This is a genomic window from Seinonella peptonophila, assembly GCF_900129355.1.
Taxonomy (GTDB): domain Bacteria; phylum Bacillota; class Bacilli; order Thermoactinomycetales; family Thermoactinomycetaceae; genus Seinonella; species Seinonella peptonophila.
Map to the genome: position 1 here is coordinate 1 of NZ_FQVL01000012.1, position 91,245 is coordinate 91,245.

Genomic DNA, 91,245 nt, shown 5'->3' on the forward strand with positions numbered 1-91,245 from the left:
TTCAATATGTATTAAATGGCAGAACAGTGTACACCAATGTCGTTACAGGAGAAAAATTTGAATATAATCAGGGGGATTTTTATGCGATCTATCCGAAAATTGCTTATGAGCAGATAAGTGATCAAGGTACTAGAATCTTATTTATTAAAATACCATCGATTAATGATAAGGTGAATTGGGAAATAGATAAATAATCATTTTAAAAACTGAGACTTGAGTCAATTTCAAGTCTCAGTGACAATCAGTAAGATTAACAAGTTGCCCATGAAAAGCCACCTCTCTTAGATGATAGAATAGGGAATCTATTTGCATAATTGAATCAATCTAATGTTTTGAATGAATTATTTTCATTTACTAGCGATGCAACATCTGTTGATATTGGGTTGCCGTATGTTAAAATGAAAATCCACGCATAAAGACGGTATCTTCTTAGCAGCAGAAATGATTGAGGTAGATGCGTTCGATACGCCTCTTATAAAGACTTCTTTTTCACAGTTTGGTTTTAGTTTATTCGCTTATCGTTACTTAGATAACGAAGTAGAACAGCTCGATGATGAAGAACTGGAAGAGTGGAATCGTATTGCTGTTGACTGCTTAGTTACTTGGTTTGCTGATCAAATAAGTAAACTCGATGCTCACTATCCAATCCCGCTTTATCTCCATCTGCATGATTATACTCAAGCTTACTGGATTCAAGAGCGAAAATGGATTGATACTGCAAATCTGTAATTGATAAATAGAACTGCTACTCGATCAAAAAACACATTATGCTTGCAATTCTGTTTCCCAGGTCTATATCCAGGATACCAAGACTTCGAACGAGTGGGTGATGGAGATGGATAATTATATCTATCTGCGTCGTTCATGGTTTCCTAAATGGAAAAATCCTTTAAAATCAATAGAGAAGATAGTAAAGTCACATCTATATATGACTTGGAGCCATACTGAGTGGTGCTCACTTGCTAGTCTAAAGAAGTACACGACTCTGAAACACGGATATCTCATTCGCTATGTGGATGACTGGGTAATCATAACCAACTCAAAAAATAATGCCTATCGATGGAAAACGGCTATATCCCGTTTTCTAAAAGAACGCCCGAAATTGGAATTGTCTAAAGAGAAAACACGAATAATAAATGTTAGAAAAGAAGAGAGGGCAAATAGGAGAATTTCTAATAAAATGCAAACATAGAGCATTTTTTTTGATAGAAGTCTGATTCCTCTCCACGAGCCATCTCTGTGTGTTGAATACATCTTATGGCCTGGGTCTGAACGAAGCCACCAACCATGACGATTGATATGAATTTAACTAGCACCAGAAGTTATTCTATTCAGGGAAGTTTCCTGTTTTTCTACCTATTGAAAATGGTGTAGTTACCCCTTTATACATGAGATGAAGAGTCATTCCAGTAGCAGCATGGTCTAAATTATGACAGTGATCCATCCATATACCTGGATTGTCAGCAATGAAGGCAACTTCGTATGATTCACCAGGAAATACATCTAAAGAATCCGTCCACCAAGGACTATTTGTAATCGATTTTCCATTTTTACTTAATACTAAAACATGGTGACCATGTAAATGCATAGGATGTGTGGCAAAACTACGATTGATGAAGGTTGTCTTTACAAAGTCTCCTTTTTGAACCATTAATGTTGGAGTGTTTGGAAATATCTCTCCATTGATGGTCCATAGAGATGTTAGAGTACCATTATAAAAACCCATTTCATTATCCAAAAACATCAAAAACTTACGATCAAATTTACTTGATGTATTTAGGGGTGTTTTTGTTGGAGTCCCGTATGAAGCTGGGTCAAATATAGCGACGTTATCGTTATGATTAGTCGGTTTACCTTTGCCACTATTGGTTAAAAGAATACGAGTCGGCTGTGATTCTTCTTTTATTTCAACAGGTGTATCAGGCATCGTAAAAGTCACATCGTAACGCCCACCAGCAGCAATACTTAGCTTCTGATCCTTTAATAATGTGGGTCTATTCAAATTAACACCATCAATTGCAATAACTTTAAAGGGAACCCTTATGACTCTGAATATATGAGTAGAACTATCTGTATTAATCAAACGTACGCGTACTTTTTTCCCTTTTTCTATTTTCTTCTTTTGAAGAGTATCGTTTAGTCCAAAGGCTGTTATGGGACCAGCTTTTGTATTCCACGTGTGAATCGGTACAACAATCTCTTCATCATATGGGAAAGTTTCTTTTTTTGGTGTAACCACCAATGTACCAAATAGACCTTTCTTAACTTGCTTAGAAGATTGTTGGTGTGAATGGAACCAATAACTTCCCGATTGTTCAGCACGAAACTTATAGGTGAATGTTTCGCCAGGCATCACAGTGTCCTGTGTCATACCAGCAACCCCATCCATTGCATTGGGAACATTATATCCATGCCAATGAATCGTAACACCTATATCTATATTCTTGTTTACGAGATTTACTTCGATGATTTCACCTTGCTTAGCTCGTAAATGTGCTCCTTCGGACCCACCTGTATACGTCCATTTCTCAACTTTTTTTCCCGAACTTAATGAAGTAGTTGTTTTTTCTGCTGTTAATGTATATGATCTATCAGGAATTTTATTTTTAACCTCACCTGTTAAGTCAAGTACACTAACTGATTTTTGATTACTTACTTTGTGATTTGTATGAGAATAGGCATGTTGATTATGAATTCCTCCACCATAATTAACATTTTTGTGATTTATCATGCTAATCTTTTCAGGCCATTTACTTTTTTCCAAGCCATAAATAAAATTTGCAATAGCTATGACAAACACAATCCCTAAAACGACAATTGCTTTACCTAACTCTATCCATAGTTTTGGAGAAGTATTTTTACGTTTCCTGATAGCTTTTAAACTTATATTTAAATACAAATAAATGATAAAATTCAGGACCAACCAAACAAGGAAATATTTCACTGAATCTATGATGTTAGGTAGGATAATTGGATTAAACCATACTGTATAAAATAAAAGTAGAAATGAAACAGTGGCAGCATATACTGGTAAAATAAATTTTAATGATAATAATTGCTCGTATAATTGTTGATCGATCACTAACTTCTTATCCGCCTTTTTATAAGTACTCCACTTTTTGAGTTGTGGAATAACCCGAAAAAAGATAATTATAACAGAAAATAGCATAGGTGGTAAATATATCATTACTCGGTCGGAAATAAACATCCAGCCGAACATGATTCCTAGTAATCCTATGAGCACTATCCATATAATAAAACCAATAATACCCCCAATAAGGGTGATGGAGGTCAACATGTGCCACAGGCGGAAACGAGCTATATTTTTACTATTGAAAACGAGAAGTCTAGTCATGAAAGCAGTAAGAAACCATAACCCAGCCAGAACTAGTAATGAAAAATATTCTAAACTATATATTGTATAGAACATAAGAGTAGCCTCAATTTCAGCAAATTTGTATTATTAAAAAGGTTATTGTCAGCCCTGTCACACGAATTGCTTTACAAAAATATTGGCTTCTGATCCAAGATATACAATTAGATTAGCTACATCTTCAGGAGTACCTATTCTCTTTGCAGGACTTGTAGAAGTGAATTGATCTAATACTTCTTGGTAATACAAGTCACTGTTTCGTTGAAAAGCTGCTTTAGCAGCTGTATGTGCTGTCATACCAAGCATACCATGTTCAGCAAGGGTGGGAGGATACATGTACAATTCTTCCCCATCCACCCTGCTTCATATAAGAGATAACCGATCTAGTGATTACATAACTTCCTTTCACATTCTGATCTATGATAGAAAACCATGCTTCCATTGACATTTGATCGATGAATCCTTCTCCTCCCCAAAAAGCAGCATTATTTACAAGAACATCAATTTGATTGAAATGATTGCCAACCAACTCATCACTGCTTGTTGAATATTCTCAGTATCATTTAATTCCATACGAATTGCTTCACAATAACCACCTTGACTACGAATTTCTTCAACTGTTTGTAGAGCTGCATCCGAGTGGTTTATATATGTGATAAACACTTTCCTACCTAACTTGCCAAACATTTTAGCAGTCGCTTTGCCAATTCCCGAAGAACACCTGTAATCATTACGACTTTGCTTTCTACCCCCCAATTCATTTTTTCTCGCTCCTTTGCTAAATTTTCAAACGGATTGATCCATCATTTGACAACATATCCTGAGCAATTACATAATTTCGCGATTTTATTCAAAAAATCTTGAAAAGGCTTTTTCATATTGATCTTGGTTTCTTCTTTGAACATCGATCTAAACTCTTTTGAAAATGGAAGAAGAATTCGCGATAAACCAGATGCGACATTACAGATACAAAAAGTAATTTGACAACCTTTAGAGTGAGGAGAAAGATGATATTCAGAACCAAACCACCATCCTCCGTAAAATGCCAACATATGTTTTGATATATCAACTTCTATATAGGCTATCCGAGAGTAATTTGGTTCCTCTCCCGCAAATAATGTATATTTTTTGGCTCCACTCTTGGTTATAAATAAACGACGAGGATCATCCATTGAATCGAAAAAAGGAAATAATAAATCCTTAGAATGAACGTAACCTGTGGGAGGTATTTTAAGCAGAATGCTGGATATCTGTTCAAAAGGAGCTTCCACAATTCCTTCTAACCTAATCAAAATTTTTCTGTTAATATTCATTTAACCAGTCTCCTCTATTTAATAAATAATCTCCTCGATAGGCTTAACTATTTATACGAAAATTCGAAAAGGAGAGCTGACAAATGCCCAACAAAATTTTATCAACTCTTTGATTATTGCCGGGTTTCTTTCGATTTGGGTTTGGTGGCGTCCATATCGAATCGGTAAGTTATGAACACCTTTTCTTAAGAGATGAATGCTATTCATACATATGACTATAACAGAAATCCCCCGATTCATATTTTTATATAAGACTTTTAACGAGTTCTTCCTGGCATTTCTTGAATACGGCAGTTGTGAAAAGCTGTAATTTTCCATTCTCCACTTTGTTTGACTACCACATTCGTATTAATCGATTCTCTATCAGTTGAATCTTGCTCAGAATCAGACAATGCAACTACTCCAACGCCATGAATGATCGCGACAGTTGGTGTTATAAATCGAGGCTGAAGCTCTATGGAGGATTCGCCACCTGTCAATCGCGAACCTTTCAGGGGACCATCAAATAGCCATTGATGGACTTCAGCAATGCTTTTTCTTCCCTTTAAGTGTTGTCCCATGAAGGTTATGTAATCTGCATCTTCTGTAAAGCACTCACCGAAAGCGATGCCATCTCCTTTGTTCCAAGCATCGCTTAAGTCAGCAAATAGTTGACGTAACGCCTTAATGTCTTTTTCCCGGTTTCCCAAGTCGATTAATTCCTTTCCTTAATGTAATGTTAAGTTATTTTTTTGACTGTGATATACTGTGAACAAATAGAACCTTAACGGAAATAGTATCTCAATAGAATGTATATCTTAATTAATTAAGATATTTAGATTCTATATCGGAGTGGTTATAATGTCAAGCAAACATGACAATAATTCAGTTTCCAATAGTACTCCTTTACAGCAGGAGCTATTGTTCGAGCTTCGTCAAAACAGTTCGCGTGCTGTGATGTTTCACCAATTGATTGCAGAGAAACTTAGTCTGAACGCTACAGATCATAAATGTCTCGACTTTCTGTATAAAAACGGTTCGGTAACTGCCGGACAATTGGCCCAACTTACCGGTTTGACAACTGGTGCGGTGACGAATGTGATTGATCGTTTGGAACAGGATGGATACGTTATAAGAAGTAAAGATCCGAACGATCGTAGGAGGGTAGTTGTCAAGCCTGTGGAAGGGAAGGGGGATACGATAAATTCTTTTTTTGAATCAGTATCCACCTCATTGCTTCAAATCCTTTCGCAGTATAGTGAACAAGAGACCATCGTGATCTTGGACTTCATTAAGCGATGCAATCAAATGGCTCTGGATGAAATGAACAAGTTAGAACGGCGTAGACATACTTTTGAGGTAAACATGCATGATTGTTGAGTGAATTGGGGTCGCTTCCAATATTTATCAGATTCAAAACGAAGCTATAATATGTTTCAGTCTCATCGGCTTTTAATTCTGTTATATTTTTGTCCTTTACAGAAATCTGCCAGCTGAAAGCCCACGGTTTGAATCGTGGGATGAAAGCGTTGCTCGGTAATCCCTTTCAAGGGATTGCTAAGAGCAACCATTTTTTGTATAATCGAACGCATGAGCGGCGCTCATCCTGCTTGTAGCAGGCTTTGTTCCTGTGTACGTGATGGTATGAGGTTCAAGCGGCGAACCCATCTCTCCCGCTTGGTAAAACCATAAGAGTGAGTGATGGAACCGAAACTAGCGTACTGGTAACAGGTACGCCCATGTAGATACATGCAACAGAAGTTGTAGAACTGCATGGGATGGGCTGATGGGACAGCCCCTAGCTTGGAGTTGCACGAAGCAGAAATGAATGGAGTGCGCGAACTACCCAAGAATCCCACACTTTTAAGCGTGTGGAGTCTCAAAATTAATAGTTCCTCGGTGTTTACAAACACTCAATGCACCATTACAAAAGCTATCGTAAGAAAGGGTGCACACTCGCAGATTCTGCACAAACAACCCCAATCCCGACGGGATTGGACAGTGCAAGACACGCGGGACATCATTCGAAGATTCAGAAGTATAAATCTGGGGATACTCAACTACTATCGATTCTCGGACAACTTTAACGAATTAAGTAGAACCCGATATCACTTGCAATTCTCTCTAGCCAAAACCTTAGCTCACAAATCGTCCATAAGGAAAATATTTAAACGTATGGGAAAGACCTTTCCTATACGTTTAAAGGAGCAAATGAAAAGACATATATGGTCTCTTTCAAACTCAATCACGACTGGGCAAGAAAGCCCGATGGCTTTCCAAATGAAAAAAGACGATCCAGAGATCCTTTAAGAGCATTTAAATCTACGAACGTGCTCAAAGTTAGGAAAACCTTGTGTGATCTGTAGCGGGGAAGAAAACATTGAAATGCATCATATACGCCATATTCGTAAGGGCAAGAAAACAAACAAATATCTAAGATTGATCATGAGCCAGCTAAATCGGAAACAAATCCCGACCTGTATACATCTTTTTCCCATACATTTGTAAATAATTGTTTACTATTTGAAGACATTCATCTCGAGAGGTACTGGCTAATGTGATATCGACTTTCCTCCATTTTTTTGTTCCATCGTACAGTTCGATATGAGTTAGCACACTATGTCTACTACTCACTCGAGCTTCCTGACAGTCAGTCCATCGAATGAATTTACCTGAATTAAATGGTCGACTGTAGTCTTGAATGCCCTCTTCGTTGAAGGTTAAAAGGGGAGTTGACTTCAAGGATTGTCTTAGAAAATCAATCGTTCCGAGTAGAAAAAGAAGGAAAAAGAGTAGTGGAATTATGCCGATGCCCGCACCCAATGTACTAATTCCGAATACAAGTAAAAAAATCGTACAAAAACCAAAGATAAATGTAGCCAATAAGCATTTTACTTTGCTTCTATAGATGCTCATGTTGTCCTATTTTCTCCCCTTCTATAAAGATAATATGACAGGGAAAATTATACAATTCTATCAGAAGGATTGATATTATCTATGTAGAAGCTGTTGCTTAAATCAAATAAATGAATAGAAAAATCCGCCAAAAGTGATTATAAGGAAGTAATAGGTGTGATCGGTACGCAGTATGTTGAATGCGATCTTTTTTCTGACCAATCTACTTCATGATCTTGTGGTGTATATACTTCTTCTAATTCCTCACGGGTTAGATTACTTTTAAATCGGGGATAAGTCGTATCCTGTATCCTTAGGTAGTGACAGGTGAAGTACATCTGTACACATTATCAATCATTTGAAAAAAGTGTCATTTCCAGAACTGTAAAAAATCGTTTCTCTACGTTCTTTCTGATCGCTCATCAAATTCAAGGTTTCGATCACCAAGAGACTTTAAAAATCTTGGTCCAAGCGCCAGGAAAAGAATAGAGCCAATAAAAGTTCCTAACAATCCAATAAAAAAGCTAACAAAACTCATATCATCTAAATAAGTGCTAACAATGAACCCGATGAAACAAACCAAACAGGTTACATAGAGCCCCAATCCAGCTATATGTAGCGTTCTTCTTTGTTGTTTCAGATCATTGGGATACATGGGCACAATAATTCTCTTCACATACCAATATAAGTAAGCTATTCCAACAGTGAAATAAATAAGAACTAACAATCCCCAGGTAAAAACGTAGTCCCATGTGGAAGAGAGTGAATCCCCAATTTTAAATATGTTTAATAGATAGATAAATAAGAATAAAATAAGACCACACAAGAAGAAGAATACAAAAATCGGTAAGTATATACGAATTATCCATTTTATATGTTCTATTTTCAAAATATCACCTCGAATCTAACTTACCCCAACAATAGTATATAGAAACAATATTTTGAGTCACTGTACCGAAAAAATGAAATTAGGAGTAAGTATCATTTACATCATACTTTGCGGTTTACAGCAGCACCTGTCACTACCCCTACTTGAGCTAGACAACGAACTTAAAACCAAGTTCAAGTGATAGCTTTAGTGGTCACGCCTACTAAGGAGAAGGACCTTTTGTCCATCTACATCTAAGTTATTTTGTTGCGCTGAATAGAATGATAGAGAGGAGAGCTTGATTGCTCACCTTATTTGGTTATACCTCAAATGTTTGTTCTACACAAACCCTAGTATTTAGACGTTATTTCAAAAGTACCTAGGGAATCAAAAACAGGAATTAAAAACCGATGTAATATACAAATATTATAAGTAGACATGAGATAACAAATCAGCATTGGAAAATCATACAACCTCTACTTCCAAAGAAAATAACGACGATGGGTCGTCCAATGGCAAACGCACGGAAGGTACTTAACGGAATCCTGTATGTGTTGAAAACGGGATGCGCATGGGTAGACATGCCGCGTAAATACAGTTCTTACACCACGTGTATGGCAAAAATGGGGAGTATGGGAACGAATTTGGAGAAAGCGATTACAAAAACTGGATGAACAACATCAGATCAATTGGAGTCGGGGTTATTTGGATGGTAGTTTTGTCCTCTGCAAGAAAGGTGGGACAGAGATCGGAGAAGCTATTTCAAAAGTCGATTCAGACATAAAAGGATTAGAGAAATCAGACAAAATGCCTTAATGTTGAATGTGGCGCTCGTATCGGACAACCAATCTACGATTGTTGTCCATCCAAGCAAAACAACGTTCAATTTTCCAGCGTTGCTGGTAACCGTTGCCCACCGCGAATGGGCGACCTTTTCCTTTCTTATCACCTTTACGACCAGGAATAGTAGGTTTTGCCCCTTTTTTACGAATAGCATGTCGAAAAGCCTTGCTATGGTATGGACGATCTGCAACTAATTCTCGAAAGCGTCTATAGGGTCGACCGCGTTTCGCAGGAACGCGAATCGTAGCAAGGGTTCGTTCAGCCAGAGTAATTTCATGGGGTTGTACGCTGTCATCTAAAATGCCGATCGGAATGCCATTTTTCTCGGCCACAGCCATTATTTTGGAGCCTTTGCCCATTTTGGTTTCTCCGATTCCTGTGCCGCCGCATTTAGCGGCGACAAACGATCCATCCAAATAAACTTGATCCCAATTGAGCTTCTTTTTTTCTTGCAACATCCCCAATAATGTTCTCCAGATTCGATCCCATATCCCAACGTTCTGCCACTCCTTCAATCTTCGCCAACATGTAAAGTAGGAACCATATTTTTCGGCATATCCATCCAGACTACGCCTGTCTTTAATACATAAATAATCCAATTCAATACTTTCCTTAACGGAGATGGTGGTCGACCCATGTGTGTTTTTCTTTTAGGTAGCAACGGTTCGAGTATTTTCTATTGATGGTCTGTTAGCTCTGTCTACTCATTCGTTTATTTTAGTTCAGTTCAAACTGATTTTACAATTTTTAGTTTTGATATAGCTTCTAGACAACTTATTTAAGGATAACTATTTATATTCAATTGCATTAAGGTTGCCCAATATTTGATGAAACACATCAAGAATAAAATCAAGATTTTCGTTATTTTTCAAATGTTTTTCTCGAAAGCGATGAAGTGAAGATAGGATATAAGGCATATCCGTTGTTCGTAAAATCGAAAGAGCATGGACATAGGCTTCAAATATTTTTTTCTGTTTATATAAAGCCAAAAAATCTTCTTCTTTGTATGTTTGTAATCGAGACAAGAAGAGCAGTTGATGACTTCTTGCTATCACATTAATCGTGTCTAATTGAATACATTTCAGTTTATCTAGTACAAATGGCTAATTCTTTAGATATTCTTTGCATGATCTATCTCCTTCGATGGTCGATTCCACAACCATATAATCGTAACAGCTGTAATCAATGAAATTCCATATAAGGCATAGAGTATAAATGCATAACTATTTCCAATCCACACGAGAAGTCCACTGGTTAAGATGGAGCCAAGAGGAAATCCCAAAGTTGCAATTGAAGAGAGTACAATAAATATGCGACCAAGTTTCTCTTCAGGAACCGATTGTTGAATCAAGGTACGTTGATTGATCATCGCGGGTGAAGAAACGATTCCTGACAGACAAAGGATCACACACCCGATCCATACATTTGTCGCCAAAGACAACAGAGCATATAAGAAACCATGAGTCAATAATGATGCTAATACTATAGTAAATAGATGATTTTGTATTGAAATACTCCCTAAGATAAATGAACCAACAATGATACCTACGGATAGACTGGCGCCTAGTAGGCCATAACCTTGGGCAGCAGTATGTAAAAGATCTTTCGATAAAATAGGCAACAAGGTAGCTGATGTGCCCCATATCAGAAAGTTCCACAGAAAATTAAGAGAAATGAGTTGAAGGGTTTGTTTGTGTACCCATATAAACATAAATCCTTCTTTTAATTCTTGATACCATGATTGAATTCGTTGTTTAACCGAATTTTTAGAGCTATCTCTTTGATATATAGAAGAAGGGAAAGCGAAAATAAAAGAAGGGATGCAAGAAAAAATGAACTGGCATTGCCAGTAAAGGCAAATGAGCTCAAATGAGAATGGGCGAGATATCCTCCGATAATGGGACCGACAACTAAGGCCAAGTCAAATTGAATCAGCATCAGAGAGTTCGCTGTAACCAAATTTACTTTTGGTACAATTCTGGGGATAATCATATTCTCGGCAGATTATAATGAGATGGATTGGTGGTCTTTTTGCTGTTTTTTGTTTTGATAACAGGTTGGATCATAGATACTGATACTACAGGGTCCAAGTCCGGTTTTAATGGTTCCAATGGATTTTTTACTGTTGAGGTCAACTACACTAAGAGAGTTCATCGATTTCTGCATCATGGGGGAGGAAGTTCTTGAGAAGTTAGTAATATACAACGTATCTTCTTGTGGATCGATTTTCATACCACGAGGTGTCGGACCCACCGGAATTTGTTGAATTTCTTTTTCTTGCTGTGTGTCGATGACACTCACTGCTTTTGAATGGTGAGTAGGTTGATGAAAATTATATATGACTTGTTTTTTAGGCTAATTGATAAAAAGCGTACCGGATAACCAGCTATGGTCATTACTTTGTGGTGCCATAGAGCTTGGAAAATCGATTGAAGAAACGGTCACTCCCATTTTCTTAAATTTTCTTAGTGAAATATTATATTTCTAAGTTTAATAATTGTTAACTCCATGTCTAGTTGATCGAGATAAAATGGTCGCGATCTATTACTGTGCTTTAAATTTCTACTTATCAAACAGCTCCAACTTTGCTCAAATGCGAATTGCAGCTGCCCAATCAGCTATAGATCTATATGGGTGCCAACTCACTTGAAGTGCCCACTTTCTAAAAAGCGTATGAATCCGTTGGTGTTTAGTAAGACAACACTGAGCAATAGCCCAAAGGTGCAAAGCCAATGGATCTACTGCTCGGTTGCATAATAAAAAATGACTCGAGCCGACGTACACTCAAGTCATTTTGATAATTGAACAGCGGTTATTTGATGTAGCAAAGCAATTTATTTAATCGTAACATCTGTTTTGGAATTTACTTGTACTGTAAACCATTCTACACCGTCTAAATAGGCCAAATCTGCTTTTGCTTCTTCAAGATTGTTATACGATGTATGCCTTAAATTATCGGCACTATAATCAGAAAATAATTTTTTTGTATCGGAATAACGTTCTAGCTCAACATCGAGTAAATTGGAGGTGCTTGTGCCTTTTATGATACTTCCTTTAGGAACTAAAATACGAACACCCACAGCACTATTTTCCAAATCGCTTTCAAGTTGATCATGAAGATCTTTTGACTTATCTTTTGCTTTTGAAATGCCTACATAAAAAACGCCACTGGGCTTAAATGTAAGTGGATAGGTTAACTGTTTTCCTACTCGAAAACCGAATGAATTACAACTGATTTCATTGTCTTTCAGTCCACATTTTTTCCCTGTATATTCACTTAATCGTATTGGATCTGGATTCTCATTATGCACCTCTAATGCTACATACATTGCATGTTTTACTAGTTGTTGCATCAGTGGCTTTGGATCTTTTATTTCTTTTAGTGTTAGATTGGCTTCGATTGACATGGATTTCCTGTTTTCTTTTAAAAAATTTACTTCTTCTTTCTCCGTTACTTTACGATAAGGATATTCTCTAGAACCCTCTATTTGATAAATGCCTGGCATCACAGGTCCGTATTTAAATACTTCGCCTTGCTTAGTGGTAGTGTGGACATCTTTTCCCTCAATTTTGATGTTTGCATTGCTTGGTTCTGTTTTTATAAAAATATAATGCGGACGCACTCCGATCAGATAGCTATCTGAAAATATACCCTCTTCCTTTTTTAAATATAGGCTTCCTGCATTCAATATTTGATCAGGAGAGGTGGTGCTGAGCAATTCATTTGATTGAAATGAGTTTGATTCTTGATCTAATAATGATTGTTGAGCAAATAAAAGACTAATCAGTTCATCAAATTCCTTTGGTTCTTCTTTGTAATAGCTTATCAGCTGCTTTAAATACTTAGTTTCAATTTCGACATCTTTATCTGGAGAAAGAGAACTCTCTAGTTCACCCAAGTTTTCCATCAATACTGCCTTTTTAAAGTTCTCGATCACCTCAGCACTTTCCGGCATTTCAATCTCTGAATCACTACAAGCGCTCAAAAGGAAGATACATACAAATAAAAATACTATTTTTTTTGCCATGATGTTTGCTCCTTAAGAAGTAAAATGTTTAAGATGTAATTTTACATACCGACTAGTCGGTTATTTTTGATTATAAGTCACTTATATGCTAATATCAATAATAGCAATTACAAAATAAGGAGCTAATGAATGAAACATCAAAAAATGAGGGAACGAACATTGAATAAATTGATAGAATCAGGGATTTTACTCATTTCTGAACAAGGATACGGAAATATGACCATTAATCAGATTGTAACAAAGGCTAATTTATCGAAAGATGCATTCTGTGCTCACTTTCCTGCCAAAGAAATTTTTTTAATGAAAATAATAAGTGAAGGAATCGAATTTTACACTGACACCAGTTCAAAGCGGCTCCAACAATAATGACGAGGAATGCCAATGGCAACACAAGATAGAACAACCAGCGCCACGAGAAGCTATAGACTATCAGTCCTGATACAGTCGGGTCAACCGCCGGGGCGAACACAACAACGAACCCAGACATCCCCATTGCGCCTCCCCGCTTTTCCGGAGGAAAGATGACCATGATCGTGTTGATCGTAAGAGGTAGCAACATGCCGGCGCCAATCGCCTGAATAATTCGTCCGGCCAGTAGAACCCCGAAGTCTGGCGTCACTGCCGAGATGATCGTGCCAACGAAGAAAAAGCTCATCGCCGACATAAACATTTGCCGAGTCGTGAGCCATTACTGCAAAATAGCCGTCACCGGAATCAGAACACCGATAACGAGCATGTAAGCGGTAGACAACCACTGAACCGTCGCTGCGGAAATGTCGAATGCTTTCATCAGTTCGGGTAAGGCATTACCCATCAGTGTCTTATTCAAAACGGCAACAAACATTCCGACGATGAGGGCGAACATGATAGGACCGCGTTTGAGGCTTTTTAAATCAATTGATGCCGATGAAACGTTATCCGAAAAATTCAGCGTTTTTTCCACTCCTCAGTTTTTATTATCTGGGATTGTTATTTCCCGTTATTTGGTAAATCCATCAAAAATATTGATTGAATATCATGTAACTCATGTTTCAAAAATGTTCATCCTTTTCGCCACCAAGATTCTGTATTCAATTCATTGTTAATGGCCCCTGCAACAATTGCGCCATTAGAGGCAGCAACAATGGACTGATGAAATCGCGATATCACATCCCCGGCGCTATAGACGCCCGAAACATTCGTTTTCCCGAAGGTATCGACAACAACATTTCCCGTTTCCGCGATCTCACACCCAATGGTTCGTGGCAAGTCTGATCCTGTAACTAGATCCGGCTTAAAAAAGATGCCTCTACATGGAATCGTCGTTCCGTCTTCAAGAATGACTTCCCGTACGATTCCGTCATTAGAGTCAATGTGCCGTATCGGCGATTCGTATAGGGCTATTTTCCGTTGTAACGCCTTCCGTTCCTCATCCGTCAGCTCATCAGGGCCGTTCGTGCAGATTGTAAAATGATCTGTCCATCCGGAAATCAATGGTGCGAAATGCATGAGCTCAGTCCCCTTGGTAATGACGACAAGCGGCTTGTCTCTTAATTCCCAGCCATCACAATATGGGCAGACAAAAGCACTTTTCCCATAGACCTCTGCCAGTCCTGGAATGTTCAACGGCCGATCCTTCATCCCAACAGCAAATAGCAGCTTTTTGCTTGAGAATGTGTTTCCTTGTGCAGTCACAATTTGAAAATGGCCGTCCGTGCCTGCTATGGACACGGCTGTATCCGCTATGAAAGACACGGAGGGATAGGAGCTGATCTCTTCCCTCGCAATTCGCCGAAATTCACTGGGACTTATACCGTCGCGAGTGAGAAACCCGTGAGCCTCGCGAGTCACTGCATTTCGAGGACGGCCTTCATCGATCACCGCCACGTTTTTCCTTGCCCGCCCCAGCACGAGAGCGGCATTTAAGCCTGCCGGACCTCCGCCAATAATCGCCACATCGAGTACTTGTTTATCCATATAATCAATTACCTCCACGGATCTATATTGTCCATAATTAAAGTACAAGAAGTGTATCACTTCTTGTTAGCCTCATGATCACAACGTTTGAAAGCCTCATCCAGTACAGACTGAATGGTGTGTTCCTGTAAGTATTGATGTAGATGCTGTTCCGCCCCGTCCATCACTGCCTCAATAATACATTGGGGACATTCCTGTTCTGCAGTCTCCGTTTCCACTAACAAACGATGTTGCTGTGATTTCGAATTCGAACATTCGAACAGATGCTGTCTTCCTTCAATCACCTGAATCACATCCAGAAAAGTAATCTGTTCGGCCGATCGTGCCAGCTCATAACCCCCGTTCATCCCCGGTACCGCGCGCACGATTCCATCCTGTCTCAACTTGGACATGATTTTGGATAAATAGCTTTCAGAAACGCCAAGTGTTGCAGATAATTCCTTGATTCCAATATTGTTGCCGTGATCCGAGAGACACAAATGAAGCAAAGCATGTAGAGCGTAATCTGTACTTTTGGAGAACTGCATGGCTCCCTTCTCCTTTCTAATGAACCTATCAATATGGATCTATGATATCCATAATAAACGGATTGTCTCCAAATTGCAATCACGATCATCACCTGCTAAATATCGGTTCGTTCTCAGGACCGAGCAACGCAGCGACCTCGTCGAACAACACGGTTCCCCTTTGTCCCAAGGATTACAGTACAAATAAGAGAGAACCGAAACATTACGAAAGCGGTTAGACTTTTTTTCAATGACTTTTATCGATTAGAAGATGCGACTTTTGAGGACCGTAGCCTGCATGTACAGAGATTGGAAAAGGTAGCTTCACCTGAAGCGGAAAAATTTTGTCAGAAACTTTATTCCATGCTTACTGCGATCATGGCAATGGGAACCAATATGATGCAACTCCAGAAGCCACCTATCGCCAAATGGCCAGTGCTGTTCAATGGCGTATGTATGATGATGTCATGAATTGAGCCCTAACGACGATTATGAGATGGGTACATGAAGGGTACATGAATATGGACCTCAGCTCTATAAACGCCTACGGCGTCATCTGAGGCTCACCAACGATTCATGGAGAGTGGATGAAACCTACATCAAGGTGAAGGGGAAATGGAAATATCTCTATCGAGCTGTGGATTCCGAAGGAAATACCATCATTTTTTACTTTGTGCCAACCTTAGTCGAAAAGCAGCGAAGCGCTTCTTTCGCAAAGCTTTACGCTCCTCTCATACGCAGATTCCACGAGTCTATTATGGTTAACAATAATGCTGCTTATTCTCCTGCAATAGCAAAGTTACAAGCAGAGAAGGCGCTTCCAAACACTATTCGAATTAGGCAAATCAAGTATTTGAACAACATAGTGGAGCAGGATCATCGGTTCATTAAAAAGCTCATACGTCCGATGTTGAAATTCCAATTTTTCCAAACGGCTACCCGTACACTCAAAGGGATTGAAGGCTTGCACATGATCAAAAAAAGACAAATTCAGTCCCTATCTACCTCTGTCCCTGACAAAGTTATACAAAACTCTTTGAATTGGTAGCTTAGTTCTCGTTCCTAACAGAGAGAAACTGGCTTTTTTATTTCTTCGATTTCTTGCACCACAACCTTAAGGTTACCTTTTGACAATTACATCAACCTTATTCAGAAGGGATTGCAGACAAATTGTAATTTATCTATTTTGAAACAGCTTCTAGTCTGGACATGTGTAAATTGTTCCTTCGCAATATTTCCTCGGAATTTTACTCACATACCCCAATCGTATTCTTTCTTTATGAACATATGAATGTGCGGAGATCCCTTATCTCGGACATCCCTCCTATAAGTGGTTTCAACTTTCCTCGAAACTGCAACCTTATCCCAAAATCGAAAAGTGGAAGAATACTATTGGAATAGATTTTCTAGTATCACTTATAGTACTAAAAATAGTACTTAGTACGAAATAAATAAGTGCTTTTCAATCAATTCAGAACCATGGATAATTAACTTGTATATGAAAAGTTTATTTTGAAAGGATGGTTATCGTTATGAAAGTTCTCGTTATAGTGGCACACCCAAACCTTTCGATTTCTAGAGGTAATCGACAACGGGTAATCGAATTAGAAAAAATTCAAGCAGTTACCATTCATCAGCTTTATCAGGAATATCCTCATTGGACCATTAATGTAGAGAAAGAACAGCAATTACTATTAAAACATGACCGTATTGTCTTACAATTTCCATTCTACTGGTATAGTTGTCCTCCACTCCTCAAAAAATGGTTTGATGATGTATTGACATATGGTTGGGCATATGGAAAAGATGGAGATAAATTGAAAGGAAAAGAATTTATAGTAGCTATTACATCTGGAGGAGCCAAAGATGCATATCGTGCAGGTGCGTACGATTGGTTTACAATTGATGAGTATCTAAAACCGATTCAAGCAACAATTACTCGTTGTCAAGGAACATTTCTTCCCTCGTATACCTTGTATGGCATCGATGATCTCACAAATGCAGAGATTCGCAAGGATGCTCAGGAGTATGGAAAATACATCATAGCTACTCACAGACATGTATCAATAATCTGAATTTTTTGGTGCCTTTACGGGAATCCTTATAATAGATTAAGCTTTCATTGAAAGTACAGATGGAAGAAGTGATGGAACTAGTGAAAAAAAAATCTCACTATCCAGTCGAAACAACCTTGAGCATGATCGGTGGCAAGTGGAAATTATTGATTTTATTTATCTTATCAGAGGAAGGGACGAAGCGATTTGGTGAGTTGAGACGAATGATCAACCATATTACGCAGGGAATGCTAACAAAACAACTTCGTGAGTTAGAAAGAGACGGATTAATCAATCGGACAATCTATCAAGAAATCCCACCAAAAGTGGAATACTCTTTATCCGAAAAAGGTAAAACGCTGCATCCGATCTTAAAGGCGATGTGTGATTGGGGTGCAGAACAGGAAAGTTTCTAATTCTGATAGTCAAAAATGAATTTTGGTGTTATGTCGCACATCTTAAAATATTTTTGTTGATAGATTGCTCCAGGAATATGAATATATTAGAAATGCCACTTGACCTAATAACCTCAGCAAACACCTTAATTTTTTCCATATATCTGAAGTTGAAAAGAGGATGTATTATCAGAAGTTGAAATGATCATGGATAATGTGAAGAAGAGGGAGGTTACCTGACACCAGTTCAATATGAAATCTCGAATACGGATGAAATAAGTGCAAGAAATTATGCGATGGTTCGGTACATTAATTTTGACTTTAATCCAACTAGTAATCAGATATTAAAACGATTAGAAACAACCGTTATAAGTGCTACACTTACGGAAACAATACCTGAACTACATCATAAGGTAACTCTATCTTTTGAAACAGTAGATCAAACAGTTTTTATAAAAGAATATACGAGAAAAGTCACGTCAGGAGATACTGAAAGTACAAGTATATATCATGTTTTAACTGATCTATTCACTTTTCATACAACTCCACTTCTCTCTTATTCTTTTGTACAAATTGATAGTGTGGAAGAAGTGTACATTTAATAATTTCTCTATTTATAGGCAAAGACACTCAGGTTTTCTGGGTGTCTTAAAGTATATTTCACCACCAAAAAGCAGCCCATCCCTCGAACTTGCGGAGGGCGATTGCTTTTGGTCGTTCCTTCTTTTCGGTTCCCTTCTGAAGGTCAGTCTGACTTGTCTTACCTCTCTTTCTTCATTCTGTCCAATTTTAATGCCAGGACCATTAGGGCTGTCCCCGCCATGAATCCGATTCTGCTACAGATTATTCCGTAGGGATACAGCAGGTAGAACCCAGTGTATCCCCCCGCGAAGCAGATAGTGCCGATGGAAGCACCAGTAAGGATGTGCCTCGCCCTCATGGTACCCGAGCGGATGATTCCTACGAGGATACTGAACAAGGTACTGAATAACACACAGAAGCCAAGGAATACGATGGGGTGAACACCCAAAAGGAACATCTGAATCTCCTCTATCTGAACCGCATACGGTTCCGTTTGAACGAGAGTACAAACGGTAGCCCCTAATTGAAGAGTTCCTTTCTGATTGGGGAATGGAAAATAGGCTGATTGTAATTAGAATAGCACAAAATAGACCACTTTTAATCTATCTTGACGTAAAAACCTCTTCAACTGGTAGGGGCGCCCACATAATGAACAAAACCAAATACATAGCCTACCAAGCGTTAAGGTAGCTCCTTAGCGTCAAAGGTTCCTCTCCCCCTTGTTGGTAGGCTTTAAAAAGGTACTCAGATTCTGAGTGCCTTTTTTCTATTTCAGGGAGGAGGAGAAACGGAGAGTGAAAAATATGGAAAATAATATTATTCAATTGCACAATGGTAGTAAAGTGAAGGTAGTTAATGAAGTTGATTTTGAGTTTAAAGGTTTGAAATTACCAGCAATGGTAGATGAGAATAATGAATTTTGGTTTGTGTTATCTGATGTTGCCGATATTATGGAAATTAAGAAAAATAGTAGAGGTCAAATGACTAGAAGCTTGGATATTGATGAAAAGGCTGAGATGACAATTTGTCATACCAGCTCTATCCAAATTCGTCCAATAGTACTCCCGCTTCTACAAGCGGTGAGGTGAATGGGACGTGGTTCGGTATCCCTTTTGCGGGGATGCTTAGAACCACTTTTTTTGTTAGAATAGTTGTAGCTCTTTGAAAACTGAAGATATGGGGTTGTTGCTGGAAAGGGTCAGTAACGTAAAATCTTCAACCACCCAGCTCACCGAAATTGCGAAAACCAAGCGAAAGTAGGGAGCATAGCAGAGCATACTTTGTTTTCACCGCTGGGACGGCGGGTAGAGCCTGCTAAGATAACTGGACGTTGGTCTGGTGTTCGCAGGAATCTACCACCTCTGTAGGTGGTAGTAGTTCAAGGCTACGATTCTACCTTCTTGCTTAGCAAATCGCTTTCACTTTTGTACACACATAAAAAGATTATTGGCAAGCGAAGAGATTATTGCATAATCACGCCCTTAATTAATTTCGGTCTTTCAATTTTGACATTTGAGAGTGTGATCAAACGATCCAAATCCAACTCTTTAGCCTCTATTAATCGCTGGGATTCATTATAATGTAATGTAAATAGGACATCTCCTTTTTCTACTCTCTGTCCGATTTTTACATGCATGATGATTCCAACTGCTGGATCAATTTGATCTTCCATTACTTCACGACCAGCTCCTAATTTCATCGTACAGAAGCCGATTTCCTCAGTTTGAATCGATTGTATAAAGCCATCTTGTTTTGCTTGAACAACTTGCTGAAATTTTGCCTGCGGCAACGCTCCATCTACTACTGAAGGATCTCCTCCTTGACTCAACACCCAGTCTTTAAATTTCTGTAAGGCGGCTCCACTACTTAATGCTCGTTCAAGCTCATTTCGTGCTTGCTCTGGTGTTACATCCTTCGCAAGACACATCATTTCTACCCCTAAAACGAGTACAACCTCACGTAGATCATCAGGCCCTTGATTTTGTAGAATTTCAATTGCTTCCTGAACCTCTAAAGCATTCCCAATTGCATATCCAAGCGGTTGATCCATATCTGTTACCACCGCTATGGTTCTTCTTCCCAGATGTGTCCCAATCTTCACCATTTTTTTTGCAAGGGATAAGGCTTCTTGCTCTGTTTTCATAAAAGCCCCAGACCCAACTTTAACATCTAATACAATCGCTTGAGCCCCTGAGGCTAATTTTTTACTCATGACAGAAGCTGCGATCAATGGAATCGATTCAACGGTGCCTGTTACATCTCTCAGAGCATATAATTTTTTATCCCCTGGAGCTAAATCTGCTGTTTGCCCAGCTACCGCAACTTTCTGTTTATTAACAAGTGAAATAAACTCATCCAATGACAAAGCAGTATTAAATTTTGCAGTGGGCTGCACACTTGGAATCGCGTCTAATTTATCTAAAGTTCCCCCAGTATGTCCTAATCCTCGTCCCGACATTTTGGCTACATGAACGCCAACAGCGGCTAATAATGGACCCAAAATCAAGGTTGTTTTATCGCCAACACCACCCGTGCTATGTTTATCTACGACAACGCCATTGATTGCAGAAAGATCTAATTTCTCACCTGTATCCACAAGCGAATTGGTAAAATCTGCCAATTCCTCCTTGTCCATACCATGGAAATAAACAGCCATTAGCCATGCAGCCATTTCATAATCAGGGATATCACTTTCCTTTTTCATGTATGCTTGTATCAATTGTTTAATCTCATTCTTCTCCAAGCGCTCACCAGCTATTTTCTTACAAATCCATTGATTTTTGGGTCTTAATTTATTTAAATCAACACGTTCTAGCTGAGCGACCTCTTTCAATACTTGCTGAAGTAACTGTTGTTCTTCTTCATTTATTCCAGACAATTGGGCTGCCATGAAATATGCACTTATTTGATAATCGGGGACTTTTCCATCAGCATATCCTTTTAGCAAATAATAGAGCTCATCTTTAGATAGCGGTAGTCCATCTCTTCTTTTGCGAATCAAATCAACAGCATAACCCATCATACATCTCCTCCAACATCACTTTTAGATGATGATATAACTTATCTTGATTTCTTTTCTAACAAATCCAAACGGATATACCTTCTCATCATATTTGTCTTCGAAAGCTACAGCAATGTTTTCTTTACTGATTTCATCTTATATTTTTAGAATATTAGGATATATTTCGCTTTAGGTTTACTATAATAATAAAGAATTACTGTTTTGAATGGAGGATAAACTTTATGAAATGGACGAAGAATCAGTTTAAAACGATTCAGAAACCAGATGCATTTCAGCATTTCAAACCTGGGCTTGTTGATCATATTCATAGATTCCATAAAACAATCCCAGAATACTCCCCTACCCCCTTATACCAGCTAAAAGCACTTTCAGCAAAATTAGGTATCGGAAAAATATATGTAAAAGATGAATCAAAACGCTTTGGTTTAAATGCTTTTAAAGCCTTAGGTGCTACATATACAATTGCGAAACATTTTGCCAAACAACTATCAATCGATCTTTCGTCAACCAATTTTTTAAACTTGATTGAACGAGTAAAGTCACTACCTACTACCACATTTGCCACAACTACTGATGGAAATCATGGTAAAGGAGTGGCTTGGGCTGCCAGTCTCTTTCATCAACCTGCTCGGATTTTTATGCCCAAAGGTTCTGCATCTGCACGTTTAGAAGCAATCCGAAATCTAGGTGCCCAAGCAGAAATGACTGATCTTAATTACGATGATACTGTAAAGATGGTTGCAAAACTTGCAAAGGAAAACGGTTGGGTTTTGGTTCAAGATACAGCGTGGGAAGGATATGAAGAGATTCCTATACATATTATGCAAGGGTATCTAACCATAATTGGAGAGATCAAAGAGCAATTATCTAAAGAGTCTTTCAACCAAATTTCACATGTTATTCTGCAAGCTGGAGTTGGTTCATTTCCTGCGGCAATTGCAGCCGCTATTTATCAAATATCAAATGATCCTCCTTCCTTTATTATTGTTGAACCTGAACAAGCAAACTGTTTTTATCAGTCAGCCTTTCATTCATCTGGATTACCCCAAAGAGTATATGGCAATCTTACAACAATGATGGCAGGTCTAGCTTGTGGAAAACCAAATCCATTTGCTTGGGCCATTTTAAAATCAACAAGTGATTTCTTTTTTTCCTGTGCTGATAAAGTGAGTGAAAAAGGTATGCGCGTTTTAGGTAATCCACTAAAGGAAGATCCAAGAATAATCGCTGGAGAATCTGGAGCTGTACCACTAGGACTCCTCTATGAATTATTATCATATAATCGTTGGGAATCGATCAGAAGTCAGTTAAAACTCGATTTATCATCAAACATTTTAGTAATCAATACCGAGGGAGATACAGACCCAGTAAACTATCGAAATATTGTTTGGGGTCATGAAGAATAGGTCAAGTAGGAAATTTTTTATCAGAGATCGGGTTGACTCAAAACGAACAATAGACTATATTCAAAACACTAAGTAAAACTCTTCATCTTTGATGAAGAGTTTTTATAAAAAAGTGGCTATAGATTTCATAACATATTTAATAATTTAACTATTTTTTCCTCATAATATTTAATAGTTGAGCAGTTGATATAATCTTATTATCTTCTACTTTTAAATTCGTTTTTCGTGTTAAGTCTGTAGATGAAGGAAGATTTGAACTGGATTTATCAGGAAGGTTTTGGCTTTGCTTTCTATTTTTACTTTTAAAACTATCGTACACTCGCTTCCAACTCATAAGATACATCCTTTCTAATTGGGATTTATCAATCTTTCTATCATTCTTTACCTTTAATAACATTATAGAACGCACTAATAAATACAGCAAATTTTGAAATCACAAAGAAATTTTTGTCCTGTTTTGGAATTCCAACAGAAAAAGAAATAAATTCCCTAAAACAAATTGGAATTACCAATTCGCATTGTTATTACAAACAATATGTGCTGAAATCGGTAAAATCACGAATTAAAATTTTTTTTGGAGGCTATCATGAATTTTTCCAAAGAAGAGCTAATCGAAATTGGAAAATACATACGGACCATACGCAAAAAGCGAGGTTTCAAGTTAGAAGACCTAGCTGATGAAAATATCTCTTCTTCCACAATCTCTAATATTGAAAAAGGTGTTGAGGGTGTTAGCGATGAGAAGAGAAACTATTTTTATCAAAAAATGGGGTTCGATCATGTTAGCATCCCGCGGCTCATTGAGGAAGAGAAAAAAAATGATTATTGGATTAAAACGCAGCTCTCATACATCGAGCATTTAATAGACCTAGGTGAGCCACAAGTAGGTCTACAGGAATTGAGAAAGCTCGAACTCAACACAGATTATTTAAAAGGCAGTAAATACTTCCTACGCGGACGAGCCTATGTTGTACAAGGGAAAGAGACCGAAAAAGCTGAACCCTATTTTAAAAAGGCACTTGAACTGATTAAACAATCCTCATCTGATCCATTTAATTATCGATCATCTTGTTATAATCAGCTAGGTAAAATCTCCTACTATAATAACAGATTTGCTGATGCATTGCGTTATACAGACAAAGGAATCTATACATATATTAAGAGTTCGGAATATAACCAACATCTCATTTTTTCATTACTTATGAATAAAGTGGTTTATTTAAATAAAATAGGGTATAGAGATAAAGCATCTTCTGTTTTAGACCAACTCTGGCAAAGAGAAAATGAAATTCACAATGTTGATGTGATTGCAAATATGTATGACCTACAAGCCACCATTCATATGGAGAATGAATTATACTCTCAAGCTCTTGAAACAGCAGAAAAAGGGCTGCGAATTGCTCGGATCAATAAGTTGAGCTATCGCACCGTTGAACTACTGCTCACAATAGGAAAAACGCTAATGGCGATGAATAAATTTACTGAGGCAAAAACAGCTTTAAATACTGCTTTAAAACTAAAAGGGCAAGTGAAGCAAAAACACGGATTCTTGCCTGTATACAATCAATTAGGTAAATTATTTTTAATCCAGAAAAAACCTGAAGAAGCGAAGAAGATTATCGAAACTGCCATCAATGAAAAAGCAATTGCGAAAGACATGGTTCGTTATGTAGATGCTCTCTTAACGCTCGGTCAATCGCTTATTGAACAGGGTCACATAAATGAAGCTATTGAATTATATTTGGAAACAAAAGAGCTAACTGAACAACATTCTTTATTATCCCAACAGCACGAAGTATTCTTTCGCTTATGTGAAATTTGGAAGGAAAAAGACTCCGTAGAATACAATTCTTTTCTATCAAAAAAATTCGAGGTAGAGTTAGAATTAAGAAAACGAAATGGAGGTGATGATTATGCATTACGGTGATATGCCATCCGACTAATGAAAGTGTATGTCTACAAACCATTATCTTAACCCAGCAGAACAATTGCTGGGTTTTTTCTTTTATTATTATACCAAACTTCAACCTATTACTGTATGACTGAGTCAAAGGAACAGTAAAATACTTCATTGCGAAGATTTTTCGACGATCATTTATTTAGAGAGATTACACTTTCAGAAAGATTGTTAGAAAAATATCGTTTACATATCTTTTGATCAATATAAACCTACCTTCTTCTAGCCGGTTAATGGCAAATTATCCATAATTTTATACTATTCGTTCAAATATTCCCTTGCCAATTCTAAGACCCTTCGATAAAATAGGAATTCAAGGATTCTTCCAATAAACGTCATTTGAACCATTACATATCTATATACTGAAAGGGGTTTCCAGATGTTCCAATTTTCCAAATGGAATTTTCAATGGGCACCAATAGCCAAATCTCTGATTACATCAGCTCTTATTCTAGTTATTGCATTTATTCTTTATGCCATCTTAAAAGTTGTGATTCATCGGTTACTAATACATAAAGGAAAGCATTTAGGAGGAAATACACAGCACCGCCTCACTACACTTCAAAGTCTTTTAAGCAATATTATCTTTTATACAATCTTCTTTATCGCCATTGTTGCCATTCTGGATCAGTTTCATATCAACGCAGCTGGCTTTGTTGCAAGTGCTGGAATACTTGGTCTCGCAGTTGGTTTTGGGGCAAAGGATTTAGTAAGTGACATGGTAACTGGCTTTTTTATGTTAATTGAAGATCAAGTAAAAGTTGGGGAATTAGTAACTGTAGCTACTTTTACTGGGATCGTGGAAGCAGTGGGACTTCGCTTGCTTAAACTTCGCGATTTGAATGGGGATCTTCATTTTATTCCAAACCGAGATGTCAGAACATTGACCAATCATTCGCGTGGAAATAAACAAGTCTTAGTTGATCTAGAGTTTCCTATTACTACTCATGTAAATGATTCAACTCAATCACTTCAGAGTATCTGTGATCAACTTGCACAGCAAATGAAGGTGATCACAGAAGGACCTCATGTTGTGGGTGTGCAAACCCTCAATGCAAATGAATACAGTTTAAGAATCATCGCCAAGGCGGAAAATGGTTCTCATGAAGAGGTAGAAAGAGAGCTTCGAAAGCAGATCACAGAATATCTACATAAAGAACAAATACAGGAAGAAGAAAATAAGGTTGTCGTTTCAGATTAGATATCGTTGCTTTACGCTCTCTATAGAGTGGTTTCTCACCCAAATTCCTATCAAAACTAGCCAACTTGTGAATGGCTAGTTTTCTCATTTTAGTAAAGACTCCTTTCTTACATAATATTTTGTATCATCAAATGATTACTCGATATAACTTTCGACATAACAAACACCAAAAATCGATCTACTCGATTCTTGGTGTTTATTTGTAAGGAGTTAAACGAATAATTATTGAAAATCATCAACCTCTTTCCGATTTGGCATACCTGACTGCGCTCCTAATTTTGTTACGGCTAGTGCAGACACACGATTTGCAAATCGGATGGCATGATCTATTTCTTGACCCTCAGCAATTGCAACTGCCAAAGCTGCATTAAAAGCATCACCCGCCCCTGTAGTATCTAAAACATTTACTGGATGGCTCGAAATCCTTTTTCCAACTTGGTTTTTTGTCAAATAAGCCACTCCATCTTTCCCAAGCGTTGTAATCACATGCTTCGGTCCCATCGTTAAAAGTTGCTCCATCGCAGAAAATAAATCAGACTCATCTACTTTTTCCCGATTGGTTAAAAGGGCCAACTCTGTTTGATTAGGTGTAATATAGTCTATCTGTTGCAGCAAAGAATCAGGTAATTTTTGTGCAGGTGCGGGATTTAAAATGACTTCTGTATTTTCTTCTTTAGCAATTTCAACCGCTCGAATAACGGTTGATAAAGGGATTTCTAATTGAAATAAACAGAGATCAGCCGAAGCGATAACACTACGGAAAACATCTTCATCATCTATTTTAAATTGATGATTAGCTCCAGGTACCACGATAATTCGATTATCATGTTCAGACAACAAAATGGATGCAATCCCTGTACTATGTGTTGAAGATGTCTGTAAATGATCAATATTTATTCCTTCCTTTTGCAAGGATTGAATCAGTTGATTGCCAAAATCATCTTTCCCCACCGAACCGAGCATAATAGTCTCAGCCTCTAAACGAGCAGCAGCAACGGCTTGATTGGCGCCTTTCCCCCCTGGAATCACATGAGCCCGCTCACCTAAAATCGTCTCACCCTGAACTGGAGCCCGCTCTGCTTCGACAACAATATCCATATTCAAACTTCCAACAACGACAATCTTGGGCACTTTCGCCTCTACCATTTCATAATCGACCTCTCTTTGTCGAACCACGTTCAACCAATTTAACCTCTAATTCGTAAACAATTTCATGATCTGAAATTCCACCTATCTTCTCAATGAGAATTTGCGCTGCCAATCTACCCATCTCATAAATCGGCTGGACAACTGTTGTTAATTCTGGCTCTGTTATCTGAGAAAGCTGTATCCCATCATATCCACAGATTGCTACTTGCTCTGGAACTGAGATTCCCATACATCGTAGCTCTTTTAATGCACCAATTGCCATCATATCATTCCCAGCAAAAATCCCATCAATCTCTGGATGGCGTAATAACAATTTGCGAACCGCCTGACGACCCCCTTCTATCTGAAAATAGCCTGGTTCTAATAAGGATTGATCAAACCATGAGAAAGATTCTACTTCTTGAATATAGCTTTTATATCGCTCTTTTGCGGTGATGAGATGTTGAGGCCCGTATATATGAGCGATCGTTTCGCAACCAACAGAGCGTAAATGCTGAATGGCCTGATGTACACCTTGGCGATTTTGGGTGCGAATTACACTAACTGAGGATTCACGTTGTTCATTGATAAATGCTCGATCCATCAGTACAGCTGGAATTCCTTGTCTTTGTAATTCATATATTTCTTCTTCAGCAAGTGCATTCGATGCAAAGATAATCCCATCTATCGACTTACTTTTCAATACATCTAAATATACTTTTTCCTTTTCACTCTGATCATCAGAGTTACAAAGAAACAAGGTAAATCCCCGCTGTCTTGCCATATCTTCAATCGCTCTTGCTAATTCAGCAAAAAAGGGATTTTGAATGTCTGGCATAATGACTGCAATCCCTTTCAGCTTTTTTCCTGCTAACACCTGAGCAACTGAATTGGGTACATATTGTAGCTCACGAATGGCAGCCATTACTTTCTTTTTTGTATTGACATCTACATAACCCTTCTCATTGATCACCCTTGAAACAGTAGCTATTGATACATTTGCTAAAGCTGCCACATCACGAATTGTTGACAAGCGCCTCTACACCTCCTTGATCCAGATGATTTACTTTTAGCGATAGTTTTGAAGTGTATCCAGCATGAGGCTCCAAAATTTATCTTGATTTAATTCCATTGCGACATGGACATTTGCTGCTCGTTTTGTCACACCATGTAGATCTATAACAGTCATGCCATAAGTAAACTGGCCATTGGTTTCCACATCTACGCGCAGATGCGAAGTTGTGAATACATCAGGGTCAATACAATAAGCTACACAACATGCATCATGAATGGGAGCCCCTTCAAATCCAAATACCTCTTTGTATGTTTCACTAAAGAATTCAAGCAGTTCGACCACAAAGCGAGCAACTTTATGATCGATCTGAGCAATCTGTTGTTGAATCGCTTTGGTTGCAATTGCTTGGTGAGTAAGATCAAGCCCTACCATTGTAATCGGTACACCACTATCGAGGACAATCTGTGCAGCTTCCGCATCAACATAGATATTAAATTCAGCAGCAGGAGTCCAGTTTCCAAATCTACCCCCACCCATAAAGACAATCTCCTCGATTTTATCTAGAATCTTTGGTTCCTTTCGAATAGCTAATGCAATATTGGTTAAGGGTCCCACAGGAACCAATGTAATCTTCTCATCTGATTGTGAGAGCGTTTGGATGATAAAATCGACTGCATCGATTTCTAGAAGTGGTTTTGTAGGTGTGGGGAGTGAAGGCCCATCTAAACCAGATTCTCCATGAATGCTGCTAGCAGTCACCTGTTCTCTCACAAGTGGTCTACTCGCACCTTGGGCAATGGGAACATGAATACCAGCTAATTCACATACTTTTTGCGCATTGAGAGTCGTCTTTTCGATGGTCGAATTACCAGCAACTGTTGTAACTCCTACTAATTCAATTTTTGGATTAGCAGCTGCCATCAATAAAGCAATGGCATCATCATGTCCAGGATCACAATCTAGTATGATTTTTCGAGCTTTAAGCATGGATATCACCCCTGTTGTAATAATGTTTGAATGAATAATTGGCTAAAACGTTCTCTTTCTATATTCATCGCTACTTGAAGCTTTGGACGGGGATCAGCTGGGTCTACTTGGAGAAATGGTCTTACATCGATAATTGTCATCCCTCTAGTCAAACCTTCCTGTGTTTCCACTTCCACTGGTAACACTTCTGTCTGAATAACTGATTCATCGATCACAGCACAGACAGCAGATGGATCACAGAGAAAAGTCTCATCATTGTTATCACGTAAAAATTGAATCAAACGATATGCATATTGAGCAACAGGTGTCTGTGTTTCCTTCAATTGCATATTTTCCTCTGGATGAAGTACTGCCTGCATACAAACATCCCAAGTAACTAAGCGAATGGGTAAACCTGATGAAAAGACAACATGTGCTGCATCTGGGTCTACATAGATGTTAAACTCAGCCACAGGTGTAACATTTCCACCCTTTGCGCCTGCGCCACCCATAATTACTAATTCTCTTATATTATCCTGAATAGAGGGTTCCTTTTTAAGTGCAACTGCCATATTCGTTAAAGGCCCTAATAGGATTAAAGTAACAGGCTCTGGTGACTCTTTCACTTTACGAATCATCAAATCAACACCATGTTCTTCGACACCATTTCGCACAACTTCAGGCAACTGGATATCACCAAATCCGCTCTCCCCATGTATCTCGGCAGCCGTGTGTAAGGGACGAATCAATGGAGCGTCCATTCCCCTTGCAACAGGGATATCTGGAGCTTGCGCAATATCTAATACCGCAAGCGTATTTCGATAAGTGTGATCAACATGCACATTTCCAGATACTGTTGAAATTCCAATCACATCGAGTAAGGGGCTTTGGAGCGCAAACAACAGAGCTAATGCATCATCCACACCGGTATCTACATCTATAAAAACAGGTTTCATTTTCTCCACCTCACGATTGTGTAGTTGATTGTGATGTTAATTCAAGCTGCTTCTTCTTCTTTCGGATCGCTAGAATAATTAATGCAAGAATGGTGACTACGTATGGGATCATTTGCACAAACTGGCTGGGTATTTGGTTGCCAGGAATCGTTTGTACAATAGTTGTAATCGTACTACCTAATCCAAAAATAAGAGAACCGATCAATATGCCAACTGGATTACTACCGCCTAACATCACAACTGCTAGAGCAATAAAACCTGTTCCTGCAGTCATATCTTTAACAAACATACTTGTCATCCCCATTGATAGATAAGCCCCTGCTAAACCAGCAAACAATCCACTCCATGCCAAGGCGATAAATTGCATCCGATCAACAGAAATTCCTAATGATGCAGCTGCTTCGGGGGATTCACCTACTGCACGTAAATGAATACCATGAGGCGTTCTATAAAGTAATACCAAACAAAGAAAAACAGCTATGATTGAAACCCAAACCATTAAATTGTGTCCACTTAACAATTTTCCAATAATCGGAATTTGTTCGATGAATGGAATATGAATAGAGGGAATACGGTTTAGCTGCTCTGGTGAATAATTTCCTGTCAATCCATAGATTTTGTTCATTAAGAAAATGGTTAGACCTGAACCAAGAATGTTGACAGCAAATCCAACAATAATGATATCAACCTTTAGTTTGATGGAAAAAAAACCCATCAACATGCTAACCAATATGGAAATGATAACACCAGCTACTACACCTAAAAGCCAACTACCTGTAGCTGCACCAACTGCAATTGAGCTAAAAGCAGAAAGTAACATAATCCCTTCCAAGCCGATATTAACTACGCCACCGACCATCGAAATCATGCCACCAAGAGCGGATAAAAGGATTGGAACGGTTACTCGTAGCAAGACAACAAAAAGGGTTAAATTTAATACCTGCTCCCAAATTGCTTGAATCATTGATCTCACCGCCCTTGCCTGAGAAGATATTTCTGTCGTAAAAATGTAAAAATAGCTTGAGAAGAAACAAGGAGAACCAAGATGACCTGGATAATGACCGCTAATTCTCGTGGAACATCACTAGCTCCTTGCATCAATTGGGCACCAACTTGCAGGTAAGCGTAAAACAAGGCCGCCACTGCCACACCAAACGGATGATTGCGAGCTAGTAAGGCGATTATAATTCCATCAAAGCCTAGATTGATTGAAAAATAATCTTTAAATGTTCCATGAACACCTAAAATTTCTATGATCCCAGCAAGTGCTGCTAAACCACCACTAATTACAACACTTAAAATGATGATTTTTTTAGTTGAGATTCCGCCATAATGAGCAAAACGACTATTTTGTCCTACCATACGCAGCTCGTAACCAAACTTTGTTTTATATAGGAGTAAATAGATGACAATCACCGTTGCAAGGGCGATGATGATCCCATAATGCGCAGTAAAACCTTCAACAATCCGCCCTAAACGCAGATCTGAAGCGATATATTGCATACGCGCATACCCACCACTTGCAGGGTCTTTAAAAATATTATTTACAAAATAAGAGGTTGAAAGAATCGCTATGAAATTAAGCATTAATGTGGTAACAATTTCATCTGTATTTAGATATGCTTTTAAAAATCCAGGAATTGCTCCAAAAATTGCGCCTGCACAGATTGCTGCAAGAAAAATGATTGGTAAATGAACCCAAACAGGTAATCCAGGAATATAAAGAGCTGCCAAAGCACCAACAAATGCACCCATATACAACTGTCCTTCTGCCCCCATGCTAAACACGCCTGCTTGAAAGACAATCGCTAAAGCAAGTCCAGTAAAGATAAGTGGAACAGCCTTATTTAAAACAGTGCCGATGTTAAAAGCACTGGATATCGGACCTAAAAGTAGTGATTGAATTGCTGTTAATGGCTCCTCGCTTACAATATAGATGATGATAATACCCAGCAGAATGGCTACAAGTGCTGCGCCTATAATTCCTGTCAACTCTAACGTCAACGTTTTTCTTGTATTCATTCAGCCACCGCCTCTTGCTCCTGCCTTTTAATGCCTAACATATAACTACCGATTTCTTCTTCTGATAACGGCGTAGAATTATCTAAAATCGCCACAATCTCCCCGTTGTATAGAACACCAATTCGATCACTCAAGTTGATCACTTCAGATAGCTCTGCTGAAACGAGCAATACCGCCGTACCTTCATCACGTTTTTTAATAATTTCCCGGTGAATAAATTCAATGGCTCCAATATCAACACCACGTGTAGGCTGAGAAGCAATTAATAGTTTTGGGTTTTTCGATAGCTCTCGAGCAATGATCACTTTTTGCAAGTTGCCCCCAGACAATGATCCTGCCAATGCATCTTCATTTTGAACACGAATATCAAAATCCTTAATCATTTGCTGTGAGAACCCCTTGATTTTTTTCTGTTCCAAGAATGGACCACGACGATATTCCTTCGCTCGACAACAGTCAAGAATTAGATTTTCGGAGATTGTTGAAGTTAAGCATGCACCTGTTGTTTGCCGATCTTCTGGAATATGTCCAATCTTCATTGCGCGAATTTGGGCAACCGTTTTTTCTGTTAAGTCTTGACCGAGATATTCAATTTGTCCTGACTTTATTTTCCTTAATCCAGTAATCGCTTCAATCAACTCAGTCTGTCCATTTCCCTCAACCCCAGCAAAGCCAAAAATTTCACCAGCACGAATTTGAAATGAAACATTACGAATTGCCTCTAACCCTTTATCATCTGGTACAGTTAAATGATTAACTTTTAACACAGGTTCTTTCGGTTTTGCTTCCTCTTTTTCTACTCGGAACAAAACATTTCTACCTACCATTAATTTCGATATCTCTTCTTGACTTGAATTTTTGGTTTGTACAGTTTCAATCGTTTTTCCAGCCCGTAAAATTGTTGCCCGATCAGATATTTCCATTACTTCTCTCAACTTATGGGTAATAAAAATCACCGTATAATTTTCTTTAACCAACTCTTTCATCGAATGAAACAATTCATCAGTCTCTTGTGGCGTTAAGACGGCTGTTGGTTCGTCCAGAATAATTAATCGAGCGCCTCGATAAAGGACTTTTAAGATTTCTACTCTTTGCTTTTGTCCAACAGAGATCATCTCCACTTTTGCTTGTGGATCAACTTTTAATGTATAACGCTGAATTAATTGATCTACCTCTGTCAATTCCCTTTTTCGATCTCGAAACAAGGAAAAGAATCCTTTTCTTAACTCATCACCAAGTAATATATTTTCGGAAACTGTAAGTGATGGAACCAACATAAAATGTTGATGAACCATGCCAATCCCTTGTTTGATCGCATCCCGTGGACCTTGAAATGTGACAGGTTGCCCTTTATATCTGATCTCACCACTTGTAGGTGTTTCCAATCCAAACAGAATCTTCATCAAAGTTGATTTACCTGCTCCATTTTCACCGACAAGAGCATGGATTTCTCCTTCGTGAACAGTTAAATCAACACCTTGATTTGCTTTTGTACCATTGGGGTAAACCTTGTGAATATCTTTCATTTCTAAGAGTACAGTCATCAGATTTCACCCTCATGATCGAAAATGGAGAAGGCGAGGTGAACTCACCTTCACAACTATAGACAAGAGCTATACTTTTCATTGAGCACCTTGATTATTAATAATCTAAATGAAGGTTTTTCATCAATCTATCCAAATTCGTCCAAGAGTACTCCCGCTTCTACAAGCGGTGAGGTGAATGGGACGTGGTTCGATATCCCTTTTGCGGGGATGCTTAGAACCACTTTTTTTGTTAGAATAGTTGTAGCTCTTTGAAAACTGAAGATATGGGGTTGTTGCTGGAAAGGGTCAGTAACGTAAAATCTTCAACCACCCAGCTCACCGAAGTTGCGAAAACCAAGCGAAAGTAGGGAGCCTAGCAGAGCATACTTTGTTTTCACCGCTGGGACGGCGGGTAGAGCCTGCTAAGATAACTGGACGTTGGTCTGGTGTTCGCAGGAATCTACCACCTCTGTAGGTGGTAGTAGTTCAAAGCAAGATTAAATTCACCCTCATTTATTATTTTTAAGCAATGACTTCACTTGAATATCTCCATTGACCAATTTTTGTTCAATCTCTTTCATCTTATCTTGAATATCTTTTGGCACATGTTCTTCATAAAGTTTATCCTTTGCTAAACCTACGCCTTTCTCTTTTAATCCAAGGACTTCATGTGTACCAAATTTCAACTTACCTTCTTTATACATAGAAAGGGCACGGAAAATGGATTCATCGATATTCTTCATCATGGATGTGAGAACGCTTCCAGGATAGAGAGCATTTTGGTTTGAGTCGACCCCAATGCTATATTTACCTACATCATGGCTAGCTTCTAATAATCCTAAACCTGCACCTGCTGCTACATTAAAGGAGATATCTACTTTTTGCGTATTATACTGTGAGAGCGCTTGATCTTTTGCTTTTGGTGCGTTTACAAAATCACCAACATAAGATGCTACAACTTGAATTTGGGGATCGATATATTTGGCTCCTTGCTCATAGCCATATTTAAAATCGTTAATAATCGGGATATCTTGTCCACCAATAAAGCCAATCACTTTATCTGGATTTGCAGCTTTCAGTTCTTTACTTGTTGTTACCAAACCTGCAAAGGCTCCAGCTAAGAATGAACCATCACTCTGCGAATAGGTCATTGAATAAACATTTGGAGAATCTTTTACCACATCATCAAAGAAGATAAATTTGACATCAGGATAACGCTGAGATAATTCTTTGACTGAATCAACCATCTGACTGGTACCTACCACTACCAAATCGTATTTGCCACCTGAGATCAATGATTCTAAGCCAGAAGCCCAGTCAGCTTGGTTTGTTCCGCCTTCGACTGTTTTTGTTTTGATGCCTAATTCTTTACGCGCTTTTTCAATGCCTCGCTGTGCTGAATCAACAAAACCTTTATCACCTAGGGAACCGTTTACATAATATAGAACATTAGTTTCTCCCGATTTTTTTGTAGTTGCAGCACCACCACATCCAGTTACAACCAAGATGAGAGATAAGATTGCGATACATGATAACCATAGTGAGCGTTTCTTCATTTACAGAGTCCCCTTTCAGATTTTGTAAACTGGTACAAGATGAAAGTGAAGCTTAACTAGATCGAACTTTCGTCTCACCTCTCTCTACGATCTACGATGTGTAACCGCTTTCACATTTTGTTATATCTTATTTATACAACAAAACCTATCATTTGAAAACGCTTTTTTATCCAATTTTGATAAAAAGCTTTTAGGCGTTTCTTTCATAACCCCGAAAATGTAGATTAGAGATACTGTTGCATGCCCATAGCTAAGAAAAAGATCCTCCCAAACCGAAAAAAAAGCTAGTCCTGCTATTGGATCTCCTGAATCATTTCAATTCTGGAGATGCTTCTTAATGAACATTTTCGGGAGATATATGCTGAAGGCCCGCTTTTACTTACTTTCGATCACTTGACAATAAAATAATAACGTAATAAAATATTTTTACGTAAATAATACTTATTAAGTGGTGTTGCAATGAATCAAAAAATCCAGGAAACCTATCGAATCGAGTCTCCTGAACAGGCCACAGCACTGATTAATCCCCTTCGCGTGGAAATATTAACATTACTCAAACAGCCTCGTTCCGCTGCTGAAGTAGCACGCCAACTTCGCGAACCACCTCAGCGCATCAATTATCATCTAAAAAGCCTAGAAAAAGTTGGATTGGTGATGCAAGTCGGGACGCGTCAAGTTCGAAATTTAGTTGAAATACTATATCAAAGCATTGCCCGATCCTTTCTGCTTTCAGAGTCGCTTACTTGGGGGCAAGAAACGCTTCAAAAAATTAAAGATCAAGGAGCGCTCGCGCATTTAATTCACACTTCTGAGCGTATAAAGCGCGACGCCATTAGTTTAATGGAGCATTCCGATCAAGCAGAACAAATTCCTAGTGCCACACTTCAACTGCAAGTAAAGTTAAGCGGAGAAGAACAACGGCAAGCATTTGTTCATGAATACATCGAAATGATGAAAGAGCTCGTCAAACGATATCAAGTGAGTCACCAAAATAGCGAAGACTACCAGGTGATCCTTGCCGTCTACCCCCAACACACTAAATTCGAGGAGGAGAAAAATGACCAGAAAGTTGATCATGGCGAAGAAGAAAGAGAGTCATGAAAAGGAATCAACGATCATATGGGAAACAAAATCAAAGCAAAAAGAGCAAGGGAAAGTGATTCATTTCCCTACCAAACACGAAAGTACTTATGATGTTTTAGAAATCAATCCTCCATCTCCTGTAAGGATTCATATCTCCTCCTCTGGATTTGGCTTTAAACAAAAACTACAAATGGCTGCTTAGATGGAATCTATTTGAGAGGGTGTTACTGATGACCACTATTCCATATGTTATCGAATCAACCGATCGCGGCGAGCGTTCTTATGATATTTATTCGCGTATGCTGAAAGACCGAATCATATTCCTAGGCACAGGAATTGATGATCAAGTTGCCAACAGTATCATTGCTCAATTGTTATTCTTAGCTGCAGAAGATGATAAAAAAGACATCAATCTCTACATCAATTCGCCTGGGGGCTCAGTAACAAGTGGATTAGCGATTTTTGACACCATGCAGTTGATCAAACCTGATGTTTCGACAATTGCGATTGGTCTATCTGCTTCAGCTGCCGCTACCATCTTAGTGGGCGGTGCCAAAGGTAAACGCTTAGCACTCCCCAATGCTGAAATTCTCATCCACCAACCCTGGGTTCAAAAGATAGAGGGTCAAGCCACAGATATAAAAATCCAGGCGGATAATATCTTGAAGCATCGAAAACGAATTAATCAAATCTATTCTGAACGTACCAAGCAACCCTTATCTAAAATCGAACAGGATATGGAACGAGACCATTATCTAACGGCTGAAGAAGCATTGGAGTATGGGATAATAGATAAAATTGTAGGATAGTCTAAAGCCCCATCGATTGGATGGGGCTTTAGTTTGTGGACAAAGATAATGGTTTAAGGAATATTAGTATAATGTTCTCCAAAGGTAGAAAGTTGCATATGATTCCCAATTTGCCCAGTTGATCGACCACGTTTTAATCTCATCCTTTGTTGGTTTCTGGTCTAAACCAAGCGCAAATTTCATTGCATTTTGCAAACCGACATCATCAATCGGAAATGCGGAAGAAGCTCTTAAACAACGCATCATCACATAGTTAGCTGTCCAAGGTCCAATCCCTCTAATTTTGACTAACTGCTTTTCTGCTTCCTTCTCCCCTTTTTGCACCATCAAATCAAGTAATGCACTTTTAGATAGCTCTGTCGACTCTATTAATGAAGCAACACCAATCAGATATTCTGCTTTCTTCTTTGTCATTTTTAATGCAGTTAAATCATCAATTGACAATGATGCAATCTGACCAGAAGTGGGAAATAACCAATACTTTTGATCTTGCCAAGTGATCGATTTTCCAAACGTTTCTACAAAACGGCGTTTTAGCGTGTAAGCAAAAGACAGATTGATTTGTTGTCCAATAATCGCCCAACATAGTGCTTCAAACAATGATGGCATGCCAATATTACGCAAGCCATAAAACTGCTTTGCGATTTTACTCAATATGGGGTCATGTGCTGCCATTTGGTAAAAAGGAACTAAATCACGATCAAGATCAAACCAATCTTGTATATATTTTGTAACTTTCAGCTCAATCTTTTCATTCATGATCTTCGGTTGATTGATAAAGGATATTTGCAATACGTTTTGTGTTGGATTACTAATTTCTATCAATAAGTCTATATCATCTATTTTTAGAAGTTTATATAATTTTTTATCTTTCATCTGGTACATACACTCTGCGGAGGAAACAGATAAATACGCAAGTGTTTGCGAAAATGAAAATTCATCTGGTACTGTTAACAGCAACACAAATATTCCCCTTTCCTAGATCAACGTCTACCATTTTATCATATCATCGAAAAACTATATTCATCTTACAATATAACCGCAAGATATGATTGTTCTCATTGATTCTGTGTTAGATACCATTATTCTGCCTATTCCGAATCTTATCTGTTCACTTGTTCGCTTCTTTCTCCAATAGTATTCTTATAAGTACCAAGTTTTAAATTATATAAATACAGTCTAATTTTAGAAAAAAAGGGGTTATAACATTGAAACATAACATCGGACAGTTACTCACATACCGTGCAAAAAGTTATTCCGATGTCGAAGGTGCGATTGATGCTAATCGCAATGTTCGCTTTACATACTCCCAATTAAATGCCCAAGTGAATCGCATTGCCAATTGGCTCAAACATAATGGTATAAAACCAAAAGAACGAATCGCATTGCTTTGTCAAAACAGTATTGATATGATGACAATTTTCTATGGAGCGGCAAAGATCGGTGCTGTTTCCCTTCCACTCAATGTAAGGCTGAATATAGAAGAATTCAAACAAATTCTCAACGATGGCGAACCAAAAGTACTTTTTTACGATGAGTCATTCGCTTCACAGGTTGATATTTTACGTCATCATGTTCCATCTTTACTCACTTTTGTAAGTCTAGGAAATTCCATATCATCGACAATTTCTTTTCAACAACTCCTAGAAGAATCAGATGAAGAGGAACCAGAATTAATCGGAGGTGGCGATGATCCATTTTTATTGATCTATACTTCTGGTACAACAGGTGTTCCAAAAGGTGTCATACTTACACACAATAACCTATGGATGTCCGGCTACCACTTTAGCAACCATTTTGATTGGCGCACTTTTGATCGAAACTTAATTATTACCCCCATGTTTCATATTAGTGGACATATGTTTACTGTTACCAACCTAGTTCGAGGATCTACCTCTGTATATGCAGATTTCCACCCTCGACTAACTTGGCAAGTCATTGAAAATGAACGAATCACTCAATTTCTAGCGGTTCCGGCTATGCTTAAACTACTGATGAATGAACCGAATTGGATGGAACGAGACATCGATTCATTACGCTATATCATCTGTGGTGCTGACTCCGTCCCAGCTCAAATCATTGAAAAATGCAACCAATTTGGGTTAGAAATTTGTCACGGATATGGTTGTACAGAGTTCTCTGGAATTGCTTGCTGTTGGACAAATGGAATGGATAAAGAAAAGAAACATACTGTAGGTAAGCCTGCACCTTTTACAGAAATCAAAATTGTTGACCCAGAAACAGGGGAAGAATTGCCCCGTGGTCAAGTGGGAGAAATTGCCTATCGAGGTCCGCAAATGTTTGCTGGATATTGGCGGAAGCCAGAAGAAACTGCTAAGGTGGTTCGAAATGGTTGGTATCATTCAGGAGACATGGGAAAAATGGATGCCGAAGGGTATTTAATGGTTGTAGATCGACTAAAAGATATGATTATCTGTGCGGGAGAAAATATATACCCTGCTGAAGTGGAAGGAATTCTTCTGAATCTAGAAGGCATTCACGAAATCGCTGTCGTAGGAGCCCCTGACGAAATTCAAGGTCAAATCCCGATGGCTTTTGTTGTCAAAAGACCACACTCAAAATTGACAAAAGAAGATATTCTTGCGTTTTGCAAAGGGAGATTAGCCGCTTTTAAATGCGGCGAAAACGTAGAGTTTATTGATGAATTACCACGAAATTCAACAGGAAAAGTAATGAAAACAACATTACGTAAAATGGCTGCATCGATTATTCAACAAAAGAGAAATGCCTTAGAATAAGCCTTCTACACATGATCAAGCCTAAGGAAATCTTCCTTAGGCTTTCCACGATTAATTTCCATTGATTCATAAAATCGCTAAATCAGGTGAAAATTGACCTGCTTTTGTTCCTTTACCAATATTACAATCACTATCTGCTCTCCGGGCCGTTGAATCCATAACAATGCATCTGCACCATTATTTGGATGAGTTGTCGGATGAATTCCTAATTTTCTTCTAGGTGGATTACACCATTCGCCATTTGCTCCATTGTCATTTCGACTTACATCAGGATGTTCCAGAAGAAAAGGATCATTTTTTTGTTTTGGGGGATTATTTATTCTTAACTTGATGGGCATGCACATTGCCTCTTGTTCAATACCATACTGTATAGTATAATTAAAATGACTATGAAAATTATAGAAATACCAAAATAGTTGGCGACCCTTGGGTCGTTTCTATTCGGTAACGAAAAATCGAAGCGGCGGAACTCACCCGGTTGGGTAGTTTCGAGGTCTTTACGGCCACAACCATTTCCTGGAGGAGCCATGAACGCGAAGCTCATCACCATCATCGCCGACAATGTGACTCACGACGAGTACCACTCGAAGTCCCTCATCCTACCGCTGGACTTCACGATGTGCATCCCCGTCATGGAGGAGCGCACCCTGGGCCTCTTCGAGATCAACCAGTCCACCTTCGACCAGATCACCGGCCCCCAGACCATCGACAGGGAGCCGATCCGCATCTATGGAACTGGCCCCTCGGTTCACTGGGTTAGCAACACTCAGTGGTTCATCAACGGGGGACTGATCTACGGGACGGATGGTCAGTTCGGGTATCCCACATCCGAGGACACCTGGACGGAGAAGGGCAAGAGGGACTACCTGTGTTACTTCGTCACACGAACTCCTGAAAGGTTCAACCTTCAGCAGGTCAAGTGGGGAATGTCCAAGAAGTTCTTCCAGGCTCTCCAGCATGGGCAGGTCAAGGAGGAGTACCTCCAGTACCCCGACTGTGACCACTTGAACCTCCTGTGCCGGATCGAGTTCAGGAACAGGGGCATGTGATCGAGACAAGCACCTCTGAACAGGAGCGCGCATCCTGGTTCCCTGTGGGGAATCAGGGTGCGTGTGTCAATATTAGTCGGAATAATCCATTTTAAATGAATATTATACATGCTATTCTATTGAGTGCAGAGATTCAGATGATAAATGATTACTCTTATATATTATGCTAGTATTAATTTAGCGACCGCTTATGCACAGAAGGAGGTATTTGATCCTTTTTTGTGATCCTGTTGGATGCGACTAGTTTCTAAGCTAGAGTTAGTGAGGTCTTCATGGGTAACGACAAGAAGCAGGTCAACACCGAGGTCGACCCCGACACCAGACAGGTTCGTCGCGATTTCGATCCCGACGACACCAGTGGCAGCAACGACGACTGATCAAGCTGTCATGAGGAAGCCCCTAGGCACTGGGAGAGCCAATCTTCCAGTTGCTCAGGGGCTTCTTTGTTTAGATCAATCTGCATGATATGTCATGAGTAATGAATACAAAAAGCAGCTTGTCCCCCGAACATACAGATGTTGGCTACTTTTGGGATTGACCGAGTGAAGACAACTCCCTATTCGGCTACCATTAGACCTCAAGATCTTAACCTAAGTTGCTTGGTCTATAGATCTTCGAAGTGTTTACGCGGACTCTCGACTGTCGATCTTGTCGGTGTCGAGCTAGCCTTTCTTAATTGAACTCAAATGAATGGGCTTACTCATCGTTTGCAAAGGATAAAATCTACATTTTTGGGATACTTTAATTTTCGAGGTGAATGAGATGGACAAACAAGAATTACTACCAGAAGAATTTCCAGAAGGACCTGTTGGAGCGACTCGAAATGAAAAACTAGGCAAAAGTTCACCTTGGAAGCGAAAACAGCGACGTGCCTCTGCTTATGTCTATCCAAGAAAAGAGTATCATGCTGGTCTTATGCGAGACTCTCCGGGAAGTCATCCCCCACACGATGGAACAGAAGAGTTTTAATTTTTATTCGATAATAGGAGCGATGATACATGTCTCACGAACAAAAACTAGAACATACCCTTACCTATCTACATTCAGAGCTGAACAGATTAGAAACAATGGCAGGCACAATGGCTTCCATTGAGCAGGAGCACTTTAAAAAACTAACCAACTATGACCATCGAGAGCTAAATGATATTGCCGTTGAAGAGAAAACGGCGGCAAGACAATTAGGAAGTATGAAGCAAATGTGTCTATCCATGGCACAGAGAATTAATGAATTAAAAAATGAGTGGCATCATGAAGAGTCTAGGGAGAATCATAACCATGTGGAAATACATTGATTCCCTAATGCGAACAGCTATTAACCGAACAGTTGATCGGACTGTTCTTCGAGCCATTCGTGATCAATATACCGAAAATGTCATGGAAATGATACCCGCGACAACCAAAGTTGGTGTTACAAACTTACTGGAAATAGCCATGCGTGCAAATCAGGGGACACCGCTCTCTCGTCCTTTGGGCAGCCCGATCCATGCATCACCTTGGGATAGGTTATTTTTCAATCCTGTTCATCTTTTTCGTTTTCCAACACAAGATAATGTACAAATCCAAACAGCTGTTACGATCGGTAAACGGGCCAAAAGACCGCTTACTGTCTCAATTCCTATTCTGATCGCAGGAATGTCTTTTGGTGGAGCATTAAGTAAAAAAACAAAAATCGCTTTAGCAAGAGCATCTAGTATTATAGGGACAGCTACGAATACCGGTGAAGCAGGTTTATTAGAAGCAGAGCGTGAGAATGCACAGCTATTGATCGGACAATATAATCGTGGTGGTTGGCTTAATCAAGCAGATAAATATAAGCGACTCGATGCAATTGAAATCCAATTGGGACAAGGAGCACAAGGTTCCGCTCCTCAACGGACAACAGCAAAAAATATCGGTCCAGAGTTTCGCGAAGTATTTACATTAAAAAAGGGAGAAGCAGCCGAAATCAAATCGAGACTTCCTGGTGTTCATACAAAAGATGACTTTATCCAACTGGTTCACCGTTTACAAGAAGAAGCTGAGGTTCCTGTTGGTTTAAAAATATGTGCATCACATCATCTAGAAAAAGAGTTACAGATTGCGATTGAAGCTGGCGTTGACTTTATCACACTTGATGGAGCAGAGGGTGGTACACATGGAGGAGCACCAACACTTCAGGATGATGTAGGTCTTCCAACTTTGTTTGCCATTGCACGAGCTGCTGACTACTTCGCGAGTAAAGGAATCACAGATGAAATCAGTCTGATTGCCACAGGAGGTCTCGTTACACCTGGTCAAATGATGAAAGCACTCGCTCTGGGTGCAGATTGCATTTATATTGGTACTGCTGCACTTATGGCACTTGTTAGTGAGCAGATGACAAAAACGATACCATTTGAAGCTCCGACAAGTCTAGTTGTGTATGCAGGCAAAATGACAGACCAACTTGACGTTACACAAGCAACGCAAAACTTAGTTCGTTACTTTAACGCTGTTTTACAGGAAATGGAACTTGTGGCCATCTCATTAGGAAAAACCTCTCTCTCTGATCTTTCCAAAACCGATCTATGTACGCTTGACCCATTTATTTCCAAAGCAACAGGAATTGAGCTGGGCTATGTAGCACCTGAAAAACAGACCGCTTTTTTTGAAGAGTTTCAACCTGAAATTTATCAATCAATCGATCCTGTTATATCTGAAGAGACAAGACTTCATTAAAGCGAAAAAGCCGGTTTACAGCCGGCTAATTTACTTTTTTATCATATTCTTGCCTTTTTGAGGTATTGGTTGTTTCATACCCTCTTTTTTCTGCTTCTCGATTGCCTGAGTAATGATTTGTCGCAATTCTGGATCAACAGGTTTATATCCATGTTCTCCTAATTCCTTTAAGATGTCCTCACCCGCTACATCTTTCATTAATGCATTAGCCCCTACTGTCAAAAGCTTCTTAACTACCTCTTTTCGTCCATATCGAACTGCATGGGATAGTGCAGTTTCTCCTTCACGATCTACTTCATTTACATTGACACCTGCTTGGAGCAACGCGTCAACCATTTGCAAACGGTTATTCTCAGCCGCATACATTAGAGGCGTACCTTGATAATCATTTTTTATATTCAACAACTGTTTATTGACCAGCATTGCTTGAAAAAACGGAAATTGTCCATCTCGAATCGCTTGAAAGATTAGTGGTTTTCCATTTGGATCAATGGTTTGTACATCTTTTTGTTTTAGGAAATAGCGAAATAAGTCAATCTCCTGATGATAATAACACCAGGCAAGCGGGGTTTGACCATAATCATTTTTCTGTTTTAAATCAGCTTTCGCTTTCACAAGCGTATCAATAACAGACAATTGATGTGTTTCCAATGCAGCAAAAATCGGTCTACTTCCTTTTAAATCAACTTGGTTGACATTTACTTTTTTGGCAAGAATTTTTTGAATCTGAGTGGAATCGTTCGAACGTATTGCATACCACAGAACTGACTGTCCTCGGTTATCCATTAGATCAACTCTAGCTCCTTGCTGAAGGAGCCAAGGAACCAAATCTCTTCCATTACTTTGGTACCGCTGAGTATCATAGTCGAAATTAGGATTATCTACAGCCATCATTAAAGGCGTCACACCAAACTGATCCTGAAAATTAAGATTAGCACCATGCTGTAATAACAACTTTGCGATATCTAGATTTCCCATTGAAACCGCCATATGCAATGGGAATTCTCCATCTATATTAGGTTTATTTAAATCAACTTTTGCTTTCAGTAATTGGGAAACTTTTGGTAAATTATCATCCTTAATCGCTTCAATCACTGCGTCTATTTTTTGCATATTAGGAGATTCTTTCTTTTCAGCCATCAATGAACATCCATTCAAAATTAAAAAAACAAAACCAAATACAAATAATGATTTCATATATTTACTGATCAATGTAAAATCCTCCTAGGTTCTTTATAATAAACAAAGTGACGATTGACTCTACGGATCCATTGCAGCAATATTTCCTAGAAACGAGTGATTGAAGTGATTCGACGTTTTTTTTCTTACTATAAGCCATACCAAGGTTTATTTTGGCTTAGCTTCATCTGTTCGATCATTGTAGGCGTACTTGAATTAAGTTTTCCCCTCATTGTAAACCAATTTATTGATCACCTATTACCGCAAGGAAATTGGAAACTTATCTTTTGGGCATGTTTGGGACTACTCGTTGTCTACTTGATCAATTCATTTTTACAATATGTATTTGTATACTGGGGGCATAAATTAGGTATCAATATTGAGACAGATATGCGCCAAAAGTTATTTGATCACGTTCAAAAGCTATCCTTTCGTTATTTTGATAACCAAAAGACAGGACAACTCATCTCACGACTAACCAATGATCTATTTGAAATCGGCGAACTTGCACATCATGGTCCTGAAGATATCTTTATTGCCATTATGACGTTATTGGGTACTTTTATCATCATGCTTTACATCCATGTAAAACTCGCTCTGCTCACCTTTCTGATCATGCCCATTCTTTTGGCTCTCGGTATCTATTTTAATCAACGGATGACCCGAACCTCCAGAAAGCTATATGAACAAATGGGTTCTTTTCATAATCAAATTGAAAGTACAATTGGTGGAATTCGCGTTGTCAAAGCATTTGGTAATGAAGAACATGAAACAAAAGAATTCCATACGATCAATCGACGATTTCGGAAAATAAAATTGCAATCCTATCAAATTATTGGGTACAATCTATCGGTTAGTTACTTACTGATGCGTCTGTCTATTCTCTTTATTTTAGTGAGTGGTACTTGGTTTGTCATTCAGAAAGATATATCATATGGCGGATTTGTTGGTTTTGTTTTATTAACAAATGTCCTTTTTCGCCCTATTGAAAAGATTAACGCTGTAATTGAAAGTTATCCAAAGGGAATTGCTGGATTTAAACGATATACTGAACTACTTGATACCGAACCTGATATTGCAGACAAACCTGATGCGATTCCAGTTGAACATTTACAGGGTAACATTCGCTATGAACATGTTTCATTCTCATACTCTGATTCAGCACCTGTCTTACACGATTTTAATTTAACCATTCAACCTGGCGAAACGATTGCTTTTGTTGGACCATCGGGAACAGGTAAAACAACAATTTGCAGCCTTCTCCCACGTTTCTATGAAGTGACTCAGGGAAGGATCACAATCGATAGAATCGATATTCGAGACATGAAACAGACTTCACTACGCCAACAGATTGGCATTGTTCAACAAGATGTTTATTTATTTGCTGGTACGATTCGAGAAAATATCAGCTATGGAAGATTACATGCCTCAGATGAAGAAATATGGACCGCGGCTAAACATGCACAATTGACCGATTTAATCCATTCTTTGCCTGATGGAATCGATACAATTGTTGGTGAACGTGGAGTTAAATTATCCGGTGGGCAAAAACAACGGATTGCAATTGCTCGTGTCTTTTTGAAAAACCCACCTATCCTCATCTTAGATGAAGCAACTTCAGCCCTCGATACAGCTACAGAAGTTGCGATTCAAGAAGCGCTGAATAAACTTGCTCAAGGGCGCACAACACTGGTGATCGCTCATCGGTTAGCAACCATCCAAAAAGCAGATCGAATCATTGTCGTTGATCATAATGGGATTATTGAGCAGGGAGCACACGAAGAACTTCTTGCCAAAAAGGGAATGTATCATCAACTCTATCATGCACAATTTCAAATGAATTAGTTAAATCGACTCTTACTCATTTATTATGATCAATGAGTAAGAGTCTTTAAAATTTAACTTTGGTTCTCGCAAAATCCAGAAAAATCTGTTAATATAGGTAAAAAAAGGTCGTGTCTGCTATGAATTGGTATACACCATCGTCATTTGTAGGATTGCATGGAAACGATGTACATCTTTGGTGGATTGACGTAGAACGATTCCTACATCAACGATCTAGCTTATTTCATCTATTATCTACAATGGAACAAGAACAAGCTAGAAGATTTGTCTTTACTGATGATCAGAATCGATATATTGTGATCCACGGTATTTGTCGGTTAATCCTTAGCCGCTATATGAATTGTTTCCCACAATCCATTCGATATGGAACCGAGCAAAATGGAAAGCCGATTCTAATCCAAGCTGAAGAACCAACGATTCATTTTAATTTAAGTCATTCAGCCACAAAAGCAGTCATTGCACTTTCCTTTAGCCAAGTAGGAATTGATGTTGAAAAAATGAAAGAAAATATTCCATTAGACGAGCTTGTGCCACACTTTATGTCCATGAAAGAACGGGAAGAATTTTACTGGTTACCACGTACAGTAAAGACCGCTGCATTCTATCGCTGTTGGACCCGTAAAGAAGCATATGTGAAGGCAATTGGACATGGATTATCTTATCCAATCAAAGAAATAGATGTTTCTATTGCTTTAAAACCCATTTTGCGCGATCGGGTAATTCCGAAAAATGAACAGATGTGGCAGATTGTGAACATTCCACAAGTGGATGAATATATGGTGTCACTTGTTACAAAAAGGCAATCGATTAGTCCTTCCCTTCTACGTTATACTGATGCACTCTTTCCTTTTCCTCCAAAACAAAGAGCCAACCCGCTTCGTTAGGGATTGGCTTTTTCCTATTAACCGCCTATAGTGGGATGCTGAATCAATGTACTCGTCACAAACATCATGATACCTAGGACAGCAGCAAGACCCAAATAAGCAATTCCATAGATCCATCTTTTTTTCAAGGGAACCTGATAATAAAATTTATCCTGTGTTAATCGCTGTTCGGGAATAACAGTCAATTTTAAAACCATATTGATGTTAGGATTTTCTACAGTTGGATGCGTTGTACGAATCAATTCAACCCCCATCACCCCATGATTCATCCCTTCAAGCCGATATATCGTACCAATCCCAGGATACTTTACCTGAAGGATATGAAGCTTTGTATGAAGATCACAATAATAGTCATAATTTAGTGTGCGTCGATGCGTTTCGCCAGGAATTAAAACACCTTCCTGCTCAAACAGATCAGCAGATACATCAACATCGATTTCAACATCGACTGTTTTATTCTCTTGACGTAGTCGTGTCCAGAGATCATATACAAAAAACAGATAAACAATCGCTAATATCCAACTTTGCAGATAAAAAATTAAGATCAGCCCTAGTATTAAACCAAGTCCCCACAACCAACGTGTTACTGCGACTACAATTCTTCCACCATCTAACGGATGAATCGGGATCAGGTTAAATAGATTCAGTGCAAAACCAATCAAAGCAATTGCATAAAATAGATCATTTTGTAACCAGTACCCAAGCGCAAAAGAACTAAGCGCTCCAATTGTTCCAAGCAAAGGGCCCCCATATGCAATATATGCTTCTGTTTCAGCATCCTGAGGATTCTTTTTTAACATGATCAATGCCCCTACAAATGGAATAAATGCTGGAGCAGACGCAGGCAATCCTTTTTGCTTTGCAGCAAGGACATGCCCCATTTCATGAATAAAAATCATTAACACTAAGCCAATGGAAAATTGCCAAGAATAGAGCATCGCATAAGCCCAAACCGAAAGACCCATTGTCAACAACGTTCCACCAAATTTACCAAATTTAAGTAAGGGCAAAATGGTTTTTCCAAAGCTAAGTATAATCGCTCCAATACCGACCAACCAATTCACAATGCGACTTCTAGGTTTTACTGGTTCATTATTTGATTCTATTTTTAATCACCCTTATAACGATAATCAAAGCTACCCCATCATTTTATCATTATTTTTTTAAAAACGATATTAATGACTCTGTTGAATAATCCATCCTTTTTTCGTAGTGGGAGCAACTTAATCAATATTTGATTTGCAAATGTCCTTTGCAATCTTATCCAGTTTATGAAATGTTAGTTCTATTTCTTCCCTTGTAACACGAGGGTTAATTGGACAAAGTCGCAGCACTCTTTGACATTTGAGTGTAGTTGTTCTAATCATTGCCCATCCACTCTCAATTATCCTCTGTGAAATTTGTTTATTTATATGGTTAATCGCTGCTTCTGTCATTCCTTGTGGGACATAGCGAAAGTTTATAATGCAAGTATAAGCCGGCGACACGATTTCCCATTGAGGCATATTGTCAACGATTTGCTGACAATACCTTGCCATATTCACTCCATGTTGAACAGCTTCTTTAAAAGCATTTAATCCAAACACTTGAAAAGAAAACCATACTTTTAACGCTCGAAAAGGTCTAGATAATTCGGGTCCATAATTATAAAAATTAATCTCACGACCTTTCGTCTTACTGTCATCCAAATATTCAGGTAACAATTGAAAAGTTTTTTCAAGTTGAGTAATATTTTTAACAAGCAAGCCACCAATTCCATATGGTTGAAACCACCATTTATGAGGATCAAAAGTTATGGAATCCACCTGACCTATCGATTTGAGTCTATGTTTGATTCGATCATCTAATATAGTTGCTGCACCAATAGCTCCATCTACATGTAACCAAAGGTCGTAATATTTAGATATTTGTAATAAATCGCATATCGGATCAATTGAACCTGTGTTTGTACTTCCAACATTACCAACAATTAAAAAAGGCTTCATTCCATCTTTTTTATCCTTCTCTATCATCTGAACTAAGTGTTCCAAATTAATCTCAAATTGATGATCAGATCGAATAATCCGAATTTGCCTTTCCTGAAATCCCAGCATCCGTAATGCGCGAAAAACAGATGAATGCGTTTGATCTGAATAGTAAATTGTTCCATGCTTCTCTTCATTACTTAATTTAATCTCTTTTGCTAAAAAGCTTGCAGTTAAATTAGCCATTGATCCACCAGATAAAAACAATCCTCCAGCCGTAATAGGCATTCCAAAAATCTGTCTAAACCAGTCTATGGTTATCTTTTCGATCTGTGCTGCACCAGCGGACTCATGCCATGCTCCATTAAAAATGTTATACCCTTTTGCTAGTAAATCTGCTACCACTCCTATAAAATTGCTAGGGCTAGGTACAAATGCAAAAAAACGAGGATGACTAGAAAAAGTTATATGATTCAAAACATTTTTATTTAATTGATCTAGTACGATTTCATAATTTGAACCCTCATATGGGATAGACTCTTCAAGAAGCAATTGAAGTTGTTCAGGTGACGAACTATTAAATACTGATTTATTAGGGAGTTGTGAGTAATGTTCTACTAATTGATCAATAATTTGATATCCCAATTTTCTCATTTCTCTCTTATCGAGCTGTAATGGATTTTGTTCCATTGCAAGACCTCCAGTATTAACCATTATTTATTATTTAAATGAATAAACCATAAAGAGTCAGATCAATCACGAAATCATTTCATTTAGAAAAAATTCCATATAAAATATAATACAGGAAAACACCAACATGATCGAACGATCAAAGCAGAGCTCTGTTTATTTTATATGAAAACTATGAATAAATCCATATTTCAAATAATAAATCAGAATCCAAAGAACGCCTTGAGTTATGAAGAAAAACTCAAAGCGTTTTCTTATCTACAATCCACCACTTCTTCCAATTATACGGCGTGGAGATTCAGGTCGATTTGAACTTTTTGGTTAGAATCTGCCCAATATACCAGAATTTTGTTCGTCTCTGCAAAAAAAGTCTAGCTTTCAACCTTTTGAAGTACACGCTGATAATTCTCATACCATGTTTTCCATTTATCTTTTGGGAAGTCTATAAATTGACCTTCTAATAAATTACTAAACATATCTAAGCATGCATGCCATCCAGCTAGATCTTTAGAAGTATGGTCACTTAGAGTAGGAATAAATTCTTTTAATACTAATAAACAACCATCATCTTTTGGATATAGTTCAAACCGAACCCATCCCTCGCCCCATTCATACTGGATGTATGAATGTTCTTTGTAATCCATGATCATGATATCAAAAGAGTTCCCCGACCCATCATTAAAATTGAATTTGATCGTTCCCCCTTTTTGAAGATCCACAACTTGAAGGTTGGACATCCATTTTTCCAATTTATCATTTTCCGTTAACGAAGCCCAAACCTTACCAATTGAATGGTTTAGCTGTCTTTTATATGTCGCTATATAGCCATCCTTCACCTTTTTTACAACTGCCAGCATTATTACTCCTCCTCATCTAATAATTGTTCTAAGGAATCTAATTTGTTTGACCAATATTTCCGATAAGGTTTTAACCAGTTATCAATTTCAGCAAGTGGCTTTGCATTCAAATGATAAATATGTTTTTGAGAATCCTTATCAATAAAAACTAACCCTATTTCCTTTAATTTTCGGAGATGTTTTGACACCCCCGGTTGACTTAATTGCGTTAACTCAACTAGTTCTCCGACTGACATGGGTCGCACTCTAAGGAGGTCTATCATTTTTCTGCGATTTTTCTCAGCAATAACGTCAAATAAATTTGTGGTGTATTTTTCCTTATCCATATGTCACATTCCTATGCTCATTATATAACTGTTTAGTTATATTACCAAATGGAAATGAATAAGTCAAATCCAATAGCAAAATAATCTGATAAGATCATCTAAATAAGACATTTCTTTCGTTAATCAAAATATCAACTGACTAAACAAATGATACGATACTCCATGAGTTTGTCACCTATCGCCGCTTTTTTGCTTATGTTACCTAAAAGATCATATTCATCATATATGATAAAAAGTTGCTTATGGGAGGAGAGAATGATGATTCATTTAAAATCGGCTCGTGAACTTGCAATCATGCGTGATGCAGGCAAGATTGTAGCCGAATGTCATGCTCTGATCGCCGAATCTATCAAGCCAGGAATCACAACGCTTGCACTGGATCGATTGATCGAGAAGAAAATCCGCAAAAATGGAGCGAAACCAAGCTTCAAAGGACATCATGGATTTCCTTACACGATCTGTGTAGCACAAAATGACGTGATCTGTCACGGATTCCCAACTGATACTCCGTTGAAAAATGGCGATATAGTGACAATTGATATTGGCGCTCATTATCGTGGTTATCATGGTGACTCCGCTTGGACTTATGCGATTGGTCAAATTTCACCTCAAATTCGAAAATTGATGAAGGTATGTAAAAAAGCACTTTATAAAGGAATTGCTAAAGCAAAGGCAGGTTATACAACCGGCGACATTGGTCATACTATTCAATCCTATGCAGAAGGTTTAGGATTAGGTGTGGTAAGGGACTTCGTAGGACATGGTGTGGGGCAAGTATTATGGGAGGAGCCGAAAATCCCTCATTTTGGAGAACCAGGAAGCGGAACCTTGATCCAAAATGGCATGACCTTAGCCATTGAACCAATGATTACATTGGGAGACTGGCGAGCTAAAATTGATTCAGATGGATGGACTGCCCGAACAGTTGATGGATCAATCTGTGTTCAATATGAACATACTGTTGCTGTAACAAAAAACGGTCCTAAAATTCTTACAACTTTATAGAGAAAACGCTCCACATCAAACATCCCGATAAAGCGAAGCGACAGAACTGTCGCACTCTTCTTTGGTTCACCTGAAAAACATGCTATAATTTGTCCTGAATAAATGGAATCGAAAGGCGCGATTGAAATGAAAGGTAAAAGCATACCCTTACCTGATGAGTATTTACAAGATGTTCTGATTCGCTTAGCACATCATTCATCCGCAATCGAAGGGAATACAATTAGTCTTCCTGATACAGTTTCAATCATTTTACACAATACTATTCCTGGTAAGACAGATTTACGGGAGTTATATGAAATCACTAACCACAAAGAAGCATTCCAATATGTAATTGATCAAATAATCAATCAAAAACCATTGTCCACAGAAATTATAAAAGGAATTCATGAACGATTAACCGATCGATTATTATCCGATAAAGGAAAATTTAAAATGCATGACAATTTTATTATAGGAGCAGATTTCCGACCAGCTTCTCCCCATGAAACCCCACTATTAATGGAGCAGTGGGTAGAAAATCTTAATTATCAATTAGATCAAGTTGCGAAAAACGAAAATGATATTATGCGAATAGTAGGTGATTTCCACATCCAACTAGAGAGAATTCATCCTTTTTCAGATGGAAACGGTCGCACAGGACGCATGCTAATGATTTACTCATTGTTAGAGAGAGGCTTACCACCTTTAATTATTCGATCAGAGCACCGTGCCGAATACTTCCAACTGTTAGCGCTCCAAAATATTGCTAGTTTTGCTCTGTTTATAGAAAAGTTACTAAAAGAAGAGTCTAGACGTCATCAAGGCTTTATCCAAATGGAAGATAAAAAAATAACTGTATATGATGACAAGCCATCTACAGAAGATTCAGATGTAGGGCAATGATCAACCATGATCCATGTGGAAAGTTATTATGTCTTTGTTCTAATCATCAAATTTCATTTTCCATATGAAAAGCGACAGAGAGAGCTGTCTCCCACTGTCGCTTCATTAGGGGCTCAATGTAGTGATATGTTCTTCCACTTTACCATGAGGGCTGTTCACGGTACTTTTTTATCATCTCTCTTATATCCATCCTCTAGCATCCATTGCTTCTACTATTCGCTTGATAGACTTCATATAAGCAGCAGTACGCAAGTCAGTTTTATATTCCTTAGCAAGCTCATTCACTTGATAATAAGCATCAATCATCATAACCTCTAATTTCTCGTTTACTTCCTCTTCACTCCAATAGTAATTCATCGCATTTTGAACCCCTTCAAAGTAAGAAACAGTGACACCTCCAGCATTCGCTAAGATGTCAGGGATGACCAAAATACCTTTTTTAAATAAGATATCATCTGCTTCTGGCAGAGTGGGACCATTTGCCGCTTCGGCTACAATTTTCGCTTGGATTCGATCTGCATTTTCTACAGTTATCACATTCTCCAAAGCAGCAGGCACTAAAATATCAACATCTAACTCGAGTAATTCATACGGATCAATTAAATGATCTGCTCCATAATCTCGAATACTACCATGATCTTTTAAATCCATCACACGATCAAGATTTAAGCCTTGAGCATCATAAATGGCGCCTTGAGAATCACTCACTGCTACTATTTTACTGCCCAAACTTGATAACATAGCTGCTACATTTCTTCCGGCATTTCCAAAACCTTGAATGGCAACCGTTGCCTCATGTAATGGTTTATTTAATTGTTTCATCGCCTCTACAACTGTTATGACAACCCCACGTGCTGTTGCTTCTCCTCTTCCTTTTGAACCGCCTATACTTAAAGGTTTTCCAGTAATGACACCAGGTGAATAGCTACCTTGTAATCGACTAAAGGTATCCATCATCCAGCCCATGATTTGCGCATTCGTATATACATCTGGTGCAGGAATATCTTTATCAGGTCCTATAATCTGGGCAATCGCTTCAAAAAAAGCACGACTCAGTCGTTCTAATTCACCTTTACTTAACGTATGAGGGTCAACAATAACGCCACCCTTTCCACCGCCAAGTGGCAAACCCACCACACCACATTTAAATGTCATCCACATCGAAAGGGCTTTTACCTCATCTTCCGTTACACTTGGATGAAAGCGAATTCCTCCTTTTGTAGGTCCTACTGCATCATTATGCTGTGAACGGAAACCCTCGAATACACGCATCGACCCATCATCCATCTTAACTGGGAAAGTTACTTTTAAGACTCTCATGGGGCGCTTTAAAATTTCAATCACATGCTGAGGAAGCTGCAACTTGTTGGCAGCTGTTTCAATTTGTTTCTGTGCTGTTAAAAATGGATTCATATTTTCTTCGATCATTTTTTTCTCTCCCCACTCAATCTGATCAATCAACTACAATAAATATATTATCATTTAAATAGTAAATAAAAGTAAACATAAAATTAATAGTACCATCATTTACAACACAGGTTCAGCTTATCACCTACAGAGACCCTCCTAAACTATCTTTTCTTATGAGTGGAAGATTCGCTTAAAATTACGCTTTAGTGGAGGACTAAAATGTCTTCTTTTTATTTTTTGCAGCATTCATCCCTGCCACAAATCCTGTACACATCGCAGCTGTAATGTTATATCCTCCTGTATATCCATGAATATCAAGGATTTCACCACAAAAGAAGAGCCCATTCATTATTTTCGATTCCATCGTTTTCGGCTGAATTTCTTTTACATGTACGCCTCCACCAGTCACAAACGCTTTCTCCAATGGTAAGGTTCCATTGATTTGAAGGGTAAAGTTTTTACACCAAGTTGAAATTTCCTGAATCTGCTCTTGATTGAGCTGCAAACAAGTCGTTTCTTGATTGAGATGTAATTGCTGAAACATAGCTGTAATCAGCCGGTCAGGAAGGATCGCTTTGATTACGTTCTTCAATAATTTTCTCTCTTGCTCTTTCAATAGTTGATCGATTCTCAAGTGAAGCAAATGAAAAGGCTCATCGGGAAATAAATCAATTACAACAGGTACTTCAGTTAAAGAGAGCTTTTTTAAGGTTTTTATGACAAATTGACTACATCGGAGGGCAATTGGACCTGAAAGTCCAAAATGAGTAAAAAGCATATCACCACGATGAGTAATGATTTTCTTTCCCTTTGGATTAAGCACTGATATTGCCACATCACGCAAAGAAAGACCTTGCAACGCTTTAGATGTTATCAGGGTCTCACTAGAAGTAAGTGGCACCTCTGTTGGGAATAGCTCTGTAATCGTATGCCTCGCTGCTTCCGCCCATATATATCCATCACCTTGTGATCCAGTATGTGAAGCAGCTTTTCCTCCTGTTGCTAAGATGACAGTAGGTGCATGATATATTTTTCCTGTTTTTGTTTGTACACCACGAACAGCACCATTTTGATAGAGAACTTCTTTCACAGGTGTATTGACTCGAATCTCTACCCCTACCTCTTTTACCTTCTGGATCAATGCTTGTACAACTGTTTTTGCTTTATTTGTAACTGGAAACATCCGACCATGGTCTTCTTCTTTTAGCTGAACCCCTAAACCCTCAAAAAAATGAATAATATCGCGATTATTAAATGTGGCAAAGACGCTATATAAAAACCGACCATTTCCAGGGATATTTTGAATTAATTCATCTATCTCTTTATTATTTGTTACATTGCAGCGTCCTCCACCGGAAATCGCTAATTTTTTGCCCAATTTCTCGCCTTTATCCAATAAGAGAACTTTAGCTCCCTGTAAACCCGCTGAAGCACTTGCCATTAGACCGGATGGTCCACCACCAATCACGATAACGTCATAATCCATTGCTTTGCTCCTTTATCCTTATCTACCATTTCAATACAGATACTTGTGGCTGTATAAACTGAGTTCGAGCAGGTCTTTTCATCTCGTTTAGCCAATGATATATGTTCGCTGCTCCTTCTTCTGCTTCTATATCTGCGTCAATTGCAGCCCCCGCAGTTTTCAGTTTTCCAGGATGCACTGCATAAACTGATATTCCTTTCTTATACAATTCTTCACCTAAACAGATAGAAAGCATATTTTGTGCCGCTTTGGCAATTTGGTAAGAATATGAGGTCTTCAGATGGGCAAATTCTTGCTCTACCATCATTTGCATGGAGCCGAGTCTAGAAGAGATATTTATTATCCTTGGCAAGGTTGACTGATGTAATAAATCAAGGGTAGCTTTTACCATTCGAACTACACCTAGGCAGTGCACATTAAATAACTGAGCAACTTCTTCTGTTTCCAAATCACGAATTTTAGGTACCTTACCTGAAGATTGACCTGCGTTATTAATGAGAATGTCCAGACGATCTGTTACTTTACTTAAAGCAGCTTTGACAATTTGTTCACTCTGATCAAGACCAATATCTGCAATAACGGGTACAACCCTTTGTCCAAATTTATCCTTTAAACGCTCTGCTGATTGAGAATCTCGAACGATAGCATAAACAAAATCTCCAGCGTTGTAGAAAACCTTTAATAATTCATATCCTAGACCGCGATTTGCACCTGTAATCATTACGTGATTCATTGTTATTTCACCTAGCCCCTCGTAAGTGATGAACGAGCAAACAATCATGACACCATCGATTCAATTATTCAAACGGAAAATGATTCGCGACTGCGAACCATCTCCCTCATAACAATAAAAACTTTTTTATCATTAAATTGCCAACATGCGTTCAATTGCCTGTTTTGACCAGTATATCGTATCATCGTCTACTTTGATTTGATGAATAGGATTTCCAGCTACTAATTCTTCTAATACCCACAATAAATGAGGGCGATCAATCCGGTTCATCGTGAGACAAGGGCACATCGTAGAACTTAGCAAACGAATATCTTGCTCTGGATGTTCATGTGCAAGACGTTGAACCAAATTAACTTCTGTTCCAATTGCCCATTTACTTCCAGCAGGCGCCTTACGGATGGTTTGAATGATAAATTCTGTTGATCCATTTAAATCTGCCTGTTGGACAACATCAAAATTACACTCAGGGTGGACGAGTATTTGAAATGCAGGATCTTGTTTACGAAAGCGCGTAATCTGATCAACCGTAAATTTTTGATGAACCGAACAATGACCTTTCCAAAGAATCATCTGAATTTCATCCAGAGATTTATTTTCCTGCTGTTCTAATTCACCTCTTCTTGGGTTCCAAACAATCATTTTATCTAAAGAGATTCCCATGTCATATGCCGTGTTTCGACCGAGATGCTGATCGGGCAAAAAGAGGATGCGCTTTTTTTGTTGAAAAGCCCACTTTAAGACAGCATGAGCATTAGAAGAGGTACAGGTTGTTCCACCTTTGCGACCAACAAATGCTTTAATCGCAGCAGTCGAGTTTACATAAGTGACTGGAATGATTGTATCTCCAAATTGCTCTGTAAGTTCATCCCAAGCCTCCTCTACTTCATCAATATCTGCCATATCTGCCATTGAACAACCTGCACGTAAATCAGGTAGTATCACGACTTGCTCATCATTAGCTAAAGTATCTGCCGTTTCTGCCATAAAATGAACACCACAAAACACGATATACTTCGCCTCTTGTTGTGCGGCTCCTAATTTGGCTAATTTCAATGAATCACCACGGTAATCGGCAAATTGAATTACTTCATCACGTTGATAATGATGCCCTAAGATAACCAAATCCTTACCCAAGTATTCTTTTGCAGATAGAATTCGACGATCATACTCTTTTGATGTTAGGTCTTGATACTGTTTTGGTAGACTCTCCATTAATTCGATCAATGATGCTCCCCTACTTTCTGTTGATAATCAATTCCCAAATCGATTGCTGATGCAGAATGTGTTAACCACCCTAATGAAATCCCATTGACACCCGTCTCTGCGATGGGGCGAATGGTCTGCTCAGTAATCCCTCCAGATGCTTCCGTCCAAATTCTACTCTCAATAAGCTGAACAGCTTTGCGGAGTGTTACGACATCCATGTTATCAAGTAATATTGCGCTTATCCCTTTACACTGTAATGCTTCCTCAACCTGATCCAATCGATCTGCTTCAACTTCGATAGGGACAAGTGGACCTATTTGACTACGAATCCTCTCTACAGCTTCTGAAAGACCACCTGCCATGGCAATATGGTTATCTTTAATCATCACTGCATGATTTAGATTATATCGATGATTTTTCCCTCCACCAATTCTCACCGCATAACGCTCAAGCATACGCCAACCTGGCATAGTTTTACGTGTATCTAGTAAATCACAATTTAGCCCTTGCAGTTGGTCCACACATCTTCGTGTAACTGTAGCAATTCCTGACATCCGCTGTAATAGATTGAGGGCAACTCGCTCCCCGGTTAATAACGCACGTGTATTTCCTTCAATCTGGGCCACTTCCGTTCCAGCAGGTAACATCTTTCCTTCTTCAATCAATGAGTGGCATTTCACATGAGCATCAAGCTGTCGAAATACTTCTTCTACGACCTTTAACCCTGCAACCACACCTGCTTGCTTTAAAACAATCATCACTTGACTGCGATGGTTTGCTGGAACAAGTGCTTCCGTCGTCAAATCTCCAGCGCCAATATCTTCGTTCAAAGCCTCACAAATTAATTGGCGTAAATAAATCGGATTCATAACATTTATACTCCTATCACAATATGTTTTTTAGCCCATGTTGCTTGTAATTCAGGGTAATCGGATCGATAATGCCCACCTCTTGACTCTGTTCGGCATAAGGCAGATTCAATAATAATTTGTGCAGTTATCCACATATTCTTTGTTTCTTTCCCAATTGGCTTTAAATCTTCTAGCGCTTGTCTACCATTTTGCAGCCCAGTCTCCGTTCGTATGATCCCTGCATATTGCCACATCAATTGCTGTAACTGGGTTCGCCATTGGTCTATCTCTTCTTGATCGTCAACTAGCGAATCTGAAAGCATAAATTGGTTGATATCGACCGATAAAGGAGGAAGTTGGGTAATTTGTTTGGCAATTTGCCCTGCAAACACAATCCCTTCCAGCAATGAATTGCTTGCTAAACGATTCGCCCCATGTACGCCTGTACATGCTACCTCTCCACAGGCAAATAGACGAGCAATTGAAGTCTCACCAGACAGATTTGTGCGAATCCCCCCCATAATAAAATGCGCAACGGGAGTAACAGGAATCGGTTCAAAACGTGGATCATATCCATGTTTGCGCACTTTTGTATAGATCGTTGGGAAACGCCTTTCGATCATATCTTTTAAAGGAGTTGTATCAAGTAAGACACGATTCCCTTTTTGCTGCTGATCATAGATCGCTCTCGTTACTACATCGCGCGGAGCTAAATCCAGCCAAGGATGTATATGTTCCATGATTCTTTCCCCATGCTGATTGATCAGGACAGCTCCTTCTCCTCTAACCGCTTCAGAAATGAGAAACATGGGATTTTGATCAATATGAAATGCTGTCGGATGGAACTGAATAAATTCCATATCCATTAACTGGGCTCCCGCTCGATGAGCAATCGCAAATCCATCACCTATTGCACCTTGATCATTTGTTGTGTATTGATATAGCTGTCCACATCCTCCCGAGGCCATCACAACACCCTGTGTTGCTGTGTAAATTTGACGATCTCCCTTTTTGTCTGTAGCAACTAGCCCCATACAAACACCCATCTCAACAAGTAGATCTTCTACTTTTGTATGTGTATGAAATTCAACTTGGGATTTTTGTAAAAGTTGTTTGATTAGTGCGTCTGCGATTCCTTTCCCTGTTGCATCACCTGCAATGTGTAAAATCCGATTTGCGCTATGAGAACCCTCTTTGCCCAACATCCACTCTCCATCTTGCTGATCAAATGGCGTTCCCCATTCTACAAGCTGTTGAATAGCATGAGGTGCTTGTTTCACAAGTAATTCGACTGATTGTGGATGACATAAATCAACACCTGTGCGGATTGTATCCATTTGATGAAGTGAGGGAGAATCTGCTTCACCGATTGCGGCTGCAATGCCACCTTGCGCTCGATAAGTATTACTTGCATCAACTGTTGCTTTTGTGATAATAATCACATGACCTCTCTTCGCTAGCAAAAGTGCTACAGATAGCCCTGCTATGCCACTTCCAACTACGATGAAATCAGCCTTGAAATAAGACATATTGTGTATCCTTTCACATATTTTAAGGAGATGCTTCCTTCATTATTGTCGTCATATTTCTTAATAAGTCAAGGGTAAAATGTATTGTTTTCTCTAATTAAATCAATCAATATAAAAATAAGCACAACAAGGAGGAGAAACTTTTGATCTATCTTGACTATGGTGCAACGAGTCCATTGCGCCAAGAGGCCTATGAAGCAATGCTCCCTTTTTGGCATCAAGAATTCGGTAACCCTGGTAGTTTACATAATTTTGGTCAAAACAGTCATGAAACAATTATCCAAGCACGAAAAACCATTGCCAATTCGTTAGGCGCTAAATCTGCCCGTGAAATCATTTTTACGAGCAGTGGAACAGAATCAAATAATTTGGCGATTATAGGTGCTGCACGTAGGAATAAACATCGTGGACAACATCTGATCACTTCGCAAATTGAACATCCTTCCGTTTTAGAAACTTGTCGTTTTCTTGAACAAGAAGGTTTTCAAGTTACCTATCTACCAGTAGATCGAGAGGGCTTTGTTCAAATCAAAGATGTAAAGGCCGCCATTCGCCCAGATACGGTCTTGATTAGCATCATGGCCGCAAATAATGAAACAGGAACTTTGCAACCTATTTATGAAATTGGTCAACTTACAAAACAACACACCATTCTTTTTCATACTGATGCAGTTCAATTTTATGGAAAGATTCCTTTTTCAGTGCAAGAATTACCGATTGACCTTTTATCGATTGGTAGTCATAAAATCTATGGCCCAAAAGGAGTAGGCGCTCTTTATATTCGTCGTGGTGTTAGAATCGATCCACTTCTCTTTGGAGGTGGACAAGAACGTGAGCTTCGTCCCAGCACACTTCCAACTCCTCTAATTGTAGGATTTGCGGCTGCCGCAAAAGCGATGACAAAAGAAGTTGCTTATGAAGAGCAAAGACTTTCAAATCTACGCGACTACTGCTTTTCCCAAATCCAGCAAGAAATAGAAAATGTTGAACTAAATGGACATCCACAAAAAAGATTGCCTGGAAATATAAACCTTAGCTTTGAAGGTATTGAAGGACAAGCAGTCCTTCTTGAACTCAATCGTGAAGAAATCTATATCTCAAGTGGGTCGGCTTGTAGCGCTGGAAAACATGCAGCATCACATGTTTTAATGGCAATGGGAAGAAATGAAGAAATTGCCCATCAAAGTTTACGAATAACATTTGGTAGACAGACCACAAAAAATGATATAGACATCTTGGTGAATAAGCTAAAGTCGATTATTGGCTACTTTCGTTCCATGAAAACGAGATAATTTTGCTATAATGAAATAGCTTTTTATCATACTAACAGTCGCGAATCGTTATAAAAGGGGTCATTCCATTGACAAGTAGAATATCTGTACTAATCAGTATCGTATTGGCAATGTTAATTGCAGCAATGGATACGACAATTATGAACACAACAATGCCGATCATAGCGAAAAGCCTTGGTGGATTTTCACTTTTTGCTTGGGCTTTTGCATCCTATATGATTACCACAACTGTTTTTTCTCCTATTGCTGGCAGATTATCAGATTTATATGGGCGCAAACGCATATTTGCTTTTGGAATTGTCCTATTTTTAATTGGATCATTGTTGTGTGGGATTTCAGAAACAATGGTGCAATTAGTTCTCTATCGGGCACTACAAGGGATTGGTGCTGGCTTTATGATGCCATTCCCAGCGATCATCGCCGGCGATCTTTTCTCAGTCGAAAATCGTGGAAAAATCCAGGCTTTTACTACAGGGATGTGGGGGCTTTCATCCATACTCGCACCTTTATTTGGGGCAGTATTTGTGGAGTATTTAAGTTGGCGATGGATTTTTTATATTAATATCCCTATCTCCATCTTATCTCTTGTAACATTGATTCCCTATCGGGAAGAGTATTCGCCAAAGCGAACTCAGATTGATTACCTTGGTGCCATTCTTTTTACTTTAGGTGTTAGTACTTTTCTGTTAGTCACGATTGTCCATTCATTCCAAATAATCTTTGCTATTCTTGGTGCATTGCTTTTAATTGGGTTCTATTTCTTTGAGAAACAGCAAAAATCCCCATTAGTCCCACTTTCTATGTTTCAGATTAAATCATTTCGATGGATGAATATTAATAACTTTTTTGCATGGACTGCATTATTTGGGGCAACTAGCTATATTCCATTATTTTTACAAAAAATCACCCACTTATCGATCTTCACAAGTGGACTGGCCTTATTAGGCACAGCCATTAGTTGGATGGCAGCCTCAGTACCGACCGGCAAGTGGATTCTTAGATATGGGTATCGAAACTTATTCATTATAGGTAATTGTACGCTTGTGATTTCTGGCATTTTACTAGCTCTTCTTCATGAAGAAAATGGATTCTGGTATGTTTTCTTTGTCATGCTTGTCTATGGATTTTCCTTTGGTCTTCTCTCTACAACAGGTGTTATTGGTGCACAACAACTTGTCGATCCTCATCAAAGAGGTATCTCCACATCTTTCATTATGTTCATTCGAAATATTGGTACAGCAATCGGAATTACAATCATGGGTTCACTTATGACAAGTGCGAATACTGTGATGGGAGGCATTCATCACTTATTTATTTTTGGATTCATCGGAAGCCTCTTCGCTTTCGTCACATCCTTTTTCATTAAAGAACCATCTGCAAAACTGGCCACAAGTAAATAAATTCAAAATCCATACAAGTATTGATTTTTCGAACCAAGTAATCCGCAGGAACTAGGCGATATAATGTACCATTTCCAGGTAGCATTTACTTTCGTTACTATATTCCGAACATTTTCTTATCTATTCTTTTCAACCAAAAAACATGTAGACCTCCCCGCAAAGCAGGGAGGTCTACAAGCTGTGTCACAGATCTCTACTGTTTACAACAGGGACAAGTGTCCCCAGACCCGTCCGGGTTGGTGCACTTGCATCCACAGTTGGTGCACAACTTCCAATTACCTTGGTGATTACATTGGCATTTGCAGCTGGCGGGCTTGCCGTCCACTTGCTGGATGTTCGTTGTGTTCACGGTCAAGCACAGTGGGCTGCTGCGGATGACCGATGAGGAGCTGTGTGACATTGTGGGCAGAATCACACCCGTTGAAGCGTACATGGGGTTGTTACCCTTCCCCATGTAAGGTAACCTGTATGAGCTTTCCAAAGTACCGCCCTCTCTGGTCAGACAGCTATCTTTTGAGCTGTATGGTGCATCCTACGATCCCCAACGAATATACCACCTCCAAATTGAGATCACTATAGTATTGTTGGGGTATAATATCTGAACCTACTATTAATATATAATAAAATAAATAAAAATTCATATATTATGAATTGCGAGTTGTTGGAAAAGCTCCATTTTGTTATGCCCACTCATCGTTGCTACGAAAATGCCACGCTATCTGTCATTCCAATAAGGTAAGACCTATAACAGAGTCTCAACCGACCGAAAAAGAGTCCCTAGGGAACTCCTCCTTCAGCTGTTTCACTTATTTGCATCGTCAATCGGGTTTATCAACAGTCTAAGAAACCATGTCTATCTAAATTGTCCAAGAGCACTCCCACTTCTATAAGCGGTGAGGTAAATGGGACGTGGTTCGGTGTCCCCTTACGAAAACCAAGTGAAAGTAGGGAGCTTTTCAGAGCATATTTTGTTTTCATCGCAGGAACTGTGGGTTGAGCCTGCTAAGATAACCGGTCATTAGACTAGTGTTCGCAGAAATCTACCACCTCTACAGATGGTAGTAGTTCAAATGGTTTCTTTTTGTAAACTTAATGCCTGAAAAAATAAAGTTTTGATCTGTTCAACAATTTCTTTTCTATTGTATCCTTTTTCTATTTGAAGAAACTGTAGCAGAGTAGGATTTAACATGGTAAGCAAAAAATGAGCAGTTAGTTCAGGCTTGATTCTTTCTCTTTCCTGTACAGTATATGCTTTCTTTATCAACATACTAACGGCTTCATGTAATATTTGATACAGTGGAGTCTTATAAAGAGAATCGGGTTTTTTCATATTCATCTGAGTCTGAATGGTACAAATGAGTTGGCGTTTCTCTTCTGTAAATTCTACAAATAGAAGTACCATTTTCTCTAAAATCCGTTCAATTGGAAGTGTTTGCTCTTGGGTCAATTCAGAAATACGTTCTTTCAACTTCGAAATATTTTCTTCCATTAGATCAATTCCGATTTCACCTAAATTGGTATAACGCCGATATAAAGTTGCCTGTCCGACACCTGCTGCTTTGGCAATTTGATGCATACTCACATTATTTGCACCATATTCATGAAAAAGTGTCCGTGCCGTTCTTAAAATAAGTGCTCTAAGCTCTTCAGAGTCTCTTTTACCGACTTTGGGCATCAGCTTCACTCCTGACTGACTGAAATGTTAATCTATTAACCAATATTCTAACTTTCATTTATCAATAGAAAACACTTGACCACCGGACAATTGTCCGGTAAATTATTTATCTGTAAGGGACAATTGTCCGGTGTGCTTAAAACCAGTCTATCAGATATTACCACCATTTTATGCGGTAAGCATACATAAGGTCAATCTTCCTCACCAATGGCTTTTGCATCAATAAGGAGGTTTATTCATGAAGACAGAAACGATTCGATCGGAAGATTCACCTTTTACGATAAGACAAATTCTACTTCCATTGATTGCTATCATTGTGGGAATGTTTATGGTTATTCTAGATGGGACTGCAATGAATGTTGCTCTATCTGGTTTAGTAAAAGATTTTAAAACTCCACTATCAACCGTCCAATGGACAGTAACAGGATATGCTTTGGCACAGGCAGCAGTCATTCCATTAGCGGGTTGGCTTTCTGATCGCTTTGGTGCTAAGAAAATATTCTTATTTTCAGTTACCATGTTTACGATTGGTTCTCTTCTATGTACTTTAGCAAATAGCATTGACCAACTGATTATTTTCCGAGTGCTTCAAGGACTTGGAGGAGGCATGGTTGCTCCCATTGCTATGTCATTTATCTACCGACTGAGTCCTCCCGATAAGGTTGGTTCCATTATGGGGATGATGGGTATTCCAATCCTTCTCGCCCCAGCGCTAGGACCTGTACTCTCTGGCTTTCTGATCGATTACGCAACATGGCATTGGATTTTTCTTATCAATCTACCTGTAGGTATTATTGCCATTATCATTGGGATACGCACGTTACCTAATATTGAACGTCAGTCAGTACCAGCGCTTGATCTATTAGGAATACTTCTCGCGCCACTTGCTTTTGCACTATTATCTTATGGAATTAGTGAAGGAGGAACTAACTGGTCTTCTTTTTCTACTCTCACAGGCATTACAGTTGGTGGTGTTGCATTACTTTTATTTATCATTGTAGAACTTAGGAAAAAGCAGCCTTTATTAGAGCTTCGCGTTTTTCGGTCTGCTAATTTCTCTTGGGGAATTATCGTCCAATGGATATTGCAAATTGCTCTCTTTGGAACCTTTTTTCTTGTTCCATTACTGCTACAGGAAATACGTCATTATACGGCATTTGAAACAGGACTACTCCTGCTGCCCCAAGCGATTAGCTCAGCGATTATGATGCCTATTTCTGGTCGTCTATCTGATCGATTAGGAGCAAGACCTTTAGTGATTGGTGGATTAACTGTTGTATCGATTGCAACCTTTCTGCTTTCACATTTTGCAAACACAGATCAGATTGCCTATATTATTTTGCCACTGATTTTAATGGGCATGGGCATGGGTCTGTCGATGATGCCTTTAAATACACATATTTTACAAGCAGCTCCCCGTCATTTAGTGAGTCGTGTAACATCGCTGACCAATTCATTTCAACAGGTAATGAATTCACTAGCCATTGCAAGTTTATCGACCCTATTAGTCAGTCAAGCAAAGTATCACCTTAAACATGGAGATCTTACTCCCATCTCGGCTTCCATTCATTCTTTTGAGGATGTATTCTTTATTCAATCAATTGTTGCGCTCATAGGTGTACTACTTGCGTTCACTTTAAAGAAACCCAACAAACAAGTAGAGACCAACGTCCCCAAAGAAGAAATGCATCTTGGTATGTAAAAAGTTGGCGATACTCGCCAGCTTTTTTATTTCAATTAACTATACTAAAATAACATTTTAGTATAGTTAATTGAAGCCTGATGATGGGAGCGTAATGTTATAAATGAGCCGATATGAAAAAGAAGTAACAGAAGTAATCACATATATACACCATCATCTAGATGAACCTTTAACACTTCCTTTACTCGCGCGATTAGCAGGGTATAGTCCTTATCATTTTACTAGAATTTTCAAAAAGCAAATGGGACTATCACCGCTCTATTATATCTCCTCGTTAAGAATTGAAAGAGCAAAAAAATTATTGTTAGAAACAGATTTTACTGTTCGTGATATCGGATTAGAAATCGGACAGCAGAGCCTTGGCACATTTACCACCCAATTTACAAAACGCGTCGGTGTATCACCTGCTACTTTTCGAAAATCTTCTCAACTTGCTGACGGCTATTTCAAAAGCCTGCAACAACTGAAACAATGGGATATGCAAAATCTATTATCCCAACCCACTAACCAAGTAAAAGGAACTCTAAAGGCAACACATCCTTTTAAAGGATTGGTCTTAATTGGGCTTTTTCCAAAACCGATTCCTGAGGGTCTCCCTTTATACGGAACTTTACTCTCTCAGCTAGAGAACTTTTGTTTTCAAAATGTTCAACCGGGAACCTATTATCTATTTGCTACATCTGTAGCTTGGGAAATGCAGATAGAAGACTTTTTATTGCCTAACCATACATTACGCTATCGACCAGTTGAAGCAATCATTGTAGAAGATAATCAATCCATTCCACATCAAGAAGTGATATTACGTCCACCTCAAGTCGATGACCCGCCTATTTTGATCTCTATTCCCTTATTGATGAAGAATTTCTTGTCAGGCCCATATGCTTTAATGTGAGGACTCTGTGGTAGACAAGTGGCTGATTGGTTAAGATATATGTTCGCTTCCAAAGATTTTCATGTGATACATGACATTTTCCTTCATTGATTGTACAACATCATCTGTATACGAAAAATAATCTTGATAGGGTGTTCGTTTTACGTTTTGATTGATTCGTTGGATAATTTGACGAAATGAAGCGGTAGCCACATTAATCTTACGAATTCCATGTCGAATACATTTTCGAAAATCGGCGGACTTGATCCCTGAACCTCCATGTAATACAAGAGGTTGTTTCACTTGTTGATCAATTTCAATTAATCGATCAAATCGAAGTTGCGGCTCGGTTTGGTAGTTTCCATGAGCATTCCCAATCGCGATTGCTAAGGCATCGATCTGCGTTTGCGCTGCAAATTGTTTAGCTTCTGAAGTATTTGTTACCTGCATTTCAATATCTACAGAACCATCCTCACTACCACCGACTTGACCGATTTCTGCTTCTACAGTGGCTCCGTATGTCCGTGCCAAAGTAACAATCTCACACGTTTTTTCGATATTCTCAGCAAGCTTATAGTGGGAACCATCAAACATAACTGAGGTAAACCCCAAATCAAGTGCTTGCTTGATTTTTTCTTGGGTTAAACCGTGATCAAAATGGACGGCAACCGGAACAGTGGCATTTTGTGCTGCATGAACCATTAAAGGACCCATTAAGTGTAGTGGTGAGTGAGTGAGCCTCACTTCGGCTATTTGCAAAATCAATGGAGAGCGTAACTCCTCAGCTGCTGCAATCGCTCCCATAACCATCTCCATATTGGCAACACTAAAAGCACCGACTCCATACCCTTCTAGCTCTGCTTGATCAAGAATTTCTTTCATTGTGACAAGTCCCATCCATCTCACCCTTTATTTTCTTGTTCTATGTCCATAGTCTGTGAATGATTTGTTATCGTACATTGAAATACTATCTTTTATATCATGAACGTTTCAATCAAGATGTGGAGAGTTGAATCTCCAACACTCATAAACAGTTTCCACGATTTACTCCTGATCATCGAATTCACACTCCGATTCTTACCATCATGTGTAACACCATTGTAAACAACTGGCGTTTTTTATTATTTTATATGAAATGATACATATTTCTATGGATGGAATTGACTTGTTTTTCCGGAATTGACGACAAAAGTTGTACATTCAAACGATTGAAAGCGCTCTATTCCATCTGCTACCATATGTATACATCAAGATATTTACACCATATGCTTTGAAATTTCATCTTTCGGAGTGGTTATGATGTCCTTGAATCTACGCAGCTTACAAATCATTGAAGCCTTACTAAATGCAACGGACTACTTGAAGATCAGTCAACTTGCTGAAAAGATGCAAACATCTGAACGAAATATCCGATATAGCTTAAAAAAAACCGAAGAATTTTTAAACGATCATCACTTTCAAGTGCTTATCCGACATCATCGGAAAGGTGTTTTATTAAAAAAGACTCCGGAATTGATTGCTTTTTTAGCTGATTTTATGCAGCGTACGACGCCATATCAATACAACTACTCCAAGGAAGAACTGAGTAACTTTATTTTGCTTAAACTGCTTATTGAATCTCGTCCTGTATCAATTGCCTACTTTGAGGACCATCTGTATGTTTCTCGCACAACCATTCTCAACCACTTAAAAAAAATTGATTCGAATCTCTATCTTCAAGGAATGGAATTAAAAAACACACCGCGCTCTGGTTATCAGATAATCGGAAATGAGATCAACAAAACAACGATCTTTGCCAATGTATTTATTCAAAACTTGAGTATCCGTGAATTCTATAACTTCATAGAAACGGAAACCAATACGTCGAAAGTGGGAGAATTGTTTCTATTCCATCTCTTCGAAATTGAATCGCTCCAGTTAGTAATGAAACTGGTACATCGATTGGAACAAAAACTAAAGATGGTCTTTGATGATCGTTCTTGCTTAATTTTGATTGTTTTCTTACTCAAATGGCTCAATGGAACCCATTTCTCTCTATCCAAGCAAACAATGATGGAAATCGATCAAAATGAGGCTAAAGCGATCAAAGAAACGATCGAACAGTCAGTCGGTAAAGTTTATGTCACGGACCAAGTGCTAATCCAATTGATTGAGCTGATTCATTCACTACGAAATCTACACACGGAACGAACCATTGACGCGCCATTGCAACAAATCGTACAACAACTCTGTGTCGACATGTCTAAACGGTTTAACGTAGATTTCCTAAATGATTCACATTTAATCTCCTCTTTATCGTCACATATCGATGCGATGATCCAACGTATTAGTAAAGGAATGAACTTAGAAAATCCTTTGTTTGATCAATTTACTCAGGAGCATGCAAACATTTTCGAAGCGACAAAACAGGCATCACAATCTTTAGAAACCCTATTATCACTTCCATTTGATGATCATGAAATTTCATTTTTAGCGATTTACTTTGCTGCTTCACTGCAAAAAATCGAAGCCCAGAAGATGCGCAAACCTAAAATTCTTGTCGTCTGTGCAGAAGGCGTTGCAATCTCGAAAATGTTAGCCATTACGATTAAAAAGTTATTTGATATTGAAAGTGTAAAACCGATTGCTGTTCGTTCACTCACACAAGAGTTAATCCGATTTTATGATTTTGTGATCAGTACGGTTGATATCCCTGATATAGACTCCCATAAACTAATCAAAATTGATCGTTTGCTAGGAGCTAAAGAAATTGAACTGCTGAAAGAACGCTTTTCGCTCAATTTGGCAACAGAGCGGCGGAATAACGTCAATAAACTAAATCAGATCATGGAGGTGATTAATGAAACGTGCCAGATTCATGATCTACATCGACTTCAATTTGCAATGCTCAAAATCTTAGTGAGTGAAACAGAACCTGATCCAATGTATCAGAAACTCCCTTTTGATGTTACTTTTAACGAGACACTCGTTCAGGCACACGCTCATGCTGAAGATTGGCAAGATGCCATTCGACTAGGAACTCGATCTTTACTCGAACAAGGCTACATTGAATCGCGCTACCATAAAAAAATTATCGAAAACTTACAGACAATAGGTCCCTATATGGTGGTCGCTCCAGGTGTCATTCTTTCACATGCTGGACCTGATGACGGAGTACGAACCAATGCTTTTAGCATTGTCACCTTAGATCAGGGTGTTGATTTTGGAGACCCATTGAATACCCCTGTCCAACTGATTTGGACATTAGCTTTGAAAGAGACGAAAAACGAACTACTCATTGAGAAAATCATGGAAGTCATCTTAGATCAGCATACTGTCTCACAGCTGCTGTCAACCGATTCGGCTAATAAAATCTATACCATCATCCAACAACAGATTTTCTAATCTTTTCTTAAGTCCTACTGAAAGAAGAAATCACGTTGAAGATAGATTCATTTAGTGAAATAAAGATTTATGAAATGCACATGTCTTTAAAGTATAAAAACATTCATTAGGAGATTAAATCATGGACGAACAAATCCCTTTTCAAATCATCTCATATGCAGGCGATAGTTTTTCAAAAATGATGGAGGCACTGCAAGAAGCAAAACAAGGAAACTTTGATAAAGTCGACCCACTTTTTGCAGAAGCAGAACAACTATTACACAAAGCTCATCAGGTCCAAACCGATTTGATCGTCAAGGAAGCCAATGGTGAAAACAATGAATTCTCCGTCCTTCTCGTTCATGCACAAGATACATTAATGAACACTATCCTTAGCTCCACGCTTATTAAAGAACTAATTGAGGTCTATCAAAGGGGGCAACAAACATGAAAATAACTTTTCAACGTCTGCACATCTTACTTGTATGCAATCTCGGAGCTTCCACTGGTGTAATGGTAACCAAAATGAAAGAGATTGTTAAACAGAGTGAGAAACTAAAACCCATCGATATTGAAATCAAAGCGTACCCAGCAGGAGAGCTTGAAGAGCACATTCAAAACTTTGATGTCATTCTTGTCGGCCCCCAAATCAAACACCAATTTGCACAACTTTCCGAGATTGCCAAACGGTATAACAAACCGATAGAAGTCATCGATACTCAAGATTATGGCATGGTAAATGGTGGGAATATTCTAAAATCAGCAATCCTGTTAAAACTACATGCAGAAGGGCAGTGATTAGACATGAGTCAACCAACCAAACTCAATGGGATTATCCAATTTCTCGAACGCTACTTCGCACCGATTGCTGCTAAAGTTGAGAAACAACGCTATATCTCTTCGATTAAAAATGGAATGATTGGGCTTATGGCCGTCTTGATGATTGGCTCTTTCTCACTCATTATCATGGCCATCGGCAATATGTTTCCGGAAGGATCATCTATTCGAATCTTTTTTGATCAAAATCATGATCTGATCAATCTGCCATTCCAATTTACTTTTGGACTGTTATCGATCTATGCGGCCATTTCGATCGCATATAATCATGCCCGTCAGTTAAAGATTCCGTTTCTTCATTCGATCATCGGAGCTACCATTGCTACTCTTATCTTTAATGTCAAAATAGTAAAAGGGGCTTTAGACACCTCTTTCCTCGATTCAAAAGGACTTTTTATTGCGATCATTGTTTCCTTGTTAACAGTTGAATTGATGGCTTTCTTTATTAAGCGAAAGATCACAATTCGATTCAAAGGATTACCGGATGGGATCGCCCAAACATTCGAAGCACTGATTCCACTTTTTACCGTTTTACTTGCATCTGTTCTAATCAACGGACTGGTACTTGGTTTAACTGGGGGCAAAAATTTACCTGAGGCTTTTACTCACTTCTTAGCCCCTACCTTTGACAGTATCGACACCCCATATGCCATATGGCTTATTTCGTTCTTAGAAATGCTCTTTTGGTTTATTGGTCTCAATGGATATGCCATTTTAGTTGGTTTTGTACTCCCGTTTATGACCAAATACCTTGGTGAAAATGCAGCTGCTTTTGCGGCGAGGCAACCCATTCCTCATGTTTTCGCACCTAATTTTTGGGATTATTTTCTAGGGTGTACAGGTTCAGGAGTGACGGGAGCTATCGTGATCCTTGCTCTGTTTAGTAAATCTAAAGAGCTGAGAACGATTGGAAAAGCCTCCTCTGTACCTGCCATTTTCACAATCTCTGAGCCGGTTGTTTTCGGTTTGCCTATTGTCTATAACCCATACCTATTTATCCCATTTGTCTTTGGAACACCTACTCTTGGCGTTCTCACCTACTACGTGTTTAAGTTCGGCTGGGTCAGAGCCCCGATTGCCAATGTTGGTGGGATTCCCGTGCCGATTGCACAGTACTTATCAACGATGGACTGGCGCGCCATTATCCTAACCATAGCTATCATTGCAGCAGGCGTTCTCATGTACTACCCATTCTTTAAAATGTACGAACGTAGTCTTTTAGCCAAAGCAAAGGAAAAAGACCAACGCCAACGAGACTTTGACCAACTGGATCTAGACTTCTAAAACAATATTCCACGAACCACTAAAAGAGGTGACCAAAAATGAAGGTGAGCATTCTTGAAGACTACGAACAAATGTCACAAGTAACCGCTCAAGCGATTATCGACCAAATCAAACAAAAACCAAATAGTCTGCTTTGTCTAGCAGGTGGGCACACACCCCTTAAATCCTACCAAATATTCGTTAAAACAATCAAAGATCAACAAATCGATGTAAGTCAATGCTCCTTTGTTAGTCTCGACGAATGGGTAGGGTTGGATCGAGAGATATCAGGGAGTTGCCAGGAGACACTTTACGATTCTGTTTTTGACCATTTACCGATTCGTAATGAACAAATCTGTTTCTTCAATGGCTTAGCAACAGACATGGCAGCTGAATGTCATCATATTGACAACTTTATCCGACAGCATGGAACGATCGATCTCACTCTCCTAGGCATAGGTATGAATGGTCATATTGGATTTAATGAGCCGGGTGTAAACCCTAATCAGTATAGCCACATTGTAGATCTTGATCCAATGACTCAACGAATATCTGTCAAATATTTTGAACAACCGATAGAAGTCAAACAAGGCATTACACTCGGGATGAAACATATTTTCGAAACCAAAACAATCATTCTAATCGCTAACGATATAAAAAAAGCATCTATTGTCAAACAGACAATGGAAGAAGAAGCAACCGAACAAGTTCCTTCTTCTCTCCTACAACGCCATCCACACGTACATGTAATACTCGATCAAGGTGCTGCCAGTCTGTTAACAAAGGTGGGGCAATCATGAAATTCTTTACGATTCAAGGGCAAAAAAATGGGCTTCCTCATAAAATCAATTGCTCACAACTTGTGATGGGTTCAGGAGATTTCTTACGTCTTGATAACTTCGAATTTGCCGCTTCGATCCTTGATCGATTTATCGAACTCGGCGGCACTACCTTTGATACCGCATTTCATTATCGTCATAGCGAAAAAGCGCTTGGAAAATGGATCGAAAGCCGTAATATTCGCGATCAAGTCACTATACTGACCAAAGGTTGTCACCCCACTCGGGAGTTTCCAACTCAACCACGGGTGAACCCGCAAGCAATCTATGAAGATCTAATGGGTAGCCTAGAACGTTTACAAACCGATTACGTTGACCTTTACGCTTTACATCGTGATGATCCAACAGTTCCCGTTGGAGAATTATTAGAAGCTCTTAATCAATGGATCGAAAAAGGAACCATTCGAGCAATCGGTGCTTCCAACTGGAAACTTGACAGAATTATTGAAGCAAACCAATACGCAGCACAACATCAACTGATACCTTTTACCTTTACAAGTCCCAATCTCAGCTTAGCGAAATGCAATCGTCCTCGTTGGGAAGGTTGCGTATCTGCGGATCAAACAATGATCCAGTGGCACAAGCAAAATCAAGTCCCTCTCCTCTCTTGGTCATCTCAAGCAGGTGGATTCTTTTCTGGGAGATTTACACCAGAGGATCACTCAAATCAAGAAATGGTAGAAGTCTATTACAATGACGATAATTGGGAGCGATTTGCTCGCGCTAAACAATTGGCTGAACAAAAACAAGTGACTCCGATTCAAATCGCACTCGCCTATGTACTCAATCAACCTTTTGCTACTGCTGCCTTGATAGGTCCTGAGAATGCAGATGAACTCATTTCTTCATTTGAAGGCGCTCAGCTTAAACTAACAGAGAAAGAAGTCGCTTGGCTTGATTTACAGAAAATCATTTAACAAACTCATTCGCTACAAACAACATATTCGCCTCATTGATGGAGATATGCTCGTCGAGAGAAACATGTCTACACAAAGAAATATACCATGTCGTTATATCAAAAGATCCCTCTCGACTCTCCCTCATTCCATTCAACACCACTACATGTTAATCAATCTGGGAGGAAGTAATCATGCAACACAAATTTGCCGCTCAATTGTACACATTACGCAAAGAATGCGCGGAAAACTTTCCAAGAGTTTTGCGAGAACTCAAAAAGATGGGTTGGAAAGCTGTACAAATCGATGGATTACGAGGATATGCGGCAGAAGAAATCGCAGAAGTCTTACAGGAAACCGGTTTACACGTTGCTGGAATGCACATTAGCTTAGATCGAATGGTGAATGATCTAGATGCTGTGATCCACGAAGGATATTTGTTCCAGACAAAAGATATCTTTTGCCACTACCTTGATGAGTCCATGCAAAATGAGGAAGGATATCGCAATGCAAAACGATTACTGTTAGAAACAGCTGCTCGTCTCGATGGATTGGGCTATCGAGTCGGCTATCACAACCATGAATTTGAATTTCAATCATCAGTAGATGGACAAATCGCCCTTGATTATCTGACAACACCCGTTGGTAACCGTTTTATTTATCCCGAAATTGATACCTATTGGGCTCTTTATGCCCATATAGATCCGTTAACCTATATATCCAAATTTCCATTTCGCTGTCCCATCATTCACCTCAAAGATATGAAAGACGATCTTTCGCTACGCTATCCAGATTCATTAACTGAGATTGGAAATGGAATCATTGATTTTCTTTCCATCCTCCGTTGGGGTGAACATAACGGCGTTGAATACTATGCGGTTGAACAAGATATCTGTGAACGAAACCCTCTAGAAAGCCTCGCTATCAGTTTGGAACATTTAAAAAAAATAGCGCAGGAGGTGTAGTCAATGAGTAATTTGATCCGAAAAGCAGCAGCTTACCTTCCTAATGTTGATAAAAAATCAGTCATCAACTTAACTCCCAGCGATGCCAATTGGGATTATATTGGTTTTGAAGTTGTGAAATTACAGACCGGACAATCCTACAAACTTGACACACAACATCAAGAGGTCTGTGTCGTACTGTTATGTGGACATGTTTCCGCTCGAGCAGGTAATCAATCATGGGAACAATTTGGTAACCGCAAGCAGATCTTTGAACAAACGAAACCCTTTGCCCTCTACGTTACAACACAGACTATCGTCGAAGTCAAAGCACTTTCCTATGTTGAATTGGCGCTATGTAAAGCACCGGCCCAAGGTAAATATCCAACCCGACTCATCCATCCTGATGAAGTTTCATCCGAGCGTCGGGGATATGGAAATATGGAGCGATTCATCCATAACATCTTACCTGACCAAGCACTAGCTGAACACTTATTAGTAGTTGAAGTCTTTACACCCAATGGGAACTGGTCTAGTTTTCCTCCTCATAAACATGACGAGTTGCGATTGCCCAATGAAACGCAGTTAGAGGAGCTTTACTATCATCGAATGACGCCCTCAACTGGTTTCGCCTTCCAACGTGTCTATACTGATGATCGTTCATTGGATGACTCCTTTAGTGTGGAAGATCAAGATATTGTACTCGTTCCCAAAGGATATCATCCGGTTTCTGCTACTCCTGGAACCGAGCTCTATTATCTAAATGTAATGGCAGGACCTGTTCGTCAATGGAAATTCACAAATGAACCTAATTTTGAATGGCTGATACAACCTTCACGATAGAAAAAATGGCAGGTGAATACCCTATGAGCAGTCTTACCTTTCCATCCGATCGACCGTATGACTTGATTTGTCTCGGACGTCTCTGTATCGATCTCAATGCGAATGAAATCAATCGGCCTATGGAAAAAACACAAAGCTTCACCAAATATGTAGGTGGGTCACCCGCAAATATCGCGATTGGAGCTGCGCGCCTCCAATTGAAAACGGGATTCATTGGAAAAATTGCAGATGACCCACACGGTCGTTTTATCCGTCAATATTTGACCCAACATCAAATTGATCATTCCCAAGTACGAATCGATCAAACAGGAGCTGTAACAGGGCTCTCTTTCACAGAGATTAAAAGTCCCGAAGATTGTAGCATTGTCATGTACCGAGACCATGTCGCTGATCTTCTCTTACATTCCGATGAAATTTCTGAGGACTATATCAAACAGACCAAAGCCCTCTTGATCTCAGGAACTGCATTAGCCCAAAGCCCTTCTCGTGAAGCTGTCTTTACTGCTTTACACTACGCTCGAAAACATCAAGTCGTTGTGTTCTTCGATCTTGATTATCGACCATATACTTGGCGTTCCGATGCTGAAACAGCTATCTACTATCAGCTTGCGGCAGAAAAGTGCGACGTCATGATTGGAACGCGAGAAGAGTTTGATATGATGGAGCACTTGGAGCTGACGGATGGTTCTAATGAAGAAACAGCAAAATATTGGTTTGCTCATCAAGCCCAAATCATTGTGATTAAACATGGTCAAGCAGGGTCAGTCAGTTATACTCGTGATGGCAAGCATTTTTCAAGCACCATCTTCCCGACCAAAGTGTTAAAAACCTTTGGCGCAGGGGATGCTTATGCATCGGCCTTCATCTATAGCTTACTTCAAGGATGGGATGTTGAAACAGCGATGGAATATGGGAGTGCATCCGCTGCTATCGTTATTTCAAAACATAGCTGCTCTGATGCTATGCCCACTACCTTTGAAATTGACCATTTTATCAAAATGGCAAAGCATGAAAAGGAGCATCAACTATGATTCAAAATTTAATCAATGGGAAATGGACACTATCCCAATCACAGCAAATCGAAAAAATATATAATCCTGCGACAGGTGAAGTATTGGCTGAGGTTCCTCTCTCTACTCGCCATGAATTGGATCAAGCTGTAGAGTCTGCTAACCAAGCATTTGAACAATGGAAACAGGTATCGATTCCAAGACGGGCCAAAATCCTCTTTCAATATCATCGACTCTTGATCGAACATACAGATGAACTTGCCGAATTGATTACCAAAGAAAATGGAAAAAACCGAACAGAGGCATTGGGTGAGGTACGCCGGGGAATTGAGTGCATCGAACATGCCACCAGTATTCCAAACCTCATCTCAGGTTACCAACTCCCTGCTGTAGCCGCTGGCTTAGAAACCGGAATGTATCGATACCCCATTGGCGTAGTTGGTGGAATCACACCATTCAACTTCCCGATGATGGTTCCATGTTGGATGTTCCCACTCGCCATTGCTTGTGGTAACACCTTCATCCTCAAGCCTTCAGAGCGAACTCCTTTACTTGCAAATCGGCTTGGAGAATTATTCATTGAAGCTGGTTTACCAGCCGGTGTGCTCAACATTGTTCATGGAGCTCACGATGTAGTGAATGGATTGCTGGAGCATCCAGATATCAAAGCAATTTCCTTTGTTGGCTCTCAACCCGTAGGTGAATATGTATACAAAAAAGGAACAGCCCATTTAAAGCGAGTCCAAGCGTTAACGGGTGCAAAGAATCATTCCATTGTCCTCGAAGATGCAAACTTGGACAATGCGACCACCCAAATTATCAATGCGGCTTTTGGTTCAGCAGGTGAACGTTGTATGGCTTGTTCTGTTGTTGCTGTTGAAGAAAATATCGCTGATGAATTCGTGTCCCGACTCGTTAGAGCAGCCAACCAACTTCGAATAGGTAACGGTTTAGAGGAAGATGTGTTCCTTGGACCAGTGATTCGCGAAGCACACAAAAAACGAACAATCCAATACATTGAAACGGGTGTTATGGAAGGAGCACAATTGGTTCGCGATGGACGGAAAGATCAAGCGGTTCACGAAAAAGGCTACTTTATCGGCCCTACGATCTTTGATGAAGTAAATCAAGAAATGAAGATTTGGCAAGATGAGATTTTCGCTCCAGTCCTTTCCATTGTCCGTGTGAAATCCTTACAAAAGGCAGTCTCATTGATCAATCAATCCCGATTTGCAAATGGTGCATGTATCTTTACCAACACAGGGAGTGCTGTACACTATTTTCGTGAGCACATTGAAGCAGGTATGCTCGGTGTCAACATTGGCGTTCCTGCTCCTATGGCTTATTTTCCATTCTCAGGTTGGAAAGACTCCTTCTATGGCGACCTTCACGCAAATGGAAGAGATGGGGTTGAATTCTATACTCGCAAGAAAGTCATCACCACACGCTGGGTTTAAGGAGGTCTATTGAATGAAATTAACGATGGCACAAGCATTGATTCGCTTTCTTAACCAACAGTTTCTTGAAGTTGATGGAATGCAGCGACCTTTATTTGCTGGGGTCTTTACCATTTTTGGTCATGGAAACGTGCTCGGTATCGGACAAGCTCTGGAAGAAGATTCTGGACATCTTCGAGTTTATCAAGGCCGAAACGAACAAGGTATGGCACATGCCGCGATTGCCTTTGCTAAACAGTCTCATCGACAACAGATCATGGCTTGTACCTCTTCTGTTGGTCCAGGCGCTGCCAATATGATTACAGCTGCTGCGTTAGCAACAGCCAACCGAATTCCACTCCTGCTCTTACCTGGAGATACCTTCGCTACCCGACAACCGGACCCTGTATTGCAACAAATTGAGCAATCGTACAACGCCGCTTTGACCACTAACGATGCTTTTCAGCCCGTAAGTAAGTACTGGGATCGAATCCAACGCCCCGAACAGTTGATGATTGCGATGAAAAATGCCATTCGAGTTCTTGTTGACCCAGCCGAGACAGGCGCTGTCACGATTTGTCTTCCTCAAGATGTTCAAGGAGAAGCATATGACTACCCGGACATCTTTTTCAAAAAAACGATTCATCACTTGGATCGACGAATACCGACGGGCCGAGAACTTGAAGCGGCAGTATCGCTGATTCAACAGAAAAAACGTCCTTTGATGATCTGTGGAGGTGGAGTTCGTTATTCCCGTGCCGGACAAGCGTTACAAACATTGGCTGAACAATGTAAAATCCCCTTTGCTGAAACACAGGCTGGAAAAAGCGCCATTGAAAGTCATCACCCTTATAATCTCGGTGGCATTGGAGTAACTGGCAATCAAGCAGCTAACCAACTTGCAAGAGAAGCTGATTTGATTATAGGGATTGGGACTCGTTTTACGGACTTTACTACCTCATCCAAGCAGCTTTTTCGACATCCTGATTGCCAATTCTTAACCATTAATGTTTCCGATTTTGATGCAGGAAAATTAGATTCAATCAAAGTAGTTGCCGATGCCAAGACGACGCTCGAACGCTTGACTCAGCGACTCTCTACTCTTGGATATACTTCCAACTATGTGGATGAAATCGTTACAGCAAAATCGAATTGGAAAAAAGAGCTCCATCGGTTACAACATCTTGATGCAAGCCAAGAAAACTTCCAACCCGAGGTGACTGGTCATCTGGAAGCTAACGAGTTAGCAGAGTATCAATCGGCATTAGGAACCACCTTAACCCAAACTTCCGTTATCCGTGAAATCAATCAACACCTTGACCCTCAATCCATTGTTGTTGGAGCCGCTGGTAGCCTCCCTGGAGATCTGCAACGCATCTGGGAATGTGCTCAAACAGATACCTATCACATGGAGTACGGTTATTCATGTATGGGTTATGAAATCGCTGGAGCACTTGGAGCTAAAATAGCTGTCCCTGATCGTGAAGTCTATGCTTTTGTAGGCGATGGAAGTTTTCTGATGTTACACAGTGAACTACTTACCAGTCTTCAAGAAGGGCTAAAAATCAATCTACTACTCTTTGACAACTCCGGATTTGGATGTATCAATAACTTACAAATGGGTCATGGAATGGACAGTTTTGGGACCGAATTTCGATTCCGTAACCCTCAAACTGGACAACTTAGTGGTGCACTCCAGACCATCGACTACGCAGCAGTTGCCGCGGGTTATGGTGTCAAAACTTACTCCGTCCATACCATGAACGAGCTTCGACAAGCTTTAATTGATATTCCCAATCAAACCCAATCAACCTTGATTGATATTAAAATTCTACCAAAAACCATGACGCACGATTACCTTTCATGGTGGAATGTAGGTGCAGCCGAGACCGCTCGTCGTTCAAAAATCATCCAAGTTAATCGACAACTTCATGAAGAACGAAAAAAAGCTCGTCCCTACTAAGGACGAGCTTTTTTTAAAGTACGACTACATATTTTATCATGAGATGCTGCTATATCGATATAATGACATGGTGTTGTTGGAAAACGTATTGATATAAATAAACAACTATGATAGCTTTATATAGATACACTGCAAAATTAATTTACGAACATATTATACCCTATTTTAATTATAGGGTATAATATTCGGTCTTGTCAACCCCTATTGATATTTTTTTAAAGGAGCGATGGATATAATTATGGAGCTTCGACAAGAGCAAGAACGAGTGAATCGTGTAATGAAGACGATTGCAGAACAAATCAATAAATTGGAGAACGAAGCATCTAGGCGTCGAAAGGAAGTCGTGAATATCCGCAAACACTTTTGGGATGAAGTAAAGGTTAATGTAGATACTTTCGATGATTATCTGGAGACGATCATCAATTTGAGACAAGAAGCTCAAGCTTTGTCCATAAGTCAAAGCAGCCATAGACATGCATCTAACAGATTATCTACGCTGAAACGGATGCAAGAGATGCCTTATTTTGGTCGCATCGATTTCATCGAAGAAGGCACTTCCTCTGTAGAACGAATCTATATTGGCATCTCCACATTCACAGATTCTAGCGGAGAAGATTTCCTTATTTACGACTGGAGAGCTCCGATTTCAAGTGTCTACTATGACTATCAACCTGGTTCCGCCAAGTATATTACACCTGAAGGTGCCATTCATGGCATACTGAAGAAAAAATGGCAATATCTCATACGCGACGGCATAATCCAATCGATGTTTGATACCAGTCTCACGATTGGTGACGAGATTTTACAGCAGGTGCTGGGTAAAGGTACAGATAAGCATATGCACAATATCGTGGCTACTATTCAACAGGAGCAAAACTGGGTCATTCGACACGATCACGGCCGAATGCTCATTGTCCATGGCGCAGCGGGTAGCGGTAAAACATCGGCTGCCCTGCAACGGATTGCTTATTTACTCTATAAATATCGAGATAAACTGAATGCTGATCAAATCATTCTTTTTTCGCCAAATGCGATGTTTAATAGTTATGTCTCCAATGTGTTACCAGAACTCGGTGAAGAGAATATGCAGCAGGTCACATTCCAGGAATACTTGGATCATCGACTGAAAAATGAGTTTGAAGTTGAGAATCCTTACGATCAATTGGAATATGTTTTGACCACAGTCGATAACCCATTATACAGAACAAGAATTGCCAGCATCCGATGCAAGGCGACCATCCATTTTTTTGAGGCGATCCAATCATACAGAAAGTCGCTTGAATTGTCCGGAATGGTATTCAAAGAGGTGATCTTCAAGGAAAAGACCATGGTTACGGCTAAACAAATCGCAGAAAAGTTTTATAGTAGTGGCACCAAGCTTCGCTTTCATAGTCGACTTGAAAAATTGAAGGATTGGTTACTTAAGCAAATCGGTGAAGCTGAGAAAATCGAACAGACTCAGCCGTGGGTACAAGAGGAAATCGAGCTGCTTAGCGAAGAGGATTACCATAAAGCTTATTCCTACTTAGCGAAAAAACGTGGCTTAACGGGGGAGGCGATTCATGATTATGAAATCGAACCGGAAGCATTAGAGCGCCTGATTGTTCGAAAGAAGTTCAGACCGTTGCGAAAATGGATCCAAGCATTTGGTTTTGTTAACATGAAAGAAATATACAAACAGTTTTTTACTGATCAGAATCAAATCAAACAATGGATGGATTCGGAAGTACTCGAAGAATGGCCGAATATCTGTTTATCAACTGTAAACATGCTAGATGAAGGTAAACTTTATTATGAAGACGCTACTTCGTTTTTGCTGATGAAAGAGCTAATTCTGGGCTTTCAGACGAACAGTTTGATCAAACATATACTTGTGGATGAAGCACAAGACTACTCCCCGTTTCAATTCGAGTTTTTAAAACGTTTATTTCCTTCGGCAAAAATGACAGTTCTAGGTGACTTTAACCAAGCCATCTTCGCCCATGCCAGCGAAATGGTCGATTTTCACACGCTTGCTGACTTATATGGTCCAGATCAAACAATCGGGATCAACTTCACTCGCAGCTATAGATCTACAAAACCAATCGTTGAATTTACACGCAGTCTCGTACCCGATGGTAAACGGATTGCCGTTTTTGATCGCGATGGTGAAAAGCCTGTATTGACGCAAGTGTTGAATCGAGAAGAATTACATCGTTCCATAGCTTCTAACGTTGCAGACTTACGGAAACGACAATATAAAACAATCGCCATTATATGCAAATCGGCAGCAGAAAGCGCTACTGCATATGACTCCTTGAGTGACATTGAAGAAATGAAACTCGTGAAGAATGGATCGATTGAATACGAGCAAGGTGTTGTTGTCATACCAGCCTATTTGGCAAAAGGGATCGAATTCGACGCAGTTATTATTTATGACGCATCAGCGGAAGTTTACGGAGATGAGAGCCTTCGTAGGTTGTTTTACACTGCCTGCACCAGGGCTATGCATCATTTGCAACTATATAGTGTAGGTGATCCAACCCCTTTTTTGAGCGACGTTAATCCAGAGAAATTCGCACTGAGCTGACTCACATAATTCCAGTGGTATCCGTAGTCTTTCATCTTCAACTCTTCTGTAAACACCATCCTTTATAGCTTCTTGATCATTTAATAGCAATCCATAAGAAATATATGTAACAAATAGATGTTACTATCAATTTATCAAATCAACCAATTATAGCTGAAAAGGATGTGTAGAAATGATTCTAGGAATTCACCCATATATCGTCACACAAGGTCGAGGAAAAGAAGCAGTTGAATTTTATCAGCATGCCGTTCAAGCTCAGGTATTGCAAGTGCAAACTTTTGGTGAGATGCCCGATAATCCGGCTTATACTGTTCCAGAAGAAGCAAAAGATTTTATCGTAAATGCTCATCTCAAAATTGGAGAATCAGATTTTATGATTTCCGATTCGTTCCCTGGTCAACCTCTTGCCATTGGTGAACAAGTTACCATTGCACTTACGACCAACGATGTTGAACAGACAAAACAGATCTTTGCAAGTCTTCAAGAAGAAGGTCAAGTGCTCCAACTGTTGGAAGCAACTTTCTGGAGTCCTGCCTATGGTCAAGTGAAAGATAAATTTGGCATCACTTGGCAAATCACTACATTTATTGAAAGTCAATCATTGACCTAAAGAATAAGCATTGAATATCGCTTTAGCACATTAATCCCCTCAATTGAGCTAGTGTAAAAAAGCAATGGTTACACTACTCATTTTGAGGGGATTTTATGAAGAAATAAAATTCTCCTATAACATACTACATTTCATTTTCCAAGGCAGTTCTATTAGTCTGGATGATTTTTGTTACCGATCGTAAATTGGTAGTAATCCCTTGATAATTGATCATCATACTCATGCCATTCTCCATCCAATGCCCAAGGTTATTGGCTTTAAAAGCTATCTCAACGATCTCACTAGGCTCAATCAAGTATCGTATCCATAAAGATAGATGCTTAAAGAGGTCTCTCGTTTTTACTTAATACTTAATTGATATGTGTTGTAAACAAGTGAAGTGGGAGCACGATAGTCTTCTGCTGCTATCTGATTCATTCATACGTGTTTACAGTATTCTACATTTGCTGATCTTTGGTACTAAGGTTTTTGGGGTTGTTTGTTTTCAAGTAGTTATAATGACTTGTAATCTTTCTGGTTCGTCTTAAAATAATCACCAACATGAAATAAGAAATCATAATGGAAATAGCACAAACAATAAACAAATACTGGTATCCAATAAAAGGGTAAATCCAACCAAGTATAATCGCACCCAATCCTATTCCTAAATCAAAAGAAGTAAAATAAGAAGCATTGGCAATTCCTTTCCGATCTGGACGAGCAAGATTAATCATATAGGTTTGAATTGCTGGTTGTGCAGAACCAAATCCAATACCATATAAAATTGCTGAAAAAATAACGCCAACTAAACCACTGGAGAAACTTAATACGAGTAATGCCATTGATGAGATTATAACAGAGAGTTTAATGACTACTGATTCGTCATAACGATCTGTGAGTTTCCCAGCAATAGGTCGGATGAATGAAAGGGAAACTGCGTACATCAAAAAGAATGTTCCAGCATTTACTTTTATTGATTCTACAAAAAGCGGTAAAAAAGCAGTAATACCTCCATAAGGAATTGTTAAAAAAACAATTGCTAGACCAACAGGAAACATAGAGCTATCAAAAAGTTCTATTCTCCGAGCTTTGTGTTGGAATTGAATTGGCAGTTTCAAAATTAAACCCAGTAACAAAGCAATGATTGAAAAAAAGATTGCAACTGAAAATAAACCATGAAAAGAGTATTTCTGTAATAACCATATTCCCAGCATTGGTCCTACTGCCATCGATATTGTCATCGCTAAACCATACCACCCCATTCCCTCTCCTCTACGAGTGGTAGGAACAATATCTGTTACTGCTGTTCCGATCGAGGTAGTAGATATAGCCCAACCTATTCCATGCAGAAAACGTAATAAGATGAGTATCCACAATCCACTAACCCAATTGTAAAAACACATCAACACCAAAAATAAGATCAATCCAAAAACGATAAATGGTTTTCTGCCATAACGATCTAAAAATCCTCCAATGATAGGGCGAAAAATGACTGCTGAAATGGTAAATGTCCCAACTATTATACCTACTTGCGATTCCGTACCGCCTAGATTTTTAATAAAAAATGGTAATGTAGGAATTAATAAACAAACACTGGTGAATAAAAAAAGCATACTGATGGTCAATATGATAAATGAACTTGTCCATAAACGTCCCATTCGAATCTCCCTCTCCCAACTTACAATTGTCCTCTACAACCCAAGTATTTCATCGATGCACATCTTCTACCACATGTTGGTTATCGTAGTATAATTAGTGGTAGGCGATCGAATGGAAAAGGATGGAGCATTGAAATGGATGAAAAAGTTCGTAGAAGAAATTTAGGAGAATTCCTGCAAATGCGTCGAACTCGATTAAAACCCACAGATGTTGGTCTTTCCTTAGGAACTCGGAGACGTACACCTGGACTTCGTAGAGAAGAAGTAGCTCAGCTAGCAAACATCAGTACCTCTTGGTACACCTCCCTCGAACAAGGACGAGAGATGCAAGCTTCAGAAGAGGTGTTAGAAAATATCGCAAATGCCCTACTACTAAACGTTGCTGAGCGTCAACATCTATTTCTTTTGGCAAAACGGCCAGTAGATTTAAATTTCATGTTGATAGAAGATGAGATAACACCAACTCTCGCTCAATGGATTCATACACTTCATGATCAACCCGCATACATACTGGGCAGAAGATGGGATATATTAGTTTGGAATCATGCTGCGGATCTGTTGTTTAATTTTTCTAAGAAAATTCCTCCACACACGAATAACTATCTTTGGCGCTTTTTCCATAACACAGACATAAAAAATCGACCTACTTGGAGACCAACTGCAAAACAAGTCATTGCTCAATTTAGGGCTGATAGTACACGTTATCTTGGAGATTCATCGATTAGTGGTTTAATTAAAGAACTTTTAGAAACAAGTGATACTTTCCGTGAAGAATGGAGTCGATATGATGTACAGGAACTTTTTAACGGAAATAAACAAATTTATCATCCTTCCTTCGGAGTGAAGAAAGTTGGACAAGTTACATTACAAGTCCCTAATAATCCACACATTAAAATTATTATTTTGACAAATGTTCCATTAAAAAGCATCTACATGAATAATTCCCTTTAGTCAATGCTAATATTTTATCTAATATACTCACTTCACCCGGCTTCGCGCTTCTTTGACAGGTCTTGCATTGAAATGAGTATAGGTATCCCATAACCACTGAATCTCCTCTTTAAAAATTCAAGATGAGCTATAATAAGAATCCAAATTCTAACATCCTTTTATACTAAAAGACCTTCTATTTTTGAATATGGCTAATGTATTATCTAAAAGTTGGATTTGATACTCGTTTCCTCAACCTGTACGAAAGATTTGAATCCGGTATAATTGCCTTGGATTGAAGCTAAGACTCAAGCAACTAATTCTGGAACTTTCCGAGATCTAGTAAACAACTCTATTATATTTATATGCTAAAACGATTTCGTTTCAAAATAGTTTCTTAAATATCTCCCATCAAAGTTCATGAATCACAACAAAAAAGCTTAACCATCGATATTGGATAAGCTTTTTCTTACTAATTACTTCGTGATTCGTTTTCCACCATAATAATGCTGTTTACAATATCCGTTGTTGAGATCGCTAACTATTACTCGCCCTTTTACAGAAGAAGCATGGATAAACTTACCGTTTACAGTGTAGATACCTACTGGCTAATTCCTTATTTCAATTACAACGATAAGTATTTTGAAGAAAACAAGGTCTCCTCGTTTTAAATCCTTTGGATCGGTAATGTTTTTTCATTTAGTTTGGAAGCTGCCATCAACTGGGCTAGGTCATATCACCAGCTCAGTGTAGCAACCAAACACTTTGAAGTTTCGATCTCTGGGAGCTTGAGCTCAAGTACCTAGAGATCGAGAGCCTGCGAAAATGGAAGCAAACTCCTTCGGATACGTTTCCTAAAGTGGAGCAACCAGCACCACCCACTGATAGCCATCCAGTTTGGCATGTTTTCAGAGGGCAGTGCTAGTTTGCTGCGTGCAGATGGTCATATATTGTTTATATAGACAATTGACCCTGAATCTAAGAAGATACTATAAGAACATTTAAAATAATTGCGTCCTGCAATAATTACATCGAGTATAACCATACTTTTAGCCATACGCAGGAAGAGGTCAACTTCTTTGTTTTTCATGTTTGTTTGGAGGCATAGGGATGATGAGTCCTTGTACATCATTTAAAAGTCTGGGAGTACGGCGCCTCTTGCCATCGATTCCATAATAGTCTTTTTCTGAACGAAATACTCCATTATCTAGAGCTGCTTTTACTGGGCTTTTTCGAGGTTTTGATGGAATAATTCGTTCCTTTAGTGTTTCAGATAGTCCTTCACGAAGAAATGTACATTTCCCATGTTGGAATTCTGCAACCACTTCCATTTTCTTGGAAGTATTAATCACTAATGCCCAATCTAAGGGTCTGAATGAAGAGATTTTAGGGAAACGATGCCATTCTAGATCTGCTCTAATATCCATTAATGGAATAATTTCGTCAGGCTTTATAGACAAAAATTCTCCTCTATTGATTACGCGTTCTTTGGCAATTTTAATATCATCTACTAAAAGCCAAATGAATCCTGTTTTCCCACGTTTGTTTGCTTCGAGCACCAAATCTTTTATATTTAATTTTGGATGTACTTCCCAAATAAACGAGTCGTTATCCCATATATTTCTAAGAATTGTAATCAAACGCCTTGCTTGAAAACTTGTATAAGTTCCATCGATCAAACTAGATTTATCATCAGGATTGAGTTTGTTTGCTGGCGGGAAAATATGGGGAAAAGCGTGACTGATTAATGGAATGGTAGTTGATTTTCCGACTCCTTGAATCCCACCTACGAATAGATAATTCCTTTTATTGGGATCAAGATGCTTTGCTATAAATGATCTAACATCATCCGGAATTATAGAGGGAATTTTATCTTGATCAGATATTGGTAGCCACCTCTTTTCTCTGAAACATAATTATATTTATATTAGAAATCGTATCATTAATCACTACATATTATCAATAATCAATAGATTGTGTTGCATCATTCACGATCCATATGTAAAAAAGTTTATGAGCGAGCGGATGTACGATGATTTTCGACATAAAGTAATGTCATGTATAAAAAAAGGAATCGTGTATGGCTACGTATCCCGACTCGGAACCGCATCCATACACCATGACTGATCTCTCCGCGTTATGATGCAACAACCTCTTTATGGCGCAAATTCTGTTCTTTTGATTGATTATAGATCATGAGTGGCGTTGAAATAGCGCTTCTCATCATCAAAATAAATTTTAAAAAGTGTATCTCTCGTTATCTTGACAGGTAAAAACCGAACTGCTACTCTTTATTGAAGCAATTATGTTATATAGTATAAATATTATTATAATTTCTATTGATTATGTGAGGAGGGATTGGATTGTCTGAAGATAAAATCAATCAACCAGTTGACAGAAACTCTCGCGTTGGAAGACATTTAGTAGGAGCACCAGGCGCCCCTACTTGGGCTGAGTTAACTCCAGAAGAACAAAAACTAGTTAATGAGGAAAGAAAAGAAATAGATGAGGCGCTACGAAACATGGAAGATTCCGAACCAGACACAGATAAACAGGAATATTTATCTACGAAGGATAGTGAACCTCCACAGATGGAACAGCAAGCACATTTACTAAAAGGTGAAGACAGAGAAAATAAGTTTGACCCAGTTTTGAAGTCCCAAGCTAAAGAGAAACCAGAAGATAGGGGCAGGTAATCCACAATCTCGCCAAAAATATGCTGGCAAATCGATCTATCGGTTCAATGATAAACGATTTAACTCATATGTGCGGATTGTCTTTTTTATTTGTCTGTTACTTTGTGATGAATGGAAGAGAATAGTTTTTTCATTGTTGCGGTTGCTGTGGAGTGTTTTTTTGGGTGATGAGGGTCGATTCCATCTCTGTATAATCATCGGAATAAACAGTTTATTTGTCCTGTAATTAGAATGACTGTAATCAAAGCCTGACTGTAGACCATTCATTGTTCATTATCCTTTAAGGTTTGCGAATTAATTACCAAATTTCTTGTCAAACAATTATAATCACAGCTAGAAAAACTCTTTTTTACCTGGGGATGATACAATGCGTAAAAGGAAGATACGGAGAATACTTAAAGAGGCAGAAGAAACGGATGCAAGACATACTTTACAAAGTGTGAGAGTACGTGTTATCACGGATGATCAAACAAATAATGCAACTAAAGACAACATGTTAGCTAAGTTGAACCAAGTACAAGAATCCCTTGAGAAATAGCCTCTAATGCAAAAAGCAATAAAGAAATCCTATCTTACCGAGCAACCATTTTTTGTATAATCGAACACACGAGCGGTGCTCATCCTGCTTGTAGCAGGTTTTGTTCCTGTGTACGTGATGGTATGAGGTTCAAGTGACGAACCCATCTCTCCCGCTTGGTAAAACCATAAGAGTGAGTGATGGAACCGAAACTAGCGTACTGGTAACAGGTACGCCGCCCATGTAGATACATGCAACAGAAGTTGTAGAACTGCATGGGATGGGCTGATGGGACAGCCCCTAGCTTGGGAGTTGCACGAAGCAGAAATGAATGGAGTGCGCAAACTACCCAAGAATCCCACGCTTTTAAGCGTGAGGAGTCTCAACATCCTCCCTTAAAAAAGTTGTAGGCATTCAGGCCCGGACTGTGCACATTAGCAATCTATAAGAAACCGGGCCTACTGTTTCTTGATAAAATGTGTACAGAGTCGGTTCCTTAATGTACAGGAATTCGACTTTTTAGGTTGCGATTTGCTTAGTGTATAATAATTGCGTTTTATCTGTAGAACCCCAGAAGTAATTTTTTTCTGTTTCATGAGATGTACTTACATTTTAAGGATCCTTCACTTTTACAGTAATCAACTTCGTCGGAAATATCTTGTTATTGGTTCCTTGCGGAACACTTCTTCCATTAATTGTTAGCAAGTAGTTTACATATTTAAAACGGGTAATTATCTTTACCATTATACTCTGTTTAATTTAATATGCATGAGTTATTGATTTTGCACTAACATCAGTGTTTACATATGATATATTTTTATTTGCAATTCCTTATATACTCTTTGGAATTTATCAAACGCTAAAAAGGGAGGCGATGATATTAAAAATCATTGATTTTTGATTCGTAATAGATAACTCTTTTTTTGTGATTGGATCCTATAGCTTGCTAGGAGAGGTAGACATGAAGTTAAACTTTCATTTTACAGTTTCTGATTGGAAGAAATTTCATAAAGAGTTTCTCAATCGAAAGAATATGGTAAAGATATATTTGTTTTTATTTTTATCTAGAGGTTGTTGCATAATTAATCGCTAAACCCAAAGGGTTAGCGGTTCCAAGGTGCTTTTCGAGTGGAAATGTCCATCCACTTATTCATTAATCGA

Annotated in this window: 93 protein-coding genes and 1 pseudogene; 48 read left to right on the forward strand and 46 right to left on the reverse strand. The window is 38.9% G+C overall.

Annotated features, from left to right (window positions below):
* The 3 genes from BUB71_RS19730 to BUB71_RS15055 form a co-directional block, all read left to right on the forward strand.
* Nucleotides 1-194: hypothetical protein (locus BUB71_RS19730; RefSeq protein ID WP_217653563.1), on the forward strand; the 194-nt coding region annotated here is incomplete at its 5' end.
* 247 nt (nucleotides 195-441) lie between these two features.
* Nucleotides 442-729 (forward strand): hypothetical protein, encoded by a 288-nt coding sequence (locus BUB71_RS15050; protein WP_073156492.1) that lies wholly within the window; start codon nucleotides 442-444, stop codon nucleotides 727-729.
* A 106-nt stretch (nucleotides 730-835) separates the two neighbouring features.
* Entirely contained in the window at nucleotides 836-1,192 is a 357-nt protein-coding gene (locus BUB71_RS15055; protein ID WP_073156497.1) for an RNA-dependent RNA polymerase family protein, read from the forward strand.
* 135 nt (nucleotides 1,193-1,327) lie between these two features.
* Here the strand turns inward: BUB71_RS15055 and BUB71_RS15060 are convergent, their stop codons facing one another.
* The 6 genes from BUB71_RS15060 to BUB71_RS15085 all read right to left on the reverse strand — a co-directional run bounded on the left by BUB71_RS15060 (nucleotide 1,328) and on the right by BUB71_RS15085 (nucleotide 5,375).
* Nucleotides 1,328-3,430 (reverse strand): multicopper oxidase family protein, encoded by a 2,103-nt coding sequence (locus tag BUB71_RS15060; protein ID WP_073156500.1) that lies wholly within the window; start codon nucleotides 3,428-3,430, stop codon nucleotides 1,328-1,330.
* 57 nt (nucleotides 3,431-3,487) lie between these two features.
* Entirely contained in the window at nucleotides 3,488-3,709 is a 222-nt protein-coding gene (locus BUB71_RS15065) for a hypothetical protein (protein WP_073156503.1), read from the reverse strand.
* A complete protein-coding gene (locus tag BUB71_RS20370; RefSeq protein ID WP_073156507.1) occupies nucleotides 3,687-3,902 on the reverse strand; it encodes an SDR family oxidoreductase in 216 nt (71 codons plus the stop codon). The genes BUB71_RS15065 and BUB71_RS20370 overlap by 23 nt, the downstream gene beginning before the upstream one ends.
* Nucleotides 3,863-4,129, reverse strand: a complete 267-nt coding sequence (locus BUB71_RS15075) for an SDR family NAD(P)-dependent oxidoreductase (protein ID WP_073156510.1) — start codon at nucleotides 4,127-4,129, stop codon at nucleotides 3,863-3,865. The genes BUB71_RS20370 and BUB71_RS15075 overlap by 40 nt, the downstream gene beginning before the upstream one ends.
* 47 nt (nucleotides 4,130-4,176) lie before the next feature.
* Nucleotides 4,177-4,686 carry a hypothetical protein gene (locus BUB71_RS15080; protein WP_073156513.1) on the reverse strand — a complete coding sequence of 170 codons (510 nt, stop codon included), beginning with the start codon at nucleotides 4,684-4,686 and terminating at the stop codon, nucleotides 4,177-4,179.
* A 257-nt stretch (nucleotides 4,687-4,943) separates the two neighbouring features.
* A complete protein-coding gene (locus BUB71_RS15085) occupies nucleotides 4,944-5,375 on the reverse strand; it encodes an SgcJ/EcaC family oxidoreductase (RefSeq protein ID WP_073156516.1) in 432 nt (143 codons plus the stop codon).
* Nucleotides 5,376-5,526: 151 nt separating this feature from the next.
* Between BUB71_RS15085 and BUB71_RS15090 the strand changes: the two genes are divergently transcribed.
* Both BUB71_RS15090 and BUB71_RS20375 read left to right on the forward strand, forming a co-directional pair.
* Nucleotides 5,527-6,045: a MarR family winged helix-turn-helix transcriptional regulator gene (locus BUB71_RS15090; RefSeq protein WP_073156521.1), complete on the forward strand. Its 519-nt coding sequence runs from the start codon at nucleotides 5,527-5,529 to the stop codon at nucleotides 6,043-6,045.
* Nucleotides 6,046-6,489: 444 nt separating this feature from the next.
* Nucleotides 6,490-6,975, forward strand: a complete 486-nt coding sequence (locus BUB71_RS20375) for a group II intron reverse transcriptase/maturase (RefSeq protein ID WP_422785152.1) — start codon at nucleotides 6,490-6,492, stop codon at nucleotides 6,973-6,975.
* A gap of 144 nt (nucleotides 6,976-7,119) precedes the next feature.
* Here BUB71_RS20375 and BUB71_RS15100 read toward each other — a convergent pair whose 3' ends face one another.
* Nucleotides 7,120-7,581: an STM3941 family protein gene (locus BUB71_RS15100; RefSeq protein WP_073156528.1), complete on the reverse strand. Its 462-nt coding sequence runs from the start codon at nucleotides 7,579-7,581 to the stop codon at nucleotides 7,120-7,122.
* 379 nt (nucleotides 7,582-7,960) lie between these two features.
* Nucleotides 7,961-8,221: a hypothetical protein gene (locus BUB71_RS15105; RefSeq protein ID WP_175552396.1), complete on the reverse strand. Its 261-nt coding sequence runs from the start codon at nucleotides 8,219-8,221 to the stop codon at nucleotides 7,961-7,963.
* Nucleotides 8,222-8,871: 650 nt separating this feature from the next.
* Here BUB71_RS15105 and BUB71_RS20380 point away from each other — a divergent pair.
* Nucleotides 8,872-9,102: a transposase gene (locus BUB71_RS20380; protein WP_422785153.1), complete on the forward strand. Its 231-nt coding sequence runs from the start codon at nucleotides 8,872-8,874 to the stop codon at nucleotides 9,100-9,102.
* 138 nt (nucleotides 9,103-9,240) lie between these two features.
* On the opposite strand, the gene BUB71_RS15115 is transcribed toward BUB71_RS20380, so the two are convergent.
* The 5 genes from BUB71_RS15115 to BUB71_RS19735 form a co-directional block, all read right to left on the reverse strand.
* A complete protein-coding gene (locus tag BUB71_RS15115; RefSeq protein WP_217653564.1) occupies nucleotides 9,241-9,786 on the reverse strand; it encodes an IS5 family transposase in 546 nt (181 codons plus the stop codon).
* Nucleotides 9,783-9,932, reverse strand: coding sequence for a transposase (locus tag BUB71_RS15120; protein ID WP_281248215.1), 150 nt, complete (start codon nucleotides 9,930-9,932; stop codon nucleotides 9,783-9,785). Before BUB71_RS15120 ends, BUB71_RS15115 begins: the two co-directional genes overlap by 4 nt.
* A gap of 127 nt (nucleotides 9,933-10,059) precedes the next feature.
* Nucleotides 10,060-10,356: a DNA glycosylase AlkZ-like family protein gene (locus BUB71_RS15125; protein ID WP_084731657.1), complete on the reverse strand. Its 297-nt coding sequence runs from the start codon at nucleotides 10,354-10,356 to the stop codon at nucleotides 10,060-10,062.
* A gap of 26 nt (nucleotides 10,357-10,382) precedes the next feature.
* Nucleotides 10,383-11,159, reverse strand: coding sequence for an MFS transporter (locus BUB71_RS15130; RefSeq protein WP_340148306.1), 777 nt, complete (start codon nucleotides 11,157-11,159; stop codon nucleotides 10,383-10,385).
* Nucleotides 11,160-11,275: 116 nt separating this feature from the next.
* Nucleotides 11,276-11,572 (reverse strand): YncE family protein, encoded by a 297-nt coding sequence (locus BUB71_RS19735; RefSeq protein ID WP_073156544.1) that lies wholly within the window; start codon nucleotides 11,570-11,572, stop codon nucleotides 11,276-11,278.
* 229 nt (nucleotides 11,573-11,801) lie between these two features.
* Here BUB71_RS19735 and BUB71_RS20385 point away from each other — a divergent pair, with 229 nt between their 5' ends.
* Nucleotides 11,802-11,921, forward strand: a complete 120-nt coding sequence (locus BUB71_RS20385; protein WP_084731659.1) for a M4 family metallopeptidase — start codon at nucleotides 11,802-11,804, stop codon at nucleotides 11,919-11,921.
* Between the two features lie 184 nt (nucleotides 11,922-12,105).
* On the opposite strand, the gene BUB71_RS15145 is transcribed toward BUB71_RS20385, so the two are convergent.
* Nucleotides 12,106-13,299 (reverse strand): TcaA second domain-containing protein, encoded by a 1,194-nt coding sequence (locus BUB71_RS15145; RefSeq protein WP_073156547.1) that lies wholly within the window; start codon nucleotides 13,297-13,299, stop codon nucleotides 12,106-12,108.
* 129 nt (nucleotides 13,300-13,428) lie between these two features.
* Between BUB71_RS15145 and BUB71_RS20065 the strand changes: the two genes are divergently transcribed.
* Complete coding sequence (locus BUB71_RS20065; RefSeq protein WP_073156550.1) at nucleotides 13,429-13,665, forward strand: TetR/AcrR family transcriptional regulator; 237 nt, start codon at nucleotides 13,429-13,431, stop codon at nucleotides 13,663-13,665.
* 43 nt (nucleotides 13,666-13,708) lie between these two features.
* Here the strand turns inward: BUB71_RS20065 and BUB71_RS20070 are convergent.
* The 4 genes and pseudogenes from BUB71_RS20070 to BUB71_RS15170 form a co-directional block, all read right to left on the reverse strand.
* Nucleotides 13,709-13,969: pseudogene (locus tag BUB71_RS20070) on the reverse strand (MFS transporter); the annotation flags it as partial.
* An 18-nt stretch (nucleotides 13,970-13,987) separates the two neighbouring features.
* Nucleotides 13,988-14,242, reverse strand: coding sequence for a hypothetical protein (locus BUB71_RS20075; protein ID WP_073156556.1), 255 nt, complete (start codon nucleotides 14,240-14,242; stop codon nucleotides 13,988-13,990).
* A gap of 98 nt (nucleotides 14,243-14,340) precedes the next feature.
* Nucleotides 14,341-15,255, reverse strand: coding sequence for an NAD(P)/FAD-dependent oxidoreductase (locus BUB71_RS15165; protein ID WP_073156559.1), 915 nt, complete (start codon nucleotides 15,253-15,255; stop codon nucleotides 14,341-14,343).
* A gap of 56 nt (nucleotides 15,256-15,311) precedes the next feature.
* The gene (locus BUB71_RS15170) at nucleotides 15,312-15,782 is read right to left on the reverse strand and encodes an RrF2 family transcriptional regulator (RefSeq protein ID WP_073156563.1); all 471 of its coding nucleotides are present in this window, start codon (nucleotides 15,780-15,782) and stop codon (nucleotides 15,312-15,314) included.
* Between the two features lie 535 nt (nucleotides 15,783-16,317).
* On the opposite strand from BUB71_RS15170, the gene BUB71_RS15175 reads away from it, so the two are divergent.
* The 5 genes from BUB71_RS15175 (at nucleotide 16,318) to BUB71_RS15200 (ending at nucleotide 19,880) form a co-directional block, all read left to right on the forward strand.
* Entirely contained in the window at nucleotides 16,318-16,809 is a 492-nt protein-coding gene (locus BUB71_RS15175) for an IS6 family transposase (RefSeq protein WP_084731661.1), read from the forward strand.
* Nucleotides 16,810-17,293: 484 nt separating this feature from the next.
* Nucleotides 17,294-17,836, forward strand: coding sequence for an NAD(P)H-dependent oxidoreductase (locus BUB71_RS15180; protein ID WP_073156572.1), 543 nt, complete (start codon nucleotides 17,294-17,296; stop codon nucleotides 17,834-17,836).
* A gap of 71 nt (nucleotides 17,837-17,907) precedes the next feature.
* Nucleotides 17,908-18,231 carry a winged helix-turn-helix transcriptional regulator gene (locus BUB71_RS15185; protein ID WP_073156579.1) on the forward strand — a complete coding sequence of 108 codons (324 nt, stop codon included), beginning with the start codon at nucleotides 17,908-17,910 and terminating at the stop codon, nucleotides 18,229-18,231.
* Between the two features lie 275 nt (nucleotides 18,232-18,506).
* Complete coding sequence (locus tag BUB71_RS15190) at nucleotides 18,507-18,812, forward strand: hypothetical protein (RefSeq protein WP_073156583.1); 306 nt, start codon at nucleotides 18,507-18,509, stop codon at nucleotides 18,810-18,812.
* A gap of 783 nt (nucleotides 18,813-19,595) precedes the next feature.
* Complete coding sequence (locus BUB71_RS15200) at nucleotides 19,596-19,880, forward strand: BRO family protein (RefSeq protein WP_245815662.1); 285 nt, start codon at nucleotides 19,596-19,598, stop codon at nucleotides 19,878-19,880.
* 374 nt (nucleotides 19,881-20,254) lie between these two features.
* On the opposite strand, the gene BUB71_RS15205 is transcribed toward BUB71_RS15200, so the two are convergent.
* Entirely contained in the window at nucleotides 20,255-21,814 is a 1,560-nt protein-coding gene (locus BUB71_RS15205) for a thymidine phosphorylase (RefSeq protein ID WP_217653565.1), read from the reverse strand.
* A 221-nt stretch (nucleotides 21,815-22,035) separates the two neighbouring features.
* Here BUB71_RS15205 and BUB71_RS15215 point away from each other — a divergent pair, with 221 nt between their 5' ends.
* Nucleotides 22,036-23,220: a diaminopropionate ammonia-lyase gene (locus tag BUB71_RS15215; RefSeq protein WP_073156595.1), complete on the forward strand. Its 1,185-nt coding sequence runs from the start codon at nucleotides 22,036-22,038 to the stop codon at nucleotides 23,218-23,220.
* Nucleotides 23,221-23,368: 148 nt separating this feature from the next.
* On the opposite strand, the gene BUB71_RS15220 is transcribed toward BUB71_RS15215, so the two are convergent.
* Complete coding sequence (locus tag BUB71_RS15220) at nucleotides 23,369-23,554, reverse strand: hypothetical protein (protein ID WP_073156599.1); 186 nt, start codon at nucleotides 23,552-23,554, stop codon at nucleotides 23,369-23,371.
* A 252-nt stretch (nucleotides 23,555-23,806) separates the two neighbouring features.
* Here BUB71_RS15220 and BUB71_RS15225 point away from each other — a divergent pair, with 252 nt between their 5' ends.
* Nucleotides 23,807-25,147, forward strand: a complete 1,341-nt coding sequence (locus tag BUB71_RS15225) for a helix-turn-helix domain-containing protein (RefSeq protein WP_073156603.1) — start codon at nucleotides 23,807-23,809, stop codon at nucleotides 25,145-25,147.
* Nucleotides 25,148-25,556: 409 nt separating this feature from the next.
* Complete coding sequence (locus BUB71_RS15230) at nucleotides 25,557-26,378, forward strand: mechanosensitive ion channel family protein (RefSeq protein ID WP_084731663.1); 822 nt, start codon at nucleotides 25,557-25,559, stop codon at nucleotides 26,376-26,378.
* A 222-nt stretch (nucleotides 26,379-26,600) separates the two neighbouring features.
* On the opposite strand, the gene rbsK is transcribed toward BUB71_RS15230, so the two are convergent.
* From rbsK to BUB71_RS15270, 8 genes are all read right to left on the reverse strand, one after another.
* Nucleotides 26,601-27,524 (reverse strand): ribokinase, encoded by a 924-nt coding sequence (gene rbsK, locus BUB71_RS15235; protein WP_073156606.1) that lies wholly within the window; start codon nucleotides 27,522-27,524, stop codon nucleotides 26,601-26,603.
* Nucleotide 27,525: 1 nt separating this feature from the next.
* On the reverse strand, nucleotides 27,526-28,539 hold the full coding sequence (locus BUB71_RS15240; protein WP_073156611.1) for a LacI family DNA-binding transcriptional regulator: 1,014 nt from the start codon (nucleotides 28,537-28,539) through the stop codon (nucleotides 27,526-27,528).
* 36 nt (nucleotides 28,540-28,575) lie between these two features.
* Nucleotides 28,576-29,508 carry a nucleoside hydrolase gene (locus BUB71_RS15245; protein ID WP_073156615.1) on the reverse strand — a complete coding sequence of 311 codons (933 nt, stop codon included), beginning with the start codon at nucleotides 29,506-29,508 and terminating at the stop codon, nucleotides 28,576-28,578.
* 5 nt (nucleotides 29,509-29,513) lie between these two features.
* A complete protein-coding gene (locus tag BUB71_RS15250; RefSeq protein WP_073156618.1) occupies nucleotides 29,514-30,443 on the reverse strand; it encodes a nucleoside hydrolase in 930 nt (309 codons plus the stop codon).
* Between the two features lie 10 nt (nucleotides 30,444-30,453).
* Complete coding sequence (locus tag BUB71_RS15255) at nucleotides 30,454-31,407, reverse strand: ABC transporter permease (protein WP_073156623.1); 954 nt, start codon at nucleotides 31,405-31,407, stop codon at nucleotides 30,454-30,456.
* A gap of 5 nt (nucleotides 31,408-31,412) precedes the next feature.
* Nucleotides 31,413-32,465, reverse strand: a complete 1,053-nt coding sequence (locus tag BUB71_RS15260) for an ABC transporter permease (RefSeq protein WP_073156627.1) — start codon at nucleotides 32,463-32,465, stop codon at nucleotides 31,413-31,415.
* The gene (locus tag BUB71_RS15265) at nucleotides 32,462-34,009 is read right to left on the reverse strand and encodes an ABC transporter ATP-binding protein (RefSeq protein ID WP_073156631.1); all 1,548 of its coding nucleotides are present in this window, start codon (nucleotides 34,007-34,009) and stop codon (nucleotides 32,462-32,464) included. The genes BUB71_RS15260 and BUB71_RS15265 overlap by 4 nt, the downstream gene beginning before the upstream one ends.
* A gap of 491 nt (nucleotides 34,010-34,500) precedes the next feature.
* Complete coding sequence (locus BUB71_RS15270) at nucleotides 34,501-35,547, reverse strand: BMP family lipoprotein (protein ID WP_073156634.1); 1,047 nt, start codon at nucleotides 35,545-35,547, stop codon at nucleotides 34,501-34,503.
* Between the two features lie 459 nt (nucleotides 35,548-36,006).
* Between BUB71_RS15270 and BUB71_RS15275 the strand changes: the two genes are divergently transcribed.
* The 3 genes from BUB71_RS15275 to BUB71_RS15285 are packed head-to-tail and all read left to right on the forward strand — an operon-like array spanning nucleotide 36,007 to nucleotide 37,439.
* On the forward strand, nucleotides 36,007-36,648 hold the full coding sequence (locus BUB71_RS15275) for a winged helix-turn-helix domain-containing protein (RefSeq protein ID WP_073156638.1): 642 nt from the start codon (nucleotides 36,007-36,009) through the stop codon (nucleotides 36,646-36,648).
* Nucleotides 36,605-36,832 (forward strand): hypothetical protein, encoded by a 228-nt coding sequence (locus BUB71_RS15280; RefSeq protein ID WP_073156642.1) that lies wholly within the window; start codon nucleotides 36,605-36,607, stop codon nucleotides 36,830-36,832. Before BUB71_RS15275 ends, BUB71_RS15280 begins: the two co-directional genes overlap by 44 nt.
* 28 nt (nucleotides 36,833-36,860) lie before the next feature.
* Nucleotides 36,861-37,439 (forward strand): ATP-dependent Clp protease proteolytic subunit, encoded by a 579-nt coding sequence (locus BUB71_RS15285; RefSeq protein ID WP_073156646.1) that lies wholly within the window; start codon nucleotides 36,861-36,863, stop codon nucleotides 37,437-37,439.
* A gap of 63 nt (nucleotides 37,440-37,502) precedes the next feature.
* On the opposite strand, the gene BUB71_RS15290 is transcribed toward BUB71_RS15285, so the two are convergent.
* On the reverse strand, nucleotides 37,503-38,402 hold the full coding sequence (locus BUB71_RS15290) for a DNA-3-methyladenine glycosylase family protein (RefSeq protein ID WP_245815660.1): 900 nt from the start codon (nucleotides 38,400-38,402) through the stop codon (nucleotides 37,503-37,505).
* 245 nt (nucleotides 38,403-38,647) lie between these two features.
* Here BUB71_RS15290 and BUB71_RS15295 point away from each other — a divergent pair, with 245 nt between their 5' ends.
* Entirely contained in the window at nucleotides 38,648-40,198 is a 1,551-nt protein-coding gene (locus BUB71_RS15295; protein ID WP_073156653.1) for a class I adenylate-forming enzyme family protein, read from the forward strand.
* Between the two features lie 77 nt (nucleotides 40,199-40,275).
* On the opposite strand, the gene BUB71_RS15300 is transcribed toward BUB71_RS15295, so the two are convergent.
* The gene (locus tag BUB71_RS15300; protein ID WP_073156656.1) at nucleotides 40,276-40,536 is read right to left on the reverse strand and encodes a glycoside hydrolase family 6 protein; all 261 of its coding nucleotides are present in this window, start codon (nucleotides 40,534-40,536) and stop codon (nucleotides 40,276-40,278) included.
* 189 nt (nucleotides 40,537-40,725) lie between these two features.
* Here BUB71_RS15300 and BUB71_RS19235 point away from each other — a divergent pair, with 189 nt between their 5' ends.
* From BUB71_RS19235 to BUB71_RS15325, 4 genes are all read left to right on the forward strand, one after another.
* Nucleotides 40,726-41,247, forward strand: a complete 522-nt coding sequence (locus BUB71_RS19235) for a hypothetical protein (RefSeq protein ID WP_139279145.1) — start codon at nucleotides 40,726-40,728, stop codon at nucleotides 41,245-41,247.
* Between the two features lie 762 nt (nucleotides 41,248-42,009).
* A complete protein-coding gene (locus BUB71_RS15315; RefSeq protein ID WP_073156668.1) occupies nucleotides 42,010-42,216 on the forward strand; it encodes a hypothetical protein in 207 nt (68 codons plus the stop codon).
* Between the two features lie 29 nt (nucleotides 42,217-42,245).
* Nucleotides 42,246-42,539: a hypothetical protein gene (locus tag BUB71_RS15320; protein ID WP_073156671.1), complete on the forward strand. Its 294-nt coding sequence runs from the start codon at nucleotides 42,246-42,248 to the stop codon at nucleotides 42,537-42,539.
* The gene (locus BUB71_RS15325; RefSeq protein ID WP_073156674.1) at nucleotides 42,523-43,944 is read left to right on the forward strand and encodes an FMN-binding glutamate synthase family protein; all 1,422 of its coding nucleotides are present in this window, start codon (nucleotides 42,523-42,525) and stop codon (nucleotides 43,942-43,944) included. The genes BUB71_RS15320 and BUB71_RS15325 overlap by 17 nt, the downstream gene beginning before the upstream one ends.
* A 30-nt stretch (nucleotides 43,945-43,974) precedes the next feature.
* Here BUB71_RS15325 and BUB71_RS15330 read toward each other — a convergent pair whose 3' ends face one another.
* On the reverse strand, nucleotides 43,975-45,156 hold the full coding sequence (locus BUB71_RS15330) for an ankyrin repeat domain-containing protein (RefSeq protein WP_073156677.1): 1,182 nt from the start codon (nucleotides 45,154-45,156) through the stop codon (nucleotides 43,975-43,977).
* A 93-nt stretch (nucleotides 45,157-45,249) separates the two neighbouring features.
* On the opposite strand from BUB71_RS15330, the gene BUB71_RS15335 reads away from it, so the two are divergent.
* On the forward strand, nucleotides 45,250-46,968 hold the full coding sequence (locus BUB71_RS15335) for an ABC transporter ATP-binding protein (protein ID WP_073156680.1): 1,719 nt from the start codon (nucleotides 45,250-45,252) through the stop codon (nucleotides 46,966-46,968).
* Between the two features lie 119 nt (nucleotides 46,969-47,087).
* Nucleotides 47,088-47,852, forward strand: a complete 765-nt coding sequence (locus BUB71_RS15340; protein WP_073156684.1) for a 4'-phosphopantetheinyl transferase family protein — start codon at nucleotides 47,088-47,090, stop codon at nucleotides 47,850-47,852.
* Between the two features lie 17 nt (nucleotides 47,853-47,869).
* Here BUB71_RS15340 and BUB71_RS15345 read toward each other — a convergent pair whose 3' ends face one another.
* The 4 genes from BUB71_RS15345 to BUB71_RS15360 all read right to left on the reverse strand — a co-directional run bounded on the left by BUB71_RS15345 (nucleotide 47,870) and on the right by BUB71_RS15360 (nucleotide 51,689).
* Nucleotides 47,870-48,916, reverse strand: a complete 1,047-nt coding sequence (locus BUB71_RS15345) for a site-2 protease family protein (RefSeq protein ID WP_084731669.1) — start codon at nucleotides 48,914-48,916, stop codon at nucleotides 47,870-47,872.
* Nucleotides 48,917-49,075: 159 nt separating this feature from the next.
* Entirely contained in the window at nucleotides 49,076-50,506 is a 1,431-nt protein-coding gene (locus tag BUB71_RS15350) for a pyridoxal phosphate-dependent decarboxylase family protein (RefSeq protein WP_073156692.1), read from the reverse strand.
* 371 nt (nucleotides 50,507-50,877) lie between these two features.
* Nucleotides 50,878-51,363 (reverse strand): SRPBCC family protein, encoded by a 486-nt coding sequence (locus tag BUB71_RS15355; protein ID WP_073156695.1) that lies wholly within the window; start codon nucleotides 51,361-51,363, stop codon nucleotides 50,878-50,880.
* 2 nt (nucleotides 51,364-51,365) lie between these two features.
* A complete protein-coding gene (locus BUB71_RS15360) occupies nucleotides 51,366-51,689 on the reverse strand; it encodes an ArsR/SmtB family transcription factor (protein WP_073156699.1) in 324 nt (107 codons plus the stop codon).
* 258 nt (nucleotides 51,690-51,947) lie between these two features.
* Between BUB71_RS15360 and map the strand changes: the two genes are divergently transcribed.
* Together map and BUB71_RS15370 are read left to right on the forward strand one after the other, a co-directional pair.
* Nucleotides 51,948-52,694, forward strand: a complete 747-nt coding sequence (gene map, locus BUB71_RS15365; protein ID WP_073156701.1) for a type I methionyl aminopeptidase — start codon at nucleotides 51,948-51,950, stop codon at nucleotides 52,692-52,694.
* A gap of 126 nt (nucleotides 52,695-52,820) precedes the next feature.
* Nucleotides 52,821-53,576, forward strand: coding sequence for a Fic family protein (locus tag BUB71_RS15370; protein WP_073156705.1), 756 nt, complete (start codon nucleotides 52,821-52,823; stop codon nucleotides 53,574-53,576).
* A 180-nt stretch (nucleotides 53,577-53,756) separates the two neighbouring features.
* On the opposite strand, the gene BUB71_RS15375 is transcribed toward BUB71_RS15370, so the two are convergent.
* From BUB71_RS15375 to nadB, 6 genes are all read right to left on the reverse strand, one after another.
* The gene (locus tag BUB71_RS15375; RefSeq protein ID WP_073156708.1) at nucleotides 53,757-55,004 is read right to left on the reverse strand and encodes a Glu/Leu/Phe/Val family dehydrogenase; all 1,248 of its coding nucleotides are present in this window, start codon (nucleotides 55,002-55,004) and stop codon (nucleotides 53,757-53,759) included.
* 196 nt (nucleotides 55,005-55,200) lie between these two features.
* Nucleotides 55,201-56,472, reverse strand: coding sequence for a BaiN/RdsA family NAD(P)/FAD-dependent oxidoreductase (locus tag BUB71_RS15380; protein WP_073156713.1), 1,272 nt, complete (start codon nucleotides 56,470-56,472; stop codon nucleotides 55,201-55,203).
* A 22-nt stretch (nucleotides 56,473-56,494) separates the two neighbouring features.
* A complete protein-coding gene (locus BUB71_RS15385; RefSeq protein ID WP_073156718.1) occupies nucleotides 56,495-57,205 on the reverse strand; it encodes an SDR family NAD(P)-dependent oxidoreductase in 711 nt (236 codons plus the stop codon).
* A 132-nt stretch (nucleotides 57,206-57,337) separates the two neighbouring features.
* Nucleotides 57,338-58,417 carry a quinolinate synthase NadA gene (nadA, locus tag BUB71_RS15390; protein ID WP_073156815.1) on the reverse strand — a complete coding sequence of 360 codons (1,080 nt, stop codon included), beginning with the start codon at nucleotides 58,415-58,417 and terminating at the stop codon, nucleotides 57,338-57,340.
* Nucleotides 58,418-58,425: 8 nt separating this feature from the next.
* Nucleotides 58,426-59,280, reverse strand: coding sequence for a carboxylating nicotinate-nucleotide diphosphorylase (nadC, locus tag BUB71_RS15395; protein WP_073156722.1), 855 nt, complete (start codon nucleotides 59,278-59,280; stop codon nucleotides 58,426-58,428).
* A 5-nt stretch (nucleotides 59,281-59,285) separates the two neighbouring features.
* Nucleotides 59,286-60,791: an L-aspartate oxidase gene (gene nadB / locus BUB71_RS15400; protein ID WP_073156725.1), complete on the reverse strand. Its 1,506-nt coding sequence runs from the start codon at nucleotides 60,789-60,791 to the stop codon at nucleotides 59,286-59,288.
* Nucleotides 60,792-60,934: 143 nt separating this feature from the next.
* Here nadB and BUB71_RS15405 point away from each other — a divergent pair, with 143 nt between their 5' ends.
* Complete coding sequence (locus BUB71_RS15405; protein ID WP_073156728.1) at nucleotides 60,935-62,083, forward strand: cysteine desulfurase family protein; 1,149 nt, start codon at nucleotides 60,935-60,937, stop codon at nucleotides 62,081-62,083.
* A 68-nt stretch (nucleotides 62,084-62,151) separates the two neighbouring features.
* On the forward strand, nucleotides 62,152-63,483 hold the full coding sequence (locus BUB71_RS15410) for an MFS transporter (RefSeq protein ID WP_073156732.1): 1,332 nt from the start codon (nucleotides 62,152-62,154) through the stop codon (nucleotides 63,481-63,483).
* 1,066 nt (nucleotides 63,484-64,549) lie between these two features.
* On the opposite strand, the gene BUB71_RS15415 is transcribed toward BUB71_RS15410, so the two are convergent.
* Nucleotides 64,550-65,158, reverse strand: a complete 609-nt coding sequence (locus BUB71_RS15415) for a TetR/AcrR family transcriptional regulator (RefSeq protein ID WP_073156737.1) — start codon at nucleotides 65,156-65,158, stop codon at nucleotides 64,550-64,552.
* Nucleotides 65,159-65,396: 238 nt separating this feature from the next.
* Here BUB71_RS15415 and BUB71_RS15420 point away from each other — a divergent pair, with 238 nt between their 5' ends.
* Nucleotides 65,397-66,860 carry an MDR family MFS transporter gene (locus tag BUB71_RS15420; protein ID WP_073156741.1) on the forward strand — a complete coding sequence of 488 codons (1,464 nt, stop codon included), beginning with the start codon at nucleotides 65,397-65,399 and terminating at the stop codon, nucleotides 66,858-66,860.
* 103 nt (nucleotides 66,861-66,963) lie between these two features.
* Complete coding sequence (locus BUB71_RS15425; protein WP_073156746.1) at nucleotides 66,964-67,752, forward strand: helix-turn-helix domain-containing protein; 789 nt, start codon at nucleotides 66,964-66,966, stop codon at nucleotides 67,750-67,752.
* 30 nt (nucleotides 67,753-67,782) lie between these two features.
* On the opposite strand, the gene BUB71_RS15430 is transcribed toward BUB71_RS15425, so the two are convergent.
* Nucleotides 67,783-68,628, reverse strand: a complete 846-nt coding sequence (locus BUB71_RS15430) for a class II fructose-bisphosphate aldolase (RefSeq protein WP_073156749.1) — start codon at nucleotides 68,626-68,628, stop codon at nucleotides 67,783-67,785.
* Between the two features lie 399 nt (nucleotides 68,629-69,027).
* Between BUB71_RS15430 and BUB71_RS15435 the strand changes: the two genes are divergently transcribed.
* From BUB71_RS15435 to BUB71_RS15495, 13 genes are all read left to right on the forward strand, one after another.
* Nucleotides 69,028-71,115 (forward strand): BglG family transcription antiterminator, encoded by a 2,088-nt coding sequence (locus BUB71_RS15435; protein WP_084731675.1) that lies wholly within the window; start codon nucleotides 69,028-69,030, stop codon nucleotides 71,113-71,115.
* Nucleotides 71,116-71,236: 121 nt separating this feature from the next.
* The gene (locus tag BUB71_RS15440) at nucleotides 71,237-71,545 is read left to right on the forward strand and encodes a PTS lactose/cellobiose transporter subunit IIA (protein ID WP_073156755.1); all 309 of its coding nucleotides are present in this window, start codon (nucleotides 71,237-71,239) and stop codon (nucleotides 71,543-71,545) included.
* On the forward strand, nucleotides 71,542-71,892 hold the full coding sequence (locus BUB71_RS15445; RefSeq protein WP_084731677.1) for a PTS sugar transporter subunit IIB: 351 nt from the start codon (nucleotides 71,542-71,544) through the stop codon (nucleotides 71,890-71,892). The genes BUB71_RS15440 and BUB71_RS15445 overlap by 4 nt, the downstream gene beginning before the upstream one ends.
* A 6-nt stretch (nucleotides 71,893-71,898) precedes the next feature.
* Complete coding sequence (locus BUB71_RS15450) at nucleotides 71,899-73,215, forward strand: PTS sugar transporter subunit IIC (protein ID WP_073156758.1); 1,317 nt, start codon at nucleotides 71,899-71,901, stop codon at nucleotides 73,213-73,215.
* Nucleotides 73,216-73,253: 38 nt separating this feature from the next.
* Nucleotides 73,254-73,994 carry a glucosamine-6-phosphate deaminase gene (locus tag BUB71_RS15455; protein ID WP_073156761.1) on the forward strand — a complete coding sequence of 247 codons (741 nt, stop codon included), beginning with the start codon at nucleotides 73,254-73,256 and terminating at the stop codon, nucleotides 73,992-73,994.
* On the forward strand, nucleotides 73,991-74,950 hold the full coding sequence (locus tag BUB71_RS15460) for an aldo/keto reductase (RefSeq protein ID WP_073156765.1): 960 nt from the start codon (nucleotides 73,991-73,993) through the stop codon (nucleotides 74,948-74,950). The genes BUB71_RS15455 and BUB71_RS15460 overlap by 4 nt, the downstream gene beginning before the upstream one ends.
* Nucleotides 74,951-75,123: 173 nt before the next feature.
* Nucleotides 75,124-75,894, forward strand: a complete 771-nt coding sequence (locus BUB71_RS15465; RefSeq protein ID WP_073156769.1) for a sugar phosphate isomerase/epimerase family protein — start codon at nucleotides 75,124-75,126, stop codon at nucleotides 75,892-75,894.
* Nucleotides 75,895-75,897: 3 nt separating this feature from the next.
* On the forward strand, nucleotides 75,898-76,716 hold the full coding sequence (gene iolB, locus BUB71_RS15470) for a 5-deoxy-glucuronate isomerase (protein ID WP_073156773.1): 819 nt from the start codon (nucleotides 75,898-75,900) through the stop codon (nucleotides 76,714-76,716).
* A 23-nt stretch (nucleotides 76,717-76,739) separates the two neighbouring features.
* Complete coding sequence (gene iolC / locus BUB71_RS15475) at nucleotides 76,740-77,747, forward strand: 5-dehydro-2-deoxygluconokinase (protein ID WP_073156776.1); 1,008 nt, start codon at nucleotides 76,740-76,742, stop codon at nucleotides 77,745-77,747.
* On the forward strand, nucleotides 77,744-79,183 hold the full coding sequence (locus tag BUB71_RS15480) for a CoA-acylating methylmalonate-semialdehyde dehydrogenase (RefSeq protein WP_073156780.1): 1,440 nt from the start codon (nucleotides 77,744-77,746) through the stop codon (nucleotides 79,181-79,183). The genes iolC and BUB71_RS15480 overlap by 4 nt, the downstream gene beginning before the upstream one ends.
* Before the next feature lie 13 nt (nucleotides 79,184-79,196).
* Nucleotides 79,197-81,125, forward strand: a complete 1,929-nt coding sequence (gene iolD, locus BUB71_RS15485; protein WP_073156785.1) for a 3D-(3,5/4)-trihydroxycyclohexane-1,2-dione acylhydrolase (decyclizing) — start codon at nucleotides 79,197-79,199, stop codon at nucleotides 81,123-81,125.
* 232 nt (nucleotides 81,126-81,357) lie between these two features.
* Complete coding sequence (gene helD, locus BUB71_RS15490; RefSeq protein ID WP_139279147.1) at nucleotides 81,358-83,694, forward strand: RNA polymerase recycling motor HelD; 2,337 nt, start codon at nucleotides 81,358-81,360, stop codon at nucleotides 83,692-83,694.
* A 172-nt stretch (nucleotides 83,695-83,866) separates the two neighbouring features.
* On the forward strand, nucleotides 83,867-84,304 hold the full coding sequence (locus BUB71_RS15495) for a VOC family protein (protein ID WP_073156789.1): 438 nt from the start codon (nucleotides 83,867-83,869) through the stop codon (nucleotides 84,302-84,304).
* Between the two features lie 437 nt (nucleotides 84,305-84,741).
* On the opposite strand, the gene BUB71_RS15500 is transcribed toward BUB71_RS15495, so the two are convergent.
* Complete coding sequence (locus tag BUB71_RS15500; protein ID WP_073156793.1) at nucleotides 84,742-85,941, reverse strand: MFS transporter; 1,200 nt, start codon at nucleotides 85,939-85,941, stop codon at nucleotides 84,742-84,744.
* 135 nt (nucleotides 85,942-86,076) lie between these two features.
* Here BUB71_RS15500 and BUB71_RS15505 point away from each other — a divergent pair, with 135 nt between their 5' ends.
* Nucleotides 86,077-86,892, forward strand: coding sequence for a helix-turn-helix transcriptional regulator (locus BUB71_RS15505; RefSeq protein WP_073156798.1), 816 nt, complete (start codon nucleotides 86,077-86,079; stop codon nucleotides 86,890-86,892).
* 455 nt (nucleotides 86,893-87,347) lie between these two features.
* Here the strand turns inward: BUB71_RS15505 and BUB71_RS20390 are convergent, their stop codons facing one another.
* Nucleotides 87,348-87,470: a hypothetical protein gene (locus BUB71_RS20390; protein WP_422785154.1), complete on the reverse strand. Its 123-nt coding sequence runs from the start codon at nucleotides 87,468-87,470 to the stop codon at nucleotides 87,348-87,350.
* Between the two features lie 471 nt (nucleotides 87,471-87,941).
* Complete coding sequence (locus BUB71_RS15510) at nucleotides 87,942-88,550, reverse strand: hypothetical protein (protein WP_073156800.1); 609 nt, start codon at nucleotides 88,548-88,550, stop codon at nucleotides 87,942-87,944.
* 684 nt (nucleotides 88,551-89,234) lie between these two features.
* On the opposite strand from BUB71_RS15510, the gene BUB71_RS15515 reads away from it, so the two are divergent.
* Both BUB71_RS15515 and BUB71_RS19745 read left to right on the forward strand, forming a co-directional pair.
* Nucleotides 89,235-89,567, forward strand: a complete 333-nt coding sequence (locus BUB71_RS15515; protein ID WP_073156804.1) for a hypothetical protein — start codon at nucleotides 89,235-89,237, stop codon at nucleotides 89,565-89,567.
* 367 nt (nucleotides 89,568-89,934) lie between these two features.
* Complete coding sequence (locus BUB71_RS19745) at nucleotides 89,935-90,105, forward strand: hypothetical protein (RefSeq protein ID WP_175552397.1); 171 nt, start codon at nucleotides 89,935-89,937, stop codon at nucleotides 90,103-90,105.
* Nucleotides 90,106-91,245: the final 1,140 nt, after the last annotated feature.

Bases quoted from the DNA above. Each gene is read 5' to 3' on its own strand.
- BUB71_RS15050 (WP_073156492.1), top strand. From the start codon at position 442: ATGATTGAGGTAGATGCGTTCGATACGCCTCTTATAAAGACTTCTTTT.
- BUB71_RS15055 (WP_073156497.1), top strand. From the start codon at position 836: ATGGATAATTATATCTATCTGCGTCGTTCATGGTTTCCTAAATGGAAA.
- BUB71_RS15060 (WP_073156500.1), bottom strand. From the start codon at position 3,430: ATGTTCTATACAATATATAGTTTAGAATATTTTTCATTACTAGTTCTG.
- BUB71_RS15065 (WP_073156503.1), bottom strand. From the start codon at position 3,709: ATGTATCCTCCCACCCTTGCTGAACATGGTATGCTTGGTATGACAGCA.
- BUB71_RS15080 (WP_073156513.1), bottom strand. From the start codon at position 4,686: ATGAATATTAACAGAAAAATTTTGATTAGGTTAGAAGGAATTGTGGAA.
- BUB71_RS15090 (WP_073156521.1), top strand. From the start codon at position 5,527: ATGTCAAGCAAACATGACAATAATTCAGTTTCCAATAGTACTCCTTTA.
- BUB71_RS20375 (WP_422785152.1), top strand. From the start codon at position 6,490: ATGAATGGAGTGCGCGAACTACCCAAGAATCCCACACTTTTAAGCGTG.
- BUB71_RS15100 (WP_073156528.1), bottom strand. From the start codon at position 7,581: ATGAGCATCTATAGAAGCAAAGTAAAATGCTTATTGGCTACATTTATC.
- BUB71_RS20385 (WP_084731659.1), top strand. From the start codon at position 11,802: ATGGTCGCGATCTATTACTGTGCTTTAAATTTCTACTTATCAAACAGC.
- BUB71_RS15145 (WP_073156547.1), bottom strand. From the start codon at position 13,299: ATGGCAAAAAAAATAGTATTTTTATTTGTATGTATCTTCCTTTTGAGC.
- BUB71_RS20065 (WP_073156550.1), top strand. From the start codon at position 13,429: ATGAAACATCAAAAAATGAGGGAACGAACATTGAATAAATTGATAGAA.
- BUB71_RS15165 (WP_073156559.1), bottom strand. From the start codon at position 15,255: ATGGATAAACAAGTACTCGATGTGGCGATTATTGGCGGAGGTCCGGCA.
- BUB71_RS15170 (WP_073156563.1), bottom strand. From the start codon at position 15,782: ATGCAGTTCTCCAAAAGTACAGATTACGCTCTACATGCTTTGCTTCAT.
- BUB71_RS15180 (WP_073156572.1), top strand. From the start codon at position 17,294: ATGAAAGTTCTCGTTATAGTGGCACACCCAAACCTTTCGATTTCTAGA.
- BUB71_RS15185 (WP_073156579.1), top strand. From the start codon at position 17,908: ATGGAACTAGTGAAAAAAAAATCTCACTATCCAGTCGAAACAACCTTG.
- BUB71_RS15190 (WP_073156583.1), top strand. From the start codon at position 18,507: ATGGTTCGGTACATTAATTTTGACTTTAATCCAACTAGTAATCAGATA.
- BUB71_RS15200 (WP_245815662.1), top strand. From the start codon at position 19,596: ATGGAAAATAATATTATTCAATTGCACAATGGTAGTAAAGTGAAGGTA.
- BUB71_RS15205 (WP_217653565.1), bottom strand. From the start codon at position 21,814: ATGATGGGTTATGCTGTTGATTTGATTCGCAAAAGAAGAGATGGACTA.
- BUB71_RS15215 (WP_073156595.1), top strand. From the start codon at position 22,036: ATGAAATGGACGAAGAATCAGTTTAAAACGATTCAGAAACCAGATGCA.
- BUB71_RS15220 (WP_073156599.1), bottom strand. From the start codon at position 23,554: ATGAGTTGGAAGCGAGTGTACGATAGTTTTAAAAGTAAAAATAGAAAG.
- BUB71_RS15225 (WP_073156603.1), top strand. From the start codon at position 23,807: ATGAATTTTTCCAAAGAAGAGCTAATCGAAATTGGAAAATACATACGG.
- BUB71_RS15230 (WP_084731663.1), top strand. From the start codon at position 25,557: ATGTTCCAATTTTCCAAATGGAATTTTCAATGGGCACCAATAGCCAAA.
- rbsK (WP_073156606.1), bottom strand. From the start codon at position 27,524: ATGGTAGAGGCGAAAGTGCCCAAGATTGTCGTTGTTGGAAGTTTGAAT.
- BUB71_RS15245 (WP_073156615.1), bottom strand. From the start codon at position 29,508: ATGCTTAAAGCTCGAAAAATCATACTAGATTGTGATCCTGGACATGAT.
- BUB71_RS15250 (WP_073156618.1), bottom strand. From the start codon at position 30,443: ATGAAACCTGTTTTTATAGATGTAGATACCGGTGTGGATGATGCATTA.
- BUB71_RS15255 (WP_073156623.1), bottom strand. From the start codon at position 31,407: ATGATTCAAGCAATTTGGGAGCAGGTATTAAATTTAACCCTTTTTGTT.
- BUB71_RS15260 (WP_073156627.1), bottom strand. From the start codon at position 32,465: ATGAATACAAGAAAAACGTTGACGTTAGAGTTGACAGGAATTATAGGC.
- BUB71_RS15265 (WP_073156631.1), bottom strand. From the start codon at position 34,009: ATGACTGTACTCTTAGAAATGAAAGATATTCACAAGGTTTACCCCAAT.
- BUB71_RS15270 (WP_073156634.1), bottom strand. From the start codon at position 35,547: ATGAAGAAACGCTCACTATGGTTATCATGTATCGCAATCTTATCTCTC.
- BUB71_RS15275 (WP_073156638.1), top strand. From the start codon at position 36,007: ATGAATCAAAAAATCCAGGAAACCTATCGAATCGAGTCTCCTGAACAG.
- BUB71_RS15280 (WP_073156642.1), top strand. From the start codon at position 36,605: ATGACCAGAAAGTTGATCATGGCGAAGAAGAAAGAGAGTCATGAAAAG.
- BUB71_RS15285 (WP_073156646.1), top strand. From the start codon at position 36,861: ATGACCACTATTCCATATGTTATCGAATCAACCGATCGCGGCGAGCGT.
- BUB71_RS15300 (WP_073156656.1), bottom strand. From the start codon at position 40,536: ATGCCCATCAAGTTAAGAATAAATAATCCCCCAAAACAAAAAAATGAT.
- BUB71_RS19235 (WP_139279145.1), top strand. From the start codon at position 40,726: ATGAACGCGAAGCTCATCACCATCATCGCCGACAATGTGACTCACGAC.
- BUB71_RS15315 (WP_073156668.1), top strand. From the start codon at position 42,010: ATGGACAAACAAGAATTACTACCAGAAGAATTTCCAGAAGGACCTGTT.
- BUB71_RS15320 (WP_073156671.1), top strand. From the start codon at position 42,246: ATGTCTCACGAACAAAAACTAGAACATACCCTTACCTATCTACATTCA.
- BUB71_RS15325 (WP_073156674.1), top strand. From the start codon at position 42,523: ATGTGGAAATACATTGATTCCCTAATGCGAACAGCTATTAACCGAACA.
- BUB71_RS15340 (WP_073156684.1), top strand. From the start codon at position 47,088: ATGAATTGGTATACACCATCGTCATTTGTAGGATTGCATGGAAACGAT.
- BUB71_RS15350 (WP_073156692.1), bottom strand. From the start codon at position 50,506: ATGGAACAAAATCCATTACAGCTCGATAAGAGAGAAATGAGAAAATTG.
- BUB71_RS15355 (WP_073156695.1), bottom strand. From the start codon at position 51,363: ATGCTGGCAGTTGTAAAAAAGGTGAAGGATGGCTATATAGCGACATAT.
- BUB71_RS15360 (WP_073156699.1), bottom strand. From the start codon at position 51,689: ATGGATAAGGAAAAATACACCACAAATTTATTTGACGTTATTGCTGAG.
- map (WP_073156701.1), top strand. From the start codon at position 51,948: ATGATTCATTTAAAATCGGCTCGTGAACTTGCAATCATGCGTGATGCA.
- BUB71_RS15370 (WP_073156705.1), top strand. From the start codon at position 52,821: ATGAAAGGTAAAAGCATACCCTTACCTGATGAGTATTTACAAGATGTT.
- BUB71_RS15375 (WP_073156708.1), bottom strand. From the start codon at position 55,004: ATGATCGAAGAAAATATGAATCCATTTTTAACAGCACAGAAACAAATT.
- BUB71_RS15380 (WP_073156713.1), bottom strand. From the start codon at position 56,472: ATGGATTATGACGTTATCGTGATTGGTGGTGGACCATCCGGTCTAATG.
- BUB71_RS15385 (WP_073156718.1), bottom strand. From the start codon at position 57,205: ATGAATCACGTAATGATTACAGGTGCAAATCGCGGTCTAGGATATGAA.
- nadA (WP_073156815.1), bottom strand. From the start codon at position 58,417: ATGGAGAGTCTACCAAAACAGTATCAAGACCTAACATCAAAAGAGTAT.
- nadC (WP_073156722.1), bottom strand. From the start codon at position 59,280: ATGAATCCGATTTATTTACGCCAATTAATTTGTGAGGCTTTGAACGAA.
- nadB (WP_073156725.1), bottom strand. From the start codon at position 60,791: ATGTCTTATTTCAAGGCTGATTTCATCGTAGTTGGAAGTGGCATAGCA.
- BUB71_RS15415 (WP_073156737.1), bottom strand. From the start codon at position 65,158: ATGCCCAAAGTCGGTAAAAGAGACTCTGAAGAGCTTAGAGCACTTATT.
- BUB71_RS15420 (WP_073156741.1), top strand. From the start codon at position 65,397: ATGAAGACAGAAACGATTCGATCGGAAGATTCACCTTTTACGATAAGA.
- BUB71_RS15425 (WP_073156746.1), top strand. From the start codon at position 66,964: ATGAGCCGATATGAAAAAGAAGTAACAGAAGTAATCACATATATACAC.
- BUB71_RS15430 (WP_073156749.1), bottom strand. From the start codon at position 68,628: ATGGGACTTGTCACAATGAAAGAAATTCTTGATCAAGCAGAGCTAGAA.
- BUB71_RS15435 (WP_084731675.1), top strand. From the start codon at position 69,028: ATGATGTCCTTGAATCTACGCAGCTTACAAATCATTGAAGCCTTACTA.
- BUB71_RS15440 (WP_073156755.1), top strand. From the start codon at position 71,237: ATGGACGAACAAATCCCTTTTCAAATCATCTCATATGCAGGCGATAGT.
- BUB71_RS15445 (WP_084731677.1), top strand. From the start codon at position 71,542: ATGAAAATAACTTTTCAACGTCTGCACATCTTACTTGTATGCAATCTC.
- BUB71_RS15450 (WP_073156758.1), top strand. From the start codon at position 71,899: ATGAGTCAACCAACCAAACTCAATGGGATTATCCAATTTCTCGAACGC.
- BUB71_RS15455 (WP_073156761.1), top strand. From the start codon at position 73,254: ATGAAGGTGAGCATTCTTGAAGACTACGAACAAATGTCACAAGTAACC.
- BUB71_RS15460 (WP_073156765.1), top strand. From the start codon at position 73,991: ATGAAATTCTTTACGATTCAAGGGCAAAAAAATGGGCTTCCTCATAAA.
- BUB71_RS15465 (WP_073156769.1), top strand. From the start codon at position 75,124: ATGCAACACAAATTTGCCGCTCAATTGTACACATTACGCAAAGAATGC.
- iolB (WP_073156773.1), top strand. From the start codon at position 75,898: ATGAGTAATTTGATCCGAAAAGCAGCAGCTTACCTTCCTAATGTTGAT.
- iolC (WP_073156776.1), top strand. From the start codon at position 76,740: ATGAGCAGTCTTACCTTTCCATCCGATCGACCGTATGACTTGATTTGT.
- BUB71_RS15480 (WP_073156780.1), top strand. From the start codon at position 77,744: ATGATTCAAAATTTAATCAATGGGAAATGGACACTATCCCAATCACAG.
- iolD (WP_073156785.1), top strand. From the start codon at position 79,197: ATGAAATTAACGATGGCACAAGCATTGATTCGCTTTCTTAACCAACAG.
- BUB71_RS15495 (WP_073156789.1), top strand. From the start codon at position 83,867: ATGATTCTAGGAATTCACCCATATATCGTCACACAAGGTCGAGGAAAA.
- BUB71_RS15500 (WP_073156793.1), bottom strand. From the start codon at position 85,941: ATGGGACGTTTATGGACAAGTTCATTTATCATATTGACCATCAGTATG.
- BUB71_RS15505 (WP_073156798.1), top strand. From the start codon at position 86,077: ATGGATGAAAAAGTTCGTAGAAGAAATTTAGGAGAATTCCTGCAAATG.
- BUB71_RS19745 (WP_175552397.1), top strand. From the start codon at position 89,935: ATGCGTAAAAGGAAGATACGGAGAATACTTAAAGAGGCAGAAGAAACG.